Here is a 115,343-nt window from a genome sequence, read left to right as displayed (position 1 = left end):
TGTGATTGACCACCGGCAGGGCGTACGTCGGGAAATGCTGATTCCGGTCGGCGGCTTCGTGGCTGTCGTCGTTGTGCAGTGTTGGGTATTCGATTTCTTCGTAAGGCAGCAGGGTGTCGCTGTTGCCATGGGGCGCGGCGTCGAAGGCGTGGCTCCAGTTGTCCTTGCCGCCTGCCGGTGCCGTCGCCGCAAACTGTGCCAGTCGCCCGGCGGGGTTTTTCAGGATGTCGCTGAACGAGCGTTGCCCGCCCAGGTAAAAGTGCAACGCGCTCATGCCCACACAAAGGGTCAAGGTGCCGTTGCCAACGGTGCGCTGGAAACTGCGCTCGGCGGCCTGGCCCCACGCGGCGTGCAAGTGTTGCAAGGTATCGAGGTTGAGCCCGGTGGGTACGGGCAACGTGTTGTCGGTGGGATTGAGTAGCCGGGCCTCGATGGCTTTGACCAGCGGCTGTGGATCGATCCCCAGCAAGCTCTCTTGTTGCTCGGCGCGGAACTTGGACCGATAGCGCGGCCCGATATCGAGCTCCGGCGCCACTGCAAACAGCTCATTGCCGGGTTTGCCGGGGTGCAGCTTGATCCATTTGCTCCAGGGTTCGAGCACTTCGGCGAGGCGGGCGATCTGGTTCTGGCGCAGTTGATTGCAGCGCGAGGCGCCCAGCAGCAGGGCGGCGACGTAGGTGTGCTCGATGCTCAGGTCGGGCGTCTCACTGGCCAGTTCATCGCGCACGCTGATGTTTTGCAGCCGATGCTCGCAGCCGATTCGATACAACTGATGCAGCTCCAACCACACCCCTTCCGGCACCGGGCAATAGAGCTGGGTAGCACGGATCAGCGGGCCGTTCAGGCAGTGGATCGCCCGTTGCAACGCCTGGGTCAGCAGCGGAGCGCGGTCCTTGCTGAAACGTGGGGCGATGCGCAGCACAATTTGTTTGTAGCCGATCGCCAAATGGCTTTGCAGCGCCTGACACAGGTTGGCGATTTTGCGCGAACGCTCGTCGAGGACAATCGCCTGATGCAGGAAATGCCGCTCCAGGTGTTTGCAGACGTAATACACCTCGGGCCGCAGCAGTTCGAGCAATTGCAGGCGATTGTCGCTGGGGGTCAGCAGTTGGTTGAGTTCGCTCAAGCCTTGGTACAACTGGCGAGCGGTTTCGCCGATGTTGGCTTTGGGCAGGTTGGCGATCCAGCGCTTGAGGTCGCGCGGGGTGGCTTCGCAGAACGACAGGCGCAAAGCGGCGGGGACCGGTGCGCGCAGCAACAGGGGAGGATTGGTCTCATTCATGCCGTGGAAAAACTCCGACCGGGAAATGGGCAGTGAATGACCTGACTGTAGCAGCTCCTACAAGGAAGGGTGTGACGCAGGATGCACCGAACCCCGCGTGGGGTTCGGCTCAGTACATCAAGCGTTCGGCAAACCCAGCGCCTGGCCCATCTGCACCGGAGACAGAGCACCCAACCCTTCAACCCACTTAACCTGATCCGGCCCGAACAGCACGACAGCCGTGGAGCCCAGTTTGAAGCGACCCAGTTCCGCGCCTTTCTCCAGATGAATCGGCGCACGCGCAGCTTCGTCGTAGCGGAAGGTTTTCAGCTCGCGTTTCGGCGGCGTGACCAGCCCGGCCCACACGGTTTCAATCGACGCCACGATCATCGCGCCCACCAGCACCACGGCCATCGGCCCGCGCTCGGTGTCGAAAATGCACGCCACACGCTCGTTGCGGGCGAACAGTTCCGGGACGTTTTCGGCGGTGGTCTGGTTGACCGAGAAGATGCGGCCCGGGATGTAGACCATCTCACGCAGGGTGCCGGCCAGCGGCATGTGCACGCGGTGGTAGTCCTTCGGCGACAGGTAGATAGTCGCGAAGTCACCGCCCATGAACGGCGCAGCATTCGCGGTATCGCCACCGAGCAATTCCAGCACGCTGAAGCTGTGGCCCTTGGCCTGGAACACGCGACCGTGTTCGATCGGGCCGAGTTGGCTGACCGCACCGTCGGCCGGGCTGAGGATCGCGCCCGGGGTGTCGTCCAGCGGACGCGCGCCGTCTTTCAAGGCACGGGTGAAGAATGCGTTGAAGTGCTCGTAGGCGGTCAGGTCTTCGACCAGTGCCTGGGACATGTCCACTTGATAACGCTTGGCGAACCACGCGGTGAAGGCGTTCTTGAACCAGCGCACGCGGCATTCGGCGATGCAGCCGGCCAGTCGCGAGAGCAAGTGATGGGGCAGCAGGTATTGGCTGAGGATAAACAGACGCTTATTCATTAACTGTCCTTAAAAACCTTAAATCTCTACGGGGGTGTCGGGATGGTTGCCCCATTCGCCCCAGGAGCCGGCGTAGCCTTTGACCCGCGGATAACCGAGGGACTTGGCCACAAGATAAGTGAAGCCAGAACGGTGGTGAGTCTGGCAGTGAGTGATGATTTCTTTGTCTTTGGTGATGCCGAGTTGTTCAAGGATCTTCGGCATGTCGGTGCGGATGCGCAGGTTCCGCGACTGATCCATGCCGGCGGTCCATTCGAAATTCACCGCGCCGGGGATGTGTCCGGCCTTGGCCGCCAGGACTTTCTCGCCGGAGTACTCCAGCGGCCCACGGGCGTCCCAGATCGCCAGGTCGGCAGCGCCTAGACGGCTTTGCAGGTACTCGCGGGTGGCGGTGGGTTCGTCGTGCAACGTCAGTGAAACCGGGCCGCCAACCGGGGCCGGGATCTGGATCGACATCGGCAAGCCTTCCGCCAGCCATGCTGGCAGGCCGCCGTCGACATAGTGGTATTTGCTATGGCCGATGACATCCAGCAACCAGATAAACCGGCCAGCCCAGCCGCCACCTTCGTCGTCATAGACCACGTAGACCGCATCGGGGTTGTGGCCCAGTTCGCCGAACAATGTTTCAAGGGCCGCTTGGGTCGGCAGCAAGCCTGGCGCCGGCGCCTGGCCGAGTTGCGTACGTTTCGGGTCGACAAAACGCGCGCCGGGCAGATGCCCTTCGGTGTAGCGGGCGCTGCTGGTCAGGTCGACCAGAATCAGATCGCGGGCGTCGAGACGCGGGAGCAAGTCGCTCGGCTCGATCACCAGCGGCAAGCCAGAGAAGTCAGACATGTGAGGTCTCCAGAGCACAAAGGGAGGGATTGTAGAGCCTATTGGCCACGGGTGCTAAAGCTATGCAGGGCCTTTTCGATGCACTGCGCGGTTTTGCCGAAGGCTTGCACGGTGATTTCCGAGAACGGCCCGCCGCCCTGGTCCGCCACCACAATCATGATCACCCGGCCATTATTGACCAGTGAGCGCAGCAGCAAGTGTTCGCCGCTGAACTGCGAACGCAGGCTGGCGGGCAGCAGGGCCGAGAACTGGGCGTTGTTGGCTGGCGTCAGGCGCACCTGGGCCTGTTGCGAGAGCAGGCGTTGCAACACGCTGCTCTGGCTGACCAGGAAATTCAGGTCGGCGGCTTCTTTCGCCAGCCCTGCGGTCTGGTGCACCCGCAGATTGGCGTGGGTGCGGTCGGCCATCAGGATCATCACCCGACGCATGCCGCAGGCGACCAGCGCATCCCGGGCCGAGGTGGTCAGGTGCATCGCGTTGGTAAAGCGGCTCGGCTCCACCAGCAGCTCGGCGCATTGTTTGCGCCAGTTTGTCAGGTCTTCGGTGGTCGGCGCCGGGGCCGGCAGCAAACCGGCGTGCACACGGTTCATGCCCCACGGCCACAGCAGTGACACCGCTGGGTGCCAGAGGTCGGGCATCGCATGCTGGCGGGCGCTGTTGGCGGCCTGTTGGTGCAACTGTTGTTGCACTTCATCCATCGATATTTGCAGGTAAAGGCTGGTCAGGTACTGCCAGCGTTGACTGTGCGGGCAGTCCCAGGCCTGTTGTGCCGACAGCGCCAGGCCGTTGGCCAGCAGCACGGTGTTGGCTGGCTGATTGAGCCAGCGACGCAGGGTCGGATCGTCGTCGAGACGATTTTGCTGGCGCAGCGGATGCTCGCTGTCCCGGGCAATGCGCAGCACTTTCACCAGTTCCCGTTGTTCGTTGAGCAGCAGGCGATAGCCCTGTTGCACCCAGATCGGCAACCGCCAGATGTCCACCAACGCCAGGCAGATTTCCAGCAGGCGCACGCCGAACAACTGCTTTTCGACTTTGCGCGCCGACTCGCCTTTATGGATGACCCGCAGCTCCCACTCTTCGAGCAAGTGCGGATGCGTCAGCGCCATCGGCCACAGCGGCGAGAGAAACAGCAGGCTGCCCCAATGGATGTCCTGCCACAGGCGCGCGAGGCGATTGGCGAAAAAACCGTTGGCCTGTTGCGTCGCGTGCTGGCTGATCAGTTGCAGCTGGCGCAGGGCTTTCGGAATCCCGGACTGCGGCTCGGCCGGCAGGCGATCGAGCAGTTCTTCGGTGCGTTTCAAGCCGAGACGATTGAGCGCCACATCGAGGTTTTCTGCCGGCTCCGTCATGCTGCCGTGGGTGTGGCGGTTGGCTTCGCGAATGACGCTCAAGGCCAGGGCCGGACTTTCCTGCATTAATTCGGCAATGTCGCGCAGCGAGCTGCGGTTATTGCGAATGGCTTTGCAGACCCGGTCGTGACTCTCTTGCGGAACCGGCAGGCGCACGCCATCGAGCAGCTTGACCCAGCCTTCGAGATTGATCGGTTTTGGAGTTGGAACGTTCGTTTCGTTAGCCATGGCTGGACGGGATCATCATTGGCTGTAAACACGCCCGGCGCGGGCTAAATTGGCTTTTCGCCTGAACTGGCTATAGTCTGGCGCAGTTTTGCCGATAAGTAGAAGAAGAGATTTTTTAACTTCCGAATATGACCTTGAACCCGACTCAGTAAGTGCTCTCCTACCTATGGCTAAATTAATCGGCATCATCGTCGTATTCGCGAGCGTGCTCGGCGGATACGTGCTTTCCCATGGCAAAATTGCCGCCCTGATTCAGCCTTTCGAGGTGATGATCATCGGGGGTGCGGCCCTGGGTGCATTCCTGCAGGCCAACCCCGGTTACATGACCATGCACGTGCTCAAGAAATCCTTGAGCATGTTCAGTTCGCGCTTCAACCACACCTTCTATCTTGAAGTGCTGGGCCTGATCTACGAGATCCTCAACAAGAGCCGCCGCGAAGGCATGATGGCCATCGAAGGCGACATCGAAGATGCCGCTGCGAGCCCGATCTTCGCCAAGTACCCGACAGTCTTGAAAGACGAACGCATGACCGCGTTCATCTGCGATTACCTGCGTATCATGTCCTCCGGCAACATGGCGCCCCATGAACTCGAAGGCCTGTTCGACATGGAACTCTACAGCCTCAAGGAAGACCTGGAACACCCTTCCCACGCGGTGAACGGCATCGCCGACGCCATGCCGGGTTTCGGTATCGTGGCGGCGGTACTCGGTATTGTGGTGACCATGGCTTCCTTGGGTGAAGGCGACCAGAAATCCATCGGCCTGCACGTCGGTGCGGCCCTGGTCGGTACCTTCTTCGGTATTCTCGCGGCGTACGGTTTCTTTGGTCCGTTGGCCCATTCCCTGGCCCACGATGCCAAGGAAGAACTGAATGTATACGAAGCCATCAAGGCTTCGCTGGTGGCTTCGGCTTCCGGCATGCCGCCTTCGTTGGCGGTGGAGTTCGGGCGCAAGGTTCTGTACCCGGCGCACCGTCCAAGCTTTGCCGAGCTGGAACAAGCCGTTCGCGGTCGTTAAGCCATGGAAAATAATCAGCCGATAATCATCAAGCGCGTCAAGCGCATCGCCGGCGGGCATCACGGGGGCGCCTGGAAAATCGCCTTCGCTGACTTCGCCACGGCGATGATGGCGTTCTTCCTGGTGTTGTGGCTGCTGTCCACCGCCACACCGGAACAGAAGATCGCCATCGCCGGTTACTTCAAGGACCCGGTCGGCTTCTCCGAAAGCGGCACGCCCTACATCATCGACTTGGGCGGCACGCCGACCCTGGCGCCGGAGAACACCCTCAACCCCGAGGTGAAGTCCCAGCCGCAGCCAGACAAGGTCACGGTCGATACCGATCAGGTCGAAGGCATGGCCGAACAGGTCGAGAAAGAACGCCTGGAACTGCTGCTGCAAGAACTGCAGAACAAGGTCGAAGAGAACCCGCAGTTGCAGAAGTTCAAGGACCAGATCCTGTTCGAGATCACGCCGAACGGCTTGCGCATCCAGATCATGGACGCGGACAACCGGCCGATGTTTGACTCGGGCTCGGCGCGTCTGAAACCGTACTTCGAAGACATCCTGCTGGCCATGGCTGACACCATTAAAGCGGTGCCGAACAAGATCAGCATCAGCGGCCACACCGACGCCAAGCCGTACACCGGCACTGGCGATTTCGGTAACTGGGAATTGTCGGCCAACCGCGCCAACGCGGCTCGTCGTGCATTGGTTGCCGGCAGCTACCCGGAATCGCAAGTCGCGCGGGTGGTGGGTTATGCCTCGTCGGCGTTGTTCGACCGGGAACACCCGTTCAACCCGGTCAACCGTCGTATCGACATTGTTGTGCTGACCAAGAAGGCCCAGGCGGCCATCGAAGGGGCGCAAGGGGCTGATCCAACGACGACGCCGGGGCAGGGCGCGCCGGGTGAAGCGCCAAACGCGCCTGCCACACCGGTTGATCCGAATGCTCTGCCAGCCGACAAGCAACCGGTGCCGGCCCATGAGCTTCGCGAGCGTCTGAATCTGTTCGAAGACGCGGCGCCGAAACCGGGTGATCCGGCCAAGCCGGCTGAGCCGCCCAAGCAGTAACCCGCAAAAAGCCACGATCATCGTGGCTTTTTTGTGTCTGGCTGCGTCACCACTGCACGTTTTTTTAGAATCAGGGAAGATCAGAGATGGAAAGACTCAAAGCCTATTTCCAGCGACACGGCAATGCACCCTTCAAATTCGGTGAAGGCCGGGTCAGTGGCTACATCTCGGCCACGCTCGGTCTGTTGAGCCTGCTGGCAGTATTCTGCTTCCTGTTCCCCGAATGGCTGACCACCGCCGAACTGCGCAAGGTCTACGACGAGCAGTTCGCGCGCACCACGCTGCTGCTCGGGCTGGTGTTGTCCTTCAGCCTCGGCTCCCTGAATATCCTGCTCAACAAGCGCAAGCGCCTGGGGATCACCGGGTTGGTGGCCTCGGGTTTGGCGGTGTTCCTCGGCGGCACCAATGTGCAGATCAGCTCGATCGGGCAGACCCCTTACTCGCTGGGGCTGGACTGGTTCGTCCTGGCCCTGCTGGTGTCGGCCATCGTCTTTATCCCCCTGGAAAAACTCTATTCCAAGGACCCCGAGCAAAACATCCTGCGCCCGCACTGGCGAACCGACCTGACCTACTTTTTCGTCAGCCACATGCTGGTGCAGTTCATCCTGATCTTCATCACCGCCTCGTCGAGCTATGTGGCGGGTTGGGCGATGTCTGAGAGTCTGCAAGCCAGCGTGCAAAGCCTGCCGCTTGTCGTGCAGTTCTTCCTCGCCGTGCTGGTGGCCGACCTGGGTCAGTACTGGCTGCATCGCCTCTATCATGTGGTGCCGTGGCTGTGGCGCATCCACGCGGTGCATCATTCGAGCACGCACATGGACTGGCTCGCCGGTTCGCGCGTGCACTTCATTGAGATTCTGCTGACCCGTACCGGCGTGCTGGTGCCTCTGATGCTGCTGGGCTTCGCGCCACAGGCGTTGAACGCTTATGTGATTCTGGTCGGCGTTCAGGCTGTGTTGGCCCATGCCAATGTGCGGATCAATGGTGGCTGGCTGAACTATGTGATGGTGTTGCCGCGTTATCACCACTGGCATCACGCCCGGCACAAGGATTACATCTACAAGAATTACGCGATTCACACGCCTTTGGTGGACATGCTGTTTGGTACGTTCAAGTTGCCGCCGAAAGAGTGGCCGGTGCGCTACGGGGTGTTTGGCAAGGAGTTGCCGGGTGGGATTGTGCGTCAGCATCTTTATCCGTTTCAGAAGCCTGAGCCGAAGGTTGTTGCGCCGAAGCCGCCAGCGGCGGTTTCCTGAGTTAGCAATCAAGCCGACAGTGATGCCGGCTTTTTTGTGCCTGGTGTCATTTCATTATCAGCAGGGGCACGATGCCTGTAGGAGCGAGGCTTGTCCGCGCAGACTTTGTGTCTGGCGACGTGGTTTTTGAGGGTGGTGTACATATCCATTCCTGCGGTAACGGCCGCTTATGGTTTCGCTCTTACAGCGAGTCACTTTCGAAAAGCGCGAAAGTAACCAAAGCGCTTTTGCCCCTGTCGTTCGGTGCCTCGCTGTGGCTCGGCATGCCCTCGCTCCGGTCCTGCTCCGTGGGCCCGCCGCCATCGGCCATCCATGGCCGGGGGCGGCTAACCCGGCATCCATGCCGGATTGCCCACTGCGTAGAACCTCCGCTCGGCCTCTCGAGGGGGCGTGCATTGCACCGCGAGGCGGCCTGATAGCCGACCTGGCTCGGTCGCGTGCGTTCTCCTGATCCATTTTCAGCGTGGGCACGATCCCTGTAGGAGCGAGGCTTGCCCGCGAAGACGGCCTAATAGCCGACCTTATTGTCGGTGGGGCGCGTTTTCCTGTTGGATGCGGTTTGCTGGCGAGATGAGTGGTTGTAGGAACGGTCTGAAATTGCGTTCCGGGGTTCTCAGTCGTGTGAACATCTGCCTATAGTTTCGCCCGTTGCTGCCAGTGCGGTGACCGATCTTAGCCGGTCGAAATTCAGATGCCCCTCTCGACAGTCAACGGAGTTTTGACCCATGGCTAAGTACCACCCGCTCCAAGGCAATTTCAGCGTCGGCCCGACGCTGTACATCGACACCGAAGCCAAAGTCTCTGACCTCCTCGAAACCGCCACCCACCGAATCAAAGCTGCCCGCAATCTGCTCAACAGCGTCACCTGCCTGTGCGTCAAAGACGCTGAAGGTCACGATCTGGAGCATTTTGCCAATGCTGCGCATATGTTGATTCAGGATGGCTGTGACGCCTTGGATGCGTTGGGTTGGAAGCTGGAAAAAGCAGTGCTTTGAAAACCAGAAAGCCGCGAGATGATCGCGGCTTTTTAGTGTTTGCTGGAAACGGCTGATCATTTTCGTGGCATCACGAAAATGATCATGGCTACTTAGTAACTAGTTTCCGGCAAACTCGCGATGATCGAGCGATAGCTATTCATCCGTTGCTGCTGCACGCGGCCTTCTTCCAGCGCCTTGAGCAACGCACAACCTGGTTCACGATCATGTTTGCAGTCGCGGAAGCGGCAAGTACCGATCAAGTCGTTGAACTCGATGAAACCGGCTTCGACGTCGGCGCGGCTGACGTGGCCGAGGCCGAATTCGCGGATGCCTGGGGAGTCGATCAGTTCACCGCCGCCGGGGAAGTGGAACAACCGCGCGGTGGTGGTGGTGTGGGTGCCCTGGCCGGACAGTTCCGACAGCGGGCCGACGCGGGTTTCGACTTCCGGCAGCAGGCTGTTGACCAGCGAGGACTTGCCGACGCCGGACTGGCCGACGAAGACGCTGATGCGCCCGTCCAGTTGTTCCTGCAGTTGCTCCATGCCGTTGCCGTGGTGCGCCGAGACTTCCAGCACCGGGTAACCGAGCGTGCGGTACACCGCCAGCAAGGCATTCAGCGCCGGGGCGTTCTGTTCGTCGATCAGGTCGAATTTGTTGAGCAGCAGCAGCGGACGAATCCCGGCGTGCTCAGCGGCGACCAGATAACGGTCGATCAGGTTGGCGTGGGGCTCGGGCAGCGGGGCGAAGACGATGACGATCATGTCGACGTTGGCCGCTACGGGTTTGAGCTGGCCACGGCTGTCCGGGCGGCAGAGTTCGGTTTTACGCGGCAGTTGCGCCACGATCACACCGATGCCCTGGTTGCCGGCACGCCAGACCACCTGATCGCCGGTCACCAGCGCTGGCAGGTTGGCGCGCAAGTGACAACGGAACACTTCGCCGGCCAGTTCGCCTTCAAGGGCTTCGACTTCGACCTGCACACCGAAGTGCGCGATCACCAGGCCGGTCTGTTCCGGACCCAGATCGCCGCCCTCAAGTGCCTCGACAGCCGAGGACTCGCGTTTGGCGGCGCGGGCAGCGCGCTCGCCCTGAATCTTTTCGATGCGCCAGTTTTGACGACGATTGAGTTGGCGTTTGGCCATGGGTGTTCCGTATCAAGAATGCAGCGATTAGGTAAAACGGCCGCGAGTTTAGCACGCCCGGCCGGTTGCCTAGGCTAAACTGCGCAGCATTGCCTAGGAGCCGACACATGCAAAACCCGCAGAATCTGATCTGGATCGACCTGGAAATGACCGGTCTGAACCCTGATACCGACGTCATCATCGAGATGGCGACCATTGTCACCGACAGTGACCTGAACACCTTGGCCGAAGGCCCGGTGATCGCGATCCACCACAGCGACGCGATTCTCGCCGGCATGGACGAGTGGAACACCCGTCAACACGGCGGCTCGGGCCTGACCCAGCGGGTGCGCGACAGCCGCATCAGCATGGCCGAAGCCGAAGCCGAGACCATCGCCTTCCTGGAAAAATGGGTGCCGAAGGGCAAGTCACCGATCTGTGGCAACAGTATCTGTCAGGACCGTCGCTTCCTTTATACGCACATGAAAGCCCTGGAAAGCTATTTCCACTACCGCAACCTCGACGTGTCGACCCTCAAAGAGCTGGCCGCACGCTGGGCGCCGGACGTGCGCGACAGCTTCCAGAAGGGCAGCACGCACCTGGCGCTGGACGATATCCGCGAATCGATTGCTGAGTTGCAGCACTACCGCAAGCATTTCATCAAGTTCTGATCCTGGGGGGCCTGTGCTGGCGCCATCGCGGGCAAGCCTTGCTCCTACAGGTACGGGGTCGCTCTGCTTTTGTAGGAGCGAGGCTTGCCCGCGAAGCAGGCGACTCGGTCTTCCTGTGTGATCGCCCCCTTTTGGTGCCGCCGCGAAATGGCTAGACTGCGCGCCTTCCTGCCAGGACCGCCGCCGCCATGTTGCTGATGCTCTACCTGATCGCCATTACCGCCGAAGCCATGACCGGTGCCCTGTCTGCCGGCCGTCGCGGCATGGACTGGTTTGGCGTGGTGCTGATCGCCTGCGTCACAGCGTTGGGCGGCGGTTCGGTGCGTGACGTGCTGCTCGGCCACTACCCGCTGACCTGGGTCAAACACCCGGAATACCTGATCCTGACCTCGGTCGCCGCGATGTTCACGGTATTCGCCGCGCGCTGGATGCGGCATCTGCGCTCGCTGTTCCTGGTGCTCGACGCCGTGGGGCTGGTGGCATTCACATTGATCGGCTGCATGACCGCGCTGGAAATGGGCCACGGCATGTTGGTGGCGTCGGTCAGCGGTGTGATCACCGGGGTATTCGGCGGCATCCTCCGAGATATCTTCTGCAACGACATCCCGCTGATCTTCCGTCGCGAGCTCTACGCCAGCGTTTCGTTCGCGGCGGCGTGGTGCTACATGCTTTGCATCTATCTGGAATTACCGGGCGAGCAGGCGATATTGATCACCTTGTTCGGCGGGTTTTTGCTGCGGTTGCTGGCGATCCGGTTTCATTGGGAAATGCCGAAGTTCGTCTACAACGACGAAGCCTGATTTCAGCTAAGCGCTAATGTTCTCTGGATAGGCGCAAGGTAGAAATATTCTGCATAAGAAGTCGGATGGTTTGCTAGGTGTAAATGGGGTAAAAAGGCCTTAAACAGGGTAATCCATTGCTGTATTACCCTATTAATAATTTATTACCCTATTTAGCAGATAAGCTACCTATGCAATCACTCACCCCTGATTTCCTCTCGAAGCTACGCTACAACGGATCGCAGGTCGCAACACTGCGGGCTCTTGGAGAATATCGAGGAAAACAGCAATTATTCCTTGCTCAATCTCCAGAGGTTCTCAATGACCTGAAGCAGTTGGCTGTCATCGAGTCCACTGAGTCATCAAACCGGCTTGAAGGTGTTGTCGTGACGCCTGCTCGGTTGAAATCTCTAGTCGTCAAAAATGCTGAACCTAAAAGTCGCTCCGAGCAAGAAATTGCAGGTTATCGAGACGCGCTTTCTTTGATTCATGAAGCAGCAGAGGGGATGCCAATTTCCGAAGGTGTCATTCGACAGTTGCACAGCATGCTTTACCGCTATCTGCCACAGGATGGAGGGGAGTGGAAAGCAACGAACAACGACATCATTGAACGTCATCCTGATGGCAGCTCACGCATTCGCTTCCGGCCTGTCGCGGCGCATCTGACACCTATTGCGATGGTCGAGATGGTTACTCAATATCGCAAAGCCTTGGATCAGAATCAGGCGGACCCTCTGGTCTTGGTTCCTCTCGTCATTCTGGACTTTCTTTGTATCCACCCTTTCTCGGACGGTAATGGTCGCGTGGCCCGTCTGCTCACATTGCTGCTGCTTTATCAGTTTGATTATCGAGTTGGACGTTTTATCAGCCTTGAGCGGATCTTCGAGGACTCAAAAGAAAGTTATTACGAAACGCTTGAGGTCAGCTCCCAAGGTTGGCATGAAGGCCTGCATAATGTTCAGCCATGGCTCGACTATTTCTGGGGCGCGCTGCTTCGGGCTTATAAGGAGTTTGAGGTCCGTGTAGGCACGATTGAAAAACGCCACGGAGGAAAAAGTGATCGAGTACGTGTGGAGGCGCTGAAGCGCTTTTTGCCTTTTTCAATTACCGAACTTGAAGAGGCATGCCCTGGCGTGAGTCGCGATACGGTGCGTATGGTTTTGCGTTCATTGAAGGCTGAAGGACTCATTCAGTCGACAGGAAAGGGGCGCAATGCCAAGTGGATAAAGTCATCTGGTGTTGATCTACGTACGTGAACCGATTTAGTGGCCCCGTTAAAAGGGAGATACAGCGTTGTCAGCGCGTTGTTCGTGTTGCTTCAGTGCCCATTCGACGTGTTCACGCACCAGTTCCGACGGATATTCCCTGCGCGCCTTCAACGCCTCCAGCACCGGGATACTCGACGGCGCATTCCCCAACCCCACCGCCAGATTGCGCAACCAGCGCTCATAACCGGCGCGGCGCAGCGGTGAACCCTCGGTACTGCTGAGAAACTTGTCTTCATCCCACATGAACAACTCGGCCAACTCGGCATTGTCCAGATTGTGCCGAGGCTTGAAGTCGCTTTCTCCGGATGGACGGGCGAAGCGGTTCCACGGGCAGACGATCTGGCAATCATCGCAGCCGAACACTCGATTGCCGATCAACGGTCGCAAGTCTTCGGGAATCGCGCTTTTCAGTTCGATAGTCAGGTAGGAAATGCAGCGCCGGGCATCCAGCACATACGGGCCGACGAAGGCGTTGGTCGGGCAAATATCCAGGCACGCGGTGCAGCGGCCGCAATGTTCGGTGCTGTGGGGCGGGTCTTCCGGCAGCGGCAGGTCGACAAACAGTTCGCTGAGGAAGAAATAACTGCCGGCCTTGCGATTCAAGACCAGGGTGTTTTTGCCGATCCAGCCAAGGCCAGCCTTCTCGGCGATGGCTTTTTCCAGTACCGGAGCGCTGTCAACGAAAGCGCGGTAGCCGAAGGGGCCAATGACCGACTGGATTTTTTCTGCGAGTTGCTGCACGCGTTTACGGATCAATTTGTGGTAATCGCGGCCCAAGGCATAACGGGAGACGTAGGCTTTTTCCGGTTGGGCCAGTAATTGCGCCATTTGCGTGTCGCCGGGCAGGTAGTCCATGCGCAGCGACACTACACGCAAAGTACCCGGCACCAGTTCTTCCGGGTGCGAGCGTTTGCTGCCGTGGGCACCCATGTACTCCATTTCGCCGTGGTAGCCGGCGGCGAGCCAGCGCTCCAGGTGCTGCTCATGCTCGGCGAGGTCCAGGCCGCTGATGCCGACTTGCTGGAAGCCCAGCTCGCGGCCCCAGTCCTTGATGGATTGGGCGAGGGCGGGCAGGTCTGTAGTAATAGCGGGCATGAGACGAGAGAAACCGGAGCTGAGGTGCGTATAATTCTGCCAGACATCGGAGCCCGAAGACGCATGCCGCACACTAAAGATGATTTACCCGACGCGCTGTACAGCGCCGCGCAAGTGCGAGGGCTCGATGCGAGCCTGATCGCGGCCGGCACACCGGGCTTCGAATTGATGCAGCGGGCGGCGCGTGCAATGTGGCGGGCGCTGGTCCGGCAGTGGCCGACAGCTAACGAATTGACGGTGCTGGCTGGCCATGGCAATAACGCTGGCGACGGTTATCTCGTGGCGGTGCTGGCCCAGCGTGCCGGCTGGCAAGTGCGGGTGCTGGCGGTCGGTGATCCCCAGCGTTTGCGGGGTGACGCGGCGTTGGCCCATACCGAAGCCGTGTCCGAAAAAGTCTCGATTGAAGCCTGGACTGCTAATACCGAGTTGCGCGGCATCGTTCTGGACGCCTTGCTCGGCACCGGCCTGACCGGTGAAGTGCGCGAGCCTTACGCCAGCGCTATCGCCGCGATCAATGCCAGTGGCTTGCCGGTCGCAGCGGTGGATATTCCGTCGGGGCTGAGTGCCGATACCGGTCGTCTGCTTGGTGCGGCCGTTCGGGCGGATCTGACTGTGACGTTTATCGGTTTGAAGCTGGGACTGTTCACCGGTGATGCGGCGGATGTGGTTGGTGAACTGGTGTTCAACGATCTGCACGCCGATCCGCAGGTGCTTGAAAACGCCGCGATCAGTGCTCGCCGTCTGACGGCCGGTAACTTGCCACGCCTGGCGGCTCGCCCTCCGACCTCTCATAAAGGCAAATTCGGCCACGTCCTGTTGATCGGTGGTGATCGCGGATTTGGCGGCGCGATCCTGCTCAGTGCGCAAAGTGCGCTGCGCAGCGGTGCCGGCATGGTGTCCGTGGCGACGCGCAGCGAACACGTTCCGGCCGCGCTGGCGAGAATCCCCGAAGCCATGGTGCTGGGCGCGTCGTCGGCCAATCAGTTGATGGGCTTGCTGGAAAAAGTGTCGGTGCTGGTGGTCGGGCCGGGACTCGGTCAGGCCGGTTGGGGGCGTAGTCTGCTGTCCGTGGCGGCCAACGCACCGCTGCCGCAAGTCTGGGACGCCGACGCCTTGAACATGCTGGCCGAGGAACAGGTGAAATTACCCGCCGATTGCATCATCACCCCGCATCCCGGCGAAGCGGCGCGTTTGCTCGGTATCAGCACCGCCGAAGTGCAGGCCGACCGTCCCGCCGCCGCTCACGCTTTGAGCAAAAAATACACAGCGGTAGTTATTCTGAAAGGCGCCGGCAGCCTGGTCGCCAGCCCCGATGGGCGTCTGGCGGTGTGTCATCAGGGCCATCCGGCGATGGCCACCGCGGGATTGGGCGATGTACTGGCCGGTCTGGTCGGCGCCTTGCTCGCCCAAGGCATGAACGCATTCGACGCCGCGTGCCTGGCGGTCTGGCTTCATGCCAATGCCGGCGCGCAACAAGGTAAATCGGGCCGTGGGCTGGCGGCCAGTGATCTGATCCCGGCCATTCGTCAGTTGTTGGAGGAGCAAGCACCGTGTCTGAAGTAACCCTGTACCTGGCTGATGAAGAGGCGATGACCGCATTCGGTGCTCGCATAGCAAAAACCACCCAAGGGCACGGTCTGATTTTTCTCGAAGGGGATCTGGGCGCGGGCAAAACCACGCTGTCCCGGGGCATCATCCGGGGCCTTGGGCATGTGGGTTCGGTAAAAAGTCCGACCTTCACCCTGGTCGAACCCTACGAGATCGGCGACATCCGCGCCTTCCATTTCGACCTCTATCGACTGGTCGATCCGGAAGAACTGGAATACCTCGGCATCCGCGATTACTTCGATGACGATGCGATGTGTTTGATCGAATGGCCCCAGAAGGGTGCAGGCTTTTTGCCAAAGCCCGACCTGACCATTACCATTAGCCCGCAAGACAGCGGGCGTTCGCTGAAAATTTTGTCCCAAGGCTCGCGCGGCGAGTCCTGGTGTGCCGCTTTGGCATTGGAAACCAATTAAATGATGGGGTCAGGTATGCGCTTTCGCGCGATGGTAGCTGCCGTAGGGTTGTTGTTTTTGGCGGTGACCGTCGACGCTGTGGCCGAATCGAAGGTCAACAGCGTTCGCCTGTGGCGAGCTCCGGATAACACTCGGCTAGTATTCGACCTCACGGGGCCGGTGCAGCACAGTGTCTTCACCCTGACTTCGCCGGATCGGCTGGTCATCGACATCAACGGCGCGTCCCTCGGTGCGCCGCTCAACGTCAACACCTCCAACACCCCGATTACCGCCATGCGTTCGGCCCAGCGCACGCCGACCGACCTGCGGGTGGTCATCGACCTGAAAAAAGCCGTCACGCCGAAAAGCTTCACCCTGGCGCCGAATGCCCAGTACGGCAATCGCCTGGTGGTCGATCTGTTCGATAGCGCCGAAGCTGCCGCCCCTATTCCGCCGGCGCCGACCAACGTCGCGACCGTGGCCCCGGTGCCGGTTACTCCGATCGATCCTCCAGTGAAACTGCCGCCTGCTCCGGCGGGCAAGCGCGACATTATTGTGGTGATCGATGCCGGTCACGGCGGCGAAGACCCAGGCGCCTCAGGCTCGCGCGGTCAGCATGAGAAAGACGTGGTCCTGGCCATTGCCCGTGAATTACAACGTCAGGTCAACGGCATGAAAGGCTTCCGCGCCGAACTGACCCGCACCGGCGACTACTTCATCCCGCTGCGAGGCCGTACTGAAATCGCCCGCAAGAAAGGCGCCGACCTGTTCGTCTCGATCCACGCCGACGCCGCGCCCTCTGCGGCTGCTTTCGGTGCCTCGGTGTTCGCCTTGTCTGATCGCGGTGCCACTTCGGAGACCGCCCGTTGGCTGGCCGACAGCGAAAACCGTTCCGACTTGATCGGCGGTGCTGGCAGCGTCAGCCTCGACGACAAGGACCGCATGCTCGCGGGCGTGTTGCTCGACCTGTCGATGACCGCGTCCCTGACGTCCAGCTTGAACGTCGGCCAAAAAGTCCTTAGCAACATCAGCCGCGTCACGCCGTTGCACAAACAACGGGTGGAGCAGGCCGGATTCATGGTGCTGAAATCGCCGGACATCCCATCGATCCTGGTGGAAACCGGCTTTATCTCCAACGCCAATGAAGCGAACAAGTTGTCTGGCGCGAGCCACCAGCAGGCACTCGCGCGTTCCATCAGCGCCGGTGTGCGTCAGTTCTTCCAGCAGAACCCGCCACCGGGCACCTACATTGCCTGGCTGCGCGATTCCGGGAAGATTGTCCAGGGCCCGCGTGACCATCGCGTCAGCCCGGGCGAAACGCTGGCGATGATTGCCGTGCGTTACCAGGTGTCCCCGGCGACCCTGCGCAGCGCCAACAACCTGAAAAGCGATGAGCTGAAAATCGGTCAGACCCTGACCATTCCCGGCACTGAACTGGCGGCCAAAGAATGAACCAGGCGCTGACCCATACCGCTCGTATCGAGCTGCTCAGCCCACGCCTGGCGAACCAGATTGCCGCCGGTGAGGTGGTTGAGCGTCCTGCATCGGTGATCAAGGAGTTGCTGGAAAACAGCCTCGACTCCGGCGCCAAGCGTATTGATGTCGACGTGGAGCAGGGCGGCGTCAAGCTGCTGCGGGTGCGCGACGATGGCAGCGGCATTTCCGCCGATGACCTGCCGCTGGCCCTGGCGCGACACGCCACCAGCAAGATTCGCAACCTTGAAGACCTCGAGCAGGTGATGAGCCTCGGGTTTCGCGGTGAGGCCCTGGCGTCGATCAGCTCCGTGGCGCGCCTGACCCTGACGTCTCGCACCAAAGAGGCCGATCAGGCGTGGCAAGTCGAAACCGAAGGCCGGGACATGGCGCCCCGCGTGCAACCGGCGGCTCACCCGGTCGGTACCTCGGTGGAAGTGCGCGATTTGTTCTTCAACACCCCGGCCCGGCGCAAGTTTCTCAAGACCGAAAAAACCGAATTCGATCACCTGCAAGAAGTGATCAAGCGCTTGGCCCTGGCGCGCTTCGACGTGGCGTTCCATTTGCGCCACAACGGCAAGACCATCCTCAGCCTGCACGAAGCCCATGACGACGCGGCCCGCGCCCGGCGTGTGGCGGCGATCTGCGGTTCGGGCTTCCTGGAGCAGGCGCTGCCGATCGAAATCGAGCGCAACGGCCTGCATTTGTGGGGTTGGGTTGGCTTGCCGACGTTCAACCGCAGCCAGGCTGACTTGCAGTACTTCTTTGTGAATGGCCGTGCGGTGCGCGACAAACTGGTGGCCCACGCAGTGCGCCAGGCGTATCGCGACGTGCTGTTCAATGGCCGGCATCCGACCTTCGTGCTGTTTTTCGAAGTCGATCCGGCGGGCGTCGACGTCAACGTGCACCCGACCAAACACGAAGTGCGTTTCCGCGACGGGCGCATGGTCCACGATTTCCTCTACGGCACCTTGCACCGCGCCTTGGGCGATGTGCGGCCGGAAGACCATCTGGCGGCACCCGTGGCGACCGCCATCGTTCGACCTTCCGGCATCGATGCCGGCGAGTTCGGTCCGCAGGGTGAAATGCGCCTCGCGGCCAATGCCTTGCTGGAACAGCCTCAGGCGCAGCCGACCTTTAATACGGCGGCAGGCTCGGGCGCTGGCGCCGGTTATCAGTATCAGTACACGCCAAAACCGCAATCCGGGGTGCCGGTGGCGGAAGCCCAAGCGGCGTATCGCGAGTTTTTCGCGCCATTGCCCGAGGCTAACGCGGTCGCGTTGCCGGCCGGGCAGGACGACATTCCGCCATTGGGTTACGCGCTGGCGCAGCTCAAAGGCATCTATATCCTTTCGGAAAACGCCCAAGGCCTGGTGCTGGTGGACATGCACGCCGCTCACGAGCGGATCATGTACGAACGCCTGAAGATCGCCATGGCCAGCGAAGGCCTGAGCGGCCAGCCGCTGCTGGTGCCGGAATCCCTGGCGGTGAGCCAGCGCGAAGCCGATTGCGCCGAAGAGAACGTCGCGTGGTTCCAGCGCCTGGGTTTTGAATTGCAGCGTCTAGGCCCGGAAACCCTGGCGATCCGCCAGATCCCGGCGTTGCTCAAGCAGGCGGAAGCCAATCGCCTGGTCAGTGACGTATTGGCGGATCTGATGGAGTACGGCACCAGCGACCGGATCCAGGCGCACCTCAACGAACTGCTCGGCACCATGGCCTGCCACGGCGCGATCCGTGCCAATCGGCGCCTGGCAATCCCGGAAATGAACGGCCTGCTGCGGGACATGGAAAACACCGAACGCAGCGGTCAATGCAACCATGGCCGGCCGACCTGGACCCAATTGGGCCTGGACGACCTGGACAAACTGTTCTTGCGCGGTCGTTGATGAGCCAGCTCCCTCCAGCGATTTTCCTGATGGGCCCGACCGCTGCGGGCAAGACCGACCTGGCCATCGAACTGACCAAAGTCCTGCCGTGCGAGCTGATCAGTGTCGATTCGGCGCTGGTCTATCGTGGCATGGACATCGGCACTGCCAAGCCTTCCAAAGAGATACTGGCTGAGTTTCCGCACCGCTTGATCGATATTCTCGACCCGGCGGAGAGCTATTCGGCTGCGGATTTCCGTCGAGATGCTCTCGAGGCGATGGCCGAGATCACTTCGCGGGGAAAAATTCCGCTGCTTGTAGGCGGCACGATGCTCTACTACAAGGCTTTGGTCGAAGGACTGGCAGAAATGCCGGCGGCCGATCCCGAGGTTCGCGCGCAAATCGAAGAAGAGGCTGCACGCCTTGGCTGGCAAGCCCTGCACGAACAATTGGCGGTAATTGATCCGGTCTCGGCGGCGCGAATTCACCCGAACGATCCCCAGCGCCTCAGTCGAGCGCTGGAAGTTTATCGCGTGAGCGGTCAGAGCATGACCGAGCTGCGCCTGCGACAATCTGCGCAAAGTACTGAAGCAGCCGCTTCGGGACTGCAACAATTGCCCTATACTGTCGCGAACTTGGCCATCGCTCCGGCAAATCGCCAGGTACTGCACGAGCGTATTAAACAAAGATTCACAAATATGTTGGAACAGGGATTCATCGACGAGGTCGTAGCCCTGCGTATGAGAAGTGACCTGCATTCAGGGTTGCCGTCCATACGCGCTGTAGGGTACCGACAAGTCTGGGACTACCTGGATGGCAAGCTGACGCAAGCCGAGATGCAGGAACGTGGAATCATAGCCACGCGCCAATTGGCAAAGCGCCAGTTCACCTGGCTGCGCAGTTGGGCTGATTTGCATTGGCTGGACAGCCTCGATTGCGACAATCTGCCGCGCGCCTTGAAATACCTCGGGACCATCTCCATATTGAGCTGAGTCCTTGCAATTGCCGTCTATCCTTGGGGGTGTGACGGCCCAAGCCATCTGTTTACCTATTTTTTATATTGAATCCTTAAAGGAGTGCGGCACATGTCAAAAGGGCATTCGCTACAAGACCCTTACTTGAATACTTTACGTAAAGAGAAAGTTGGGGTGTCCATCTACCTGGTCAACGGGATCAAACTGCAAGGCACGATCGAGTCTTTCGACCAGTTCGTTATCCTGCTGAAAAACACCGTTAGCCAGATGGTTTACAAGCACGCTATCTCGACAGTGGTACCGGTTCGTCCAATTCGTCTGCCTAGCGCAACCGAATCCGAAGCGGGTGACGCTGAGCCAGGTAACGCCTGATAGGAGTCTCCTTTGTTCTTTGAGCGCCACGGTGGTGGTGAACGAGTGATCCTCGTTCACTTGGATGGACAGGACCCTGAGGCGCGCGAAGATCCGCAGGAGTTTCAGGAATTGGCTAATTCGGCCGGCGCCGAGACCGTTGCGTTTTTTAACGTGCCGCGTCATCGGCCAACTGCCAAATTCCTGATTGGCAGCGGCAAGGTCGAGGAGCTGCGCGACCTGGTCCATGCCGAAGAGGCTGATCTGGTCATCTTCAATCACATCCTCACGCCCAGTCAGGAACGTAACCTCGAACGTGTTTTCGAGTGTCGCGTGATCGACCGTACCGGTCTGATTCTCGATATTTTCGCCCAACGCGCCCGTACCCATGAAGGCAAGCTCCAGGTCGAACTGGCCCAGCTTGACCACATGAGCACCCGGCTGGTTCGTGGCTGGACTCACCTTGAGCGTCAGGGTGGTGGTATCGGTATGCGTGGCCCGGGTGAAACCCAGCTGGAAACCGACCGCCGTTTGCTGCGGGTTCGCCTGCGACAGATCAAGGGCCGCCTGGAAAAAGTGCGCAGTCAGCGCGAACAGTCGCGACGCGGTCGTTCGCGTGCGGATATTCCTACCGTGTCCCTGGTGGGCTATACCAACGCCGGCAAATCCACGCTCTTCAATAACGTGACGAAATCCGACGTGTACGCGGCTGACCAATTGTTTGCCACGCTGGACCCGACCTTGCGCCGTCTGGAACTGGACGACCTGGGGCCGATTGTCCTGGCCGACACGGTGGGCTTTATCCGCCACTTGCCTCACAAACTGGTCGAGGCATTTCGGTCTACGCTCGAAGAGTCGAGCAACTCCGACCTGCTGTTGCACGTGATCGATGCGGCCGAACCGGATCGCATGTTGCAGATCGAGCAGGTGATGGTGGTGCTGGGCGAGATCGGAGCTCAGGACTTGCCGATACTCGAGGTCTATAACAAACTCGATTTGCTTGAAGGCGTTGAGCCACAAATCCAGCGTGACGAAAACGGCAAGCCCCAACGGGTCTGGCTGTCGGCGCGTGATGGCAGTGGTCTGGAATTGCTTGAGCAAGCCATTGCCGAGTTGCTGGGCGGTGATTTGTTTGTTGGCACCTTGCGCTTGCCGCAACGTTTTGCTCGACTGCGTGCGCAGTTTTTCGAACTCGGTGCGGTACAGAAAGAAGAACACGACGAAGAAGGCATCAGCCTGCTGGCCGTCCGCTTGCCTCGGGTCGAGTTGAATCGACTGGTAAGCCGCGAAGGCCTGCAACCGATGGACTTCCTCGAGCAACACACTTTGCAATAAAAGCCTGAGAAAGCGGTTGTGCCGTGGTGACAGGCATTCTGTAGCATTGGTCGGCGCGCCGTGGGTGCGTCTTTGCTTTATCAGATGGAGAGCGCTATGGCTTGGAATGAGCCGGGTGGCAACTCGAATAATCAGGATCCTTGGGGTGGCAAGCGCCGCAATAACGGCGACCGCAAGGGACCACCGGATCTCGACGAGGCCTTCCGAAAGCTGCAGGAAAGCCTGAACGGGTTGTTCGGTGGTGGTAAAAAACGCGGTGACGACGGCGGAGGTTCGGGCAAGAGTGGCGGCTTCGGCGGCCTGCTCGGCATCGGCCTGGTCGTGCTCGCTGCCGTCTGGCTGTACAGCGCGGTCTACGTGGTCGACGAGCAGGAGCAAGCCGTGGTGCTGCGCTTCGGCAAGTACTACGAAACCGTCGGCCCGGGCCTGAACATCTACTTCCCGCCGATCGATAAAAAGTACATGGAAAACGTCACGCGTGAGCGTGCCTATACCAAGCAGGGCCAGATGCTGACTGAAGACGAGAACATCGTCGAAGTGCCACTGACCGTGCAGTACAAGATCAGCAACCTGCAGGACTTCGTGCTTAACGTCGACCAGCCGGAAATCAGCCTGCAGCACGCGACTGACAGTGCCTTGCGCCATGTGGTGGGTTCCACCGACATGGACCAGGTCCTGACCGAAGGTCGTGAATTGATGGCCAGCGAAATCAAGGAGCGGCTGCAACGCTTCCTCGATACCTATCGCACCGGCATCACCGTTACCCAGGTCAACGTTCAGAGCGCAGCGGCGCCGCGTGAAGTCCAGGAAGCCTTCGATGACGTGATCCGTGCCCGTGAAGACGAGCAGCGTTCGCGCAACCAGGCTGAAACCTACGCCAACGGGGTCGTGCCGGAAGCCCGTGGTCAGGCCCAGCGCATCCTTGAAGATGCCAACGGTTACCGTGACGAGACGGTCTCGCGCGCCAAGGGTGAGGCGGATCGCTTCACCAAGCTGGTCGCCGAATACCGCAAGGCCCCTGAAGTCACCCGTGAGCGTCTGTACCTGGACACCATGCAGGAAGTCTTCACCAACACCAGCAAGGTTCTCGTGACCGGCAACAAGAATGGCCAGAGCAATCTGCTGTACTTGCCGCTGGACAAGATGATCGACAGTGGCCGCAGCACCAGCGCACCGGTAACGGGCGCGGCAGCCAGCAGCAATGAAGCGAATGCCCGTGCAGCCGCCGATCTGCAACAACAGCAAGCACGTACCAGGGAGAGTCGCTGATGAGCAATAAATCGCTGATCGCCCTTATTGTCTGCGTCGTCGTGGCGATCGCAGCCTGGAACTGCTTCTACATCGTGGGTCAGACCGAGCGTGCGGTAATGCTGCAATTCGGTCGTGTGGTCCAGACCGATGTTCAGCCGGGCCTGCATGTGAAAGTGCCTTACGTTAACCAGGTGCGCAAATTCGACGCACGCCTGATGACGCTGGATGCACCGACACAACGCTTCCTGACGCTGGAAAAGAAAGCCGTCATGGTCGATGCCTACGCCAAGTGGCGCGTCAAAGATGCCGAGCGCTTCTACACCGCGACATCCGGCCTCAAGCAGATTGCCGACGAGCGTCTGTCCCGTCGTCTGGAATCGGGTCTGCGTGACCAGTTTGGTAAGCGCACCCTGCATGAAGTGGTTTCCGGTGAGCGTGACGCGTTGATGTCGGACATCACCGCTTCGCTGAACAAGATGGCGGAAAAAGAGCTGGGCATTGAAGTTGTCGATGTTCGGGTCAAGGCCATCGACCTGCCGAAAGAAGTAAACCGCAGCGTGTTCGAACGTATGAGCACCGAGCGTGAGCGTGAAGCTCGCGAGCACCGCGCCAAGGGTAACGAGCTGGCCGAAGGCATCCGTGCCGACGCCGATCGTCAACGCCGGGTGTTGCTGGCCGAAGCCTATCGTGAATCCGAAGAGGTTCGCGGTGACGGTGACGCCCAGGCTGCTGCGATCTACTCCAAGGCCTACGGCCAGGACCAGGAGTTCTACGCGTTCTACCGTAGCCTGCGTGCCTACCGTGAAAGCTTCGCGAACAAAACCGACGTCATGGTCCTGGACCCAAGCAGCGACTTCTTCCGTTACCTGGAAAAAGCCAAGCCTTGATACCGCGTTGACCTGAATCATCCCCCGCCTGGCGGCTAAAACCTCGGGCGGGGTGATCCTTTGGGAAAACGTGTGTATGATGCGGCAGCCGGGAAATTCCCGGCTTTTTTGCGTCTGCACGTTTGATTGTGGTTTTTAGTGGGCGCCCGAGTTGAATGACTCGACAGGTTTTTCGAGGAAAGTGGTTGGCGAAGCCGATTTCAGGCTTTTCGCCACGTCGTTCATGCGCGTTGTTTGCACATGGGCCGATCATTTTCTGCTTCACTCAAGGCTCGCCCAACGGCTGGCCGCCCGGATCATAGGGGAATGGCGTAATGGCAACGGTAGACCGCTGGCTGCTGCCAGATGGCATCGAAGAAGTACTGCCACCAGAAGCGGCGCGCATTGAAGTCGCGCGTCGCCAGGTGTTGGATCTGTTCCAGAGCTGGGGTTACGAGTTTGTCGTGACTCCCCATATCGAGTACCTGGAATCCCTGCTGACCGGCGCGGGCCAGGACCTGGATCTGCGTACCTTCAAGGTCATCGACCCGCAATCGGGCCGGCAGATGGGTTTCCGTGCCGACATCACGCCGCAAGTGGCGCGCATCGATGCGCACACCCTGCGTCGCGAAGGTCCGAGCCGCCTGTGCTACGCCGGCAGCGTGCTGCATGCGCAGCCGCGGGCCTTGTCGTCTTCGCGCAGCCCGATTCAGTTGGGCGCCGAGTTGTACGGCGATGCCAGCCCGAGCAGCGACGTGGAAGTCATCAGCCTGATGCTGGCCATGCTGCAACTGGCCGATGTGCCGGACGTGCACATGGACCTCGGTCATGTTGGTATCTACCGTGGCCTGGCCCGTGCGGCCGGTTTGTCCGGTGAAACCGAACAACAATTGTTCGACGCCTTGCAACGCAAGGCCATCGACGAGGTCATTACCTTGACCGAAGGTCTGCCTGCCGAGCTGTCGGGCATGCTGCGCGCGCTGGTCGATCTGTGTGGCGGCCGTGAAGTATTGAGCGCTGCCCGTGAGCGTCTGGCCAATGCGCCGGCACCGGTACTGGCGGCGCTGGAAGACTTGCTGGCCATCGCCGATCGTCTGTCTACGCGTTTCCCGGAATTACCGCTTTACTTCGACTTGGGCGAATTGCGCGGCTACCACTACCACACCGGTGTGGTGTTCGCCGTGTTCGTGCCGGGTGTTGGCCAGTCCATTGCCCAGGGCGGTCGTTACGACGACATCGGCGCCGACTTCGGTCGTGCCCGTCCGGCAACCGGCTTCTCCACCGATTTGAAAACCCTGGTGACCCTGGGGCGTGCTGAGATCGAGTTACCGTCTGGCGGTATCTGGATGCCTGACAGTACGGATGCGGCACTCTGGCAGCAGGTTTGCCAGTTGCGCAGTGAGGGTCAGCGTGTCGTTCAGGCGTTGCCTGGGCAACCATTGGCCGCCGCCCGTGAAGCGGACTGCGACCGGCAATTGATTCAGCAGAACGGGCTTTGGCAAGTATTGCCGCTGGCTTCTTGAGTTTTCCTGCCGGCGGCTGCCGGCACCAAGTTTGCGCGAATGAGGACAAGTGTTATGGGTAAGAATGTCGTAGTCCTGGGCACCCAATGGGGTGATGAGGGCAAAGGCAAGATCGTTGATCTGCTGACCGAACATGCTGCCGCCGTAGTGCGCTACCAAGGTGGCCACAACGCGGGTCACACCCTGGTGATCGACGGCGAGAAAACCGTCTTGCACCTGATCCCGTCGGGCGTGCTGCGCGAAGGCGTGCAGTGCCTGATCGGCAACGGCGTGGTGGTTGCACCGGACGCTCTGCTGCGCGAGATCATCAAGCTGGAAGAGAAAGGCGTACCGGTGCGCGAGCGCCTGCGTATCAGCCCGTCCTGCCCGCTGATCCTGTCCTATCACGTCGCGCTGGACCAGGCACGTGAAAAGGCCCGTGGCGAGCTGAAGATCGGTACGACCGGTCGCGGCATCGGCCCGGCTTACGAAGATAAAGTTGCCCGTCGCGGCCTGCGCATCGGTGACCTGTTCCATCGTGAGCGTTTCGCCGCCAAGCTGGGCGAGTTGCTGGATTACCACAACTTCGTCCTGGTCAATTACTACAAAGAGCCAGCGATCGACTTCCAGAAGACACTCGACGAGTGCATGGAATACGCCGAGCTGCTCAAGCCGATGATGCTCGACGTCACCGCTGAGCTGCACGAGCTGCGTCGCGCTGGCAAAGACATCATGTTCGAAGGCGCCCAAGGCTCCCTGCTGGACATCGACCACGGTACCTACCCGTACGTCACCAGCTCCAACACCACCGCGGGCGGCATCGCCACCGGTTCGGGTTTCGGTCCGATGTACCTGGATTACATCCTCGGCATCACCAAGGCCTACACCACTCGCGTTGGGTCGGGCCCGTTCCCGACTGAATTGTTCGACGACGTTGGTGCCTTCCTGGCCAAGCGTGGCCACGAGTTCGGCGCTACCACCGGTCGTGCCCGTCGTTGCGGCTGGTTCGATGCCGTCATCCTGCGTCGCGCTATCGACGTCAACAGCATCTCGGGCCTGTGCCTGACCAAGCTGGACGTGCTGGACGGCCTGGAAACCATCAACATCTGTGTCGGCTACAAGAACCAGGATGGTGCAGTGATCGACGCACCGACCGACGCCGACAGCTACATCGGCCTCGAGCCAGTGTACGAAGAGATGCCAGGCTGGACCGAATCCACCGTCGGTGCCAAGACCCTGGAAGAGCTGCCGCAAGCCGCTCGCAACTACATCAAACGCGTTGAAGAGTTGGTCGGTGCGCCGATTGACATTATTTCGACGGGCCCGGACCGCAACGAAACCATCGTTCTGCGCCATCCGTTCGCTTAATAAGTCGTTGATATAAAACACAAAGGCCCCTCATTTGGGGCCTTTGTCGTATCTGTCTGTCGGACGGCACGACCTTTGCTGTGATGTTGATTAAAAGCATCGCTTCCAGTGCGCCATCAATTTAATGGCGCCAAGCAGAGGGATTTTAAGTGTCAGCCATTCTCTCACTGTTACAAAGCCGTCTTCTGCGGCCTGTGTTCGTTACCCTTGGTATCGCCCTTTTGGTGCAAGTGCTGGTTGCCGTCGCCCTGACTCGGAGCACGGTCACTGCGCTGGAAGCCGATCTCGGCGTGCGCTTGGGGGCTGACAGTCAAAAGCTGTCTGGTGAACTGGAGCAGGCGGGGCGTGAAGTCACGTCGAGCCTGGACAGTCTGTCAACCAACACCCGTCAGCGACTCACTGCCGGTTTGTCCTCACGTCTGAAGGACGAACAGGCGCAGTTACGTACGACTTTGGAAAAAGACCTGAAGGACTCTGCCAATGACATGGCTCAGCTCCTGGCCTCGGTCGCACCCCGCGCCATGTGGGACAGCGACGTGCCTACCCTGTCCGAATTCGCCCGCCGGGCCCAGCGCAATCCAAACGTGCTGTTCGTGATTTACGACGACGCCACCGGCCAGCACCTGACGCGCTATTTGAATCGCGAGAACCCGATCAACAAAGCGCTGCTGGAGAAAGGCCAGGGCGAGCGCGCATTGGACAAAGTGCTGGATGCGGCGAAGAACGATCCATCGGTCTACTACCTCGAAGCCTCAATCAGCCCCAATGGCGTGGAAATCGGCAAGGTCTTGATGGGCGTCTCCACCGCGTCCGTGGAAGTCGATCTGGCGGCCCTCGACAAGCGCTTCTCGGCGTTGATCGCCAGCAGTGATCAACTGGTCGGCGACAGCCTCAAAGGCGCAGCCGCTGACAGCGCAGCAGCAATGGGCGCGCGCCTGAAGTCGGCGCAGTCCACGGCTTCTCAAATGCAGGCCAATACCACCAGTACCGTGCAGGAAGCGGCGGGCACCTTGCGCTGGCGCATCGGCATGGGCCTGGCGGTGGTCGGTTTCGGCGTGTTGCTTTTGTTGGCCGTGGTGCTGGGTCGTCGCGTGGTCAATCGCCTGAAGCTGCTGATTGCGGCCATGGATGATCTGGCGGCGGGTGAGGGTGACCTGACCAAGCGTGTGCAGATCAACAGCAAGGACGAAATCGGCGACATGGCCTCGGCGGTCAATCGCTTTGTGGATAAGTTGCAGCCGATCGTGCGCGAAGCGGGCGACGTGGCCCAGCGTACCGGCGTGGAAATCGGTGCCATGACCTTGCGCAATGCCGGGGCCGATAAAGCGGCAGGCATGCAGCGTGATGAAGTCGCCGAGAGCCTGCGCGCGTTGTCGCAAATGGCCGATGAGGCACAGTCGGAAAGCCATGCGATGCAGGCAGCCTTGCAGCAGGTGGTAGATATCCGTTCGGCCACCGATGAGAACACCCGGACTTCGGCCAAGGTCGGCAGCCTGATCGAGGCGCTGGCCGGGCAGGTCGACACTGGCGCGAAAGTCATCGAACGCCTGGCGCAGCAAAGTGAACAGATTGAAGTGGTGCTGACAGTGATTCACGGGATCGCCGAGCAAACCAACCTGCTGGCGCTGAACGCCGCTATCGAGGCGGCGCGGGCGGGTGAGACCGGTCGTGGGTTCGCCGTTGTGGCAGATGAAGTGCGAGCGCTAGCGAGCAAGACGCAAAGCTCTACCGGCGATATCCAGGCGCATATCGTGGCCTTGCAGCAAGGCGCGCGTGAGGCGGTGGCGGCGATCGGTCAGGCCGGGCGTCAGGCCAGTGAAGGTTTGCTGGTATTGCGCGACAGTGCGCGGTTGCAGCAGTCGGTGCAGGTCTCGGTCGAGCAGGTGCACGCGGCGATCGGCCTGGCGACCCAGGCAGCGGCGCATCAGGCCCAAGGCGCGCAAGCGGTGCGCGGTCGGGTGGAAACCATTCACGCACAGGCTGAAAAAGCGGCTCAGGCGGTGGTGGAAACCACGGCCAGCGGCAAAGTGCTGGATGGATTGGCGGCGCAGTTGAAGGCGAGTCTGGGGCAGTTCAGGGCTTAGGATTTTCGTTGTCTGGGCTGGCGCCATCGCGGGCAAGCCTTGCTCCTACGGGATATGCGTGATCCCTGTAGGAGCAAGGCCTGCCCGCGATGCTTTTCAGCGGCTCAAATACATTCGAGTTGTTAACAGGTACACCGGCAACCCCGACACCAGAATCAACAACGCCGCGTAAGGCGCCGCCGCCGCAAACTCCACGTTCGCGGTATGCGCCCACACTTCGGTCGCCAGCGTATTCAGCCCGGTCGGGCTCAGCAGCAGCGTGGCCGTCAGTTCTTTCATCGCATCCAGAAACACCAGCGCAAACGCCGCGCCCAATGCGGGGAAGATGATCGGCAAGGTCACGCGGCAAAACGCGCTGAACGACGACGCGCCCAGCGTGCGTGCCGCCTCTTCCAGTTGCGGTGCGGCCTTGTTCAGCGCCGTGCGAATCGGCGCCTGGGCCAGCGGCAGGAACAGCAGCGCATAAGCGATCAGCAATAGTGTCGACGTCTGGTACAGCGCCGGCACGTAGTGCAGGGCGAAATACACCAGGGTCAGCGCAATCACCAGGCCAGGGAGCGCGTGCAGCAGATACGGCAAGCGCTCGGCCCAGATTGCCAATTGGCCTTTGTAACGCACCACCAGCAAGCCCACAGGTACCGCCAGCACCAGGCACAGCGCGGCACCACCCAGCGATAGCGCCAGGGATGACAGCAGCGCCTCGCTGATTGCCGCTATCGGGAAAGCAGCTGACGAGCCAACCGCCAGCCAGTACGCCAGCATCCCTAGCGGAATGCCGCTGCCGATAATCGCCAATGCCAGGCAATAAACCTGTCCCGCCACGGCCCATGGTCCCAGGCGAACTTGTTCTGCATGTCGCGCGGCACCTTGGCCGGTCCGCACATGTCGACCCTTGCCACGCACCCGCAGCTCCAGCCACAGCAGCACCAGACACAACGCCAGCAACACCGCCGACAGCATCGCCGCGTTGGCGTTACTGAACTCCAGTTCAAACTGTTGATAAATCGCCGTGGTGAACGTTTGCAGGCCGATGATCGACAGCGCGCCGAATTCCACCAGCATGTGCAGCGCAATCAGCAGCGAGCCGGCCAGCAAGGACGGCCAGAGCAGCGGCAGGGTGATCCGGAAAAACACGCCCCAGCGATTCTGCCCCAGGGTGCGGGCGGATTCTTCCAGCGATGGATCAAGATTGCGCAGGGTTGCCGCCACTGGCAGAAACACCAGCGGATACTTGGACAGGGTCATCACCAGAATTGCCCCGCCCAAGCCCTCGAAATGCGCGCTGAGGGAAACCCAGGTAAAGCTGCTGACGAATGCCGGAACGGCAAACGGTAAGCACAGGATTACGCCCCACAGCCGCCGGCCCTTCAGATTGCTCCGTTCCAGCAACCAGGCCAGCGATAGACCGATCACGCCGCAAGCCAGCGTCACGCCAACCATCAGCGACAACGTGTTGCGCAGCAGGCCAAACACATACGGCCGCCACAGCAAATGCAGCGCCTCGGCCCAACCAGCCTGCCAGGTCTTGAGCCCGACATACGCCAGCGGCAACAGGCTGAGCACCACCAGCAGCAACACCGGTAGCAGCAACCAGATCGACGGCCGTTTGCGCCGTGGCACGTAACCCCCGCGCGCGGCGGGGGCGGATAACGATGCGCTCATCAGTTCAAGCCAACGTCACGTTCCAGGTCCAGGGCTTCTTCGGCATTGCCGAGGTCGGCCGGGGTGACTTTCGGCGCTTCGAGTTCGCTGAACGGCTTGAGCCCGCGGTCCGATTCCATGCCTTTGTGCAGTGGGTATTCGGCGGTGGTCTGGGTAATCACGCGCTGACCTTCTTCGCTGGCCATGTAGGCGAGGAATTGCTGGGCTTCTTTGGGATGTTTGCTGGACTTCAGCACGGCCGCGCTGGAGACGGTGATCAATCCGCCGACGTCGCCGCCGGTGAAGTAATGCAGTTTCGAATCGAGCTGGCCTTTTTCACGCTGCAGGGCGAACCAGTAATAGTTGTTCACCAGCACGGTGGCGACTTCGCCGTTTTCCACGGCTTTCAGCGCAACCATATTGTTGCTATAGACCTTGCCGAAGGCGCGCAGGCCGGTCAGCCATTCTTCGGCAGCGTCCATGCCGTGGGTCTTGATAATCGCCACGGCCTGTTCCTGGAACGCGCCGCTGGTCGGCACGAAACCGACTTTGCCTTGCCATTTTGGATCGGAGAATTCCATCACCGATTTGGGCAGGTCTTTTTCATCGACCAGCTTCGGGTTGAAGGCGACCACGCGGACCCGTGCGGTGATGCCGATCCAGGTGCCGTTGCCGGCGACGTAGTCTTTCGGCAGGACGGCGAGGGTGGTGGCGTCGGTCTGGGCCAGCAGGCCTTGTTCGCCCAGTTTGTTCAGCGGCGGCGATTCTTCGGTATAGATCACGTCAGCGGGGGAGCGATCGCCTTCTTCGACGACCTGGCTGGCGAGCTGGTTGCTGCTGCCCTTGCGCACGTTGACGTGAATCCCGGTCTTGGCTTCGAAGGCTTTGGCGACCGCATCGCCGACTTCCTTGTGTTGGCCGTTGTAGAGCGTCAGGGAAACCGGGTCGGCGGCTTGGGTGAGGGGAGTGGCGAGCGCCAGGCCGAGCAGGGTAAAGGTCAGGCTACGGCGCAGGGTATTTCGAAACATCATTCGCAGGGTTCCTCACTGTCGCATTGCAAAAACTTGCAACAATGATAAACGATATTGTTTCTCAAGTGCGCTTTGCGGGGGCTGGCGAGGCTTTGCTACAGGGGGGAGGCGGGCCTTTGTAGCAGCTGGCGAAGCCTGCGTTCGGCTGCGCAGCAGTCGCGAAATCATAGAATACGGTCATTCGGAAGAAACTGGTGCGCAGGTTTACGACTGCTGCGCAGCCGAACGCAGGCTTCGCCAGCTGCTACAGGAGGGTGTGGGCTTGCGCAGTTCCGGGTTTTTGAAAGCCAGAAACGCAAAAACCCGCTTTCGCGGGTTTTTGTGAAATTCCAGATCGACTCTGAAATTTGAATTGGTGCCCAGAAGAAGACTCGAACTTCCACGACCTTGCGGTCACCAGCACCTGAAGCTGGCGTGTCTACCAATTTCACCATCTGGGCAGTATCAGCAACGTTGCCGCTGTTGATGTGGCGCACTATACGGAGAGCATTTTGATCTGTAAACCCCTGATTTGGTTTTAATAAATCAGAAGCCCTGAATGCAAAAAACCCGCTTTCGCGGGTTTTTGTGTGAGCCTTGAAATTGATCTAATCTCAAGCTCGAAATTGGTGCCCAGAAGAAGACTCGAACTTCCACGACCTTGCGGTCACCAGCACCTGAAGCTGGCGTGTCTACCAATTTCACCATCTGGGCAGTATCGGCAACGCTAGTGCGTCGTCGATGGCGCGCACTATACGGAGCGTCTTTTTAACTGTAAACCCCTGTCGCTAAAAAAACCTGGAAAATTTCTCCAGCGGCATTTAAATCAGCTTCGCGGTGTCGATAAAGGGCTTTAGATGGGCTGTCACAGCCTGAAATTTCCCGTTTCATTACGCCTATGCCAAACTAACCCGCATATAGACAAGGTGAAAACTCTCTAATGGCCGATTGGCAGTCCCTCGATCCCGAGGCCGCTCGTGAAGCGGAAAAATATGAAAACCCTATTCCTAGCCGCGAACTGATCCTTCAGCACCTTGCTGATCGAGGTTCGCCTGCTAACCGCGAGCAGTTGGTCGAGGAGTTTGGTCTGACCACAGAAGACCAGCTCGAAGCCCTGCGTCGCCGCCTGCGCGCCATGGAGCGCGACGCTCAACTGATCTATACCCGTCGCGGCACCTATGCGCCTGTGGATAAGCTCGACCTGATCCTGGGCCGCATCAGCGGTCACCGTGACGGTTTCGGCTTCCTGGTTCCGGACGACGGCAGTGACGACCTGTTCATGAGCCCGGCGCAAATGCGTCTGGTGTTCGACGGCGACCGTGCTCTGGCCCGTGTTTCCGGCCTGGACCGTCGCGGTCGCCGCGAAGGCATGATCGTCGAAGTCGTTTCCCGTGCCCACGAGACTATCGTCGGCCGTTACTTCGAAGAAGGCGGTATCGGCTTCGTGGTTGCGGATAACCCGAAGATCCAGCAAGAAGTGCTGGTCACCCCGGGTCGCAACGCCAATGCCAATATCGGTCAGTTCGTCGAAGTGAAGATCACTCACTGGCCAACGCCACGCTTCCAGCCGCAAGGCGACGTGGTTGAAGTCGTGGGTAACTACATGGCGCCGGGCATGGAAATCGACGTCGCCCTGCGCGCGTACGATATCCCGCACGTATGGCCTGAGGCTGTGCTCAAAGAAGCCGCCAAGCTCAAGCCTGAAGTCGAAGAGAAAGACAAAGAGAAGCGCGTCGACCTGCGCCATCTGCCGTTCGTAACCATCGACGGTGAAGATGCGCGGGACTTCGATGACGCCGTTTATTGCGAATCCAAGCCAGGCAAGCTGCGCCTGTTCTCCGGCGGCTGGAAGTTGTACGTGGCAATTGCCGACGTCTCCAGCTACGTGAAGATCGGTTCGGCGCTGGACAACGAATCCCAGGTTCGCGGTAACTCGGTGTACTTCCCCGAGCGCGTTGTGCCAATGCTGCCTGAGCAGCTGTCCAACGGCCTGTGCTCGCTGAACCCGCACGTCGATCGCCTGGCCATGGTTTGCGAGATGACCATCTCCAAATCCGGCGAGATGACCGACTACTGCTTCTACGAAGCGGTGATTCACTCCCACGCTCGCCTGACCTATAACAAGGTCAGCGCGATGCTGGAAACGCCGAAACTCACCGAGGCGCGTCAGCTTCGTGGCGAGTACACCGACGTTCTGCCGCACCTCAAGCAGCTTTACGCACTGTACAAAGTGCTGCTGGCCGCTCGTCACGTGCGGGGGGCGATCGATTTTGAAACTCAGGAAACCCGGATCATCTTCGGCACTGAGCGCAAGATTGCCGAAATCCGTCCGACCGTGCGTAACGATGCGCACAAACTGATCGAGGAGTGCATGCTGGCGGCCAACGTGGCCACTGCTGAATTCCTGAAGAAACACGAAATTCCTGCGCTGTATCGCGTGCACAACGGTCCGCCACCGGAGCGTCTGGAAAAACTGCGCGCCTTCCTTGGCGAGCTCGGCCTGTCCCTGCACAAAGGCAAGGACGGCCCGTCGCCGAAGGATTACCAGGCCTTGCTGGCGAGCATCAAGGACCGTCCGGATTTCCACCTGATCCAGACCGTCATGCTGCGCTCGTTGAGCCAGGCGGTGTATAGCGCCGATAACCAGGGCCACTTCGGCCTGAATTACGAAGCCTATACCCACTTCACCTCGCCGATCCGCCGCTACCCGGACTTGCTCACGCACCGGGCGATCCGCAGTGTTATCCATTCCAAGCAAGACACGCCGCACGTTCGTCGTGCCGGCGCGATGACCATTCCGAAAGCGCGGATCTATCCGTACGACGAAGCGGCCCTGGAGCAGCTCGGCGAGCAGTGCTCGATGAGCGAACGCCGTGCCGACGAAGCGACCCGCGACGTGGTGAACTGGCTCAAGTGCGAGTTCATGAAAGACCGCGTGGGCGAATCGTTCCCGGGTGTGATCACCGCCGTGACCGGTTTTGGCCTGTTCGTCGAGCTGACCGATATCTACGTCGAAGGCTTGGTGCACGTCACCGCGCTGCCGGGGGATTACTACCACTTCGATCCTGTGCACCACCGCCTCGCCGGTGAGCGTACCGGTCGTAGCTTCCGCCTCGGCGACACTGTTGAAGTGCGCGTGATGCGCGTTGACCTCGACGAACGCAAAATCGACTTCGAGATGGCTGAAAAGACCATCAGTGCGCCGATCGGCCGCAAGAAACGCGGCGCCGAAACCACAGCGCCTGCGGCGAAAACCGCCGCTGCAGCAGAGCCGGCCCCGGCAAAAACCGGTCGTCGTCCTGCCAAGGAAAAAGCGCCTGAAGCCTATCGCCCAAGCGATGCGGCGGCGAAAAACGCCGAGCTGCGCAAAAGCCGTGAAATGAAGCAGGCGTTGCTGTCTGAAGCGAAAAGCGGCGGTAAAGCGGCGTCTGGGGGAAAGACCGGACGGTCGGCGCCTGACAAGGCTCCCGGCGGCAAGCCGGCCAGTAAACACCGTAAAGGCCCGCCAAAATCGGGCTCGGCTCCAGCTGCCAAAAGCGGTGGGGCGCGTAAACCTAAGGCCAAGTCATGAGTCAGTTGGAAAAAATCTACGGCGTGCATGCGGTAGAAGCGTTGCTGCGTCACCACCCGAAACGCGTCAAACAGATCTGGCTGGCTGAAGGCCGCAGCGATCCGCGGGTTCAGACGCTGATCGCGTTGGCAGCCGAAAATCGTGTCGCCGTCGGTAACGCCGAGCGTCGCGAGCTGGATGCCTGGGTCGACGGCGTGCACCAGGGCGTGGTCGCGGACGTGAGTCCGAGCCAGGTCTGGGGCGAGGCGATGCTCGACGAGCTGCTGGACCGATCCGAAGGCGCACCGTTGCTGCTGGTGCTCGACGGCGTGACCGACCCGCACAACCTCGGCGCTTGCCTGCGTTCGGCCGATGCGGCCGGTGCGTTGGCGGTGATCGTGCCGAAAGACAAGTCAGCCACCCTGACCCCGACAGTGCGTAAAGTGGCCTGCGGCGCGGCGGAAGTGATTCCATTGGTTGCGGTGACCAACCTGGCGCGCACGCTTGAGAAACTCAAGCAGCGCGGCTTGTGGGTCGTCGGTACGGCGGGCGAGGCCGAGCAGAGTCTGTATCAGCAAGACATGACCGGCCCGACCATCCTGATCATGGGCGCCGAAGGCAGCGGCATGCGTCGCCTGACTCGCGATCTGTGCGACTACCTGGTGCACTTGCCGATGACCGGCAGCGTCAGCAGCCTCAACGTTTCCGTGGCGACTGGCGTTTGCCTGTTCGAAGCCCAGCGCCAGCGCAGCGTCAAGGCTGCCACCAAAAAGTCCTGACACACTGCTGTCTGTAGGAGCAAAGCTTGCTCGCGATAGCGGTGTAACATTCAGCATCAATGTTGAATGTTGCGCCCTCATCGCGAGCAAGCTTTGCTCCTACAGTGGTTTGTGGGGTGGCGAAAATAGGTGGGTGAACGAACTGTTCAAATAATCACCAATTGCCTTGCACCTCTCCAGTCCCTTCTCTACAATTGCGCCCCTTGCTGTGACGGCAGGCACGCATGTGTCTATCGCAAGCAAGTCCATAAGTGTCATTCACTCCTTGTCTGACCGTTTTTGAACGGCAGGCTACAACCCGTAAGGAGCATTCATGCGTCATTACGAAATCATCTTTTTGGTCCACCCGGATCAAAGCGAGCAAGTCGGCGGCATGGTAGAGCGTTACACCAAGCTGATCGAAGAAGACGGCGGCAAAATCCACCGTCTGGAAGATTGGGGCCGTCGTCAACTGGCCTATGCAATCAACAATGTTCACAAGGCTCACTACGTGATGCTGAACGTTGAATGCACTGGCAAGGCCCTGGCCGAGCTGGAAGACAACTTCCGCTACAACGATGCAGTGATCCGTAACCTGGTCATCCGTCGCGAAGAAGCCGTTACCGGCCAATCCGAGATGCTCAAGGCTGAAGAAAACCGCAGTGAGCGCCGTGAGCGTCGCGACCGTCCTGAGCACGAAGGCGCTGAAAGCGCTGATAGTGATGACAGCGACAACAGCGATAACGCTGACGAGTAATCCACGGACCTTTTGAGGAGCCTATTACATGGCACGTTTCTTCCGTCGTCGTAAATTCTGCCGCTTCACCGCTGAAGACGTGAAAGAGATCGATTACAAAGATCTCAACACTCTGAAAGCCTATGTATCCGAGACCGGCAAAATCGTTCCAAGCCGTATCACCGGTACCAAAGCACGTTATCAGCGTCAGCTGGCCACCGCTATCAAGCGCGCCCGCTTCCTGGCCCTGCTGGCCTACACCGACAGCCACGGCCGCTGAGACCGGGCAGTCGACAAGTAAGTAAGGGATCGAATGCATGCGTGCCTTAGCTGAATTCATCATGCGGGGACGCGTGCAGGCCACGCTGGTTGTGGCCGGATCTGCGGCATTGCCGCTGTTGTTCTGGTTGAGTGCCGCTGCAGGTTGCCTTGTGCTCCTGCGGCGCGGTTCGGACGCCTTGAGCGTCCTGGGTCTGGGAGTGTTGTCAGCGTTAGTGAGCTGGCACTACCTGCATGACCCGACGGCATTAATCGTGCTGGTCGGGGCTTGCAGTCTGGCGTTGGTTTTACGCGCCGGCCATTCCTGGAATCGCGTGCTGCTGGTCAGCGTGGTCGTGGGATTGTTATTTGCGGTGATTCTGGGGACTGTATTCAGTTCCTTCATCGAGTCACTGGCGCAGACGTTTGAACAAGTCCTGCCGCTGGCGATGGGTGAGGTCTACGAGAAGTTTTCGGCAGACCAGAAAGCGTTTCTCACGGCATTGGCTGTTCCACTGTCGATCATTTCGACTGCGGTTTCGTTGCAGGTTTTTAGCGTGCTGTGCCTGATTCTTGGGCGCTATTGGCAGGCGTTGTTGTATAACCCCGGCGGTTTTGGTCGCGAGTTTCGCGCCATCCGACTGCCCAAAGGCGTTGCGCTGTCGCTGCTGGCCGTCATGTGTGTTGCCCCGTTTTTCGGGTTGCATGCCTTGATCCTGTTGCCGTTGTGCAGCGTACCGCTGTTCTTCGCCGGTCTGGCCCTGATTCATGGGTTGGTGGCGCAGAAACGCTTGGGCGGTTTCTGGCTGGTGGGGATATACGTCACGCTCGTGCCTTTCATGCACTTGCTCGGTCCGTTACTGGTGGTCTTGGCCATCGTCGACAGCCTGATTGATTTTCGCGGTCGTCTGGCGTCGAAAGACGCCGATAACGCGAACGGTGAAGGTTAAAAGTTAAGAGGATTTTCACATGCAACTGATCCTTCTGGAAAAAGTCACCAACCTGGGCAACCTGGGTGACAAAGTGAACGTTAAGGCTGGTTACGGTCGTAACTACCTGCTGCCTTACGGCAAAGCGACCGCTGCGACCGCTGCCAACGTGGCTGCGTTCGAAGAGCGTCGCGCTGAGCTTGAAAAAGCCGCAGCAGACCGTAAGACTTCGGCTGAAAACCGCGCCGCCCAACTGGCTGAGCTGGAAGTGACTATCACTGCCACCGCTGGTGACGAAGGCAAGCTGTTCGGTTCGATCGGTACTCACGACATCGCTGATGCACTGACCGCCTCCGGCGTTGAAGTGGCAAAAAGCGAAGTTCGTCTGCCGAACGGCACCATCCGCAACGTAGGCGAATTCGACGTAGCCGTGCACCTGCACGCTGAAGTTGAAGCCACCGTACGCGTTGTCGTGGTAGCAGCTTAAGCAGCACTTGTCGGCTGGCACCCTTGGGTGCTTGCCGGTAACATCGGGCACGATCCTGTTTACAGGTCGTGCCCTTTGTCTTTCTGCAGTTCCTGATTTTCACAACTATTCAAGTGGCCATGAACGATATCTCCGCTCCTGAGCAATACGATCTGCAAACCGCTGCCCTGAAGGTGCCGCCGCACTCCATCGAGGCCGAACAGGCTGTGCTCGGTGGTTTGATGCTGGACAACAACGCCTGGGAACGCGTGCTCGATCAAGTGTCGGACGGCGATTTCTATCGGCATGACCACCGCCTGATCTTCCGTGCCATCGCCAAATTGGCGGACCTGAACTCGCCAATCGACGTCGTGACCCTGGCCGAGCAATTGGACAAGGAAGGTCAGACTTCGCAAGTGGGGGGCCTCGGTTACCTCGGCGAACTCGCAAAAAACACGCCGTCCGTCGCGAACATCAAGGCCTATGCCCAGATCGTCCGCGCGCGGGCCACCTTGCGCCAACTGATCGGCATTGCTTCCGAAATTGCCGACAGCGCCTTCAACCCCGAAGGCCGCACGGCGGAAGAGATTCTCGACGAAGCCGAACGGCAGATCTTCCAGATTGCCGAGGCCCGGCCAAAAACCGGCGGCCCGGTGAGCGTGAATGACCTGCTGACCAAGGCCATCGACCGCATTGACACCTTGTTCAATACCGACAACGCCATCACTGGCCTGTCCACCGGCTACACCGACCTCGACGGCATGACCAGCGGCCTGCAACCGTCTGACCTGATCATCGTGGCCGGCCGTCCATCCATGGGTAAAACCACCTTTGCGATGAACCTGGTGGAAAACGCCGTATTGCGCAGCGACAAGTGCGTCCTGGTTTACTCGCTGGAGATGCCAGGCGAATCGCTGATCATGCGTATGTTGTCGTCCCTGGGCCGCATCGACCAGACCAAGGTCCGGGCCGGTCGCCTCGACGACGACGATTGGCCGCGCCTGACGTCGGCGGTCAATTTGCTCAACGATCGCAAGCTGTTCATCGACGATACGGCGGGTATCAGCCCCTCGGAGATGCGTGCGCGGACCCGGCGCCTGGTGCGCGAGCACGGCGACGTGGCCCTGATCATGATCGACTACCTGCAATTGATGCAGATTCCCGGTTCCGGCGGTGACAACCGGACCAACGAGATTTCCGAAATCTCCCGTTCCTTGAAGGCCCTGGCCAAGGAATTCAACTGCCCGGTGGTGGCGCTCTCGCAGCTCAACCGCTCCCTGGAGCAACGGCCGAACAAACGCCCAATCAACTCCGACCTCCGGGAATCCGGAGCGATCGAGCAGGATGCTGACGTGATCATGTTCGTGTACCGGGATGAGGTGTATCACCCGGAAACCGAGCACAAGGGCATCGCCGAGATCATCATCGGTAAGCAGCGGAACGGCCCGATCGGCACGTCGCGCCTGGCGTTTATCGGTAAGTACACCCGTTTTGAAAACCTGGCGCCGGGTAGTTACAACTTCGACGATGAATAAGAAATTCAGCGTTTGACAGGGACTCTTCGCGGGCAAGCCTCGCTCCAACAGGTTCTGTATTGGATCGCGATTTTGCGAACGACACATGCTCTGTAGGAGCGAGGCTTGCCCGCGAAGGGGGCCAACACCTATTTCCGACCATAGCCGTCGGAATTGGTTATTTTTTGTGCTATATTCCGCGCCCGCGAAATTCAATGAAAGCCAACACCGGTTATCGACATGATGCAAGCAGCCAAGCCGTTATTTGACTATCCCAAGTACTGGGCCGAATGTTTCGGGCCAGCGCCATTCCTGCCCATGAGCAGGGAGGAAATGGATCAGCTCGGCTGGGATTCCTGCGACATCATCATCGTCACCGGCGATGCCTACGTTGACCATCCGTCGTTCGGCATGGCGATCATCGGCCGGCTGCTGGAGTCCCAGGGCTTCCGCGTCGGGATCATTGCCCAGCCGAACTGGCAGTCCAAAGACGATTTCATGAAGCTCGGCGAGCCGAACCTGTTCTTCGGTGTCGCGGCCGGCAACATGGACTCGATGATCAACCGCTACACCGCCGACAAGAAAATCCGTTCCGATGACGCCTACACCCCCGGTGGCCTGGCGGGCAAACGTCCGGACCGTGCGAGCCTGGTCTACAGCCAGCGCTGCAAGGAAGCCTACAAAAACGTGCCGATCGTCCTCGGTGGCATCGAAGCTTCGCTGCGCCGCATCGCCCACTACGATTACTGGCAGGACCGGGTGCGCAACTCGATCCTGATCGACGCCTGCGCCGACATCCTGCTCTACGGCAACGCCGAGCGTGCGATCGTCGAAGTCGCCCAGCGTCTGTCCTACGGTCACAAGATCGAAGACATCACCGACGTGCGCGGCACCGCGTTCATCCGTCGCGATACGCCGAAAGACTGGTACGAAGTCGATTCCACGCGCATCGACCGTCCGGGCAAGGTCGACAAGATCATCAACCCGTACGTGAATACCCAGGACACCCAGGCCTGCGCCATCGAGCAGGAAAAGGGTCCGCTGGAAGATCCGGAAGAAGCCAAAGTCGTGCAGATTCTGGCCAGCCCGAAGATGACCCGCGACAAGACTGTGATTCGTCTGCCGTCGGTTGAGAAAGTCCGTGGCGACGCCGTTCTGTATGCTCACGCCAACCGTGTGCTTCACTTGGAAACCAACCCGGGCAACGCCCGTGCGCTGGTGCAGAAGCACGGCGAAGTCGACGTCTGGTTCAACCCGCCGCCGATTCCGATGACCACCGAAGAAATGGACTACGTGTTCGGCATGCCTTACGCACGGGTTCCGCACCCGGCGTACGGTAAGGAAAAGATTCCGGCCTACGACATGATCCGTTTCTCGGTGAACATCATGCGTGGCTGCTTCGGCGGCTGCACCTTCTGCTCGATCACCGAGCACGAAGGCCGGATCATCCAGAACCGTTCCGAAGAGTCGATCATTCGCGAAATCGAAGAGATCCGCGACAAGGTTCCAGGCTTCACCGGCGTCATTTCCGACCTCGGTGGCCCGACCGCGAACATGTACCGCATCGCCTGCAAGAGCCCGGAAATCGAATCCGCGTGCCGCAAGCCTTCGTGCGTGTTCCCCGGCATCTGCCCGAACCTGAACACCGACCACTCGTCGTTGATCCAGCTGTATCGCAGCGCCCGTGCCTTGCCGGGTGTGAAGAAGATCCTGATCGCGTCCGGCCTGCGCTACGACCTCGCGGTCGAGTCGCCGGAATACGTCAAGGAACTGGTGACCCACCACGTCGGTGGTTACCTGAAGATCGCCCCGGAACACACCGAGGAAGGTCCGCTCAACCAGATGATGAAACCGGGCATTGGCAGCTATGACAAGTTCAAGCGCATGTTCGAGAAGTACACCAAGGAAGCCGGGAAAGAGCAGTACCTGATTCCGTACTTCATCGCTGCCCACCCAGGCACTACCGACGAAGACATGATGAACCTGGCCCTGTGGCTCAAGGGCAACGGCTTCCGGGCCGACCAGGTGCAGGCGTTCTACCCGTCGCCGATGGCTACCGCCACTGCGATGTACCACTCGGGCAAGAACCCGCTGCGCAAGGTCACTTACAAGAGCGACACGGTCACCATCGTCAAGAGCGAAGAGCAGCGTCGCCTGCACAAGGCGTTCTTGCGATATCACGACCCGAAAGGCTGGCCGATGTTGCGCGAAGCGCTGACCCGCATGGGCCGCGCCGACCTGATCGGGCCGGGCAAGACCCAGTTGATCCCGCTGCATCAACCGGCCACCGACAGCTACCAGAGCGCCCGTCGCAAGAACTCGACGCCGGCTGGCAGCCATAAAGTGGCGGGGGAGAAGACCACCAAGATCCTCACCCAGCACACCGGCCTGCCGCCGCGTGCCAGTGACGGTGGTAACCCGTGGGACAAACGCGAACAGGCCAAGGCTGCGGCGTTCGCCCGCAACCAGCAAGCGGCCAAGGATCGCAAGGACGCGGCCAAAGGCAAAGGGCCCAAGCCTGCGCGCAAGCCGGTTGTGCCGCGCTAAACGCTGCTCGCTGACAACAGAACGCCAACCTTCGGGTTGGCGTTTTGCTGATCGTTCCCACGCTCTGCGTGGGAATGCCTCCAGGGACGCTCCGCGTCCAGTGACGCGGAGCGTCACGGGCTGCATTCCCACGCAGAGCGTGGGAACGATCAGGTTGCAGCTTTTCAACTTCAAGGAAGAACACCGTGTCCCGCCGCAAGAAATCCCCCGCGCCACAAACCGCCGCCGACAAGCTCATGCAGTTGAAATTCGCCCATTGGCTGGCCTGGCAACCGTATGTGCGGCGCTACGGCTGGATTCATGTGGCGGTCATGATGATGACGATTTTTGGCATGTCACTCACCGGCTCGGTGTTCGGTACGGAATTTTTCCCACATGACTACCCGATGATGGAGTACGTCCTCTTCGTCATGTTCGGCGGATGCCTGCTGATGTGCCTGTGTTTCATCGCGCTGCTTCGCGGCTACCCCAAGGCGGTCTGGGGGCTGTTCACGATGCTGGTGTTCTGCCTGTCGATCACGTTGCTGGTGATGGTCGAGGCGAATCGCGTGGGGTTTGTCTGGATCGCGGCGCTGCCGTCGCTGATCGGTTTGTACTTGATGAGCAAGCGTCGCTATCAACGCGGGATCAAGGTTTTGCAGGTAGGCGCTCGCATTCGTCAGCGGATCAAGCGGCTCGAAGCGAGCCTGAAGCACACGCTGTGAGGCTCACGCAGTAGCGGCTTGCTACATTTGCGTGCATCTGGCCCAAAGCAATTTCCCGCATCGCCCGATTTTGGTGCTGTACTGCCCTAAGCAAATCTGTGAAAGCGCCTGCGCTGCTGGGTGGCATAAGTCTTGCGCGCTTTCGAATACGCTTAAGGCTCGCAGGAGGCACGCCGTGTCGATTCATGTCGCATTGCATCACGTCACGCACTACCGCTACGACCGTGCTGTCGAGCTCGGTCCGCAGATTGTTCGCCTGCGCCCGGCGGCCCACAGTCGCACGCGGATTTTGTCCTATGCGCTGAAAGTTTCGCCCGAGCAGCACTTCATCAACTGGCAACAAGACCCCCAGGGCAATTACCTGGCGCGGTTGGTGTTCCCGGAGAAAACCGATGAGCTGCGGATCGAAGTCGACTTGCTGGCAGAAATGGCAGTGTTCAATCCGTTCGACTTCTTCCTGGAGCCCTACGCCGAAAAGATCCCGTTCACCTACGCCGCCGATGAGCGCAAGGAGCTGGCGCCGTACCTGGAAACCTTGCCCCTGACGCCGAAGTTCAAGGCCTACCTGGACGGCATCGACCGCACGCCGCTGCCCAGCGTCGATTTTCTCGTCGCCCTCAACCAACGCCTGAGTGACGACATCGGCTACCTGATCCGCATGGAGCCCGGCGTCCAGACCCCCGAACACACCCTCGAACATGCCTCCGGTTCCTGCCGCGATTCGGCGTGGCTGCTGGTGCAACTGTTGCGCAACCTCGGCTTGGCGGCGCGTTTTGTCTCCGGCTACCTGATCCAGTTGACCGCCGACGTCAAAAGTCTCGACGGACCCTCCGGCACCGACGTGGACTTCACCGATTTGCACGCCTGGTGCGAGGTCTACTTGCCCGGCGCCGGCTGGGTCGGCCTGGACGCGACCTCAGGACTGTTTGCCGGTGAAGGACATATTCCGTTGGCGTGTAGTCCCGATCCGGGCTCTGCGGCACCGATCAGTGGCTTGGTGGAACCGTGCGAGTGCGAATTCACCCACGAAATGTCCGTGGAGCGCATTTGGGAAGCGCCGCGCGTCACTAAGCCCTACACCGAAGATCAATGGCTGGCGATCCAGGCGCTGGGCCGGCAGATCGATGCCGATCTGCTCGAAGGTGACGTGCGCCTGACCATGGGCGGCGAACCGACCTTCGTTTCCATCGATGACCCGGACGGCGCCGAATGGAACACCGCAGCCCTTGGCCCGGATAAGCGTCGCCTGTCCGCCGAACTGTTTCAGCGCATGCGCAGGCATTACGCGCCCAAAGGCCTGGTGCATTTCGGCCAGGGCAAGTGGTATCCGGGCGAGCAGCTGCCGCGCTGGTCACTGAATTGCTATTGGCGCCGTGACGGTGTGCCGATCTGGCACAACAGCGCGCTGATCGCCGATGAACAGGAAGACTACGGCGCCGACGGCGAACTGGCCGGGCGCTTTCTGGCGAGTGTCGCCGAACGCCTGAAAATTCCGACACGCTTTGTGTTTCCGGCCTACGAAGACAATTTCTATTACCTCTGGCGCGAAGGCGCTTTGCCGCAAAACGTCAGTGCCGAAGACTCGCGCCTGGAAGAACCGCTGGAGCGGGCGCGACTGCGTAAAGTCTTCAGCCAAGGGCTGGACAAGGTCATCGGCCAGGTCCTGCCGCTGGCGCGCACCGCCAAGGGTGATCAATGGCAGAGCGGTCGCTGGTACCTGCGCGATGAACACTGCCGGTTGGTGCCGGGGGATTCGCCGCTGGGTTATCGCTTGCCGCTGGGCTCGCAGCCTTGGGTGAAAGCGGCCGAATATCCCTTCATCTACCCCAACGACCCGAACCAGGCATTCCCGGCGCTGCCGGACACCCAGCAATTGAACAGTCCGGGCACGCCGGCCGAAGCGGTTGAACGGGATATCGAGGTCGACGAATCCGCCGACTGGCTGACCCGCACCGCGTTCTGCGCCGAAGCGCGGGAGGGACGCTTGTACCTGTTCATGCCGCCGCTGGAACGGGTCGAGGATTATCTGGAATTGGTCGCGGCCATCGAGGCCACCGCCGAGGAATTGCTCTGTCCGGTCTTGCTCGAAGGCTATGAACCGCCAAGCGATCCGCGCCTGAGCAACTTCCGCATCACCCCGGACCCGGGCGTGATCGAGGTCAACGTGCAGCCGTCCGCCACGTGGGATGAGCTGGTGGAACGCACCGAATTTCTTTACGAAGAAGCACGCCAGACCCGCCTGACCACCGAGAAATTCATGATCGACGGCCGCCACACCGGCACCGGTGGCGGTAACCATTTCGTCCTGGGTGGCGCGACGCCGGCTGACTCACCGTTTTTGCGCCGTCCCGACTTGCTGCGCAGCCTGATCAGTTACTGGCATAACCATCCATCCTTGTCCTACTTGTTTTCCGGACTGTTCATCGGCCCGACGTCACAGGCGCCACGGGTGGATGAAGCGCGTAACGACTCGTTGTATGAGCTGGAAATCGCCTTCGCCCAGATGCCGAAACCGGGGGAAGAGTGCGCGCCATGGCTGGTGGATCGACTGCTGCGTAACTTGTTGATCGATGTCACCGGCAACACCCACCGCGCCGAGTTCTGCATCGACAAGCTCTACTCGCCGGACGGTGCGACCGGGCGTCTCGGCTTGCTGGAGTTGCGCGCCTTTGAAATGCCGCCCCATGCCCGTATGAGCCTGGCGCAGCAATTGTTGCTGCGGGCGCTGGTGGCGCGGTTCTGGCGCGAACCGTATGCGCCGCCGAAACTGGCGCGCTGGGGCACCGAGCTGCACGATCGCTTCCTGCTGCCGCACTTTATCGAGCAGGATTTCGCCGACGTCATCGTCGACCTGAATGCCGCCGGTTATCCGGTGCGGGCCGAGTGGTTTGCCGCGCATCTGGAGTTTCGTTTTCCCAAGGTCGGCGACTACGCCGTCAGTGGCATCGAGCTGGAAGTGCGTCAGGCCCTGGAGCCTTGGCATGTGCTGGGCGAGGAGGGCGCGGTGGGCGGCACGGTGCGTTATGTGGATTCGTCCCTGGAGCGCTTGCAGGTCAAAGTCACGGGACTGGCGCCGCAGCGTTACCTGCTGACGTGTAACGGCATCCCGGTGCCGCTGCAACCGACCGGCCGGGTTGGCGAATTCGTCGCCGGCGTGCGCTTTCGGGCCTGGCAACCGTCCAACTGCCTGCAACCGACCATCCCGGTCCACGCGCCGCTGGTGTTCGACCTGCTCGACACCTGGATGGAACGTTCCCTGGGCGGCTGTCAGTACCACGTCGCCCATCCGGGCGGGCGCAACTACGACAGTTTGCCGGTGAACGCCAATGAAGCGGAGAGCCGCCGCATGGCGCGATTCTTCCGAATCGGACACACCCCTGGGAAACTTCCTATACCGAACGTGACGATTAACGACGAGCTGCCGATGACGCTCGATTTACGACGTTTCTAAGCCCTACACGACGCTCGGATTTTTCGTATATCCGGGCGTCATGAGCCTGCGTTAGTCTGACCGTTCTTTGCTGTCTGCCGAGCTCTCCATGCCTGACCTGCTTGACCGCTACCCGCTGACGGCGGGCACTTATCACGAACTGCTCGACGACAGCGGCGCGGTGCGCCCGCACTGGCGTCGGCTGTTCGACCAATTGCAACGCAGCACCCCGGCGCAACTGGTGCAGCGCCAGGCGTTGTTGACCCGGCAAATCCAGGAAAACGGCGTGACCTACAACGTCTATGCCGACCCCAAGGGTGCCGATCGCCCGTGGGAACTGGACCTGTTGCCCCATGTAATTGCCGCCGATGAGTGGCAGCAATTGTCCGCCGGGATTGTCCAGCGGGCGCGTTTGCTCAATGCGGTGCTGGCCGACCTTTATGGCCCGCAGCGTTTGATCGCTGAAGGGCTGCTGCCGGCCGAGCTGGTGTTCGGACACAACAACTTTTTATGGCCTTGTCAGGGCATTTCTCCGCCTGACGGGGCCTTTTTGCATCTGTATGCCGTGGATCTGGCGCGCACGCCTGATGGTCGTTGGTGGGTGACGGCGGACCGGACCCAGGCGCCGTCCGGTGCCGGTTATGCGCTGGAAAACCGCACCATCGTGTCCCGGGCCTTCCCCGAGTTGTACCGGGATTTGAAAGTGCAGCACCTGGCCGGCTTCTTTCGCACCTTGCAGGAAACATTGGCCCGTCAGGCACCGTGTGACGATGAGGCGCCGCTTGTGGTGCTGCTGACGCCGGGCCGCTTCAACGAAAGCTATTTCGAACACTTGTACCTGGCACGACAGCTCGGTTATCCACTGGTGGAGGGCGGCGACCTGACCGTTCGTGACGCCACCGTCTACCTGAAAACCCTGAGCGGTCTGCGCCGGGTCCACGCGATCATGCGCCGCCTCGACGATGATTTCTGCGACCCATTGGAGTTGCGCACCGACTCGGCCCTCGGCGTGCCGGGGTTGCTGGAAGCCGTGCGTCAGGGCCGGGTGCTCGTTGCCAATGCCTTGGGCAGCGGCGTGCTGGAGTCGCCGGGGTTGCTGGGCTTCCTGCCAAGGATCAATCAATTCCTGTTCGGCGAAGAACTGATCCTGCCATCCATCGCCACATGGTGGTGCGGTGAAGCGCCGGTATTGGCCCAGGCTTTGGAAAAGCTCCCGGAATTACTGATCAAACCGGCGTTTCCGTCCCAGAGCTTTGCGCCGGTGTTTGGCCGGGATTTGAGTGAAAAACAGCGCCAGGCGCTGGCTGAGCGCATGCGAGCGCGACCTTATGCCTATGTGGCGCAAGAATTGGCGCAACTGTCCCAGGCGCCGATCTGGCAGGCCGAGGACGGTCAGTTGCAGCCTCGAGCCATCGGCATGCGCGTGTATGCGGTGGCCAGTCGCGATGGTTATCGGGTATTGCCTGGTGGATTGACCCGAGTGGCCGCCGAGGCCGACGCCGAAGTGGTGTCGATGCAGCGCGGTGGCGCGAGCAAGGACACGTGGGTGCTCGGTGAGCGAGCCCCCAGCGGCGAACAATGGAAAACCCAGCGCACCATTGGTGTTCATGACTTGGTGCGCCGCGATCCTTATCTGCCTTCGCGGGTGGTGGAGAACCTGTTCTGGTTCGGCCGTTACTGCGAGCGCTGCGATGACAGCGCGCGGCTGCTGCGGATCATGCTGGCGCGTTATGTCGATGGCGATGACCCGCAAGCGCTGGAGGCGGCGGTTGATCTGGGCGAACGGCTGCACCTGTTGCCCGATGAAGGCGAACTGCCGGAGCGTTTGCTTGCTGCACTGTTGGGCGATGACTGGCCGTTCAGCCTGCGTTCCAACCTGCAACGTTTGCAATGGGCGGCCTCGCAAGTGCGCGGCAAGCTCTCACGGGAAAACTGGCAGGCGCTGGTGGAGTTGCAGCGCGAGGCCATTGAACTGGAAACCGAAGAGCCTGATTTCGGCGAGTTGCTGGATTTCCTCAACCGCTTGGTGATGTCCCTGGCGGCGCTGTCCGGTTTTGCATTGGACGATATGACCCGGGACGAAGGCTGGCGCTTCCTGATGATCGGCCGGCGGATCGAGCGCTTGCAGTTTCTCAGCGCCAGTCTCGCGGCGTTTCTGCGCGGTGCCGGGGCCTTTGATCAGGCCGGGCTCGAATGGCTGCTGGAACTGGGTAACAGCAGCATCACTTATCGCTCGCGGTATTTGGCGGTGGCGCAGTTGATCCCGGTGCTTGACCTGTTGCTGCTGGACGAGCAGAACCCGCACGCGGTGCTGTTCCAGTTGAAATTGGTGACCCGAACCTTGAAGCGCCTGAATGACGATTTCGGCGCACCGCGCGAGGCTGGGCTGCCGCAGTTGGTGGAGCGCTTGATGCACTTCGATCTGGGTTGCCTGGAGAACTCGCTGTTTGGCGAAGCCAGCGTCCACGCGGCCGTCGAGGGCTTGGCTGATCTGCTGCAAGAAATCTCTGATGCCAGCAGCCAGGTTTCGGATCGTTTGGCCCTGCGCCATTTTGCCCATGTCGATGATGTCAGCCAGCGCACGGTGTCCGTCTGATGAATGCCCGTTACCAGATTTTCCACGACACCCATTATCACTACGACAGCCCGGTATCCCTGGCCCAGCAACTGGCGCACTTGTGGCCGCGGGCCTGCGCCTGGCAGCACTGCACCGCCCAGGCATTGTTGATCAGCCCGCAGCCGACGACCCGTCGGGATGAACTGGACGTGTTCGGCAATCCGCTGACCCGCCTGGCGTTCGAGCGACCCCACGATGAGTTGCTGGTGAACGCCGAGCTCACGGTCGAAGTGCTGGCCCGGCCGATCCTGGATTTCACTCAATCGCCGGCCTGGGAAGCAACCCGCAATGCGCTGACCTACAGCAGTCAGCCGCTTTCACCGCAGTTGCTGGAGGCTTGCCGCTATCGTTTCGAATCGCCGTACGTGCATTTGAAGCGCAACTTCGTCGAGTTCTCGGAAAGCTGTTTCCCTCCGGGGCGGCCGCTGCTGTTGGGCGTCCAGGCGTTGATGGAGAAGATCTTCAGCGAGTTCACCTTCGATGCCGAGGCAACCCAGGTGGCCACGCCACTGGTGGAAGTGCTGGAGCGACGGCGCGGCGTCTGTCAGGACTTCGCGCACCTGATGCTTGCCTGTGTGCGCTCTCGCGGTTTGGCGGCGCGCTACATCAGCGGCTATTTGCTGACCCAGCCACCACCGGGCCAGCCGCGATTGATCGGCGCCGATGCGTCCCATGCCTGGGTCTCGGTGTTTTGCCCGGTACTGGGCTGGGTGGATTTTGACCCGACCAACAATGTGCAGCCGGCGCTGGAACACATCACCCTGGCCTGGGGCCGGGACTTTTCCGATGTGTCGCCACTGCGTGGGGTGATTCTTGGCGGCGGTAACCACGATCCGGAGGTTCGGGTGACGGTGATGCCGCTGGACTGAGCCGATCGTTCCCACGCTCCGCGTGGGAATGCAGCCCGGGACGCTCCGCGTCCCAAGTCGGACGCAGAGCGTCCATTGAGGCATTCCCACGCAGAGCGTGGGAACGATCATTAGGAGGAAATCCAATGTTCCCGGTTTCAATCAAAGGCGTCCTGCAATCCCCCGAAGGCCTCATCGTGTTGATGCTCAACGAGCGCGACGAATGGGAGTTACCGGGTGGGCGGATTGAACTGGGCGAGACGGCACCGGACTGCCTGGCACGGGAAATCGCCGAGGAGTTGGACGTCGAGGTGGGGGTGGGAGAGCCGCTGGATTCGTATCTGTTCGAGGTGATCCCCGGTAAACACGTGTTTATCTCGACCTACCGCTGCCAGTTGCTGGGCGGTTTTGTGCCGAAAGTCAGTCATGAACACAAGGAGATCGGGCTGTTTGATCCGGCGCATTTACCGGCCAACTTGCCCAAGGGGTATCGCGATTCGATTTGCAAAGCGTTGGGCCTGTGAGGGTCAGCAGCCGTGCTGCTGACCCTGGACACAGATCCGGTGAGCCTGATCAGATCATCGGGCTCTGAGGGTCTCAGGCGTCGGGCGCCTGATCTTTCGGTGCTTCAGCATCATCTTCTGCCACCACTTCACCTTCTGCATCCGGGTTCAGTGCTGCTGCTTCTTCTTCAGCTGTAGCTTTCTTGCGCTGAAGCTTTTCCTCTTTCTTCTGCTCCTTGGCCAAGTCTCTCTGACGTTTGGCGAAGGAATAATTAGGTTTAGCCATGGGCGATCCTCTGGGGTCGAAGGTGAGGTTGAGCGGCGCATATTCTGCCTTGTATCGGTGCCTAGCCGTTAGCTGGGTTTTTGCTCGGCCCATTTTGGCAGGATCGAGGGTTGCCAGGCGTCCAGAGCATCGATCAAGGTTTGCGGCGATTCGCTCACTTGCAGCATGTCACGGTGTGGTTCGCGAACGAAGCCTTCGCCGACGATATGATCAAGAAAAGCGGTCAATTGACCATAGAAACCGTTTACTTCGAGCAAACCGAGGGGTTTGCCGTGGTAGCCGAGCTGACCCCAGGTCCAGACCTCGAACAGCTCTTCCAGCGTGCCGAGGCCGCCGGGCAGGGCGATAAACGCATCGCTGAGTTCCGCCATCCGCGCCTTGCGTGCATGCATGCCGTCGACCACTTCCAGGCGCGTCAGGCCGCTATGGCCGATTTCCTTATCCTTGAGGCTTTGCGGGATGATCCCGATCACTTCGCCACCGGCCGCCAGTGCCGCATCGGCGACGACCCCCATCAGCCCGACGGCGCCGCCGCCATAGACCAGGGTCAGCTTGCGCTCGGCCAATGCGCGCCCCAAGGCGACAGCCGCTTCACGATAAGCCGGGTTGGTGCCGGTGCTGGCACCGCAGAAAACACAAACGGATGCGATAGACATGCCTTACTCCAGGGTCAGGATGGCCACAGAGTAAAGGCACGCACGCATCGATCCAAGGCTTAAACCTCGCGTTTGGGTGTTTCATAGGTGCCGCTGGCGCCACAGGCGTAAGCGGCGAGCAAACTGCACAAAAAGCTGTTGATGGACATGACCGGCGCTCCAGATGAGTGATGACGACCTGAGGATAGGGCCGGACCAGACGCCTGGCTGTTAGATTGTTTCGATGAGTGTCATAGCCCGAAAGTTGTATACAATTTTTGATTCAGGTCATAGGAACTTGCGAAGTTTTCAGGCAGTCTTCTGTCCATTCGCGATTTTGTTAACCCTGCCTTGGAGATTCACCATGTTTGCCAAACTTGTTGCGGTATCCCTGCTGACGCTGGCCAGCAGCCAATTGATGGCTGCCGAGTGCAAGACCACCATCGACTCCACAGACCAGATGTCCTTCAACACCAAGGCCATCGAAATCGACAAGAGCTGCAAGACCTTCACCGTTGAGCTGACCCACTCCGGCAGCCTGCCGAAAAACGTCATGGGCCATAACTGGGTGCTGAGCAAAGAAGCTGACATGCAGCCAATCGCCACCGCTGGCCTGGCCGCGGGTATCGACAAGAACTACCTGCCGGAAGGCGACGCACGCATCATCGCCCACACCAAGATCATCGGTGCCAAGGAAACCGATTCGGTGACCTTCGACGTGTCGAAACTGGCTGCCGGCGAAGCGTACGGTTTCTTCTGCTCGTTCCCGGGCCACATCTCGATGATGAAAGGCACGGTTACTCTTAAGTAACGAGTTGCGCTACTCCCTGAAAAACGCCGCTGCGAAGCTCTCGCAGCGGCGTTTTTTTTGGTGAAAATTTAGCCCTCTTTGATGAGGGGTAATCACCAAGGCAACTAATACCGCTGGTCGGAAAGCAAATTTGACCTGTTATTTCTGACAGTAGACGGCTTTTTGAGTCAGGTGTCAGATGCGCAAGACGTCGCGCATCTCGCTGCGGCGATACAGTCAAAAACATAGGGAGTATGTTCATGACCAGTGATGCTTCGATTCGAAAACACGTACAGCCCCTTGAGGCAAATGTTCCACCTGTGGTGAAGCAGGCTGTTGTGATTTTCGCTGTGACAGATTCAAACGGAACATCAATTCCCAACGGCGGTTCCACCAGTGATGGCGGCCTCCGGTTTATTGGATATGCACCAGCCAATCAGCGGGTCGTCATTCGTGACAGTTACTTACGTGTCATTGAAGTCTTGTCCGATGCCAATGGCGCTTGGTCCGCGAGAGTAGAAGATCAAATATCTGATGTTCATGAGTACAGGGCCGTCGTTGACAGTGTCGTATCACAGCCATGGGCGGTCCACGTGCAGAGCGGATCGGCTGTGCGAATTGATTTGGTGAAAGACGTGAACGGCAATCCTGTCCCTCCTGGTAGCGTTACCCATGAAACGGTTTTGTTTCTGGAGGGGCGCGTCAGTAAACCCGGTTCGGAACTGGAGGTTTTGGACGACTTCACCCACCTGAGTTGGGTCCAACCACAAACTGACGGTAAATTCGTCTTCCAGCCGCAATCCCTGTTACCCGGTTATCACGTCTTCAGAGCTATTTCGGGTGAGAATAACGTGTCAGAGCCTTGGGAGATTGAGGTGGCTGAGAGGCGGAACACTGTTATCAGTCGCGTCAGCGAAAATGACCAGAACGGTGCGGATGTGACAGATGGTGGTATCACATTCGCAACGACATTGAGTTTTGTCGGCTCCAGTGCGCCTGGCAAGACAGTCAATCTCTATCTGGGTTCAGACGTGGTGTCCCGGAGCGAGGTTGATCCAAACGCCCACTGGAGTGCGGTTGTGAACGATCTGAAACCTGGTGAGCACATGTTTTTTGCACAGACAGACAATGAGCCGGGAGCGACGTGGTTTGTGACCGTACTGGAGTTGATTGACCCGTTGCGTTGATCGTCCTGTTTTGTAGCGCATTAACGAAATAAAAAGCCCACCGAACGTTGCCGTCCCGGTGGGCTTTTTTTGTACTGATTTTTCGGGCGATACCGCTTACGGCGCAAACGGCATCACCCGTTTGTGATGTGTCTTCTTGTACGTATCACAAATAATTTTGAACGCATCCTCACGCACCGGTTCGCCGTGCAGGAACGCATCGATCTCGGCATAGGTCACGCCATGGGATGCTTCGTCCGGCTTGCCCGGCGACAGGTCTTCAAGGTCGGCTGTCGGGATTTTCTCAACCAGCGATTCCGGCGCACCGAAGCTGCGAGCAATCGCCCGGACCTGGTTCTTCACCAGCCCGCTCAACGGAGCCAAATCGCAGGCACCGTCACCGAATTTGGTGAAGAAACCCATCACCGCCTCCGCCGCGTGGTCTGTACCGATCACCAAGCCGTGGGCCGCGCCGGCGATGGTGTACTGGGCGACCATGCGCATCCGCGCCTTGGTGTTGCCGAGCACGAAATCCACCGACACCGCATGTTTGCCTTCGAACGCCGCCACTTCACTGGCCAGGGATTTGACCGCCGGGCCGATGTTCACCGTGTGGCGCTCGTCCGGGGCGATGAAGTCCACCGAGGCCTGGGCATCGTGTTCATCGAACTGGGTTTCATACGGCAGGCGCACGGCGATGAACTTGTAGTCGGCCTCGCCGGTGCGCTCTCGCAGTTCGCGCATGGCGCGCTGGGCCAGCAGGCCGGCGGTCAGGGAATCGACGCCGCCGCTGATGCCGAGCACCAGGGTCTTGAGCCCGGAATTGACCAGGCAATCCTGGATAAAGGTAATCCGCCGGGCGACTTCAGCCTCGAGGGCGGCCTGGTCGGCGAACGGCGGCTGGACCTTGAGCTGTTCAGCAATCTCACGCTGTTCGGCTTGCATGAATTCACTCCTTGCTAGGAATACTGGAAAGGGCAGGTACTTTGAAAACGTGTCGCAAATAGGCGACGAAATTCGGGTCTTTGCAGTGAGTCTTGCCTGGCTCATCAGAAATCTTGGCCACGGGCTGACCGTTGCAGGCGGTCATTTTAAGCACGATGCTCATCGGTTCAACACCCGGAATGTCACAGGTCAGGTTGGTGCCGATGCCGAAGCTGACATTGATCCGACCGCGCAACGCACGGAATATTTCCAGGGACTTGGGCAGCGTCAGACTGTCGGAGAACACCAGCGTCTTGCTCATCGGGTCGATGCCGAGCTTGTGGTAGTGCGCGATGGATTTTTCCGCCCACAGCACCGGATCCCCGGAGTCATGGCGCAAGCCGTCGAAGAGCTTGGCGAAATACAAGTCGAAATCACCGAGGAAGGCATCGGTGGTGATGCAGTCGGTCAGGGCGATCCCGAGCAAGCCGCGATATTCGCGAACCCAGCAATCGAGGGCAGCAATCTGGCTGTCGATCAGCCGTGGGCCGAGTTGCTGATGGGCCATGATCCACTCATGGGCCATGGTGCCCAGGGGTTTCATGTCCAGTTCGCGGGACAGATGCACGTTGCTGGTGCCGACGAAACGTCCGGGGAAATCGTGCTTGAGCACGTTCACCACTTCTTCCTGCACGCGGTAGGAAAAACGCCGGCGTGTGCCGAAATCGGCGACCTGCAACTCGGACAATTCGTCGCTGCTGGCGTTGGAGGTCAGCCAGTCGAACTTGCGATAGAGCTGCTCACGGGCCTGTTCCAGAACGACTTCGCGGTAGCGATAGCGGTTACGTACTTCGCTGACAATCGCCAGCATCGGCACTTCGAACAGAATCACATGCAGCCACGGCCCGCGCAGTCGGATAAACAACTCGCCGTTTTCAATGCCGGTGTGAACGTAGCGCAGATTGAAGCGGAACAAGCCGAGAAAGCGCAGGAAGTCCGGCTTCATGAAGCTGATGCGCTCCAGGAAACTCAACTGGTCGGCACTCAGGCTCAACTCGGCCAGGCGCTCGATCTGGTAACGAATCTCCGCCAGGTACGGGCGCAAATCCTCACTGTTACGGCAACGAAACTCCCATTCGACTTCGACGTTAGGGTAGTTGTGCAGCACCGCCTGCATCATCGTCAGTTTGTAGAAGTCGGTGTCGAGCAGGTTCTGCACGATGCGATCGCCGAATACGCTCTCGCTCATAAGGGAATCTCCAGGCTGGTCGCGGCCCGTGGTCGCGACGTTTCAGCTGTTTCAATGAATGGGGGTAGTGGCGCATATCAGAGGCTGTTATTGCCAGTGATTTTTTAGACCTCGTCGGATTCCTGTGATCGCGAGCCTTTGTGGCGACCCTAGAGTTGTGGTGTGTGCGGACTATCAATCTGCTCCAGCATCCACTTCACAAAATCCCGCACCTTGGGCACTTCCGCCGAATGCTCGGGGTACGCCAGGTAATACGCGTCGGAGCTAGGCATCGCATGCTTCCACGGAATGACCAGTTTGCCGTCAGCCAATTCCTCCTCCACCAGAAACCGCGGCAACAACGCTACGCCGCAGCCAACCTGAGCGGCACGGATGCACATATAGAAGGTTTCGAAGCGCGGGCCGTGGTAGCTGTGTTCGGTGTGGTAGCCCTGGTTATCGAACCAGTCGTGCCAGGCCTGTGGCCGGGAGGCGTTTTGCAGCAGGACCAGGTCGGCGAGTTGCGTCGGGTCGGTGAACGGCGTGTCCGGCAGGCTGCCCGGTGCACACACAGGAACAAGCTCTTCGCCGAACAGTTTCAGGCTTTCGGTGCCGGGCCGTGAGCCTTGGCCGAAGTAGAACGCCAGGTCGCTGCGACCTTGCAGCAAATCGTCGGCTTCTTGCTCGCTGCACAGGTCGAGGTGAATCGACGGATGGCGCAGGCGCCAGCCTTTCAGGCGCGGCACCAACCAGCGTGCGCCGAAGGTAGGCGGCGTCGACACGCGCAGGACTTCGGTATCGCCACCGTAGGAACGTAGGTAATGGGTCGACATCTCGACCTGGGTGAGGATTTTTCGTACTTCCACCAGGTACAAATCACCGGCCGGGGTCATTTGCAGGCGTCGGCGCACCCGGCGGAACAGCAGGTGCTGCAGCAGTTCTTCGAGTTGCGCCACCTGTTTGCTGACGGCGCTCTGGGTCAGGTTCAACTCTTCGGCGGCCCGGGTGAAGCTCAGATGCCGGGTCACGGCCTCGAAACACTGCAGGGCGGTGATCGACGGCAAGTAGCGTTTATTCAGCATGGGTGGTCCTTTTTCTTGTTGCTCTATGCTTTTCTTTTACCGACAGATGCGAAGCATGAATAAACGGAATGATATCTCGCTTAATGGTCGTTTGTTGGCTCGTCTGAGTGGCGCTACAACTACAGGCCTGATCAGCCGTGATTTCCCGGCTGCACGATTTCCGTTTTTTGCTTGAGGAGTGACCCATGGTTGCCGCATTGCTTGATCGTCTTGGTGTGAACCCGGCCCTGTACCAGAACGGCAAAGTGCCGGTGCATTCGCCGATCGATGGCAGCCAGATTGCCGCCGTGAATTGGGAAGGCGCTGCCGAAGTCGAGCAGCACATCAGTCGCGCAGATCATGCGTTCGAATTGTGGCGCAAGGTCCCGGCACCGCGCCGTGGCGAATTGGTGCGCCAACTGGGCGACATCCTGCGTGAATATAAAGCTGATCTCGGTGAGCTGGTTTCCTGGGAAGCCGGCAAGATCACCCAGGAAGGCTTGGGCGAAGTTCAGGAAATGATCGACATCTGCGATTTCGCCGTCGGTCTGTCCCGCCAGTTGTACGGCTTGACCATCGCTTCCGAGCGCCCTGGCCACCACATGCGCGAAACCTGGCACCCGCTGGGCGTCGTCGGCGTGATCAGTGCGTTCAACTTCCCGGTCGCGGTCTGGGCCTGGAACACCGCGCTGGCGCTGGTGTGCGGTAACCCGGTGATCTGGAAACCGTCGGAAAAAACCCCGCTGACCGCACTGGCCTGTCAGGCGCTGTTCGACCGCGTACTGAAGAACTTCAGCGACGCACCGCCGCACCTGAGCCAAGTGATCATCGGTGGCCGCGATGCCGGCGAAGCATTGGTCGATGACCCGCGTGTCGCGCTGATCAGCGCCACCGGCAGCACCCGCATGGGCCGCGAAGTGGCGCCGAAAATCGCCGCACGCTTTGCTCGCAGCATTCTGGAACTGGGCGGCAACAACGCGATGATCCTCGGCCCAAGCGCCGACCTGGACATGGCCGTTCGCGCGATCCTGTTCAGCGCCGTCGGCACCGCCGGTCAGCGTTGCACCACGTTGCGTCGTTTGATTGCCCACGAATCGGTGAAGGAAGAAATCGTCACCCGCCTGAAGGCGGCGTACGCCAAGGTGCGTATCGGCAACCCGCTGGAAGGCAACCTGATCGGCCCGCTGATCGACAAAAACAGCTTCGAGAACATGCAGGAAGCGCTGGAGCAAGCCTTGAGCGAAGGCGGCCGGGTGTTTGGCGGCAAGCGTCAGCTGGAAGATAAATTCCCCAATGCCTACTACGTTTCGCCGGCCATCGTTGAGATGCCGGAGCAAAGCGACGTGGTGTGCAGCGAAACCTTCGCCCCGATCCTCTACGTGGTCGGTTACACCGATTTCAACGAAGCGATGCGCCTGAACAACGCCGTGCCGCAAGGCCTGTCGTCGTGCATCTTCACCACCGACGTGCGTGAAGCCGAGCAATTCATGTCGGACGTGGGCAGCGACTGTGGCATCGCCAACGTCAACATCGGCCCGAGCGGCGCGGAAATCGGCGGCGCGTTTGGTGGCGAGAAGGAAACCGGCGGTGGCCGTGAATCGGGCTCCGATGCATGGCGCGCCTACATGCGCCGCCAGACCAACACCGTGAACTATTCGCTGGAGTTGCCGTTGGCTCAGGGGATTACGTTCGACTGATGGGCTACGGAGCTTTTTGTTGATCGTTCCCATGCTCTGCGTGGGAATGCCTCAATGGACGCTCCGCGTTCGCTTTTGGGACGCAGAGCATCCCGGGCTGCATTCCCACGCAGAACGTGGGAACGATCAGGTGTGTGGTTAGGTTTCTGATTGGAGTCTGGCAATGCCGTTACGCGAAGAGTGTCTGTGGGAAAAACTGACGCCGCAAAGGCCTGATAACGCGGCGCTCAAGGGCGAAGTAACGGTCGATGTCTGCGTCATCGGCGCCGGTTTTACCGGGTTGTCGGCGGCGGTGCATTTGTTGGAAGCAGGTAAAAGCGTCTGCGTGCTGGAAGCCCATCGCGCCGGCCATGGCGGGTCCGGACGCAACGTCGGGCTGGTCAACGCCGGGATGTGGATTCCGCCGGACGAGATCGAAGCCGGATTTGGCGAAGCGGTGGGCAGTCAGCTCAACCGCATGCTTGGCGCGGCACCGTCCCTAGTGTTCAGCCTTGTGGACAAGTACAACATCGATTGCCAGTTACGCCGCGAAGGCACGCTGCACATGGCGCACAACGCCCGTGGCGAAGCCGATCTGCGCAGTCGTGAAGAACAATGGAAGCGCCGCGGGGCACCGGTTGAACTGTTGACCGGCCAGGCCTGCGAACAAGCGACCGGCACCAAAAAGATCGCCGCCGCGCTGCTTGACCGGCGTGCCGGCACGATTAATCCGATGGCTTACACGACCGGGCTGGCCAAAGCGGCCATCAACCTCGGCGGTCAGCTGTTCGATCATTCCCCGGTGATCCGGCTGGAACGTCAGGGCCAGCGCTGGTCGGTGCAAACCGCCCAAGGCTCGGTGCTTGCCGATCAGGTAGTGATCGCCTCCAACGCCTACACCGAAGGTGACTGGACCGAGTTGCGACGTAATTTCTTCCCCGGCTATTACTATCAAGTGGCTTCGGTGCCGCTGACTGATGACGCTGCGCAACAGATTCTGCCCGGCGGCCAAGGGTCCTGGGATACCCGCCAGGTGCTGAGCAGCATCCGTCGCGATAAGGACGGGCGCCTGTTGCTCGGCAGCCTCGGCAACGGCAATCAGAAACCGACCTGGTTCCTGAAAGCCTGGGCCGACCGCGTTCAGCAACATTACTTTCCCTACCTCAAACCGGTGGAGTGGGAATGCACCTGGACCGGTTGCATCGCTTTCACCCCCGATCACCTGATGCGCCTGTTCGAACCGGCGCCCGGTCTGGTGGCCGTCACCGGATACAACGGTCGGGGCGTCACGACTGGCACGGTGGTCGGCAAAGCGTTTGCCGATTATTTGTGTAACGGAAATCCTCAAGCGCTACCGATTCCGTTCGCGCCGATGCAGCCCCTGGCGGGTGTCGGCTTGCGCAGCTGTCTATATGAGGCCGGGTTTTCGCTGTATCACGCAGGCCAGTGCCTGCGGATCGTTATCTGATTGTTGAAATATGTTGCTGGAAGCGGCGCTTTTTCGCGCAGCGACTAGCCTGTAGTGGTGCGGGTTGTAGCAGTTGCGCACCACGAGTGTGCACTTCGGTGACGCAGGCTGTTACAGGCTGGTTGCACGTCGTTTGGCGCCGCGGTTGCAATGATGGCGCGTGCGGGTTGCGCCTTTTGAGATAAATGGTTTCACCTTCCGCGGTTTAGACGGTTGCACGCCCAATGAAAATGGGATCGAAACAGTCGAAATAACAATAAAGCAGCGACTTTTTTCAGAATAAAAAACCGATGGCACGGCCCTTGCTCTGAGCAACCAGCGAAGTCGCAGTGCCAACTAAAAAAAAACCTTGGAGCACCACCTCATGTCCCAGACGTTTTACAAGAAAGGCTTTCTGGCCCTCGCAGTGGCAACTGCGTTGGGTGTTTCTGCGTTTGCACAGGCTGATGTGAAAATCGGTGTGGCAGGTCCAATGACTGGCGCCAACGCGGCATTTGGCGAGCAGTACATGAAGGGTGCACAGGCAGCAGCTGATGCCATCAACGCATCGGGCGGCGTCAACGGGGAAAAAATCGTACTGGTCAAGGGCGATGACGCCTGCGAACCGAAACAGGCTGTGACGGTCGCCAAGGACCTGACCAACCAGAAAGTCGCTGGCGTCGTCGGCCACTTCTGCTCGTCGTCGACCATCCCGGCCTCCGAGATCTACGACGAAGCGGGCATCATCGCAATCACTCCAGGTTCCACCAACCCACAGGTGACCGAACGCGGCCTGAGCGCCATGTTCCGTATGTGCGGGCGTGACGACCAGCAAGGCATCGTGGCCGGCGACTACATCGTCGACGTGCTCAAGGGCAAAAAAGTTGCCGTGCTGCACGACAAAGACACCTACGGCCAAGGCCTGGCAGATGCTACCAAGGCTCAACTGGTCAAGCGCGGCGTAACGCCAGTGCTGTACGAAGGCCTGACCCGTGGCGAGAAAGACTTCAGCGCCGTGGTCACCAAGATCCGTGCGGCCGGTGCCGATGTGGTCTACTTCGGCGGCCTGCACCCGGAAGCCGGTCCACTGGTTAAACAACTGCGTACCGAAGGCCTGAAAGACGTGAAATTCATGTCTGATGACGGCATCGTGACCGACGAACTGGTGACCACCGCTGGCGGCCCGCAATACGTCGACGGCGTGCTCATGACCTTCGGCGCCGACCCGCGCCTGCTGCCAGACAGCAAGACCGTGGTGGACGAGTTCCGCAAGAAAGGCACCGAGCCTGAAGGCTACACCCTGTACGCCTACGCGTCGGTCCAGACCCTCGCTGCTGCCTTCAACGGCTCCAAGTCCAACAGTGGCGAAAAAGCCGCCGAGTGGCTGAAGAAAAACCCGGTCAAGACCGTCATGGGCGAGAAGACCTGGGACAGCAAGGGCGACCTGAAAGTCTCCGACTACGTGGTCTACCAGTGGGACAAGGACGGCAAATACCACCAGCTGGAAAAACAGAAGTGATATGAACCGTTGATTGCCCGGTGCCTTGTGCGCCGGGCAATCAAAGAACATGTCCGTGCAGTACCTGTCTTTTCTCGTAGAGCTGCACACAACCGTGTTGCACTGGCGGCTGAACCCCGGTCCGTTGCAACCCGCTTCTGTGCAGTCTCTCAAATGCGTGAGATTGCGTTATGGATGGTATTTTCCTGCAGCAACTGGTCAACGGTCTGACCCTCGGGTCGGTCTATGGCCTGATCGCCATCGGCTACACAATGGTCTATGGCATCATCGGCATGATCAACTTCGCCCACGGCGAGGTTTACATGATTTCCGCTTACCTCGCGGCAATCAGTCTGGCTCTGCTGGCTTACTTCGGTATTGAATCCTTCCCGCTGCTGATGCTCGGCACACTGGTTTTCACCATCATCGTCACGGCGGTGTATGGCTGGGTCATCGAGCGCGTCGCCTACAAACCGCTGCGCAACTCCACACGACTGGCACCGCTGATCAGCGCCATCGGTATTTCCCTGATCCTGCAAAACTACGCACAGATCGCCCAAGGTGCACGCCAACAGGGTGTTCCAACCCTGCTGACCGGTGCATGGCGCGTTGAAGTCGGCACTGGCTTCGTCCAGCTCACCTACACCAAAATCTTCATTCTGGTCGCAGCGTTCGTCGGTATGGGCCTGCTGACCTATGTCATCAAGTACACCAAGCTCGGCCGCATGTGCCGCGCCACCCAGCAAGACCGCAAGATGGCCTCGATCCTGGGGATCAACACCGACCGCGTGATTTCCTACGTGTTCATCATCGGTGCAGCGATGGCGGCCCTGGCCGGCGTGCTGATCACCATGAACTACGGCACATTCGACTTCTACGCAGGCTTCGTCATCGGGATCAAGGCGTTCACTGCAGCGGTACTCGGCGGCATCGGCTCGCTGCCTGGGGCGATGCTCGGCGGGATCATCCTCGGGATTTCCGAGTCGCTGTTCTCGGGTCTGGTGAATTCGGATTACAAAGACGTTTTCAGCTTCTCGCTGCTCGTTCTCGTTCTGGTCTTTCGGCCCCAAGGCCTGCTCGGCCGTCCTCTTGTGTCGAAGGTGTAAGCGATGTCTTCAACCACTAAAAAAACCATAGATCTCAAAAGAAGCCTGGTTGACGCGATTCTTGCCGGCCTCGTTGCCCTGATTGTGTTCGGCCCGATTGTCGGCGTGGTCCTCGACGGCTACGGCTTCAACCTGCAACCGACCCGTGTGGCGTGGATTGTCGCCATTGTCATGGCTGGCCGTTTTGCCCTGAGCCTGTTCCTGCAAACCCCCAAGGGCCTGAAAATCCTCGAAGGTTTTGAAAGCACCGGTTCCGGGGTTCATGTACTGCCGCCTGATTACAAAACCCGTTTGCGCTGGATCATCCCGCTGGTAATCGTCATTGCCGTGGTGTTCCCGTTCTTCTCCAACTCCTACCTGCTGGGCGTGGTCATTCTCGGCTTGATCTACGTGCTGTTGGGCCTGGGCCTGAACATCGTGGTCGGCCTGGCCGGCCTGCTCGACCTCGGTTACGTGGCGTTCTACGCCATCGGTGCCTACGGTCTGGCGCTCGGTTATCAATACCTGGGGCTGGGATTCTGGACGGTGCTGCCGCTGGCGGCGATCACGGCGGGTCTTGCCGGGTGCATCCTCGGCTTCCCGGTGTTGCGTTTGCACGGTGACTACCTGGCGATCGTGACCCTGGGCTTCGGTGAAATCATCCGTTTGATCCTCAACAACTGGCTGTCCCTGACCGGTGGCCCAAATGGCATGGCGGCGCCGCTGCCAACCTTCTTTGGCCTGGAGTTCGGTAAGCGAGCGAAGGACGGCGGGGTGCCGTTCCATGAGTTCTTCGGCATCGCCTACAACCCGGACGTGAAGTATTACTTCATCTACGCCGTGTTGTTCCTGGTGGTCCTGGCCGTGCTGTACATCAAGCATCGCCTGGTGAAAATGCCGGTCGGCCGCGCCTGGGAAGCCTTGCGTGAAGATGAGATCGCCTGCCGCTCCATGGGCCTGAACCACGTACTGGTCAAGCTTTCGGCGTTCACCATTGGTGCCTCGACTGCCGGTCTGGCCGGGGTGTTCTTTGCGACCTATCAAGGTTTCGTCAACCCGACCTCGTTTACCTTCTTCGAATCGGCATTGATCCTCGCCATCGTGGTACTCGGCGGCATGGGCTCGACCATCGGCGTGGTCATCGCAGCTTTCGTGCTGACCGTCGCCCCGGAACTGCTGCGTGGCTTCGCGGAATACCGCGTGCTGCTGTTCGGCATCCTGATGGTGTTGATGATGATCTGGCGACCGCGCGGCCTGATTCGGATCAGCCGTACCGGTGTGGCCCCTCGTAAAGGAGTAGCGCCATGAGCGAAGTCGTACTCTCGGTCGAGAAGCTGATGATGCACTTCGGCGGCATCAAGGCGTTGAGCGATGTCAGCCTCAAGGTGCACCGTAACTCGATCTTCGCCCTGATCGGCCCCAACGGTGCCGGCAAAACCACGGTGTTCAACTGCCTGACCGGTTTCTACAAGGCCTCCGGCGGCAAGATCGAACTCAGTGTGCGTGGCGAGCAGACCAACGTTATCCAGTTGCTGGGCGAGTCCTTCAAACCGGTGGATTTCGTTTCGCCGAAATCTTTCCTCAGTCGCCTGTACTACAAGATGTTCGGCGGCACCCACCTGGTGAACCGTGCCGGCCTGGCGCGAACCTTCCAGAACATTCGCCTGTTCAAGGAAATGTCGGTGCTGGAAAACCTGCTGGTGGCCCAGCACATGTGGGTCAACCGCAACATGCTGGCAGGCATCCTCAACACCAAGGGCTATCGCAAGGCTGAAAGCGATGCGCTGGACCATGCGTTCTACTGGCTGGAGGTTGTGGACCTCGTGGACTGCGCCAACCGTCTGGCGGGCGAGCTGTCCTACGGGCAGCAACGTCGTCTGGAAATCGCTCGGGCCATGTGCACGCGGCCACAGATCATCTGCCTTGACGAACCGGCCGCCGGCCTCAACCCTCAGGAAACCGAAGCGCTGAGCGCGATGATCCGGCTGCTGCGCGACGAGCACGATCTGACCGTGGTGCTGATCGAGCACGACATGGGCATGGTCATGAGCATTTCCGACCACATCGTGGTGCTGGACCACGGCATCGTCATCGCCGAGGGCGGGCCTGATGCCATTCGCAACGACCCGAAAGTGATTGCGGCCTACCTGGGCGCTGATGAAGAGGAAGTGGTGCTATGAGCCAACCCATCCTCGAATTGAAGGATCTGGATGTGTTCTACGGGCCGATCCAGGCCCTGAAGAAAGTCTCGCTGCACATCAACGAAGGCGAAACTGTCAGCCTGATCGGCTCCAACGGCGCCGGCAAGTCGACCCTGCTGATGTCGATCTTCGGCCAGCCACGGGCCGCAGACGGGCAAATCATCTACCAAGGTGTGGACATCACCCACAAGTCGTCGCACTACATCGCGTCCCACGGCATCGCGCAATCGCCGGAAGGGCGGCGGGTGTTCCCTGACATGACCGTCGAGGAAAACCTGCTGATGGGCACCATCCCGATTGGCGACAAGTACGCCAAGGAAGACATGCAGCGCATGTTCGAGCTGTTTCCACGGCTCGAAGAGCGGCGGACCCAGCGGGCCATGACCATGTCCGGCGGCGAGCAGCAGATGCTCGCCATCGCCCGGGCACTGATGAGCCGGCCGAAACTGCTGCTGCTCGATGAACCGAGCCTGGGCCTGGCGCCAATCGTGGTGAAACAGATCTTCGCGACCCTGCGGGAACTGGCGAAAACCGGTATGACGATTTTCCTGGTCGAGCAGAACGCCAACCACGCGCTCAAGCTGTCGGACCGGGCGTATGTGATGGTCAACGGCGAGATTCGCCTCACCGGTACCGGCAAGGAGTTGCTGGTGAACGAGGAGGTGCGTAACGCTTATCTCGGCGGGCACTAAGCCTTAGAGCCCGTAAAAAACGCCCTGACGAACTCCACGTCAGGGCGTTTTTTTATGCCGGTCGCAACGTTTTTTTCAAATTGTGGAAAACAATATTCGCAAGCTCCTAAACCGCGACATAAAGCCGCTGCAAATAGTTGTTTTGTCACGGTTTTGACTTGTCCCCGTTTGCTGTGGAGCTGGCTGTGAATAACGTGGGAGTAGCTGGCTGAGAACCTTTAAAATCGTGGCTTTCAGGCGAGTGGTTGTTTTTTGATCAGGCGTTTTTCCGGGAGCATGAGCTGCCGTTGTCAACCTTTTTGTTGCCGGTCAAAAGCGCCGGATTCAAGCAGTGCCAGCCTGTGGATAAGTCTGTGGTTAAACTCTGGAAAGACTCGGCTGAGGGCCGTGGTTACTGGCTTGGCGCCATCGTCGGTTTCACCGGCCGATCGTGCAAAATGCCATGGGCTACACGGCGAGCCTTCGAGGGTCAAGCAAAAAACTTTCTGATCTGCTCGCAAAGCCTTATGCACAGCGGCTTCCAGCTTTTGCACTTGCCCCCAAAGACTGTGGATCGGCCTGTGGATAACGTGCGTGCACATGGCTGCAAGCCACGGCGGATAAGGCGTGGCGCCGGTTGGTCGTTTTTCATACAGAAACACGGCCCTTGTAGCAGCTGGCGAAGCCTGCGTTCGGCTGCGCAGCAGTCGCCAATACGGGTCGGCGTGGGAATGGGGTTGCATGGATTACGACTGCTGCGCAGCCGAACGCAGGCTTCGCCAGCTGCTACAGGGATTGATGGTGGCCTGTCGAGTTGTGCCGGTTGCCGGTAAGCGCCGCGCCGGGCATGCTGGCTGCTGATTTTCTATTCCAATGGCTGCCGTTCAGCCGAAGCAAGGAGAACACGATGTCCAACACCCTGTTTATCACCGGCGCGACGTCCGGTTTTGGCGAAGCCTGTGCCCGTCGTTTTGCCGAGGCGGGCTGGAAACTGGTGCTGACGGGCCGTCGTGAAGAGCGCCTCAACGCCCTGTGCGCCGAGTTGTCGAAGCAGACCGAGGTCCATGGCCTGGTGCTCGACGTGCGTGATCGCAAGGCCATGGAGGAGGCGATTGCCAACCTGCCGCCATCCTTCGCCAAACTGCGCGGGCTGATCAACAATGCCGGCCTGGCCCTCGGCGTGGACCCGGCGCCCAAGTGTGACCTGGACGACTGGGACACCATGGTCGATACCAACATCAAAGGCCTGATGTACAGCACTCGCCTGCTGCTGCCGCGCCTGATCGCCCACGGCCGTGGTGCCGGCATCGTCAACCTCGGCTCCATTGCCGGCAACTACCCGTACCCGGGCAGCCACGTGTATGGCGCGAGCAAGGCGTTCGTCAAACAGTTCTCCCTGAACCTGCGCTGCGACCTGCAAGGCACCGGCGTACGCGTCAGCAACATCGAACCGGGCCTGTGTGAAAGCGAGTTCTCGCTGGTGCGGTTTGCCGGTGACCAGGAGCGTTACAACGCGACCTACGCGGGTGCCGAGCCGATTCAGCCGCAAGACATTGCCGACACCATTTTCTGGGTCTTGAATGCGCCGGCGCATATCAATATCAACAGTCTGGAGTTGATGCCGGTGAGCCAGACCTGGGCCGGGTTCTCCATTGAGCGTAATGGTGGCAAGGCGTAAGACCGCGTAACGGCTGTTCGCGGGCAAGTCGAAGAGGCCGGAACAGCCAAAACAAGGCATAAGGTAGACTCCCCTCCCAACAACCCCACCGCACCCCGCGGTTTCCAGGGTTTTCAGAGGAGGCTACGTGAGTAACCGAGGTGAGCAGTCACTGCTCAAACAATCGACCATCCTGATGTTCGCCGTGGCGATCGCCGGGATCGTTACCGGTTTTGTTTCGGGTGCCCAATCCATCCTGTTCGATGGTTTTTTCTCGTTGATCGCGACCTTCATCAAGGTCCTGATGCTGATCACCGCCAAGCTGATCGCCAAAGAAAGCAATCACCGCTTCCAGTTCGGCTTCTGGCACCTGGAGCCCATGGTGTTGCTGATCGAAGGCAGCTTCCTGTTCCTGATCGCGATCTACGCCTTTCTGAACGGCGTGTTCGGCATCATCAATGGCGGCCGCGAGATCGAGCTGGGGCTGGTGATCATCTACGCGGCGGTGTTTACCGTTGTCGAGTTCGCCTATTTCTTCTACGTTCGCCATCGCAATCGCAAGCTCAAATCGACGCTGATCCAGTTCGACAACATCAGTTGGCTGGTGGACGCGATGCTTTCGGTGGGCCTGCTGGTGAGTTTCCTCACCGCGCTATTACTCAAGTCCCAGGGTTACGGCGAGTGGGCGGTGTACGTCGACCCATTGATCCTGATTCTGTTGGCGCTAAGCATGCTGCCGCCGGCCTTCAAGATCCTGCGTCCGGCGCTGCGCGATGTACTGGGGATTGTCCCGGATCAACTCAACGATAAAGTGCGCCAGGTGATGGACGCGGCGAAGGTCGAGCACGGTTTCGACGACTACATTTCCTACGTGCAGAAGCACGGGCGGGCGCGGTTTATCGAGATTCATGTGGTGTTGCCGGCGGACTATCCGCTGCAAGGCGTAGGGCAACTGGATGTGCTGCGCGAGGAGATTTCCGCGAAATTGGGTCAGGCGGATGCGGCGCGCTGGCTGACCATCAGCTTTACCGGGGATCGGAAGTGGATTGCGTGATTGGCCGGTGACCGCTTCAAGGCCATTCGCGGGCAAGCCTCGCTCCCACAGGTTCGGTGATCCCCTGTAGGAGCGAGGCTTGCCCGCGAAAGCAATCTGTCAGTCAGCGCAAATACTCAACCAACCCACGATAACAAGTCGCCAAGTGATAAGGCGTAGTCGAAGGCATGTCCTTGCGGCTGACTTCGCCCTCTTCATCACGACACTCATACCAACCCCCCGCATGCAGAAACCGTTGTTGCAACGCCTGCAATTGGCGCAGCACAGCGGCCTCACTGCCCGGCCGTAAAGTCAGTGCCCGCAGGTATTCGGCCTGGGCCCAGATGCGTTGGGTCGAATCCTTGGGACGGCCATCAAGTTCCAGATCAAGCATTGCCCGCACCGCACCGCTGCGCGGATCGACGCCCAGTTGCTCGGTGAAGGCGAAGGCACGCTCCAACGACGCATGCAGCTTCGATCCACGCAGCAACGGCGAGGATTCCAGCAGGAAATACCATTCGAATTGATGCCCCGGCTCGAACCAGTTATCCACAGCCCCCAGCGGTTTTTCCATCAACACACCGGTCTGCGGATCGATGAACTGCTGGTGCATGGCTGTGCATAACTTGAGTAGCGCGGCTTGGGCGCCAGCGTCTTCGCGCACGGACAAGGTAGCGAGGAAAGCTTCGGCCAGGTGCATCAGCGGGTTTTGCAGTGGCCCGGTGTCGAGGGATGACCAGTCACGGTCCAGGCACGCTTCGTACAGACCGTCGTCCGTGGCGAAGCGCTGGGCCACGACTTCCAGCGCGGCATTGAGCACCGACTCCACCAGCGGTTCGCGAACCTTGTCCCAGTAATGGGCACAGGCGAACAGGATGAAGGCGTGGGTGTAGAGGTCTTTGCGCTGATCCAGCGGCGCGCCTTGCGGGTCGATGCTGTAGAACCAGCCGCCGTGCTCGGCATCGTGGAAATGCTGCTGCAAGGAACGAAACAGCGCCGCCGCACGTTCTTCGGCGGCCGGCACCTGGCCGATCAGGCTGGAAAACAGATACAGCTGACGCGCGCAGGCCATGGCCCGGTAGCGTTGCGGCGGCAACGGTGAATGCTCGGCATCCAGCGCCTCGTAAGGCAGCGCCATGTCGGCGTTCCAGCCGGGGCCTTGCCAAAGCCGCACGATCACGTCCTGGAAGTGCTGTTGCACCGAAGCGAACAGGGCGGTCAATTCAGGCTGGGAGGCAGAGCGGGAAACATGAGGCATTGGCTGGCGTCGTCACGGCAGGGGCGATTGCGCGACATGGTAGCAGAGTGAGCGGGTCGATCGTTCCCATGCTCCGCGTGGAAATGCCTCGACGGACGCTCCGCGTTCGGCTTCTGATGGGATGCGGAGCGTCCCGGGCTGCATTCCCACGCGGAGCGTGGGAACCATCGGTTGAAGATCAGCCCGCCAATAACCACACCCCAGTCGCCGCGGAAGCTGCACCTGCGACGCGAATCAACGGCGCCGCCGCTTGAGGCAGCACCCGCACCACCGCATAACCGACCGCATGCAATGCCGCCGTCGCCGCGACGAAACCTGCGGCGTACGCCCAAGGGCTGGACATATCCGGCAATTCCAGACCATGGGCCACGCCGTGGAACAGCGCAAACAATGCAGTCGCTGCAACGGCCACGCTCAACGGTGGACGCACCGCCAAGGCTACGGCCAGGCCCAGCGCCAGCACCGAGGCGGCAATCCCGCTTTCCAGCGCCGGCAGGTTCAGTCCTTCAAACCCCAGCAAACCGCCGATCAGCATGGTGCCGACAAACGTGCACGGCAGCGCCCAACGCGCCGCGCCTTTTTGTTGCGCGGCCCACAAACCCACAGCGACCATCGCCAGCAAGTGATCGATGCCGCCAATCGGGTGGCTGATACCGGCGATCAAACCGTTATCGCCATGGCCCGGGTGGGCGAAGGCGATGGCCGGGGTCAGCAGCAGGGCCAGGGCGCCGAGGATGCGTTTGAGTGTCATGGATTAGCTTCCTTGTTGATAAGTCGTGATCAGGCTGCGATCAGCAGGCCTTGGCGTTCGATGAAGGCGATGATTTCTTCCAGGCCCAGGCCGGTCTTCTGGTTGCTGAAGACGAATGGCTTGCCGTTGCGCATGCGCTTGGTGTCGCTGTCCATCAGTTCCAGCGAGGCGCCCACCAGCGGCGCGAGGTCGACCTTGTTGATCACCAGCAGATCGGATTTACAGATCCCCGGCCCGCCCTTGCGCGGCAGCTTGTCGCCGGCCGAGACGTCGATCACATAGATCGTCAGGTCGGACAATTCCGGGCTGAAAGTCGCGGAGAGGTTGTCGCCACCGGACTCGACAATGATCAGGTCCAGCCCCGGAAAACGCCGGTTCAACTGGTCCACGGCTTCGAGGTTGATCGAGGCGTCTTCGCGGATTGCCGTGTGCGGGCAGCCGCCGGTTTCCACGCCGATGATCCGCTCGGGCGCCAGGGCTTGGTTGCGCACCAGAAAGTCGGCGTCTTCGCGGGTGTAGATGTCGTTGGTTACCACCGCCAGGTTGTAGCGGTCGCGCAGCGCCAGGCACAGGGCCAGGGTCAGGGCAGTTTTGCCGGAACCGACCGGGCCGCCGATGCCGACGCGCAGAGGTTGTGTGTTCATATGGTTCTCCAAAAAAAAGGCCCTAAGAGCGAAACAGACGGCTGTACTGGCGCTCATGGGCCATGCACGCCAGGGACAGGCCGAAAGCGGCGCTGCCATAGTGTTCGGGGTTGATTCGGCTGGCGTTCTGCTGGGCTTCTTGCAGCAACGGCAGCAATTGGCTGGTCAGGCGCTGGGCGGCTTGCTGGCCCAAGGGCAGGGTTTTCATCAACACCGCCAATTGGTTTTCCAGCCAGCTCCAGAGCCATGCGGCCAGGGCATCCTGCGGACTGATTCCCCAGGCGCGAGCGGCCAGGGCCCAGCCGAGGGCCAGGTGTGGTTCGAGACGTTGTTCGAGAAAGGCCCGGGCCGGCGCATCCAGTTCCGGCAAGCCGTTGAGCAGTTGCTGTAACGAATAACCCATCTGCCGACTTTCCTGATGCAACTCGCGAGTCTCCCGGCTGGCGCGATGTTCTTCGCAACGTTGCAGCAGTTCTGCCCAGTTTTCTTCGGCGGCAGCCGCGCAATGGGCGAGCAGCAACGGCGCTTCGAAGCGCGCGAGGTTCAGCAACAACTGATCGCTGATCCAGCGTCGAGCGCTGTCGGCATCCGTCACCCGCAAGTTATCCACCGCCATTTCCAAACCTTGGGAATAGCTGTAGCCGCCAATCGGCAATTGCGGACTGGCCAGGCGCAGCAGCGCCCAGGCTGGGTTCATAAGCGGACGCCAAACTGGTGCAGTTTCGGCGGGTAGTTGAAGTCTTCGTCGCCGTGCCGCGAGTGGTGATGGCCGCCGCCATAGGCGCCGTGTTCCGGCTGGAACGGTGCTTCGATATTTTCCACCTTGGCATCCAGCTGTTCGAGCATGGCCTTGAGCACGTAATCGTCGAGCAGGCGCAGCCAGCCGTCGCCGACTTGCAGGGCGACGTGGCGATTGCCCAGGTGATAGGCCGCGCGGGTCAGTTCAAAGGCGTTGGCGCAGGTGACGTGCAGCAATTGCTCCGGCCGGGCGCAGACGCGGACGATGCGCCCGTCTTCGGCCTGCAGGCATTCGCCGTCATACAGCGGCGGCTGACCGCGCTCCAGGAACAACCCGACGTCTTCCTGCTCGGCACTGAAACAGCGCAAACGGCTTTTGCTCCGGGCTTCGAAGGTCAGGTGCAACTCGGCGGCCCAGACGGGTTGAGGGTCGATTCTGCGATGAATCACCAGCATCGGAAAGCTTCCAGCAAAGGACAATGCTCAGGCTAGAGCAAGGGGCTTGCCAATCGAGGTGATGCGTAGGAAAACCCTGTCGGAGCGTAGTAGTTGTTGCAGGATGTTGCGGGGTTTTGAATCATGTTGGTGCATGAAGGATTCTTCATGCACCGATTTACGGCGCATAAAAAAGATTACTCGGTACTGCCGAGCCCTTGCCAATGCTTGAGACCGATAAAAATAAAGCGCAGTTGCTGGGTGATTTTCGCCTGAGGTGTCAAATGCTCAGGCAACGCTTCAACCGGCGGATCGATGATGTCTGGCAGTGTGGCAAACACGCTTTTAACGATCAGGTCTGCCATGACGCTCAGCCCGTCGATATCCAGATGTTGGAGCTTCGGCATCAGCGACAAATCGGAGGCCAGGTCGGAGCTGATGTCTTCACGCAAACGGCCAATGGCCTGGCGTACCGGCAGCGAACCACCGTACTGCTCGCGGGCCAGAAACAGGAATTGCGAGCGATTGGCGCTGACCACGTCGAGAAAGATCCGCACCGACGCATCAATGATGCCGCCCATGACAAATTCGTTGTGGCGTACCAGGCGGATGGTTTCGCGGAAGGTCTGGCCGACTTCGCTGACCAGCACCAGGCCCAATTCGTCCATATCGGCAAAATGCCGGTAGAAACCGGTGGGCACGATCCCGGCGGTTTTCGCCACTTCGCGCAGGCTCAGGCTGCCGAATCCTCGGCCGCATTCCATCAAATGGCGGGCGGCGTCCATCAGGGCGTTGCGGGTCTGTTGTTTCTGTTCGGCGCGGGGCAGCATCGCAAGGGTGTTTTCTGGACAGGACAGCGGCGCACTCTAGCAAATCGGCTTTGCCGGCGTCGAACGGGGATCGGGATTCAGGCGAGGAACAAGCGTGCTTCTATAAAAAGTTAAAAGCCCAATCCGGTGATTGGGCTTTTTTTCTGGGCCGCCATGGGCTCAGCTCACAGCGCTGTTGCGTTCGATAACACGGTCACCACCACCTTCGGCAACGGCTTGGCCTTGTGGGGTTTTGTCGTAGCCATCTTCAACCAGGCCTTTTTCTTCGAGGCGGTTGCGGCCGTTTTCAGCGACTTGGCCTTGTGGAGTTTTATCGTAACCGTCTTCAGCTACAGCCTGACCTTGTGGAGTTTTGTCGTAGCCATCTTCAGTGATCAGGCCTTTCTCTTTCAGGCGATCATTACCACCTTCAGCAAGGGTCTGGCCTTGTGGCGTGCGGTCCGAACCATCGGCGGCAACGGTTTGGCTGAATACCGAATGGCTGTCTTTGACTTGTGGAGTGGCTTGATCAGCAGCTGGCAGAGCAAAAGCGGTGCTGGCTAACATCGAGAGGGTCAGGCTAAGCAATAATTGGCGTTTCATGATGGGTTGCTCCTTGGGAGGGCGATAAAGTGGGTACGAGGGCAATGCTACTCTCGATAAGTCGATATAAAAGTTCATAAACGCAATGGTAATAATCAACAGAATTGATTGTTCTGCGCAGAGGCTCTAGATCGGGCGTTTCCGGCCGGTGGTTTTGCACCGAGGTGGGTATTTTCGACCCACTCGTGCCGCACAAAAGTGCGGGGCCGGTAACGTCAGTAGCGGGCGCACTGTGTCGCCGGCCGATTATTTGAGTGTTAAGGACACTTTCGGTTAAACCTGCGAGCCGTTTTCCAGTCGTAGATTCCATGGCAGGCCGCTTATGGCTTACCGTTTCAAACGTGCGTCGCAGTCAGGGCGCTCAGTCGTATTCAGGAGCCCTGTGCAATGACGCGCACTGCAAAAATAATCAGCTGGACCCTCGCCACCCTTGTTGTCCTGCTGGCGGTACTGGTTCTGGTCATCGTGTTCTTCGATTGGAACCGGATCAAACCACCCCTTAATGCCAAAGTCTCCGAAGAGCTGCACCGTCCGTTTGCCATTAATGGCAACCTCGCGGTGGTCTGGCAGCGCGAACCCGATGAGGGTGGCTGGCGAGCCTGGGTGCCGTGGCCGCATGTGGTGGCCGAGGACTTGAGCCTGGGCAACCCGGACTGGTCGAAGAAGCCGCAGATGGTCACGCTCAAGCGCGTCGAGCTGCGGATTTCGCCGCTGGCCTTGCTGGCGCAGCGCGTGGTCATCCCGCGCATCGACCTCACCGAACCCAATGCCGATCTCCAGCGCCTGGCCGACGGCCGCGCCAACTGGACCTTCAAGTTCGACCCTAAAGACCCGAACGCCGAACCGTCGAGCTGGGTGGTGGACATTGGTGCCATCGGCTTCGACAAGGGCCACGTGACCCTCGACGACCAGAACCTGAAAACTCAGCTCGACCTGTTGATCGACCCGCTGGGCAAACCGATTCCGTTCAGCGACATCGTCGGCGCCAAAGCGGCGAAAACCGCGGTCGAGAAGGGCGGCGCACCCCAGGACTATGCCTTCGCGATTAAAGTGAAAGGCCAATACCACGATCAGAAACTCGCCGGCGAAGGCAAGATTGGCGGCCTGCTGGCCCTGCAGGACGCGGCCAAGCCGTTCCCGCTGCAAGTCCAGGTCAAAATCGCCGACACCAGCGTTGAACTCGCTGGCACCCTGACCGACCCGCTGAACCTCGGGGCGTTGGACTTGCGCCTGAAACTGGCCGGCTCCAGTCTGGCCAATCTTTACCCGTTGACCGGCGTCACCCTGCCGGACTCGCCGCCCTACGCCACCGACGGTCACTTGATCGCCAAGCTGCATGACGCCGCCGGTGCACAGTTCCGCTATGAAGGCTTCAACGGCAAGATCGGCGCCAGTGATATTCACGGCGATCTGGCCTACGTCGCCAGCCAGCCACGGCCGAAACTCAGCGGTGCGCTGGTCTCTAATCAATTGCTGTTTGCCGACCTCGCGCCGTTGATCGGCGCCGACTCCAACGCCAAGCAAAAGGCTCGCGGTGGTGAAAGCAAGCAGCCGACGGACAAGGTGTTGCCGGTCGAGGAATTCAAGACCGAGCGCTGGCGCGATATGGACGCTGATGTCGAGTTCACCGGCAAGCGCATCGTCCATAGCGAGAAGCTGCCGTTCACCGACCTCTATACGCATCTGGTGCTGACGGACGGCGTGCTCAGCCTCGAGCCCCTGCGTTTCGGCGTCGCCGGCGGCAAGCTCGACGCACAGATTCGCCTCAATGGCCGCACGGAACCGCTGGAAGGCCAGGCGAAACTGACCGCGCGCGGTTTCAAACTCAAGCAGTTGTTCCCGACCTTTGAACCGATGAAAACCAGCTTCGGCGAACTGAACGGCGATGCCGATATCGCCGGTCGCGGCAACTCGGTGGCCAAGTTGCTCGGCACGGCCAACGGCAAACTGAAAATGCTGATCAATGACGGCGCCATCAGCCGCGAGTTGATGGAGTTGGCGGGGCTTAACGTCGGCAACTACGTGGTCGGCAAGATCTTTGGCGACAAGGAAGTGAAGATCAACTGCGCGGCGGCGGATTTCGACATCAAGACCGGCCTGGCGACCACGCAGTTGTTCGTCTTCGACACCGAGAACGCGATTATCTATATCGATGGCACGGCGAACATGGCGACGGAGCTACTGGACTTGACCATCACCCCGGAATCCAAGGGCTGGCGTTTGATTTCCCTGCGTTCGCCGCTGTATGTGCAGGGCAAGTTCATCAAGCCGAGCGCTGGGGTGAAAGCCGTGCCGCTGTTATTGCGTGGGGCGGGGATGGTCGCATTGGGCGTGATTGCTGCGCCGGCGGCGGGGTTGCTGGCGTTGGTGGCGCCAAGTGGCGGTGAGCCGAACCAGTGTGCGCCATTGCTGGAACAGATGAAGGCGGGCAAGGCGCCGGTGACCGTCAAGCCAACCAAATAAATGTGTGGCGTCTATCAAGATCGTTCCCACGCTCTGCGTGGGAATGCCTCAACGGACGCTTCGCGTTCGGCTCTTGATGGGACGCGGAGCGTCCCGGGCTGCATTCCCACGCAGAGCGTGGGAACGATCAGTCGGAGGAGGGGTTAGAGGTCTTTCAGAATGTCCGCCATATCATCCGCATGCTCTTCTTCCTGGGCCAGGATGTCTTCGAAGATGCGGCGGGTGGTCGGGTCTTTTTCGCCGATGTACTGGATGATCTCGCGGTAGCTGTCGATGGCAATCCGCTCGGCGACCAGGTCTTCATAGACCATCTCTTTCAGGTCTTTACCGGCCACGTATTGCGCGTGGGAGTTTTTCGACAGCAGGTCGGGGTTGAATTCCGGTTCACCGCCCAGTTGCACGATGCGCTCGGCCAGGCGGTCGGCGTGTTCGGCTTCCTGGGTCGCGTGTTCGAGGAACTCGTCGGCGGCGACCTGGGCCTTGAGGCCGTTGGCCATGAAATAGTGGCGCTTGTAGCGCAACACGCAGACCAATTCAGTGGCCAGCGATTCGTTGAGCAGGCGCAGCACTTCTTCGCGGTCGGCGCTGTAGCTTTCGGTCACGGCGCCGTTCTCGACGTTCTGGCGGGCCCGTTCGCGAAGGGTGGTTACATCAGACAAATGCATGTCGCTCATCTCAATCTCCTGGAGGCTAATCCGGTTGACGTCACGCCTCTAGGGACGTGATCGCTACTTAAGGTGTGAGTGATGAGCGATGCAGAAAGTTTTATGTAATTGAGCCAACGGTCAGCCTTTGTTGATCTGGATCACGCAAGGTGTGGCCCGACAGCCGCGCCTCTTCGCGCAACCATTCGAAAAACGCCCGCACCGGCGGATGCCGCTCGCGCCCCGGCACGCATAGCGCGCTGTAGCCGGCGCCATCGACCTGAACCTCGCCCTTGTAAGGCACCAGCAAGCCATTGGCTACGCTTTCGGACACCAGGATATTGCTCGCCAGCACCAACCCTTGCCCGGCAATCGCCGCTTGCAGGGCGTAATGCTCTTCGTCGTATTCACGCACGGTCGGTTGTCCACTGAGCCAGCGCTCGCCGGACTGCGCGCACCAGTTCTCCCAACCGTACGCGTAAAATTTCGAATTACACCAGCGTACGCTGATCAGCGTCGGCACTTGCCTGGTCGCCAGGGCCACCTGTTCGGGAGAGCCGTAGACGCCAAAAGATTCGTCGAACAGGCACAACCCGTAAAGGTTCGGGTAGTCGTCGAGGGTGTAGCGCACCACAAGATCGACACTGGCGTCCTGATGCAAATCGATCACTTCGCAGTGGGTGTCGAGCCGCAGGCTGATAGTCGGATGCCGAGCGTAAAAACGCCCCAGTCGCGGCACCAGCCACAGCGCGGCGAAGGCGGCGATAGTCGAGATCGTCAGGCTCGTGCCACTGCGTTGCGGGCGCAGGGTGTCGACGCTTTGCGCCACTTCCAGCAAGGCGCCGTGCAGGCTTTGGAACAAACGTTCACCGCCGTCGGTGAGGCGCACCTGGCGCGGCAATCGTTCGAACAGCGCAATGCCAAGCCAACTCTCCAGCGAGCGAATCTGATGGGAAATCGCCGTGGGCGTTACCGAGAGTTCTTCGGCGGCAGCCTTGAAGCTCAACAGGCGTGAGGCGGATTCGAAGGCGCGCAGGGCGGTCAGCGGCAGTGAGGCAAACATGGGAACTCCATGGATGAAATGAATTCATCCTGAATGACTTTTGCTCATTTGAAGAGGAACAGCTGTGAGCTTCAAGCTGCAAGCCACAAGCGGTTTGAGTTTAGTCCTCAGGAGATTCAGATGAACAGAGTTCTTGCGATTCACGGCAGCCCCCGTGGTGAGCGTTCCCATTCACGGCGCCTGGCCGAGGTGTTTTTGTCGGCGTGGCAGGCGCGTCATCCACAGTCGCAGCTGACCCGTCGTGAAGTCGGCCGGGCATTGATTCCGCCGGTCAACGAGGCGTTTGTGGCGGCAGCGTTTTATCCCGAGCCCGAGGCTCGGCCACTGTCGATGCAGGCTGATCTGGCGTTCAGTGACGAGCTGGTGGGCGAATTGCTCGGCCATGATTTGCTGGTCATTTCCACACCCATGCACAACTTTAGCGTGCCCAGTGGCCTCAAGGCCTGGATCGACCAGATTGTGCGTCTCGGGTTGACGTTCAATCACACCCTGGATAATGGCGTCGCGCAGTACGAACCCTTGGTGCAGGGCAAAAAAGCCCTGATCGTCACCAGTCGCGGCGGCTTCGGTTTTGGGCCGGGTGGTGAGCTGGAAGCGCTGAACCATGCCGATACCTTGTTGCGCACGGCGCTTGGCTTCATTGGCATCACCGATATCACGGTGGTTGCCGCCGAAGGCGAAGAGTCCGCCGAGCGGACGTTCCAGATCTCCGCCGCCGAGGCGGAACAGCGTCTGTTGGCATTGGCTGGGGAGTTTTAAATGTCCTGGTTGTTTTTATTGATCGCCGCGGCCTTCGAAGTCACTTTCGCCATGAGCATGAAGTACTCCGAAGGTTTCACCCGACTCTGGCCATCGTTGATCACCGTCGTAGCGGCCATCGCCGGGATCTACTTCCTGACCCTGTCCATGCGGGAATTGCCGGTGAGCATCGCTTACCCGATCTGGACCGCCATCGGTTCACTGGGCACGGTGTTTCTCGGGTTCGCGCTGCTGGGCGAGAGCTTGACCGCGCTCAAATTGGTCTCGGTCGGGTTGATCGTCGCGGGGGTCATAGGGTTGAAGTAATGCGGATGTCATAGACTGGTCATGTTCGCTGGCGATGCTTGGCTGATGTCTTGCATCCCGCCTTGCGTCATCTCACCGATCACAAGGATGTCCGCCCATGTCGCAAGGTTCCGCCACGCGTTACCCGTTGGTGCTGGTTCCCGGAATGCTCGGGTTTATCCGTTTGCTGCTCTATCCGTACTGGTACGGGATCGTCTCGGCGTTGCGCCGTGGTGGTGCGGTGGTGTTTGCGGTGCAGGTGTCGCCGCTCAATTCCAGCGAAGTGCGCGGCGAGCAGTTGCTGGCGCGGATCGACGAGATCCTGCGCGAAACCGGGGCCGAGAAAGTCAACCTGATCGGCCACAGCCAGGGCTCCCTGACTGCGCGGTATGCCGCCGCCAAACGCCCGGACCGGGTGGCGTCGGTCACGTCGGTGGCCGGGCCGAATCACGGTTCGGAATTGGCGGATTACCTGCACAAACACTACCCGTCGGACAGCGCCAAAGGACGGATACTGGCGGTTTTACTGCGCCTGATCAGCGGGTTGATGAGCCTGTTGGAAACCGGTTATCGCGGGCCGAAACTGCCGGTGGACATTCCCGCCTCCCACCAATCCCTGACCACTGCAGGCGTGGCGCTGTTCAATCAGCGTTATCCACAGGGCTTGCCTGAAACCTGGGGCGGGCACGGGCCGGAAGAGGTCAACGGCGTGCGTTATTACTCCTGGTCCGGGACCTTGCAGCCGGGCAAGACTGATCGCGGAGGGAATCTGTTTGACGGAACCAACCGTTTTTGCCGGTTATTCGCCGGCACCTTCGTGCGAGAAACCGGGCATTGCGACGGGATGGTCGGGCGCTACAGCTCGCACCTGGGGACGGTGATTGGCGATGAATATCCGATGGATCACTTCGACATCGTCAACCAGTCGTTGGGGCTGGTGGGGAAAGGCGCGGAGCCGTTGCGGTTGTTTGTCGAGCATGCGGCGCGGTTGAAAGCCGCCGGGGTTTAGCCGGTAGACCGCGTCATCGTTCTTCGCGGGCAAGTCGAATCGTCGCACCGCTCGCTCCTACAGATCACCGAACCTGTAGGAGCGAGGCTTGCCCGCGAAGGCGTCAGCTCAGGCAACGCTAATCTTGCGGCCCAAAACGGTGGTCCAACGCTCCGATAAAATCACCCCACCCAACGTCAACATCCCGCCGACCAAGTGATACATCGCCAACTGCTCATGCAACACCACCGCCGCAATCAGCGCTGTAATCAACGGCAGCAGATTGAAAAACTGCGTGGTCCGGCTCGGCCCCAGGCGCACCACCGCTTGCATCCACGCCAAGGGCGCGATCATTGAGGCCAGCAGGCAGGCGTAGAGCACCAGCGGGATGTTCTGCCAGGTCGGGCCAATTTTCGGCGAGGCCACGAACAGCGGAAACAGCACCACCACCGCCACCAGCACCTGCAAATACAGCAACACCAGCGGCGGCAGGCGTAACTGCCATTTTTTCAGCAAGGTGCTGTAGATCGCGTAGGCCAGGGTTGCGATCAGCATCATTGCGTCGCCGAGGTTCACCCCGTGCTCCAGCAACGCGCTCAAGCTGCCGGACGACACCACCACCAGAACACCGGCAAAGGACAGCACCGCACCGGCCAGCGCACCGGCGGTCAGGCGTTGGCCGAGGCTGATAATCGCCATCGTCAGCGACATCAGCGGCATCAACGACAGGATGATGCCCATATTGGTGGCAGTGGTCAGGCTCGCCGCGAAGTACGCCAGGCTCTGATAAACCGCCATGCCGAGCACGCCGAGGACGAAAATCTTCCACAGGTTCGGACGGATCATCGGCCAGTGGGCGATGACCGGTTTAAGCATGAATGGCGTGAACAGAATCCCGGCCAGCAGCCAGCGATAGAAACCGATCTCGGCGGGGAAGATCGCACCGGCCGACATCTTGGTGATCACGGTATTGCCGGCCCAGATGAAAATGGCCAGCAGGGGAAACGCATATTGCATGGGAGAGAAACCAGAACGTTGATGAGGGGCAATTATCCGCTTGTCTGGATGCAAGCCTATACTCCAATCCAGACAATCGGCCCTTGATGACGGACAGCATGAGCAGTAAACACATCGATCTGCTGGATTTCAGCGAATTGCCGGCCCCGGTGTACTTCCGCTACGCCGACTTCGACACCCACGAATACGCCTCGGCGCACCGTCACCCGTGGGGCACCCTGGAGTACTCGGCCAATGGCGTTTTGCACATGGAAATCGGCAGCAGCCGCTTCATGTCGCCACCGCAGTACGCCGTGTGGGTGCCGCCGCAGACCGAGCACAGCTTCTACAGCAACCAACCGATCAACTACCGCGCCGTGTGCCTGGCGCCGTCGCTGTGCCGCGATCTGCCGCAACAGGCGTGCACCCTGGCCATCAGCGACATTCTCAAAGCGATCCTCAAAGACTTCGCCGCCCGTGATGTGAAGATTCCTGAACAGGAAACCGACATCCGTCTGGCGCAGGTGCTGGTGGATCAATTGCAGCAGGCCCCCGAACACGCCTGTTATTTGCCCTACGCCAGCAGTCCGGGGCTGCTCGGAATACTTGAAGCCTTACAGGCCGAGCCGGGGGACAACCGGCCATTGGCTGACTGGGCGGCGCAGATTCACGTCAGCGAGCGCACCCTGGCCCGGCAATTCGTGCGCGAACTGGGGATGAGTTTCGGCGAATGGCGGCTACGCCTGCGGTTTCTCGCGGCCATCGAAGCGTTGGACAGTCAGCGCAGCATTCAGGACATCGCCTTTGACATGGGCTACAGCACCGGTTCGGCATTTATCGCCATGTTTCAGCGTCAGGCCGGGTGCACGCCGGAGCAATATCGCCGCAGCCACCTCGAGACCAGGTGAAGGTGTTACAGGGTTTGTCTACACTTGAGGCGAGGCCGCATCCATCGGTGCGGTAACAAGGAGAAAACTCCATGAAGATGTTGCGTGTCCCGTTGTTGATGATCGGTTTGCTGCTCTGCTCCCAAGGCTTCGCCGCCACGGCCCAACAGAACAAAATGACCACCTGCAATGCTGACGCTACGGCGAAAAGCCTCAAGGGCGATGAGCGCAAGACCTTCATGAGCACATGCCTCAAAGCCGCGCCGGCCGCCAATGACGCGAAAGTCCTGACCCCGCAACAGGAAAAAATGAAAACCTGCAACGCTGACGCCAAGACCAAAGCTCTCACGGGCGATGCACGCAAAACCTTCATGAGCGATTGCCTGAAGAAAAAATAATCCGGCCCTGTAGGCGCATGGCTCGCCCGCGATGAACGATTACGCGGTCCGTCATTGGTATTGGCGGCGCACCCATCGCGGGCAAGCCTTGCCCCTACGGGTTATGCACAATCTCTAGTGCTGACCTCGGATCGCTGGCAGACTGCCCATCCTTTTACGCCGTTCGTTTTGAGGCTGTATGCCAACGTTTTCTCAACGTCACGTCTTACTGTATATCAGTTGGTTCATCATCTTCGGCGGGCTGCTGCTGGTGATCCCGCTGCGCCTGCTGCCCAGCCTGCTGGCCGGGTTGTTGGTGTTCGAACTGGTCAACATGCTCACGCCGCAATTGCAGCGGCTGATCGAAGGTCGCCGCGCCCGTTGGCTGGCGGTCGCGTTGCTGGGCACTTTGGTGGTCAGTGTGCTGGCGTTGATCTTTGCCGGTGCCATCAGTTTCCTATTGCACGAAGCGGAAAACCCCGGGGCTTCCCTCGACAAATTCATGCACGTAGTTGACCGCGCCCGCGGGCAACTGCCGCCGTTCATCGATGTTTACCTGCCGGCCAGCGCCGCCGAATTCCGCGTGGCCATCGGCGAATGGATGAGCAAGCACCTCAGCGACTTGCAACTGGTGGGCAAGGACGCGGCGCACATGTTCGTGACGTTGCTGATCGGCATGGTGCTGGGCGCGATCATCGCGTTGCAGCGGGTGCCGGACGTGACCAAGCGCAAGCCGCTGGCCGCCGCGCTGTTCGACCGCTTGCACCTGCTGGTCCAGGCGTTCCGCAACATCGTGTTCGCTCAGATCAAGATTTCCCTGCTCAACACCTTCTTCACCGGGATTTTCCTGGCGGTGATCCTGCCGATGTTCGGCATCAAGCTGCCGCTGACCAAAACCCTGATCGTCCTGACTTTCCTGCTCGGCCTGCTGCCGGTGATCGGCAACTTGATGTCGAACACCCTGATCACCATCGTCGGTTTGTCGCTGTCGATCTGGGTCGCCGTGGCGGCGCTGGGTTACCTGATTTTTATCCACAAGCTCGAATACTTCCTCAACGCGCGCATCGTTGGCGGGCAGATCAGTGCCAAGTCGTGGGAGTTGCTGCTGGCAATGCTGGTGTTCGAGGCCGCGTTCGGCCTGCCGGGGGTGGTGGCGGGGCCGATTTATTACGCGTATCTGAAGAGTGAGTTGAAGTTGGTGGGGATGGTTTGATTCGTTGTTGATGATCGTTCCCACGCTCCGCGTGGAAATGCCTCAAGGGACGCTCTGCATTTCAGCTCTTGAATGGGACGCGGAGCGTCCCGGGCTGCATTCCCACGCGGAGCGTGGGAACGATCAGTGGTCCTGTAGGAGCGAGGCTTGCCCGCGAAGGGCGCGACTCGGTTTCGGATCAGTCCATCGAGCCGTAACGCTTCATCGCCTCGATCGCCAAACCACTGCCGATACTGCCAAAAATATTCCCTTCCACATGCCGCGCGTTCGGCAGCATCGCCGAGACGCTGTTGCGCAGTGCCGGGATCCCGCTCGAACCGCCGGTGAAGAACACCGTATCCACTTGATCCACCCGCACGTTGGCATCGTTGAGCAGTTGCGTGACGCTGTTGCGCACGCGCTCCAGCAGGTTGTCGATGGCCGATTCGAACAGCGCCCGGGTCAGTTCCACGCTCAGGCCCGGTTCGATGCGGTCCAGCGGCACGTGACGGGTGTCGGCGTGGGTCAGCTGGATCTTGGTTTCTTCCACTTCCATGGCCAACCAGTGGCCGGCACGTTGGTCGATCAGCTTGAACAGGCGATCGATGCCGCCGGTGTCCTCGATGTCGTAGCGCATGCTGCCCAGGGCCAGGGTCGACTTCTGCGAGTACACCGAGTTGATGGTGTGCCAGGTCGCCAGGTTCATGTGGTGGCTGGTGGGCATGTAGGCGCCGCTCTTCATCCGGCTGCCGTAGCCGAACAGCGGCATCAGGCCTTGCAGGCTCAACTGCTTGTCGAAATCGGTCCCGCCGATGTGCACGCCGCCGGTGGCGAGGATGTCATCGTGACGGTTGTCATGCATCCGGCGCTCAGGGGACAGACGCACCAGCGAGAAGTCGGAGGTACCACCGCCGATGTCGACGATCAGTACCAGCTCTTCTTTTTCGATGGTCGACTCGTAGTCGAACGCCGCGGCAATCGGCTCGTACTGGAAGGACACGTCCTTGAAGCCGATGGCGCGGGCCACATCCACCAAGGTGTTTTCCGCTTCCTGGTCGGCCAGTTCATCATCATCGACGAAGAACACCGGACGGCCCAGCACCACTTCTTCGAATTCGCGACCAGCGGCGGCTTCGGCGCGCTTCTTCAACTGGCCGATAAACAGCCCAAGCAGGTCCTTGAACGGCATCGCCGTGCCGAGGACGCTGGTGTCGTGCTTGATCAGCTTGGAACCGAGCAGGCTCTTGAGCGAGCGCATCAGCCGGCCTTCGTAGCCTTCCAGGTACTCGTGCAGCGCCAGCCGGCCGTACACCGGGCGGCGTTCTTCGATGTTGAAGAAGACCACCGAGGGCAGGGTGATCTTGTCGTCCTCCAGCGCGATCAGCGTTTCCATGCCGGGGCGTAGCCAGCCGACGGTGGAGTTGGACGTGCCGAAGTCGATACCACAGGCACGGGCTGGGGATGCGTTTTTCATGTCTTTCGAGTTCCGGTTAAAAAACGGCCGCGCAGTGTATGTCAGTGCGGCGAAGATTCGAAGGCCGACTATCCGCTAAATCACCGTCAATAGCGCCTTGATAAGCGGGACCGATGCCCCAAACTTGTCTGCATCGACCCTGGCAGCCATTTGGCGGTCGCAAGAACCGCCCGCCGCTGCCGATAAACTTCTGATGCGCTGCCCGGTCACAACCTTGAGATCGGTCAACCCAGCGGCGCGTAATACGTGCATGCTGGGGCACGCGGCGCGATTTTGATAACGGATGGTGATCCTTAGATGGACTTCAAAGACTATTACAAGATTCTCGGTGTGGAGCCGACCGCGGACGATAAGACGATTAAAGCCGCCTATCGCAAGCTGGCCCGCAAGTACCACCCCGACGTCAGCAAGGAAAAGGACGCCGAGGCCAAGTTCAAGGACGCCTCGGAAGCCTATGAAGCGCTGAAAAGTGCCGACAAGCGCGCCGAATACGACGACTTGCGCAAATACGGCCAACACGGCCAACCGTTCCAGGGCCCGCCAGGCTGGCAGGGTCGTGGTGGCGGCGGTTTCGGTGGTGGTCAGGATACGGGCGATTTTTCGGACTTCTTCAGTTCGATCTTCGGCAGCCGTGGCCCTGGTTTTGGTGGTGGTGAGTCGCGTCGCAGTGCCGGACGTCGAGGGCAAGACGTGGAAATGGAACTCGGAATTTTTCTGGAAGAAACCCTCTCGAACGAATCGAAGAAGGTCACCTTCCAGGTGCCGCAGTACAACGCGGCCGGCCAGCATGTCAGCAACACCCCGAAAAGCCTGAACGTGAAGATCCCTGCCGGTGTGGCCGACGGCGAGCGTATTCGCCTCAAGGGCCAGGGCGCTCCGGGTACCGGGGGCGGCGCCAATGGCGACCTGTTCCTGATCATCCGTTTTGCCCCGCATCCGAAATTCGATGTGGAAGGCGAGAACCTGATCATCACCTTGCCGCTGGCGCCGTGGGAATTGGCGTTGGGCACTGAAGTGGCGGTGCCGACCCTCACCGGCAAGATCAATCTCAAGGTCCCGGCCGGCAGCCAGAATGGCCAGCGCATGCGCGCCAAGGGCCACGGCTTGCTGAACAAGAAGGGCGAACGCGGCTTCCTGTTCGTGCAACTCAAGGCTGTGATGCCGAAAGGCTCGGACGATGAGGTCAAGGCGTTGTGGCAAGAGCTGGCGAAGAAAGCCGCGTTCGACCCACGGGAAAACTTCTGATCCGCTAGAACCCTGGAGCTACTGACTATGAGCAGTCCCCTGATCGTTCAACTGGACATGGCAGAATTCTGTGAGGCGACCGATTTGTCGGACGTCTACGTGATCGAAATCGTCGAACACGGCATCCTCGAACCTCAGGGCTCCGCGCCCAAGGATTGGCGTTTCAACGATTATGAATTGGCACTGGCCAAGCGCGCCGCCAAGCTGCGGCGCGACCTGGAACTGGAATGGGAAGGCGTCGCCCTGGCGCTGGACCTGCTTGAGGAAGTGCAGCAGTTGCGGGCCGAGAACCGCATGCTCAAGCAGCGACTTGGACGGTTGGTCGTCGAATAAAAATGACGGCTGTACCCGACCCTGTAGGAGCTGTCGAAGGCTGCGATCTTTTGATCTTGATTTTCCATTGCCCTGCAGGGCGCCAAACATCAAAGGCAGGATCAAAAGATCGCAGCCTTCGGCAGCTCCTACAGGGCTGTTGTGACCCGTTTCAAACCTTGCGCGGCAACACCACCGTAAACAACGTCCCATCCACCTCATTGGAACTGACCTCAATCGTTCCCTGATGGGCATCCACCACTTCCTTGACGATAAACAGGCCCAGGCCAAGGCTGGTCGACGGCTGCCCGAGTTCTTCGTCGGCGCTGCGTACCAGTGGGTCGAAGATCGTGCCGATCGTGTCTTCCGGAATCGGTACTCCATAGTTATGCACCGTCAGGCGCACCGTGTCGGGCTCACCGCTGAGCACCACCGTGACGTCGCGCTTGTTCGCGCCATGCTGCAAGGCATTGCCGATCAGGTTTTGCAGCAACTGATTGATGCGCCCGACATCCCAGGTGCCTCGGGTATCGCCGTTCACGGTGATGGTCGGGTCGCATTCCGGGTTGCCGGCACAGGCCTGGGCAATCGCCTCATGCGCCGCGTCGGCCATGTCCATCGGCGCCGGCTCGATCGGCAGGCTCTTGCCCAGTCGGCTGCGTACCAGTTCCAGTAAATCGCTGACCATCACCGCCATGTGCCGGGTGCCACGCTTGATGTGGTGCACACAAGTCAGGGCGTCACCTTCGAGCTGTGTTTTGCGCAGCAGCAGTTCGGTGGACATGCTCACCGCCTGCAACGGCGCCCGCAGGTCGTGGCCGAGGATCGCGAGGAAGATATCCCGCGAATGGTTGACCTGCTCGGCATACGCGGCGGTGGATTCGGCCAGAGCTTCGTCGATGGCTTCGTTGAAGCGGATCATGTCCTGGAAATACGTCAGGTCCGGACTCTGCAGACTGTTGACCCACAGGCGAATGACGCTGGCGCGCAGATGCCGGAACTCGGAGGTCATCTGCACCAGGTCAAACCCGACGTTGTGCCGCAGTTCGCCATGGCTGGCAGCGGCCCGATCCAGGCTTGGGGTTTTCTCCGGCCCGTCGCCCATGGCCTTGGCCGCTTGTTCCTGGGCGGTCTGGGCGGTGGTCATATCCCGTGCGGCCGCCAGCAGGATGGCGCGGGCGTGATCGCGCAAGGTGGTGCGATCGAGGTTGTCGTCGGGGGTGATCGCACGGGCGAACTGCTCCCATTCATCAACGATATGATCAACCTCTACCACGATGAATTCGCTTAAGCGCATGGACGGTGTTCCCGAGCAGAAATGGCCGGTGATGGAGGTGCATATTAGCGCCTTCATGCCGGGGTAAACACCGTTGAATGCATGGGCTGCAGGAGAGTGGCCAGAGCGGGTGGTATTTATATATTTTCGGAATTCTAATAGTTGAAGTGTTGATGGGTTTTCAGGGTGTTTGTTCGCCGTTTTTTGATCTTTTGTTTTGGCGGGGTGTTGGCTAGCCTGATAAGCCAACAATGATCATGGAAGATTGTTATATGGCTGATGCGCAAGAAGTTGAAGGGCGTGAAGAATTATCTGTTTCCGGAACCCGTGAGCCTGGCATTCATTCGGATCACATCACGCAGGCGATCCTGAACTCGAAAGAAATGGCCCCGGCCCCCGGATTGTTGGCCTTTCAAGCCGCGCCAGGCGCATTTCCGGATTGGTACCTGAAGGCCCGAAAGATCGATCGCGATGAACTGAAGGATCTGTTCGGACGGCGATGGTTGCTGCAAGGCAAACTCGACAAGTTAATCAATAAACTGCAGCAGGATATTCGAAACTTCGCCGAGCCGCTGTTGTTGAAAGCCTTGAAGGACAATCTAAAAGTTGAACTGGATGTTCGAACGGCGGAACTGCGATTGTATGTACCGAATAAACTGATATTCGGCATCAGTACCGGCGCCAATCATTTCAAACAACTGACATTGCTTGATGCGGCCCTGCATAACTTCGAGGCCTCGGAAGCCGACGCCGGTGCGTTCAGTGACGGTTCCGGCGTGTTTACCCGGGATGCCGAGGGCGCACCGCTGCGCCACGCCATGACCGTCGAGCAGTTCGTCACCCTGTGCCGCTCGCTGGATATCGGTGCGCAATATCAAACGCATCTGAAAGCGATCCTGACACCGGCCGAGGCCACCGCCCGGGTTGAACTGCAAAAGCAGTCGGTGGCCAGCGACAAGGCGGCTTTCAAGCTGGCGGCCCTGGTCGCCCTGCTCAAGGGCGATATCACGTCCTATGGTTTCGGCAAAATGCTGCAGGTTCACGACGGGGCGCCGAATCGGGATCTGTATGGCGCGCCAATGCATTGCCATCGTTTGTCGTTGATGGGTTTCAGGCTCACCGGGATCGTGTTGTTCAGCGCCGTCAGCGATCCGACGCTGCTCAAACAGGCCATCGATGAGCTGACACCGCCGTTGCTGAAAACCTGGCTCGACTGGTCGCAGTGGTTGCCGGTGCTTCCTGGCCAGGATTACGAGCGGTTCAAGTTGCTCAAGGCGTTTTTCGCCAATGGTCCGAAAGGTGTATCCGAGGAGCTGCTGCGCAAGGACGATATTTATCAACAGAGCCGTGTCACCGGAAAGCTGATCGCCTACGTCCCGGACGATCCCGAGCATCCGATCAGGGAGTACGACTCGTTTACCGATTTCATGAAAACGCTGATCGGGCAGTTGCTCAGTCCCGACTATCAACAGTTTTTCAGCCGGTTTGTCGCCCAGGACGATAAGGGTGTGTTTTTCCGCCGGGTCAACGAGCGCCTCAAGACTTTCACCTGGAAACAGCGCGAACCTCTGGACATGGGGCCGTGGTGGCGCGAAACCGCAGTCGAGAATCCGAATCCGGAGCCGATCACCAACTTCATCGACGGCAACCTGTGGAGCGCACTGTTTACCCAGCGCCGGGATAAGGCGTTGGCCGATACCCGCCGCATCGCCGTGCCCACCGGCGACGAGGATGCGCAGAGCCGCTGGAAACGCCTGGCCAGCTACCTCGACATCGGCTGGAACATCTTCAACTTCGCCGCAATGCTGGTGCCGGGGTTGGGCGAGGCGATGCTCGGCATCATGGTGGCGCAACTGCTCGAAGAGCTGGCCGAGGGCCTCGAAGACTGGAGCAAGGGCGATCGCGACGAAGCCTCGGCGCACCTCACCTCGGTGCTGATCAACAGCGCGCAACTGGCGCTGATGGGCGCCGGGCATGTGCTGCCGTCGGGTCTGCCAACACCGATAAAAGCATCGCCGTTTGTGGATAGCCTCAAGGCTGTCGAACTGCCCGATGGCAAGGCCAGCCTGTGGAAACCTGATCTTGCCCCGTATGAGCGCACGCTGACGTTGCCCGAGGCGTCACGCCCCGATCAGCTGGGATTGCACCGACACGAAGGCCTGAAAGTGTTGCCGCTGGACAACAAACACTACGCATTGAAAGAGGATCCGAACACCGGTCGGCACCGCATCGAACACCCGACCCGTCCCAACGCCTACCAGCCGGAACTGGCGCATAACGGCGCCGGCGCCTGGAGCACCGAGCTGGAAGATCCGATGGCCTGGGACGCGGCCAGAGTCTGGCAGCGTCTTGGCCACTCGATGGACGAATTCTCCGCCGCGACACAAGCCCGGATCCGCACTGTCATCGGTGTCGATGACAATGTGTTGCGCAGGTTGCATGTCGAGCATGAAAGTCCGCCGCCGCTGCTCACCGACACGATCAAACGCTTCAAGGCCTATGCCGAGGCCGAGGACCTGGGCCGGCAGATTCTGGATAACCGGGTTGCCGAACCGCTGGAAGGGTTTTTGCCGACTTTTGTCACCGAGTTGCCGGGATGGCCGCAAACCCGGGCAGTAGCGCTGTTTGAAGATGAGTCCGCCGCCGGGCCGTCGATCACCTACGGCAATGTGGATGCCCCAGCGCAGCAAACCATCAGGATCACCCGCACCCAACTGCGCAACGGAAAACTGGCCGAGAGGGTGGTGGATTCCCTGGAGGAAAGCGAGATCCTGGCTATGCTGGGCCAGCGCGTGTCCTCGGTTCGGAGCGAACGTCTGGAAGCCTTGCGCGCACGTCTGGCGATGCATGCCGGGCGCCAGACTCGCCGGTTGTTCGACTCGTTGACCAGAACCGCTGAGGCGGCCGCTGGCCCGCGCCAGCTGCTGCTTCAACGTGACTATCCGCAGTTGTCGGGAAACGTCGCGCGGGACCTGTTGAGGCAATCCACGCCCGAAGACCTGCGCTTCATCGATGAAAAAAGTCGCTTGCCGCTGGGGATCGAGCAGCAGGCGCGGGGAGCCATGGCGCAGCTGCGTGTGGTTCGGGCCTACGAGGGTCTATATCTGGAAGAACTGAGAAACACCGACACGGAGCGCCTGGCATTGCATAGCATTGCCGGGTTACCAGGGTGGTCATCGAGGGTGCGCATCGAAGTCCGCGAGCTGTCTTTCAGCGGCGCGTTGCGCGACAGCGTCGGGCCGCCGGATGCGCCGATCCGCAAGGTGCTGGTGGTCGATGAAGAGGGGCTGTACGAAGCCCGGGATGCCCTCGATTTGCACCTGCACGGCGCCGACGATCTATACGGCGCGCTGCTGCACGCCTTGCCCGACACGGAACGCAAGGCGCTGGGCTACGAGATCAATCAGAAGGTGCAACTAAAAGCAACGGTGCTCAACAAACCGCTGCCCCATGACGCCCTGCAGCCGATCCTGGCGCAAAACCCCGTTCGAAAACCGCCCTACGATCCACGCACCATGCGCTTGAAGGGCGGGATGCAGGGTTATCCACAACAAGTGGAAAGCACCATCACGCGCGGCCGCCTCAAGCTGCGGGTGCGCAGGCTCTACCCCACGTTGCTCGACGTCGGCGTCGAAGAGTTGCTTGAGTCCTACGTGCAAATCGGCGGATCGGCCGAGGTCTGCCTGATTCATCTTGAGCGTGAGTTCAATGCCTTCAACACGCAATTCCAGCGCTGGATTGACTCGCCCACCGAGCACTGGCGGTTGTTGCCCGAGGGCGTGCAGGAGGTAACCGAGCGCAACCGGATCTATCAGACGCTGAAGCAATGCTGGCAACGAACCGGCCCCGCCCATTACGACGGTGCCGGTCGTTATCTGGGACAAAGCCTGAACCTGCGGGGCATTTCATTGCCGCGTCACCTGCGCACCATGCCGTTGCTGGAGGGCAACTTTGATCATGTGACCGAGCTGAATTTGCGTGACACCGGACTGACCAACGCCGAAGAGTTTTTCCTGAAGCCGTTTCGTCGGGTGCGCCTGCTGAACCTGGAAGAAAACCGCCTGACGCGGCTGCCCTTGCGGATCGGCAAACTGCGCCAGTTGACCGAACTGTCGGTCACGCGTAACCGGATTGTCCTGGGCGCGGACGACGTCGGCCGGCTCAAGCAACTGACCCGCCTGCACACCTTGGGCTTGGGTTCCAATCCTTTAGGGCGACTGCCCGACATCAGCCGCATGCCTGATCTGCACACGTTGATCCTCGCCGACACGGGCGCCAAAACCTGGCCGCCGGGGTTGTTTGAGCCGCGACGTCCTCGGCATTTTTACATGGAGTTGCAGTTGAACAAATTGACCAAGATCCCGGCGGTCGAGCCTGGTTCGGCCAGTGCCGAGTTGATCGCGCGGTCGGTGATCAGTCGGGAGCCTGAGTGGATCTCGGCGGATAACCTGGAAATTGTCAAAGGCTACATACGTTCGATGGGCATGGACCCTGATCGCCCGTTTCCGCCGCGAGGCGTGCGCGACAGCATCGACTGGGAGCAAGGCCTGAGCCGCTCGGAATGGGCGAGGAAGCAGCTCACCTGGAACGCGGTCGAGGACGAGTTTCACTCCCTGCGATTTTTTGAGGAGCTAAGGCAGCTGACCCGTTCGGCGGACTACACCGCCAGCCTCGACTACCGCGCCAACCTGACCCGTAAAGTCTGGCGCATGCTCGACGCCATGGCCGAGAACTCGGCGCTGCGCGAGCGGCTGTTTGCCATGGCAACCTTGCCGACGGCCTGTGTCGATGGCGGTACCGCGCTATTCAACGCGATGGGCGTGGAGGTGTTGATTCACGAAGCCTATGCGTTGGGCAACGAGGGTTTGATCGAAGCCGAACTGGTGAGCCTGGCACGAGGCAAGTCGCGGCTGGACGAGTTGCGCGCGATTGCCAGTCATTCGATCAGTGAGCGGATGCAGGCGGGTGAGGCGCTCAGGCAGGTGGACGCGGACGGTGATGTCATCGGCACGATTGATGAAGTCGAGGTGCATCTGGCGTACATGACTGACCTGGCCGAACGCCTTGAACTGCCCTGGCAGGCGCGTGGCATGCAATTCCGGCGTATGGCCGGGGTGACCCGCGCGATGATTGATGACGCTTACCAGCGTATCGAGGCCCTGGAAAAAGGCGAGCTGCTGACGGACTGGGTGCTGCAGCAGGAATTCTGGAAGACCTGGCTTGAGGAAGTGAACGCCGATGATTTCAAAGGGCTTGAGCGCAAGGTCGAGGCCATCACCGAGTTCTGGACGGCCCTCGATGAACGGGCGCAGCTTCAGGATCTGGACGGTCCGGAGGCCCTCAGTCTGGAGCAGCAACTCAAGGTGCTTGCCACGGAACTGGGCAAACCCGCCGAAGACATCGCCCCCGGTCGTGTCATGAGCGAGGACGAGTACAGCGCTGAACTGGCAGAAATCGCTGATGAGCAAAAGGCGCTGTTCAAGCGTCTGACCCGACAAGCCATTGACCGGGCCAAACTGCAACGGGTGGAGATTCCCTTTACCGTTGAGCCCACACCGATGCCGGACGAACCGGAGATCAATACACGGCTTTAAACGATTCACCCGCGACAAGGCATAGCGCCTTGCCGCGGGTTTTTTACATCACCTCAGAACAGGAAATAACGCTGGGCCATCGGCAGGATTTCCGCCGGTTCGCACCACAGCAATTCGCCGTCGGCCTTGACCTGATAGGTCTGTGGATCAACGTCGATGTTCGGCAGGTAGTCGTTGTGGATCAGGTCGGTTTTCTGCACGTCACGACAGCCCTTCACCACGGCGATTTTCTTCTTCAAACCCAGGGCTTCGGGCAATCCGGCGTCCTGCGCAGCCTGGCTGATAAAGGTCAGGCTGGTGGCGTGCAGCGAGCCGCCATAGCTGGCGAACATCGGGCGATAGTGCACCGGTTGTGGCGTCGGGATCGAGGCGTTGGCGTCGCCCATCAGGCTGGCCGCAATGGCGCCGCCCTTGAGAATCAGCGTCGGTTTCACCCCGAAAAACGCCGGACGCCAGAGTACCAGGTCGGCCCATTTACCGATTTCGATCGAGCCCACTTCATGGCTGATGCCGTGGGTGATCGCCGGGTTGATGGTGTATTTGGCGATGTAGCGTTTGGCGCGGAAGTTGTCGTTGCCTTCACCGTCCTGGGGCAGCGGGCCACGCTGTTTTTTCATCTTGTCGGCGGTCTGCCAGGTGCGGGTGATGACTTCGCCGACGCGGCCCATGGCCTGGCTGTCGGAGCTGATCATCGAGAACGCGCCGAGGTCGTGGAGGATGTCTTCGGCGGCAATCGTCTCGCGGCGGATGCGGCTTTCGGCGAACGCCACGTCTTCGGCAATGCTCGGGTCCAGGTGATGGCAGACCATCAGCATGTCCAGGTGTTCGTCGATGGTGTTGCGGGTGAACGGCCGGGTCGGGTTGGTCGAGCTCGGCAACACGTTCGGGAAGCCGCAGGCCTTGATGATGTCCGGCGCATGACCGCCGCCCGCACCTTCGGTGTGGTAGGTGTGGATGGTGCGGCCCTTGAACGCGGCGAGGGTGGTTTCGACGAAGCCGGACTCGTTGAGGGTGTCGGTGTGGATCGCCACCTGCACGTCGTACTGGTCGGCGACGCTCAGGCAGTTGTCGATGCTGGCGGGCGTGGTGCCCCAGTCTTCGTGCAGCTTGAGGCCGATGGCGCCGGCCTTGACCTGCTCGATCAATGGCTCCGGCAGGCTGGCGTTGCCCTTGCCGGTGAGGCCGATGTTCATCGGGAAGGCATCCGCCGCTTGAAGCATCCGCGCCAGGTGCCATGGCCCCGAGGTGCAAGTCGTGGCGTTGGTGCCCGTTGCTGGGCCGGTGCCGCCGCCGATCATGGTGGTGACGCCGCTCATCAGTGCTTCTTCGATCTGCTGCGGGCAGATGAAGTGGATGTGGGTGTCGATGCCGCCGGCGGTGAGGATCATGCCTTCACCGGCGATGACTTCGGTGCTGGCGCCGATGGCGATGGTCACGTCCGGTTGCACGTCCGGGTTGCCGGCCTTGCCGATGCCGGCGATGCGTCCGTCCTTGAGCCCGACATCGGCTTTGACGATGCCCCAATGGTCGATGATCAGCGCATTGGTGATCACCGTGTCGACCACTTCGGCCGCCAGTAATTGGCTCTGGCCCTGGCCATCGCGGATGACTTTGCCACCGCCGAATTTCACTTCTTCGCCGTAGGTGGTGAAGTCTTTTTCCACTTCGATCCACAGCTCGGTGTCGGCCAGGCGCACCTTGTCACCGACAGTGGGGCCGAACATGTCGGCGTAGGCTTGTCTTGAGATTTTCATGCGCATGCCTTGAGATTCAATTGTTTTTTAGACCGCTCGCGTAGCTCGCTATCGCAGCCTCGCTGCGCTCGACAGCTCCTACAGGCGTTGATCGTTCCCACGCTCTGCGTGGGAATGCCGCCATGGACGCTCTGCGTCCGCCGTTATGTGACGCGGAGCGTCACGGGATGCATTCCCACGCAGAGCGTGGGAACGATCAGTCAGTCGAGGTCACCCATGATCCGCCCGGCAAACCCGAACACCCGCCGATGCCCGGCCAAATCCACCAGCTCGACTTCGCGACTCTGCCCCGGCTCAAAGCGCACCGCTGTGCCGGCCGGGATGTTCAGGCGCATGCCGCGGCTGGCGGCGCGGTCGAAGGTGAGGGCGTCGTTGGTTTCGAAAAAATGGTAATGGGAGCCGACCTGGATCGGCCGGTCGCCGCTGTTGGCTACCTTCAGGCTGACGGTGCGGCGGCCAACGTTGAGTTCGATGTCGCCGGGCTGGATCTGGTATTCACCGGGAATCATCCATTCACTCCTTGCAGAATCTTGTAGTAGAGAGCGGTCGGCCGATAGTTGCCGGCAGGGTCGCAAGCGTAGTCGGGGATTTGACCGGCGCGGGTGTAACCCAGCGCTTTGTAGAAGTCTTCGGCAGGGGAGCCGGCCTCGGTGTCCAGGTAAAGCATGCCGCGCTTGTGCTGGCGGGCGGCGAGTTCCAGGGCGCTCATTAATTGCTGGCCCAGTCCACGGCGACGCGCGTGCTCGCGCACCAGCAATTTCTGCACTTCGGCGCGGTTCAGGCCATTGGCTTTCTGGCACAGCGTCAGTTGCACACTGGCTTGCACCTGCTCGTCCTTGACCACCACCCACAGCAGCACATTGCCCTTGTTCAAATTGGCCTGGACCTCATCGAAATAGGCCCGGGCCTGGGTGGCATCGAGGTCGGCCATGAAACCGACGCTGGCGCCATAACCCACGGCATCCAGCAGCAAATCGATCAAACCCTGGCGATAGTGCGCAAAGCTTTCAACATTCACGCGGCGCAGTTGGGCGGCGTTCATCGGGTGTCACTCCTTGTGGGCCCCGGGCGGCATGGCACCCGGGTCGAGGGTCAGTTGCATGAAGGTCAGGTCCAGCCAGCGGCCGAACTTGGTGCCTACTTGCGGCATTTGGCCGGTGACGACGAAACCGGCGCGATCGTGCAATCGAATCGATGCACCATTGCCGCTTTCGATGGCGGCGACCATGACGTGCTTGTCGCAGCCCTTCGCGCGTTCGATCAACTCGGCCATCAATTGCGGGCCGAGGCCGTTGCCGCGCTGGTCGCTGCGCACGTAGACCGAATGCTCGACGGTGTGGCGAAACCCGTCGAACGGCCGCCAGTCGCCAAATGAAGCGTAGCCCAGCACGGTGTTATCACCGTCGACGATCACCAGGATCGGATAACCCTGGGATTGCCGGGCGCTGAACCACGCCTGGCGGTTGCCCAGGTCCACGGCCTGTTCGTTCCAGATCGCGGTGGTGTTGAGCACCGCATCGTTGTAGATGTCGCGGATCGCCGGCAGGTCGGCGTGCAGCGCATCGCGAATGAGATAAGTCATGGCGCGGCCTCAGGCGATCGGTTGGTGGACGGTGACCAGTTTGGTGCCGTCGGGGAACGTCGCTTCGACCTGGATCTCCGGGATCATTTCCGGGATGCCTTCCATCACTTGTTCGCGGCTCAGCAGGGTGGTGCCGAAGTGCATCAGCTCGGCCACGGTGCGACCGTCACGGGCGCCTTCGAGCAGCGCCGCGGAGATGTAGGCCATGGCTTCCGGGTAATTGAGTTTCACGCCGCGAGCCAAACGCCGCTCGGCGACGAGGCCGGCGGTGAAGATCAACAGCTTGTCTTTTTCGCGTGGGGTCAGGTCCATCGTTTGGAATCCATATCGGCAGATAAAAGGTCACTACAACCCTGTAGGAGCGAGCGGGCGGCGTTCCTACAGGGGGATTGTGTTTCAGGTGCTCCATATCCGGGGCGAGACGGCTTCACGGCCGAGCAGCGCCGGCCGCAGCAGGCGCCACAAATCAATCAGCCAGCCCCGCGCCAGCAGCGCTTCACTGGCCAGGCACCGCGCCACCAACAGCCCCGGCAACTGGCTCAAATCCCCGCGCACGTCATTGGGCAGTGAGCGGCAACGCTCCAGCAAATCGCTATCAATCTCCCCGGTTACCAGCAACGTCGCAAACACCGGCTGACCATCAAGCCCAATCGGCGAGTCGAGCAAACCATCACCCCCGACAATGCGCTGGCGTTCGTGCCAGAGCAACTGGCCGTCGCGACGGATATCCAGGTGTGATTGAAAATGCCCGAGGTCAAACCGCTCGCCGCTGGCCGGGCGACCCAGCGCCACCACGTCCCAGTAGAACAACCGCGCATCGCCTTCAAGGTCGATCGAGGTGCTGAGTTCGGCCTGGGCGGCGCTGAAGATGATCGTCTCCTGGGGCAGCCATTCCAGTGTCGCACCGGCCGCCACTTTCAACTCCAGCTGCTGATAAGCGGGGCCGGCGGCGCGATACCACTTGGCGGCGCCAGGGCTGGTGATCTGCGCCCAGGCATCGGCGCCGACGCTGGCAGCGATGTCCAGCCGATCACCACCGGCAATCCCGCCCGGCGGGTGGACGATGATGTGCTGGCACACCTCGGGCCCTTCGGCGTACAGGTGCTTTTGCACCCGCAACGGACCTTTATGCCGGCGCTGGACCGGGCGCGTGCTGTCGCCAAAACGGGCATAGCCCAGCTCCAGCTCGGCGTGCCAACTCGGGGTAAACAGGACAGTGGGTAAAGGTAAATTCATGATTTCTAATGATCGTTAGGACGCTACAGGTTAGATCGTAACCAGACCGCGCACACCTTCGGCTTCCATATTTTCACCGCGACCCTGTTGCACGATCTCGCCCCGGGACATCACCAGGTATTGATCGGCCAGTTCGGCGGCGAAATCGTAAAACTGCTCCACCAGCAAAATCGCCATGTCGCCCCGGGCCGCAAGCTTCTTGATCACCGCGCCGATTTCCTTGATCACCGACGGCTGGATGCCTTCGGTGGGTTCGTCGAGGATCAGCAGGCGCGGGCGGCTGGCCAAGGCTCGTCCAATCGCCAATTGCTGCTGCTGGCCACCGGACAAGTCCCCGCCACGGCGTTGCTTCATTTGCAGCAACACCGGGAACAGCTCGTAGATGAAGGCCGGGACTTCCTTGGCCTCGCTGCCGGGGAAACGCGACAGGCCCATCAGCAGGTTTTCTTCCACGGTCAGCCGCCCGAAAATCTCCCGGCCCTGGGGCACGTAGGCGATCCCGGCGTGGACCCGTTGGTGCGGCTTGAAGGTGGTGATCGGCTTGCCTTCCCAGTTCACCGCGCCTTCCTTGGACGGCAGCAGGCCCATCAGGCATTTGAGCAGGGTGGTCTTGCCCACGCCGTTGCGCCCGAGCAGGCAGGTGACTTCGCCGACCTTCACCTCAAACGAGAGGCCGCGCAGGATGTGGCTACCGCCGTAGTACTGATGCAGCTTGTCGACTTGCAGCATTTCGAATTCTCCTTAAGCGATCGTTCCCACGCTCTGTGTGGGAATGCATCCCGTGACGCTCCGCGTCACATAATGGCGGACGCGGAGCGTCCATGGCGGCATTCCCACGGGTCGCGTGGGAACGATCATCTCAGCGGCCGAGGTAAACCTCGATAACGCGCTCATTGTCCTGCACCTGCTCCAGCGACCCTTCCGCCAGCACGCTGCCCTGGTGCAACACGGTGACGTGGTCGGCAATCGAGCCCACAAACCCCATGTCGTGTTCCACCACCATCAGCGAATGCTTGCCGGCCAGGCTTTTGAACAGCTCGGCGGTGAATTCGGTTTCGGCGTCGGTCATGCCCGCCACCGGCTCATCGAGCAGCAGCAATTGCGGGTCTTGCATCAGCAACATGCCGATTTCCAGAAACTGCTTCTGCCCGTGAGACAACAAGCCTGCCGGGCGATTGACCGAGGTGGTCAGGCGAATGGTTTCCAGCACTTCGCTGATGCGATCTTTTTGCTCGCCGCTCAAGCGCGCCCGCAAACTGGCCCACACCGACTTATCGGTTTTCTGCGCCAACTCCAGGTTTTCAAACACGCTCAAGGCTTCGAACACCGTCGGTTTCTGGAACTTGCGCCCGATGCCAGCCTGGGCGATTTGCACTTCGCTCATCTGCGTCAGATCCAGGGTTTCGCCGAACCAGGCCTTGCCGTGACTCGGGCGAGTCTTGCCGGTGATCACGTCCATCAGCGTGGTCTTGCCCGCGCCGTTGGGGCCGATGATGCAGCGCAATTCGCCGACGCCGATGTACAGGTTCAGATTGTTCAGCGCCTTGAAACCGTCGAAGCTGACGCTGATGTCTTCCAGGGTCAGGATCGTGCCGTGGCGGGTATCCAGACCGGGGCCGACACTTTGGCCAAAGCCGATGTTGTCGCGGCTGGTGCCCGCGTCCTTGTTCGGTTCCACCGGGAAAAACGCCGGTTCGAGCATAAATTCCGCCGTCGCAGTGACTCTCATTTTACAAGCCTCATTGTTCGCCCCTTTTCTTCAGCAGCCCGATCACGCCTTTAGGCAGATACAAGGTCACAACGATGAACAGCGCGCCGAGGAAAAACAGCCAGTATTCGGGAAACGCCACGGTGAACCAGCTCTTCATCCCGTTGACCACGCCCGCGCCGAGCAACGGCCCGATCAGTGTGCCGCGACCGCCCAATGCCACCCACACGGCGGCTTCAATCGAGTTGGTCGGCGACATTTCGCTCGGGTTGATGATCCCGACTTGCGGCACATACAACGCCCCCGCCAGCCCACACAACACCGCGCTCAACACCCACACGAATAGTTTGAAACCACGCGGGTCGTAGCCGCAAAACATCAGGCGGTTTTCCGCATCCCTTAGCGCCGTCAGCACGCGGCCGAACTTGCTTTGCGCCAGGCGCCAACCGATGAACAGGCTCGCCACCAGCAACATCACCGTGGCAAAAAACAACACCGCGCGCGTCCCCGGTTCGGTGATGCCGAACCCGAGAATAGTGCGGAAGTTGGTAAAGCCGTTGTTGCCACCAAACCCGGTTTCGTTGCGGAAAAACAGCAGCATGCCAGCGAAGGTCAGGGCCTGGGTCATGATCGAGAAATACACGCCCTTGATCCGCGAGCGGAAGGCGAAAAAACCGAACACCAGCGCCAGCAATCCCGGCGCCAGCACCACCAGACACATGGCCCAGAGGAAGCTACTGGTGCCGGTCCAGTACCACGGCAATTCAGTCCACGACAGGAAGGTCATGAAGGCGGGTAGCGCATCCCCCGAGGCTTGGCGCATCAGGTACATGCCCATCGCATAACCGCCGAGGGCGAAGAACAGACCGTGGCCGAGGGACAACAGGCCGGCGTAACCCCAGACCAGATCCAGGGCCAGGGCGACAATGGCGTAGCAGAGGATCTTGCCCACCAATGTCAGCGTGTACGCCGAGACGTGAAAAACGCTGACGGGCGATAGCAGCGACATCAACGGCAGCGCCAGCAACAAAACAAGGATCACTGCGCCGACGGCAACCGTGACCCTCGGGCCGGCCTTTTGTGTGGCGGTAACGAGCAGGGGCTGGTTCATCAGTCGATCACCCGTCCTTTCAGTGCGAAGAGGCCTTGCGGACGTTTCTGGATAAACAGAATGATCAGCGCGAGGATCAGGATTTTGCCGAGCACCGCACCGATCTGCGGTTCGAGAATTTTGTTGGCGATACCCAGGCCGAACGCGGCGAGCACGCTCCCGGCCAACTGCCCGACACCGCCGAGCACCACCACCAGGAACGAGTCGATGATGTAGCTCTGGCCGAGGTCCGGGCCGACGTTGCCGATCTGGCTCAGGGCTACGCCACCGAGCCCGGCGATGCCCGAGCCGAGGCCGAAGGCGAGCATGTCCACGCGCCCGGTCGGCACGCCGCAGCAGGCGGCCATGTTGCGGTTCTGGGTAACGGCGCGCACGTTCAGACCGAGGCGCGTCTTGTTCAGCAGCAGCCAGGTCAGCACCACCACAAACAAGGCGAAGGCGATGATCACAATGCGGTTGTAAGGCAACACGAGATTGGGCAGCACTTGAATCCCGCCCGACAACCACGCCGGGTTGGCCACTTCAACGTTCTGCGCGCCGAACACCAGGCGCACCAATTGAATCAGCATCAGGCTGATGCCCCAGGTGGCGAGCAGGGTTTCCAGAGGGCGGCCGTAGAGGTGACGAATCACCGTGCGCTCCAGCGCCATGCCGATGGCGGCCGTGACGAAAAACGCCACCGGCAACGCGATCAACGGGTAGAACTCGATGGCTTGCGGGGCGAAGCGCTGGAACATCAGCTGCACCACGTAAGTCGAGTAGGCACCGAGCATCAGCATCTCGCCGTGGGCCATGTTGATCACGCCGAGCAGGCCGAAGGTGATCGCCAGACCGAGTGCCGCGAGCAGCAGAATCGAACCCAGCGACATGCCACTAAAGGCTTGGCCAAGCATCTCGCCAATCAGCAGTTTGCGTTTGACCTGGGCCAGGCTGGTTTCGGCGGCGGTGCGTACACCGGCGTCAGCCTCGACGCCGGGCTCGAGCAAGCCTTCGAGGCGCGTGCGCGCCAGTGGATCACCGGTTTCACCGAGCAGGCGCACAGCGGCGAGGCGCACGGCCGGGTCGCTGTCCACCAGTTGCAGGTTGGCCAGCGCGAGGCTCAACGCGGCGTGAACGCTTTCGTCTTTTTCGCCAGCCAGTTGCTGGTCGAGGAATTTCAGCTGCGCCGGTTTGGCGCTTTTCTGCAATTGCTGTGCGGCGGCCAGACGGATTTTCGGGTCGACGGCGAGCAATTGATGGCTCGCCAACGCGGTGTCGATCAGACCCCGCAGGCGGTTATTCAGGCGCAGGGTTTTCGGTTGGCCGTCGACGGTCAGTTCGCCTTGTTGCAGGGCGTTGATCAGTTCGACACGGGCCGGATCGGGCTGCGCGGCCCAGGATTCCAGGAGTTTTGCCTGCTGCACGGGATTGGCCGCGACGAAGTCTTCGGCGTCGCCTGCATGGGTGGCCATCGGCAGGAACAGCGCGAGGGCGAGGATAAAGCGGTAGAGGGCGGTGGGCATGTCATTGGCCTTGCGTATTGATCGTTCCCACGCTCTGCGTGGGAATGCAGCCCGGGACGCTCCGCGTCCCCAAGGCGGACGCAGAGCGTGGGAACGATCAGGCTGTGCGGGGTGGCTTAGTTGCTCTTCACCGCATAATCCGGCTTCTTGTCGTTCCCCGCGATAAACGGGCTCCACGGTTCGGCACGGATCGGCCCTTCGGTTTGCCATACAACGTTGAACTGACCGTCCGCCTGAATCTCGCCGATCATCACTGGCTTGTGCAGGTGATGGTTGGTCTTGTCCATGGTCAGGGTGTAGCCGGACGGCGCGGCAAACGTCTGGCCAGCCAGGGCTTCGCGGACTTTGTCGACGTCGGTGGACTTGGCTTTCTCAGCCGCTTGCGCCCACATGTGGATGCCGACGTAAGTGGCTTCCATCGGGTCGTTGGTCACCGCTTTGTCGGCGCCCGGCAGGTTGTGTTTCTTGGCGTAGGCTTTCCAGTCGGCGACGAATTTCTTGTTCTGCGGGTTCTCCACTGATTCGAAGTAGTTCCACGCCGCGAGGTTGCCCACCAGCGGCTTGGTGTCGATGCCGCGCAGTTCTTCTTCGCCGACCGAGAACGCCACGACTGGCACGTCGGTGGCTTTCAAACCCTGGTTGGCCAGCTCTTTATAGAACGGCACATTGGAGTCGCCGTTGACCGTGGAGATGACGGCGGTCTTGCCACCGGCCGAGAATTTTTTGATGTTGGCGACGATGGTCTGGTAATCGGCATGGCCGAACGGGGTGTAGACCTCTTCGATGTCCTTGTCCGCCACCCCTTTGGAATGCAGGAACGAGCGCAGGATTTTGTTGGTGGTGCGCGGGTAGACGTAGTCGGTGCCGAGCAGGAAGTAGCGCTTGGCGCTGCCACCTTCTTCGCTCATCAGGTATTCCACGGCCGGAATCGCCTGCTGGTTCGGCGCCGCACCGGTGTAGAACACGTTCGGCGACATCTCTTCGCCTTCGTACTGCACTGGGTAGAACAGCAAGCCGTTGAGTTCTTCGAACACCGGCAACACCGATTTACGCGACACTGAGGTCCAGCAGCCGAACACCACGGCGACTTTGTCCTGGGTCAGCAACTGCCGGCCCTTTTCGGCGAACAGCGGCCAGTTCGACGCCGGGTCCACCACTACCGGTTCCAGCATCTTGCCGTTCACGCCGCCCTTGGCGTTGATTTCGTCGATGGTCATCAACGCCATGTCTTTAAGGGAGGTTTCGGAGATCGCCATGGTCCCGGACAACGAATGCAGGATGCCGACCTTGATGGTCTCGGCGGCCTGGACCGTCCAGGCCATGCCCATCGCGGCAATGCTTGCCGTAAGTGTGAAAGCCTTGATCAAGCTGCGACGCTTCATTGTGCGATCTCCATGAACATTAATATTTTTTTTTGATTGGCAGAGGCGGACTACTGAAGGCTGTTTTGCAAGGGCTGTGCCCGGTCGGCGTTTGGCAGGCAAATGTCGTGTTAGAGCGGTCGCACGGGGATAGCGGCGCACCAGGAAGGAACGCTGAGGATGCACGGGTGCGTCGAGGTGCGCCACATTGGGGCGCGGTCGAGGAGGGCGCGGTGACGATGCGATAAATATGTACCGCACGCAGTGCTCACGGATGTTGATCATGAAGGCTCTTTTTCAGGTGAGCAGCGCATGGACAGCACTTCTACCCCAACCCCTTCCTTCCCCGCCCTCGGGCCGATTTTCATCAGTGCGGACGACGCGGCGTACTGGGTTCACCGTCAGATTGGTAGCCGCCGCGACCGGGCCTATGGCGGCGTCATCGTGCAGCGTGGCGATGGCAAGTTCCGGCCGACGTTGCCCGCGGCCGGGCGTATGGGCCAGTTCGATTTCGATTCGATTCTGGCGCCGGAAACAACGCCTGAAGGCTACAGCGGCGTGGCCTATTACATGTCCCACAGCGCCGATCACGCCGAGGTGCAACGCTTGCATCCGGACTGGACCGCCGAGCAGGTCAAGTTGTACCTCGGTTTCTTTTCCCGAGGGCATTTGTTGAGTCATCTGCAGGACCCCGGCGCCTATGGCCAGCGGCATTATCTGTCCGGCCCCGACGGTTCGTTGATCAAATATGAATCCACCGAGCCGGTGGAGGAGAAGAAACTCTTCGCGCCCGGCTTCAAGCCCTTCGGCCCATTCAGTGACGTCGAACAGCTGATCCGGCAGGTAGCGCAGGTCGGCACCTTGAGTGTGTTGGTGGCCAATGCCCAGTGGGGTGGTAAACCCGGCGCAGTCCCGATCAATTGGACCCTGGGCACGGCGGTCACGCTCTGGCCACTGCCTGAGGCGCAGCCGTTTTTTGCCCCAGTGTCTGACCAGGCAGGCAACGCCATCGCAGTGGCCAGCCAGGGAGTCCATCCGCCAACCGGCAGTGTTTACCTGGGGTTTGTATTGCGCTCCGGTTCGGAATGCATCGCCACCTATCCGGTCGAGTCCAGCTCACCGGATGTTGCGCTGGTGAACACGTTTCCGATGACGGCCAATCGCAAACTCGAACCGCTGCTCGACTTCATCCTCGATGGCATTTATTTCCTGTCTCGACCGGACCACACCCAGAGCGCCCGCGAGCCGTGGTTGTACGAGCGTTTTTTTGCCCCGCAGGACCTGGCTGCCGGCATCCGTTTTTCCAAGCGCGATGTGCATCGCCAGGAGTACGAGGATTACTTGAAGGTGTACGCCCTGACGCAGGACGACGCGGTGTTGCAATACCAGCCTTCCATGCACATCCGGGAAGCCCCGCTGGAGGACAGTGCGGCGCTCAATGCGCAATTGAAGGCCGGTACGCGCTTGCCGGGGGATTACGTCCGGCAAGTTGCGGCGGCGGGCGAGTTGTCGGTGCTCAGGGGCAGTGCGTTGTGGGACGTCATTGGGCGCGTGGGTCCGGACTGGTTGCCTTACGCCGGCTCTCGGCGCGTCAGCCCGACGTTTGTCACGGCCGACGATGCGGCTCGTTATGCCCATGGGCATATCGGCAGCCAGCGTGATCAGGGCTATGTCGGCCTGATTCTGCAGGACGCCGATAAGCGTTTTGTCGCGACCCGGCCGGTTGTCTCCGCAAGCCCCAGGTTTACTCTGGACCGGCTATGTCCGCGGGAGGCCGACGGTTCGCCAATCATTCTGGCCGAGGGTTACTCGCTCCACGGGATGTACGCTTCGCGCTGGCCGGCAGATGCCAGGCGTGTGATCCGTAGCGAGCAAAAGGAGCGGCAGACCGCGGAGCAGATGTTCACCGACGAAGACATTCGCAGTGTGCTGGAGGCGCGCAAGCACGTGGCGGCGTTCTATCTGTGCGGCTCGGCGGACAGTCTGTTGCTGTATCGCCCGGATGAGCGACAGCTGACAGCAATTGAGCAGTTGCAGGCTCGAGTCGCGGTGCAGGCTGACGGCAACACCCTCGTCGGCCGTGAATTGGCGGCCAATACGCTGGAGCCAAGCGCCCTGGTGGCGGAACTGGCCGGCACCGGTGAGTTGCGAGTGGTGGTGGGCAACGACGTGTGGGGGCCGCGAGGCACGGTGTTCGATGACAACCCGTCTACCAACGCGCCGGTGTTGGGCGCAGTTTTCGCCACCGTCGAACAAGCGGTACTGGCTGCCCGCGACCACGGCCGGCTCGATTACCGCGCGGCGTCTTCGGGGCTCGGGTTTGTTCTCAAGCACAAGCAACGCGAAGATTTTGTGGTCACTGAAACCGTGTCGGCCGGGCGCCTGGATGAGCTGAACCGGGCGAGTGATTTCGGCGCCCCGGTGTTGATCGATGAGTACCGCACCCATTGCGTCTATTACGTGGCGCAATGGCTTGCCAAAGGCTTGTCCACCGCAGACGCCTGGTTTGCCCGGCACTTCATGCCCATCACCGATCTGGTGGCAGCGATCTACGACGACAAGGCGACGCAACGCCTGCGTCATCACCAGGATTTGAACATCTATATCGCGACGCTGGACGGGGCCTTGCTGCGTTACCGCTATTCGACGACGTCCAACCGGTTTGATCAAAAAGGCGCGCAGGAATTGTTGTCGCTGCTGGCCAATGACACGCCACCTTTCACCAGGATCATCCAACTGATTGCCAGGGCCGGGGCGCTGGAGGTGTTGCGCACCAGTGAACTGTGGGACGAGCCGGGCATTGTCGGTGCCGGGTGGAAGCCCTATGCGCTGATCCAGCGTCGTACCTTGAGTCCGGCGTTCCTCTGGCAGGATGACGCCGCACGCTATGCACTGGCGCAGTTGGGCCAGCGACGGGACCGGATCTACGGTGGCCTGGTGCTGCGCCGGGCGGATGGTTTGTTTGTCGCGACATTGCCGGTGGCGGTGGATGTCGAAGACTTCCCGGTCGGTTGGATTCGACTCAATGAACTGGCGGACAAAGGGTTGTTCCTGGCCGGAAGTACGGTGGTCGCCCGTTATCATTCCCGGGTGGCGGTGGAGCCGGTCTTCGCGCTGTCGGCCCAGGAACGTGACGTCTACCACAACATGTTTTCCACCGATTTCCTTTCAGCCATTCTGCCAAGTCCCGGGTTGTCTCCCTCTCAGTCGCCCGGCAAGGAATACCTGATGGGGCTCGATGGCAGCCTGATCAGCTACACCCTGTGGGGCAATGCCGCCGAGAAACAACTGGCCCAGGCGTTGGCATCGCCCAGCCCATTGCAACGTCGACAAAACCCTATCGAACTGCAGATGCGCAGCGGCGCACTGGCCCCGAGCGAGTACGTTAATCAAGTGGCCAGGGCGGGGCGTTTGCAGGTGGTGCAGGGCAGCCGTCTGTGGGGCGAGCCGAAACGGGTGGCCGGGTGGGTGGCCTACCCGACTGTCATTGCGACGACGCTGCAACGGTTTGCCGTGGCCGATCCGGCGTTAAGCCCGGTCTTTACCCAAATGGACGACGCCATGCGTCATGTTCATCGAACGGCGGGCGCGCGGGATAGCCTGAGCTTCGGCTTTGTCCTCAAGTCGCTGAGCGCCGAACGCTATGTGACGACGCTGCCTGTCGCCGGAGGGCAGGGCAGCCTCACGGTCGAGCGGGTTTTCGCCCAGGGATTGCTGCCACTGGGCTATGGCGTCGAGGGCCTTTATCTGTGCTTGCCGACCGGTCCGGGGCAACTGTCCGCTGACTTGAACCGCAGCTTCATCTCGCCGCAGGATCTGGTTCGCGGACTCGACGCCATCAGAGTGTCCACGGCTCAAGGCGACACGTATCTCAAGCTCTACCTGTCCTGTGCCGACGACGCCCTGTTGCGATACGAACCGCTGACGTTGGCGACCGAATGGGGCAGTTTTCCTGCCACGAGCGCCTATGGGAAAAAGCTGAAAACCGGGCAGGAGCCGCTGCTTGAATACCTGCGCAAGGTGATCAGCAACGGTGAGCTGCGGGTGGTGGTGCGCAGTGTTTTCTGGTCACCATTCAGGGTGAACGCCAAAGGTGTGAAAAGCGGTATCGGATTGGTGCGTTGGCCGCGTGACAACCGCGTCGCCCTCGGGCCGATCTTCGCCCATGCCGATGATGCGGCACGCTCGAGTCAGCAACAGGTCGGCGCGTATGTGGGCCAGCAGTACCTGGGCGGTGTTCTGGTGCATCAGGCTTCGGCATCGTTTGTGCCCATCGAACCGCTGGACGATGGCCCCGACAATGACGCCGCCACCCGGCTGTTCTACTCGGGGCCTGGCGGGCCGATTGCCCCGGTGACCGGGCCGGGCTCGCAACCGTTGCCGTTGCCGGTGTTTCCTCAGGACTACAAAGTGACGGGGGTTCATCAGTTTTACAAAGCGGTGGAGGTGGTGGTGGAGCAGCCCGGCGCTTTCGATCGGCAACTGATGGACAACTTGGCGCTGGCCGACCTGAAGTTCAGCACCGAGGTCTTGCAGAAAAACGGCGTGCCGGGTTCCAGTTGCTACCTGACCTGTCGCGGTGGCGCCTTGCTCAAGTTCACGCCCAATTACACGACGGGCGAGGCGACGATTCTCGAGGAGGGTTTGAACGCCGGCGTCAGCGGGTTTCTCACCACTCTGCTGGGTGTCAGCAAGTTGCAGGTCTTGGAGGTCGATCGGTTCTGGACGCGACTCGGTCCGGTGAGTCCGATGTGGTTGCTGTCCAGGCAAACGCCAGCCAAGCCCGGCCATGATGAGCTCTGACCATTGAACTGTTGGCGCTGATTCGTACTCAGCGCCGGCGCATCAGGCCGATGAAAAACAGCCCGCCAATGGCGGCGGTGGCGACGCCGATGGGCAGGTCTTCCGGAGCGATCAAGGTGCGAGCGGCCACGTCGACCCAGACCAGGAAGATGCTGCCCAGCAATACGCACACCGGCAGCAAACGGCGGTGCTCGGCACCCACCAGACGCCGGGCGATGTGCGGCACCATCAGCCCGACAAAGCCGATGGAGCCGCTGATCGACACCAATACGCCGGTCATCAGCGAGGCGATCAAAAACACCCGCAGGCGCACTGTGCGCGCGTTGAGGCCGAGGGTCACCGCCGTCTGCTCACCGGCCATCAACGCGTTCAACGGTCGGGCCATTCCCAGCAGCAGAACCAACCCGAGCAACACGCTGGCGGCCGGGACCGCCAGCAACTCCCAGCGGGCCAATCCGAGCCCGCCGAGCATCCAGAACATCACCGCCGAGCTGGCGCGGTGATCGCCAAGAAACAGCAGCAAATTGGCAATCGCCATCATCACAAATGACACCGCCACGCCGCACAGCAGCAACCGATCACTGTCCAGTCGGCCGTTGCGATTGGCGATCATCAGCACGATCAACATGCTCGCCAGCGCCCCGATAAACGCCGCAATCGGCAAGGTCAGCAGGCCGACTATTTCACCGACGTGCAGCACCACAATCACCGCGCCGAGGGTGGCGCCGGAGGTCACGCCAAGCAGGTGCGGATCCGCCAGGGGATTGCGTGTCACCGCTTGCAGGACTGCGCCGATCAGCGCCAGCCCGGCACCGACCAAAGCACCGAGCAACATGCGCGGCACACGGATCAGCCAGACGATATGTTCTTGCCCGGCGGCCCAGTCCGGGGCGCCGACACCCAACAGCTTGTGCAGCAAAATCCGCCACACCACGTCCACCGGCACCCGCGCCGGGCCAAAGCCCAGCGACACCACGCACGACACCAGCAACAGCGCGCCGAGGGCGATCAGTAACACGGCATAGCGACGATCAATCATTCGTTGTGGAACCCTTTGGCCAGGGTTTCTACCGCCAGGACGTTGTCGATCCCCGGCGTGGCCTGCACGTAAGGGATGACGATAAAACGCTGGTTCTTGATCGCGTCTACCGATTGCAGGGCCTTGTTGCCGAGCAGGAATTGCTCTTTCTGTTCGGCGGTGACTTCGCCGTAGTCGACGATCACGATCACCTGTGGATTGCGCTCGACCACGTTCTCCCAGTTGACCCGGGTCCAACTGGCCTCGACGTCATCGAGAATATTGCGTCCGCCGGCCGCATCGATCAGCGCTTGCGGCATGCCCAGGCGCCCGGAAGTCATGGCGCGGTCTTCACCGCTGTCGTAGAGGAACACGCGAGGCTTGTCGGCAGGCAGGTCCTTGCGCACCGCGGCGATTTGCGCCTGCATCCCGGCGATCAAGGCGTTGGCGCGGTCCTGCACGTCGAAGATTTTGCCGAGGTTGCGCAGGTCGTTGTAAGTGTCTTCCAGACTGGCCGCCGGGCGCTTCATGACGAAGGCACAAGACTCGGTCAACTCGTAGACATTGATGCCCAGCGGTTGCAGGGTCTGTGGCGTCAGGTCACCGCCGACGCGCATGCCGTAATCCCAACCGGCGAAGAAGAAATCGACGTTGGCATTGAGCAGGGTTTCCACCGACGGGTACTTGGCCGCCAGTTCCGGCAAGCCGTCGAGCAGCGACTGCATGTCCGGGGTCACCGATTTCCAGCCGCTGACGCCGCTGTAGCCGACCATGCTCGATTTGAGCCCGAGGGCGAGCATCATCTGGGTCATGTTGATGTCATGGCTGACGGCGTGTTTCGGCGCCTGCTTGAACGTCACTTCGCGGTTGCAACTCTGGACGGTCAGCGGATATTTCGTCGCCTCGCCAAAGGCGGAGGCACTGCCCAGCAACAGGGCGAGGCACAGCAGGGAACGCACAGTCATGGTTGGGTTATCCAGGTGATTCGGGGGTAGCCGTGGAGGGGATGTTCATCGATCAAGGCTTCGACGCCGAAGACTTCGCGCAGCAATGGTGCGGTCAGTACCTCTTGCGGCGTGCCGCTGGCGACGATGCGGCCGTGGTTGATCACGTACAGGCGATCGCAGAAAGCGGCGGCCAGGTTCAGGTCGTGGATGCTCGCCAACGTGCCGATGTTCAGGCGTTTGACCAGTTGCAAGAGCTCAAGCTGATAGCGCGGATCAAGGTGATTGGTCGGCTCGTCGAGGATCAGCAATTGCGGTTGCTGGGCCAAGGCGCGAGCGAGGATCACTCGCTGCTTTTCACCGCCGGAAAGGGTGGCGAAGGCGTGGTCCTCGAAGCCTTTGAGGCCGACGGATTCCAAGGCTTGGGTGGCGAGGTTGCGGTCTTCCAGGGTGTCGCCATCGAACAGGCCTTTGTGTGGCGTGCGGCCCATGGCGACCACTTCCTCGACGGTCAGGCCGAAGGCGTCGGGGAATTCTTGCAAGACCACGGCGATTCGTTGTGCGCACCAGCGGGAAGACTGCTTCCAGACGTTGTGATGATCGAGCAGGACCTCGCCGCTTTCCGGTTTGCTGAAACGATAGGCGCAACGCAACAGGCTGGTCTTGCCGCTGCCGTTGGGGCCGATCAACCCGACAAATTCACCGGCGGCCACGTGCAACGAAGCGTCACGCAGTTGGAACTGGTGATGGCAGTGGCCGTGGCCCAGGGGTGTCCAGGCGAGGTGTGTGAGGTTGAGCGAGGTCATGCAAATTCCATAAGTGATCGTTCCCACGCTCCGCGTGGGAACACCTCAATGGACGCTCTGCGTCCGCTTTTTGGGACGCAGAGCGTCCCCGGGCTGCATTCCCACGCAGAGCGTGGGAACGATCAATCAAAAGGTGTAATCAGCGGTGACAAAAAACGACCGCGGCTCCCCAAGAATCCACTGCTGCCCCTCATTGTATTGGCTTTGCGCATACTGCCGGTCAAACAGATTGTTCACCTGCAACCCCAGCGTCGTGTTGCGCAGCGCTTTCCATGACAACGTGGCGTCGACCACGGTGTAGCTCGGCAGCTCATTGCGGTTCGCCATGTCGGCATACCGCGCATCGACATAGCGCACGCCGGCCCCGGCCTTCAGGTCGTCGTTGATCGCTTTGCTCAGCCACAGATTCGCTGTGCGCCTTGGCACGTCCACCGGCCGATTGCCGCTGCGCGATACCGGCACGCCGCTGACCACTTCTTCGAAATCATCGTATTTGGCTTTGACGATGGCGGCGTTGGCTTGCAACTGCCAGGCGTGTGGCAGTTGCAGGTCGAGGCTGGCTTCCAGGCCATTCGATGATTGCTGGCCGACCTGCTGCTTGAGCGTCGGATTGCTCGGGTCGTCGGTCAGCAGTTTCTTTTTGACGATGTGATAGGCCGCCAGGGTGAACTCGCCGCGCTGATCCCAGAACAACTGCTTCAGGCCGATTTCCGTCTGTTTGGCGGTGGACAGGTCGTATTGTTGCTGGCTCTGGCTCAGGGAAATCAAGCCGCCGACGCCGTCAGTGCTGGTGGCGTACTGGCCGTAAAGCGAGGTGTCCGGGGTCACGGAAAATACCAGCCCGGCCTTCCAGTTGTTGCCGGTCAGGGTCTTGTCGCTCTGGCTGTCCTTGACCAGATCGGTGCGGTCGACGTGCACGTAATCGCGGCGCACACCGGTCACCACGGACCAGCGTTCACTCAACTGCGTGCGGTTTTCGGCGAAGGCTGACATCTGCTTCGTCGTCGACTGGAACTGGCCGCGGTACGGATTGGCGCTTTCAAAGCGTCCGGGTTGCGGGTGATACAAATCCAGCGGTTGGCCGTTCGGCAGCACATCGTTGAACGGCGAGTTGCTCTCCAGCTGAAAGCGGATGCGGTTGTAATCGACGCCGGTGACGGTCTGGCTGTCGAGGCCGAACAGAGTGTGTTTGAAGGTGAAGGTCTGACGGTCGCCGACCTGTTCCTGGGTGTGGCCGATGCCGAAATAACCGCTGCGGCTGAGTTGCCGGGTATTGCGGTCGAAGTTGTAGTTCTCGGCGTTCTGCCAGCGGCGCTGGGCCTTGAGGTAATACAACTCGTTGTTCGAACTGACGTTGTCGGAAATCTGCCAATCGCTGGTCAGCCGCGTCCATTGATCGTTGTAGTGCTGCTTGTCGTTGCTGACGTTGTAGTTCTTGTCCCGCAGGCTTTCCTTGAAACGGCCATTGATCAGCGGCGTGCCGAAATAATTCATCGGCTGTTGATCGCCGTAGTCGTGGGCCAGGGTGAATGCCAGATCATCGGTGGCCTGCCAGCGCAGGGCGGCGCTGATGAAATCACTCGAGGAGTCGCCGCGATCGATCCAGCCGTTACTGCGCAGGCGATTGAGGTTCAAGCGATAGCTCAGGGTATCGGTCAGCGAGCCGCCGCTGTCGAAGGCCTGTTGCTGGCTATCGTAGGAACCGTAGCCGACGCGCAGGTGGTTTTCGATCTCGCCCTCGAAGGGCTTTTTCGGGATCACATTGACCACCGCGCCAGTCGCGCCTTCGCCGTACAACACCGACGCCGGGCCACGCAGCACATCGACGCGCTCCACCGACCAGGTGTCCACCGGGAACGTCCCGGTGCCCATGCCGGTGTACATCCGATTGCCGTCATACAACTGCATCACCGAACCCTGCCCGGTAAAACCCCGCGCCTGCAACGAGGTGCCGCCATCCCCCGGCGTGCCGGTGCGAGTGATGCCAGTGCTGCGCGACACCGCGTCCTGCACGCTGCGATCACCCCGGGCGTGGATCTGTTCGCCGGTCAGGCTTTCGACACTGGCCGGGGTTTCCATCGCCGTGAGGTTCAGGCGCGAACCGGCAGTGGTCGGTGTATTGAGGCTGACGGTTTCATCGTCAACGGCCGCTGCGGTGATGGTGCCCGTGGGCAATGTCAGCGCTTGCGCCTGGGCGTTGTTGTTCAGGGCGAGCAGGCAAAGGCTGGACAAGAGGTACTTGTTCATCGGGGCAGTGAATCACTTCTGCAAAGAAAACCCGCAACATTCCTGTCGCGGGCGGGGGCGGCACATTTGCGTTATACAGTAACACTAAAAATGGCCGGGAGATAAGCGCGCGAAGTCTACAGATCCCTCTAAGGCGCGCATCTCGCCTGCTTCATGATGAAGGTGAGGCGGATTCAGGTTGCCGATTGAAGCGCGACAGCAGCACTCGATCCAGCACCCAAACGACCACCAGCGAAGCCCCCACCAGCGGAAACAGCACCGCCAGCGCGAGCATGATCACCACCCCGGTTTTCCATGTCGGCAGGTCATGGCGCAACGGCGGAACACCTAACTTGCCCTGCGGACGACGCTTCCACCAGATGACCACGCCGCTGACCGCGCTGAGCAAAATCATCAGGCAGATCAGCAGCACGATGATCTGGTTGAACGCGCCAAACATTTTGCCTTCATGCAGCATCACGCCGATTTCCGTGGCGCGGGCGACGGTGCCGTATTGCTCGAAGCGCACGTCGGCGAGAACGTCGGCGGTGTATTGATCGACGTGCAGGGTGGCGTCGTTACGCGGGTCGTCGGCGAACACCGCGATGGTGAACACGCCGGTGGCGGTGGTCGGCAGGGTGATGCTGTAACCCGGCTCCACTTTGCGCTGCACGGCGATGTTTTGTACGTCTTGCAGGCTGATGGTCGGCGCAGCAGGACCGGCCGGTGCAGCGCCGTGGGTCATGTGTTCGGCGTGGTCACCGGACATTGGCATCGGTGTGTTTTCCATCGCCCAAGGCACGGTCTGGCGGGTGGCGCTGTTGAGGCTGCGGGCCTCGGTGTCGGATGTCGGCACGTTGTCCCACATCGCCGCCGGGAAGGTGTTCCAGACCTCGGCGTATTGCTTGCCCCAGAAGCCGGTCCAGGTCATGCCGCTGAGCAGCATCACCAGCAGCAATGCCGCGCCCCAGAACCCGGTGACCGCATGCAAATCACGCCACAGCACACGACCGCGACTGTTCAATCGCGGCCACAGCACTCCGGCATATTGACCACGCGGCCACCACAGGAAAACCCCGGAGACCACCAGCACCACGCCCCAGCCGGCAGCAAGTTCCACCAGCCGATCACCGACAGTGCCGATCATCAATTCGCCATGAATCGCCCGGGCGATGGCTTGCAGGTTCTTCTTGGCGTCTTGCTCGCCGAGGATGTCGCCGTGGTACGGGTCGATGAAGACATTCAGTTCCTGAGCACCGTTGATCACGACAAACTGCGCGCTGCGTTCGGCGTTGACCGGTGGCAGGTATTGTGTGATCTGGCCTTGCGGGTACGCCTCTTTCACTCGCTTGAGCAGGTCGTCGGCGGAGACCGTTTGATGCCCGGCGGGGACGTTCATCAGGCTGCCGTACATCAGCGGATCGAGTTGCGGTTTGAACAGGTAAATGAGGCCGGTCAGGGCCAGCATCACCATGAACGGCGCAACGAATAATCCGGCGTAGAAATGCCAACGCCAGGCCAGATTGTAGAAGTTCGGTTTGGGCTGTTTCATCACGTGTGCTCCGCTTTGGCGAAATGTGTTGTCTGTAAAAGATCGCAGCCTCGTTTCACTCGACAGCTCCTACAGGGCTGCCGAAGGCTGCGATCTTTTGACTTTTTGTTGTTAGAAACTCATATCCACCTTGGTCCAGAGCGTGCGCCCCGGTTCGTTGATGGCTTGCGGGTCATTGGCCGGGTAGCCGAAGCCGGCATTGCCCGCCAGGTTCAAATGCTCGGCGTACGTCTTGCCGAACAGGTTGTCGACGCCGGTGCTGACCTTCCAGTTCTTGTTGATGCGGTACGCGCCATTCAGCGAGAACACGCCAAACCCCGAGCTCTTGTCGAAGTCCTTGCCGACCACGTTGCCCTTGTTCTGGTCGATGCGGTTCTGCGCCGCCACCACGCGCCACAAGGCACCGGCGCTCCAGTTGTCTTCGCTGTAGGTCAGGCCGAAACGTGCGTCCAGCGGCGGCATTTGCGGCAGTGCCTTGCCGTCGCTGCTGTTTTTGCCCCAGGCGTAGGCCAGGGTCGCGTCGGCTTTCCAGTTCGAGGTCAGCTTGTAGGCCGCACCCACTTCGCCGCCCATGATTCGCGCGTTGATGTTCTGTGCCTGGGAGGTGGTGCCCATCATCGTCGGCGTGTAGTTGAACAGGATGTAATCGCGCACCTGGCCGACGTAAGCAGAGGCCCAGGCTTCAAGGTCTTCGGTCTTGTATTGCAGGCCGAAGTCGAGCTGGGTGGTCTTTTCCGGTTTGATCGAATCGAAGGCATTCAGCGAGCCGGCCGGCCCCGATTTCGGTGAAAACAGCTCCCAGTAATCCGGGAAGCGCTGGCTGTGGCCGAGACCGGCGTAGAGTGTGGTCGGGCTGTCGGCCAGGTCATGCTCGTAGCGCACGAAGCCGCTGGGCAGGGTGTCGGCGCGGGTTTTGTCGGCGGTCGGGTTCGGCATGCTCATCATCCCGGAACCGGTGCTCTGCCGATAATCCTTTGCCGAAGCACGGTCGACCCGTGCCCCGGTAATCACGCGATCACGATCGGCGGCGTACCAGGTCAATTCGCTGAACACACCATAGTTATGGAAGTCGGCGTCCTTGGTGTACGGCAGGTCCTTGTAGG

At 60.4% G+C, this 115,343-nt stretch carries 96 protein-coding genes and 2 tRNA genes (2 of these 98 running past the window's edge); 54 read left to right on the top strand and 44 right to left on the bottom strand.

What is annotated here, in order from left to right; genetic code table 11:
* The 4 genes from HKK53_RS17745 to HKK53_RS17730 all read right to left on the bottom strand — a co-directional run.
* Positions 1-1,282 carry the 5' portion of a molecular chaperone gene (locus tag HKK53_RS17745; RefSeq protein ID WP_169371896.1) on the bottom strand. 500 nt of this gene lie to the left of the window's left edge, so only the first 1,282 of its 1,782 coding nucleotides appear in the window; it begins with the start codon at positions 1,280-1,282; its stop codon lies beyond the left edge, outside the window.
* Positions 1,283-1,399: 117 nt separating this feature from the next.
* A complete protein-coding gene (gene asd, locus HKK53_RS17740) occupies positions 1,400-2,260 on the bottom strand; it encodes an archaetidylserine decarboxylase (protein ID WP_169371895.1) in 861 nt (286 codons plus the stop codon).
* Positions 2,261-2,278: 18 nt separating this feature from the next.
* Positions 2,279-3,094: a rhodanese-like domain-containing protein gene (locus HKK53_RS17735; protein ID WP_169371894.1), complete on the bottom strand. Its 816-nt coding sequence runs from the start codon at positions 3,092-3,094 to the stop codon at positions 2,279-2,281.
* A gap of 38 nt (positions 3,095-3,132) precedes the next feature.
* Positions 3,133-4,671 (bottom strand): HDOD domain-containing protein, encoded by a 1,539-nt coding sequence (locus HKK53_RS17730; RefSeq protein ID WP_169371893.1) that lies wholly within the window; start codon positions 4,669-4,671, stop codon positions 3,133-3,135.
* Between the two features lie 166 nt (positions 4,672-4,837).
* On the opposite strand from HKK53_RS17730, the gene motA reads away from it, so the two are divergent.
* The 4 genes from motA to HKK53_RS17710 all read left to right on the top strand — a co-directional run bounded on the left by motA (position 4,838) and on the right by HKK53_RS17710 (position 8,990).
* Complete coding sequence (motA, locus tag HKK53_RS17725; RefSeq protein ID WP_169371892.1) at positions 4,838-5,689, top strand: flagellar motor stator protein MotA; 852 nt, start codon at positions 4,838-4,840, stop codon at positions 5,687-5,689.
* A gap of 3 nt (positions 5,690-5,692) precedes the next feature.
* On the top strand, positions 5,693-6,742 hold the full coding sequence (motB, locus tag HKK53_RS17720; RefSeq protein WP_149659267.1) for a flagellar motor protein MotB: 1,050 nt from the start codon (positions 5,693-5,695) through the stop codon (positions 6,740-6,742).
* Between the two features lie 86 nt (positions 6,743-6,828).
* A complete protein-coding gene (locus tag HKK53_RS17715) occupies positions 6,829-7,995 on the top strand; it encodes a sterol desaturase family protein (RefSeq protein WP_169371891.1) in 1,167 nt (388 codons plus the stop codon).
* A gap of 725 nt (positions 7,996-8,720) precedes the next feature.
* Positions 8,721-8,990, top strand: a complete 270-nt coding sequence (locus HKK53_RS17710) for a hypothetical protein (RefSeq protein WP_123402443.1) — start codon at positions 8,721-8,723, stop codon at positions 8,988-8,990.
* A gap of 92 nt (positions 8,991-9,082) precedes the next feature.
* On the opposite strand, the gene rsgA is transcribed toward HKK53_RS17710, so the two are convergent.
* Entirely contained in the window at positions 9,083-10,114 is a 1,032-nt protein-coding gene (rsgA, locus tag HKK53_RS17705) for a small ribosomal subunit biogenesis GTPase RsgA (RefSeq protein ID WP_169371890.1), read from the bottom strand.
* 107 nt (positions 10,115-10,221) lie between these two features.
* Here rsgA and orn point away from each other — a divergent pair, with 107 nt between their 5' ends.
* The 3 genes from orn (at position 10,222) to HKK53_RS17690 (ending at position 12,799) form a co-directional block, all read left to right on the top strand.
* On the top strand, positions 10,222-10,764 hold the full coding sequence (orn, locus tag HKK53_RS17700; protein WP_123510830.1) for an oligoribonuclease: 543 nt from the start codon (positions 10,222-10,224) through the stop codon (positions 10,762-10,764).
* Positions 10,765-10,952: 188 nt separating this feature from the next.
* The gene (locus HKK53_RS17695) at positions 10,953-11,564 is read left to right on the top strand and encodes a trimeric intracellular cation channel family protein (protein ID WP_133839442.1); all 612 of its coding nucleotides are present in this window, start codon (positions 10,953-10,955) and stop codon (positions 11,562-11,564) included.
* Positions 11,565-11,734: 170 nt separating this feature from the next.
* Positions 11,735-12,799 carry a Fic family protein gene (locus HKK53_RS17690; RefSeq protein WP_169371889.1) on the top strand — a complete coding sequence of 355 codons (1,065 nt, stop codon included), beginning with the start codon at positions 11,735-11,737 and terminating at the stop codon, positions 12,797-12,799.
* Between the two features lie 18 nt (positions 12,800-12,817).
* Here HKK53_RS17690 and queG read toward each other — a convergent pair whose 3' ends face one another.
* Positions 12,818-13,906, bottom strand: a complete 1,089-nt coding sequence (gene queG, locus HKK53_RS17685) for a tRNA epoxyqueuosine(34) reductase QueG (RefSeq protein ID WP_169371888.1) — start codon at positions 13,904-13,906, stop codon at positions 12,818-12,820.
* Between the two features lie 63 nt (positions 13,907-13,969).
* Here queG and HKK53_RS17680 point away from each other — a divergent pair, with 63 nt between their 5' ends.
* The 12 genes from HKK53_RS17680 to HKK53_RS17625 all read left to right on the top strand — a co-directional run bounded on the left by HKK53_RS17680 (position 13,970) and on the right by HKK53_RS17625 (position 28,975).
* On the top strand, positions 13,970-15,469 hold the full coding sequence (locus tag HKK53_RS17680) for an NAD(P)H-hydrate dehydratase (protein WP_169371887.1): 1,500 nt from the start codon (positions 13,970-13,972) through the stop codon (positions 15,467-15,469).
* A complete protein-coding gene (gene tsaE / locus HKK53_RS17675; protein WP_169371886.1) occupies positions 15,457-15,927 on the top strand; it encodes a tRNA (adenosine(37)-N6)-threonylcarbamoyltransferase complex ATPase subunit type 1 TsaE in 471 nt (156 codons plus the stop codon). Before HKK53_RS17680 ends, tsaE begins: the two co-directional genes overlap by 13 nt.
* Positions 15,928-17,358, top strand: a complete 1,431-nt coding sequence (locus tag HKK53_RS17670) for an N-acetylmuramoyl-L-alanine amidase (RefSeq protein WP_169371885.1) — start codon at positions 15,928-15,930, stop codon at positions 17,356-17,358. It begins immediately after the preceding gene.
* The gene (gene mutL, locus HKK53_RS17665) at positions 17,355-19,265 is read left to right on the top strand and encodes a DNA mismatch repair endonuclease MutL (RefSeq protein WP_169371884.1); all 1,911 of its coding nucleotides are present in this window, start codon (positions 17,355-17,357) and stop codon (positions 19,263-19,265) included. The genes HKK53_RS17670 and mutL overlap by 4 nt, the downstream gene beginning before the upstream one ends.
* Positions 19,265-20,236: a tRNA (adenosine(37)-N6)-dimethylallyltransferase MiaA gene (gene miaA / locus HKK53_RS17660; RefSeq protein WP_169371883.1), complete on the top strand. Its 972-nt coding sequence runs from the start codon at positions 19,265-19,267 to the stop codon at positions 20,234-20,236. The genes mutL and miaA overlap by 1 nt, the downstream gene beginning before the upstream one ends.
* 93 nt (positions 20,237-20,329) lie before the next feature.
* Positions 20,330-20,590 carry an RNA chaperone Hfq gene (gene hfq / locus HKK53_RS17655; protein WP_007902656.1) on the top strand — a complete coding sequence of 87 codons (261 nt, stop codon included), beginning with the start codon at positions 20,330-20,332 and terminating at the stop codon, positions 20,588-20,590.
* A gap of 12 nt (positions 20,591-20,602) precedes the next feature.
* Positions 20,603-21,904, top strand: coding sequence for a ribosome rescue GTPase HflX (gene hflX, locus HKK53_RS17650; protein WP_169371882.1), 1,302 nt, complete (start codon positions 20,603-20,605; stop codon positions 21,902-21,904).
* Positions 21,905-22,000: 96 nt separating this feature from the next.
* Positions 22,001-23,173 carry an FtsH protease activity modulator HflK gene (hflK, locus tag HKK53_RS17645; RefSeq protein ID WP_169371881.1) on the top strand — a complete coding sequence of 391 codons (1,173 nt, stop codon included), beginning with the start codon at positions 22,001-22,003 and terminating at the stop codon, positions 23,171-23,173.
* Positions 23,173-24,042 (top strand): protease modulator HflC, encoded by an 870-nt coding sequence (gene hflC, locus HKK53_RS17640; RefSeq protein ID WP_169371880.1) that lies wholly within the window; start codon positions 23,173-23,175, stop codon positions 24,040-24,042. Before hflK ends, hflC begins: the two co-directional genes overlap by 1 nt.
* 314 nt (positions 24,043-24,356) lie before the next feature.
* Positions 24,357-25,544 carry an ATP phosphoribosyltransferase regulatory subunit gene (locus HKK53_RS17635; protein ID WP_169371879.1) on the top strand — a complete coding sequence of 396 codons (1,188 nt, stop codon included), beginning with the start codon at positions 24,357-24,359 and terminating at the stop codon, positions 25,542-25,544.
* A 54-nt stretch (positions 25,545-25,598) separates the two neighbouring features.
* Positions 25,599-26,891, top strand: a complete 1,293-nt coding sequence (locus tag HKK53_RS17630) for an adenylosuccinate synthase (RefSeq protein WP_010464193.1) — start codon at positions 25,599-25,601, stop codon at positions 26,889-26,891.
* Between the two features lie 149 nt (positions 26,892-27,040).
* On the top strand, positions 27,041-28,975 hold the full coding sequence (locus tag HKK53_RS17625) for a methyl-accepting chemotaxis protein (RefSeq protein WP_169371878.1): 1,935 nt from the start codon (positions 27,041-27,043) through the stop codon (positions 28,973-28,975).
* Between the two features lie 96 nt (positions 28,976-29,071).
* On the opposite strand, the gene HKK53_RS17620 is transcribed toward HKK53_RS17625, so the two are convergent.
* The 4 genes from HKK53_RS17620 to HKK53_RS17605 all read right to left on the bottom strand — a co-directional run bounded on the left by HKK53_RS17620 (position 29,072) and on the right by HKK53_RS17605 (position 32,340).
* A complete protein-coding gene (locus HKK53_RS17620) occupies positions 29,072-30,637 on the bottom strand; it encodes an ABC transporter permease (protein WP_169371877.1) in 1,566 nt (521 codons plus the stop codon).
* Complete coding sequence (locus HKK53_RS17615) at positions 30,637-31,647, bottom strand: extracellular solute-binding protein (RefSeq protein ID WP_169371876.1); 1,011 nt, start codon at positions 31,645-31,647, stop codon at positions 30,637-30,639. Before HKK53_RS17615 ends, HKK53_RS17620 begins: the two co-directional genes overlap by 1 nt.
* 353 nt (positions 31,648-32,000) lie before the next feature.
* Positions 32,001-32,087: transfer RNA gene (locus HKK53_RS17610), tRNA-Leu, on the bottom strand.
* Between the two features lie 166 nt (positions 32,088-32,253).
* Positions 32,254-32,340: transfer RNA gene (locus tag HKK53_RS17605), tRNA-Leu, on the bottom strand.
* 226 nt (positions 32,341-32,566) lie between these two features.
* On the opposite strand from HKK53_RS17605, the gene rnr reads away from it, so the two are divergent.
* The 13 genes from rnr (at position 32,567) to HKK53_RS17540 (ending at position 50,507) form a co-directional block, all read left to right on the top strand.
* Positions 32,567-35,197, top strand: a complete 2,631-nt coding sequence (gene rnr / locus HKK53_RS17600; protein WP_169371875.1) for a ribonuclease R — start codon at positions 32,567-32,569, stop codon at positions 35,195-35,197.
* Positions 35,194-35,955, top strand: a complete 762-nt coding sequence (rlmB, locus tag HKK53_RS17595; protein WP_133839425.1) for a 23S rRNA (guanosine(2251)-2'-O)-methyltransferase RlmB — start codon at positions 35,194-35,196, stop codon at positions 35,953-35,955. The genes rnr and rlmB overlap by 4 nt, the downstream gene beginning before the upstream one ends.
* A 313-nt stretch (positions 35,956-36,268) precedes the next feature.
* Entirely contained in the window at positions 36,269-36,691 is a 423-nt protein-coding gene (gene rpsF, locus HKK53_RS17590; RefSeq protein WP_003217491.1) for a 30S ribosomal protein S6, read from the top strand.
* A 28-nt stretch (positions 36,692-36,719) separates the two neighbouring features.
* Positions 36,720-36,950 (top strand): 30S ribosomal protein S18, encoded by a 231-nt coding sequence (gene rpsR / locus HKK53_RS17585; RefSeq protein WP_002551829.1) that lies wholly within the window; start codon positions 36,720-36,722, stop codon positions 36,948-36,950.
* Positions 36,951-36,987: 37 nt separating this feature from the next.
* Complete coding sequence (locus tag HKK53_RS17580; protein ID WP_169371874.1) at positions 36,988-37,878, top strand: hypothetical protein; 891 nt, start codon at positions 36,988-36,990, stop codon at positions 37,876-37,878.
* 19 nt (positions 37,879-37,897) lie between these two features.
* Positions 37,898-38,344 carry a 50S ribosomal protein L9 gene (rplI, locus tag HKK53_RS17575; RefSeq protein WP_054044100.1) on the top strand — a complete coding sequence of 149 codons (447 nt, stop codon included), beginning with the start codon at positions 37,898-37,900 and terminating at the stop codon, positions 38,342-38,344.
* Between the two features lie 119 nt (positions 38,345-38,463).
* Positions 38,464-39,858, top strand: a complete 1,395-nt coding sequence (gene dnaB / locus HKK53_RS17570) for a replicative DNA helicase (protein ID WP_092274083.1) — start codon at positions 38,464-38,466, stop codon at positions 39,856-39,858.
* A gap of 222 nt (positions 39,859-40,080) precedes the next feature.
* Positions 40,081-42,384, top strand: coding sequence for a YgiQ family radical SAM protein (locus HKK53_RS17565; protein ID WP_169374258.1), 2,304 nt, complete (start codon positions 40,081-40,083; stop codon positions 42,382-42,384).
* Positions 42,385-42,569: 185 nt separating this feature from the next.
* Positions 42,570-43,088 carry a hypothetical protein gene (locus HKK53_RS17560; protein ID WP_169371873.1) on the top strand — a complete coding sequence of 173 codons (519 nt, stop codon included), beginning with the start codon at positions 42,570-42,572 and terminating at the stop codon, positions 43,086-43,088.
* 175 nt (positions 43,089-43,263) lie between these two features.
* The gene (locus tag HKK53_RS17555) at positions 43,264-46,539 is read left to right on the top strand and encodes a transglutaminase family protein (protein ID WP_169371872.1); all 3,276 of its coding nucleotides are present in this window, start codon (positions 43,264-43,266) and stop codon (positions 46,537-46,539) included.
* A gap of 88 nt (positions 46,540-46,627) precedes the next feature.
* Positions 46,628-49,114, top strand: coding sequence for a circularly permuted type 2 ATP-grasp protein (locus tag HKK53_RS17550; RefSeq protein ID WP_169371871.1), 2,487 nt, complete (start codon positions 46,628-46,630; stop codon positions 49,112-49,114).
* Positions 49,114-50,004, top strand: a complete 891-nt coding sequence (locus tag HKK53_RS17545; RefSeq protein ID WP_169371870.1) for a transglutaminase family protein — start codon at positions 49,114-49,116, stop codon at positions 50,002-50,004. Before HKK53_RS17550 ends, HKK53_RS17545 begins: the two co-directional genes overlap by 1 nt.
* Before the next feature lie 125 nt (positions 50,005-50,129).
* A complete protein-coding gene (locus tag HKK53_RS17540) occupies positions 50,130-50,507 on the top strand; it encodes an NUDIX hydrolase (RefSeq protein WP_169371869.1) in 378 nt (125 codons plus the stop codon).
* Between the two features lie 73 nt (positions 50,508-50,580).
* Here HKK53_RS17540 and HKK53_RS17535 read toward each other — a convergent pair whose 3' ends face one another.
* Together HKK53_RS17535 and HKK53_RS17530 are read right to left on the bottom strand one after the other, a co-directional pair.
* Positions 50,581-50,772, bottom strand: a complete 192-nt coding sequence (locus HKK53_RS17535; RefSeq protein ID WP_169371868.1) for a hypothetical protein — start codon at positions 50,770-50,772, stop codon at positions 50,581-50,583.
* Between the two features lie 68 nt (positions 50,773-50,840).
* A complete protein-coding gene (locus tag HKK53_RS17530; RefSeq protein ID WP_169371867.1) occupies positions 50,841-51,428 on the bottom strand; it encodes a TIGR00730 family Rossman fold protein in 588 nt (195 codons plus the stop codon).
* A gap of 343 nt (positions 51,429-51,771) precedes the next feature.
* Here HKK53_RS17530 and azu point away from each other — a divergent pair, with 343 nt between their 5' ends.
* Both azu and HKK53_RS17520 read left to right on the top strand, forming a co-directional pair.
* The gene (gene azu / locus HKK53_RS17525) at positions 51,772-52,218 is read left to right on the top strand and encodes an azurin (RefSeq protein WP_169371866.1); all 447 of its coding nucleotides are present in this window, start codon (positions 51,772-51,774) and stop codon (positions 52,216-52,218) included.
* Positions 52,219-52,457: 239 nt separating this feature from the next.
* Entirely contained in the window at positions 52,458-53,384 is a 927-nt protein-coding gene (locus tag HKK53_RS17520) for a hypothetical protein (RefSeq protein ID WP_169371865.1), read from the top strand.
* A 96-nt stretch (positions 53,385-53,480) separates the two neighbouring features.
* Here the strand turns inward: HKK53_RS17520 and nadE are convergent, their stop codons facing one another.
* From nadE to HKK53_RS17505, 3 genes are all read right to left on the bottom strand, one after another.
* Positions 53,481-54,308 (bottom strand): ammonia-dependent NAD(+) synthetase, encoded by an 828-nt coding sequence (gene nadE / locus HKK53_RS17515; protein WP_169371864.1) that lies wholly within the window; start codon positions 54,306-54,308, stop codon positions 53,481-53,483.
* A gap of 4 nt (positions 54,309-54,312) precedes the next feature.
* Positions 54,313-55,536: a nicotinate phosphoribosyltransferase gene (pncB, locus tag HKK53_RS17510; RefSeq protein WP_169371863.1), complete on the bottom strand. Its 1,224-nt coding sequence runs from the start codon at positions 55,534-55,536 to the stop codon at positions 54,313-54,315.
* Positions 55,537-55,685: 149 nt separating this feature from the next.
* Positions 55,686-56,597: a LysR family transcriptional regulator gene (locus HKK53_RS17505; RefSeq protein WP_169371862.1), complete on the bottom strand. Its 912-nt coding sequence runs from the start codon at positions 56,595-56,597 to the stop codon at positions 55,686-55,688.
* A gap of 185 nt (positions 56,598-56,782) precedes the next feature.
* Between HKK53_RS17505 and amaB the strand changes: the two genes are divergently transcribed.
* The 9 genes from amaB to HKK53_RS17460 all read left to right on the top strand — a co-directional run bounded on the left by amaB (position 56,783) and on the right by HKK53_RS17460 (position 67,865).
* Positions 56,783-58,273 carry an L-piperidine-6-carboxylate dehydrogenase gene (gene amaB / locus HKK53_RS17500; protein WP_133839412.1) on the top strand — a complete coding sequence of 497 codons (1,491 nt, stop codon included), beginning with the start codon at positions 56,783-56,785 and terminating at the stop codon, positions 58,271-58,273.
* A gap of 163 nt (positions 58,274-58,436) precedes the next feature.
* Positions 58,437-59,720, top strand: a complete 1,284-nt coding sequence (gene amaA / locus HKK53_RS17495) for an L-pipecolate oxidase (protein ID WP_169371861.1) — start codon at positions 58,437-58,439, stop codon at positions 59,718-59,720.
* 364 nt (positions 59,721-60,084) lie between these two features.
* Positions 60,085-61,218 carry a branched-chain amino acid ABC transporter substrate-binding protein gene (locus HKK53_RS17490; RefSeq protein ID WP_169371860.1) on the top strand — a complete coding sequence of 378 codons (1,134 nt, stop codon included), beginning with the start codon at positions 60,085-60,087 and terminating at the stop codon, positions 61,216-61,218.
* A 170-nt stretch (positions 61,219-61,388) separates the two neighbouring features.
* Complete coding sequence (locus HKK53_RS17485; protein WP_054044085.1) at positions 61,389-62,303, top strand: ABC transporter permease subunit; 915 nt, start codon at positions 61,389-61,391, stop codon at positions 62,301-62,303.
* Between the two features lie 3 nt (positions 62,304-62,306).
* Positions 62,307-63,590, top strand: a complete 1,284-nt coding sequence (gene livM, locus HKK53_RS17480; RefSeq protein ID WP_169371859.1) for a high-affinity branched-chain amino acid ABC transporter permease LivM — start codon at positions 62,307-62,309, stop codon at positions 63,588-63,590.
* Entirely contained in the window at positions 63,587-64,462 is an 876-nt protein-coding gene (locus HKK53_RS17475; protein ID WP_133839408.1) for an ATP-binding cassette domain-containing protein, read from the top strand. Before livM ends, HKK53_RS17475 begins: the two co-directional genes overlap by 4 nt.
* The gene (locus HKK53_RS17470; protein ID WP_123513958.1) at positions 64,459-65,175 is read left to right on the top strand and encodes an ABC transporter ATP-binding protein; all 717 of its coding nucleotides are present in this window, start codon (positions 64,459-64,461) and stop codon (positions 65,173-65,175) included. Before HKK53_RS17475 ends, HKK53_RS17470 begins: the two co-directional genes overlap by 4 nt.
* An 886-nt stretch (positions 65,176-66,061) precedes the next feature.
* Positions 66,062-66,832, top strand: coding sequence for an SDR family oxidoreductase (locus tag HKK53_RS17465; RefSeq protein ID WP_054044081.1), 771 nt, complete (start codon positions 66,062-66,064; stop codon positions 66,830-66,832).
* Between the two features lie 127 nt (positions 66,833-66,959).
* Positions 66,960-67,865 carry a cation diffusion facilitator family transporter gene (locus tag HKK53_RS17460; RefSeq protein WP_169371858.1) on the top strand — a complete coding sequence of 302 codons (906 nt, stop codon included), beginning with the start codon at positions 66,960-66,962 and terminating at the stop codon, positions 67,863-67,865.
* A 103-nt stretch (positions 67,866-67,968) separates the two neighbouring features.
* Here the strand turns inward: HKK53_RS17460 and HKK53_RS17455 are convergent, their stop codons facing one another.
* The 7 genes from HKK53_RS17455 to HKK53_RS17425 form a co-directional block, all read right to left on the bottom strand.
* Positions 67,969-69,102, bottom strand: a complete 1,134-nt coding sequence (locus tag HKK53_RS17455; protein WP_169371857.1) for an AGE family epimerase/isomerase — start codon at positions 69,100-69,102, stop codon at positions 67,969-67,971.
* A 178-nt stretch (positions 69,103-69,280) separates the two neighbouring features.
* Positions 69,281-69,853, bottom strand: coding sequence for a HupE/UreJ family protein (locus tag HKK53_RS17450; protein WP_169371856.1), 573 nt, complete (start codon positions 69,851-69,853; stop codon positions 69,281-69,283).
* A 29-nt stretch (positions 69,854-69,882) separates the two neighbouring features.
* Positions 69,883-70,497 (bottom strand): urease accessory protein UreG, encoded by a 615-nt coding sequence (gene ureG, locus HKK53_RS17445; RefSeq protein WP_169371855.1) that lies wholly within the window; start codon positions 70,495-70,497, stop codon positions 69,883-69,885.
* A gap of 22 nt (positions 70,498-70,519) precedes the next feature.
* Positions 70,520-71,194: an urease accessory protein UreF gene (locus tag HKK53_RS17440; RefSeq protein ID WP_169371854.1), complete on the bottom strand. Its 675-nt coding sequence runs from the start codon at positions 71,192-71,194 to the stop codon at positions 70,520-70,522.
* Positions 71,191-71,691, bottom strand: a complete 501-nt coding sequence (gene ureE / locus HKK53_RS17435) for an urease accessory protein UreE (protein WP_054044075.1) — start codon at positions 71,689-71,691, stop codon at positions 71,191-71,193. The genes HKK53_RS17440 and ureE overlap by 4 nt, the downstream gene beginning before the upstream one ends.
* Positions 71,692-71,867: 176 nt before the next feature.
* A complete protein-coding gene (locus HKK53_RS17430) occupies positions 71,868-72,500 on the bottom strand; it encodes a TetR family transcriptional regulator (RefSeq protein WP_169371853.1) in 633 nt (210 codons plus the stop codon).
* A gap of 159 nt (positions 72,501-72,659) precedes the next feature.
* Positions 72,660-73,082, bottom strand: coding sequence for a hypothetical protein (locus HKK53_RS17425; protein ID WP_169371852.1), 423 nt, complete (start codon positions 73,080-73,082; stop codon positions 72,660-72,662).
* A 387-nt stretch (positions 73,083-73,469) separates the two neighbouring features.
* Here HKK53_RS17425 and HKK53_RS17420 point away from each other — a divergent pair, with 387 nt between their 5' ends.
* Positions 73,470-75,545: an AsmA family protein gene (locus HKK53_RS17420; RefSeq protein ID WP_169371851.1), complete on the top strand. Its 2,076-nt coding sequence runs from the start codon at positions 73,470-73,472 to the stop codon at positions 75,543-75,545.
* Positions 75,546-75,688: 143 nt separating this feature from the next.
* Here HKK53_RS17420 and HKK53_RS17415 read toward each other — a convergent pair whose 3' ends face one another.
* Entirely contained in the window at positions 75,689-76,219 is a 531-nt protein-coding gene (locus HKK53_RS17415) for a ferritin-like domain-containing protein (protein ID WP_169371850.1), read from the bottom strand.
* 91 nt (positions 76,220-76,310) lie between these two features.
* A complete protein-coding gene (locus HKK53_RS17410) occupies positions 76,311-77,252 on the bottom strand; it encodes a LysR substrate-binding domain-containing protein (protein ID WP_169371849.1) in 942 nt (313 codons plus the stop codon).
* 120 nt (positions 77,253-77,372) lie between these two features.
* On the opposite strand from HKK53_RS17410, the gene HKK53_RS17405 reads away from it, so the two are divergent.
* The 3 genes from HKK53_RS17405 (at position 77,373) to HKK53_RS17395 (ending at position 79,305) form a co-directional block, all read left to right on the top strand.
* Positions 77,373-78,011, top strand: a complete 639-nt coding sequence (locus HKK53_RS17405) for an FMN-dependent NADH-azoreductase (protein ID WP_169371848.1) — start codon at positions 77,373-77,375, stop codon at positions 78,009-78,011.
* The gene (locus HKK53_RS17400; protein ID WP_169371847.1) at positions 78,012-78,317 is read left to right on the top strand and encodes a DMT family transporter; all 306 of its coding nucleotides are present in this window, start codon (positions 78,012-78,014) and stop codon (positions 78,315-78,317) included. It abuts the gene before it with no gap.
* Between the two features lie 97 nt (positions 78,318-78,414).
* On the top strand, positions 78,415-79,305 hold the full coding sequence (locus tag HKK53_RS17395; protein ID WP_169371846.1) for an esterase/lipase family protein: 891 nt from the start codon (positions 78,415-78,417) through the stop codon (positions 79,303-79,305).
* Between the two features lie 108 nt (positions 79,306-79,413).
* On the opposite strand, the gene HKK53_RS17390 is transcribed toward HKK53_RS17395, so the two are convergent.
* Positions 79,414-80,301 (bottom strand): DMT family transporter, encoded by an 888-nt coding sequence (locus HKK53_RS17390; RefSeq protein WP_169371845.1) that lies wholly within the window; start codon positions 80,299-80,301, stop codon positions 79,414-79,416.
* Positions 80,302-80,399: 98 nt separating this feature from the next.
* Between HKK53_RS17390 and HKK53_RS17385 the strand changes: the two genes are divergently transcribed.
* The 3 genes from HKK53_RS17385 to HKK53_RS17375 all read left to right on the top strand — a co-directional run bounded on the left by HKK53_RS17385 (position 80,400) and on the right by HKK53_RS17375 (position 82,757).
* A complete protein-coding gene (locus tag HKK53_RS17385) occupies positions 80,400-81,188 on the top strand; it encodes an AraC family transcriptional regulator (RefSeq protein ID WP_178117457.1) in 789 nt (262 codons plus the stop codon).
* Between the two features lie 71 nt (positions 81,189-81,259).
* Complete coding sequence (locus tag HKK53_RS17380) at positions 81,260-81,565, top strand: PsiF family protein (RefSeq protein ID WP_003221193.1); 306 nt, start codon at positions 81,260-81,262, stop codon at positions 81,563-81,565.
* Positions 81,566-81,743: 178 nt separating this feature from the next.
* A complete protein-coding gene (locus HKK53_RS17375) occupies positions 81,744-82,757 on the top strand; it encodes an AI-2E family transporter (protein WP_169371843.1) in 1,014 nt (337 codons plus the stop codon).
* A gap of 178 nt (positions 82,758-82,935) precedes the next feature.
* Here HKK53_RS17375 and HKK53_RS17370 read toward each other — a convergent pair whose 3' ends face one another.
* A complete protein-coding gene (locus HKK53_RS17370) occupies positions 82,936-84,210 on the bottom strand; it encodes an Hsp70 family protein (protein ID WP_169371842.1) in 1,275 nt (424 codons plus the stop codon).
* Between the two features lie 297 nt (positions 84,211-84,507).
* Between HKK53_RS17370 and HKK53_RS17365 the strand changes: the two genes are divergently transcribed.
* Positions 84,508-85,455 carry a DnaJ C-terminal domain-containing protein gene (locus tag HKK53_RS17365; protein ID WP_169371841.1) on the top strand — a complete coding sequence of 316 codons (948 nt, stop codon included), beginning with the start codon at positions 84,508-84,510 and terminating at the stop codon, positions 85,453-85,455.
* A 27-nt stretch (positions 85,456-85,482) separates the two neighbouring features.
* Positions 85,483-85,788, top strand: a complete 306-nt coding sequence (locus HKK53_RS17360) for a chaperone modulator CbpM (protein ID WP_054044061.1) — start codon at positions 85,483-85,485, stop codon at positions 85,786-85,788.
* Between the two features lie 151 nt (positions 85,789-85,939).
* Here the strand turns inward: HKK53_RS17360 and HKK53_RS17355 are convergent, their stop codons facing one another.
* Positions 85,940-87,064, bottom strand: coding sequence for a sensor histidine kinase (locus HKK53_RS17355; protein ID WP_169371840.1), 1,125 nt, complete (start codon positions 87,062-87,064; stop codon positions 85,940-85,942).
* Positions 87,065-87,315: 251 nt separating this feature from the next.
* On the opposite strand from HKK53_RS17355, the gene HKK53_RS17350 reads away from it, so the two are divergent.
* A complete protein-coding gene (locus HKK53_RS17350) occupies positions 87,316-92,637 on the top strand; it encodes a dermonecrotic toxin domain-containing protein (protein WP_169371839.1) in 5,322 nt (1,773 codons plus the stop codon).
* A gap of 53 nt (positions 92,638-92,690) precedes the next feature.
* Here HKK53_RS17350 and ureC read toward each other — a convergent pair whose 3' ends face one another.
* From ureC to urtA, 11 genes are all read right to left on the bottom strand, one after another.
* Entirely contained in the window at positions 92,691-94,391 is a 1,701-nt protein-coding gene (ureC, locus tag HKK53_RS17345; RefSeq protein WP_169371838.1) for an urease subunit alpha, read from the bottom strand.
* 200 nt (positions 94,392-94,591) lie between these two features.
* Positions 94,592-94,900 (bottom strand): urease subunit beta, encoded by a 309-nt coding sequence (locus HKK53_RS17340; RefSeq protein WP_109627750.1) that lies wholly within the window; start codon positions 94,898-94,900, stop codon positions 94,592-94,594.
* On the bottom strand, positions 94,897-95,433 hold the full coding sequence (locus HKK53_RS17335) for a GNAT family N-acetyltransferase (protein WP_054044056.1): 537 nt from the start codon (positions 95,431-95,433) through the stop codon (positions 94,897-94,899). The genes HKK53_RS17340 and HKK53_RS17335 overlap by 4 nt, the downstream gene beginning before the upstream one ends.
* A 6-nt stretch (positions 95,434-95,439) precedes the next feature.
* A complete protein-coding gene (locus tag HKK53_RS17330; RefSeq protein ID WP_169371837.1) occupies positions 95,440-95,973 on the bottom strand; it encodes a GNAT family N-acetyltransferase in 534 nt (177 codons plus the stop codon).
* A 9-nt stretch (positions 95,974-95,982) separates the two neighbouring features.
* Positions 95,983-96,285, bottom strand: coding sequence for an urease subunit gamma (ureA, locus tag HKK53_RS17325; protein WP_033055605.1), 303 nt, complete (start codon positions 96,283-96,285; stop codon positions 95,983-95,985).
* Positions 96,286-96,369: 84 nt separating this feature from the next.
* Positions 96,370-97,209, bottom strand: coding sequence for an urease accessory protein UreD (locus HKK53_RS17320; protein WP_169371836.1), 840 nt, complete (start codon positions 97,207-97,209; stop codon positions 96,370-96,372).
* Between the two features lie 30 nt (positions 97,210-97,239).
* Positions 97,240-97,938, bottom strand: a complete 699-nt coding sequence (gene urtE, locus HKK53_RS17315; protein WP_169371835.1) for an urea ABC transporter ATP-binding subunit UrtE — start codon at positions 97,936-97,938, stop codon at positions 97,240-97,242.
* Between the two features lie 130 nt (positions 97,939-98,068).
* Positions 98,069-98,938, bottom strand: a complete 870-nt coding sequence (gene urtD / locus HKK53_RS17310; protein WP_169371834.1) for an urea ABC transporter ATP-binding protein UrtD — start codon at positions 98,936-98,938, stop codon at positions 98,069-98,071.
* 10 nt (positions 98,939-98,948) lie between these two features.
* Entirely contained in the window at positions 98,949-100,028 is a 1,080-nt protein-coding gene (gene urtC, locus HKK53_RS17305; RefSeq protein WP_169371833.1) for an urea ABC transporter permease subunit UrtC, read from the bottom strand.
* Entirely contained in the window at positions 100,028-101,530 is a 1,503-nt protein-coding gene (gene urtB / locus HKK53_RS17300; RefSeq protein WP_169371832.1) for an urea ABC transporter permease subunit UrtB, read from the bottom strand. The genes urtC and urtB overlap by 1 nt, the downstream gene beginning before the upstream one ends.
* Positions 101,531-101,646: 116 nt before the next feature.
* Positions 101,647-102,912 (bottom strand): urea ABC transporter substrate-binding protein, encoded by a 1,266-nt coding sequence (gene urtA, locus HKK53_RS17295; RefSeq protein WP_169371831.1) that lies wholly within the window; start codon positions 102,910-102,912, stop codon positions 101,647-101,649.
* Between the two features lie 291 nt (positions 102,913-103,203).
* Between urtA and HKK53_RS17290 the strand changes: the two genes are divergently transcribed.
* Positions 103,204-107,694: a DUF4329 domain-containing protein gene (locus tag HKK53_RS17290; RefSeq protein WP_169371830.1), complete on the top strand. Its 4,491-nt coding sequence runs from the start codon at positions 103,204-103,206 to the stop codon at positions 107,692-107,694.
* A 28-nt stretch (positions 107,695-107,722) separates the two neighbouring features.
* Here HKK53_RS17290 and HKK53_RS17285 read toward each other — a convergent pair whose 3' ends face one another.
* From HKK53_RS17285 to HKK53_RS17260, 6 genes are all read right to left on the bottom strand, one after another.
* Positions 107,723-108,733 carry a FecCD family ABC transporter permease gene (locus HKK53_RS17285; RefSeq protein ID WP_169371829.1) on the bottom strand — a complete coding sequence of 337 codons (1,011 nt, stop codon included), beginning with the start codon at positions 108,731-108,733 and terminating at the stop codon, positions 107,723-107,725.
* Entirely contained in the window at positions 108,730-109,677 is a 948-nt protein-coding gene (locus tag HKK53_RS17280; protein WP_169371828.1) for an ABC transporter substrate-binding protein, read from the bottom strand. Before HKK53_RS17280 ends, HKK53_RS17285 begins: the two co-directional genes overlap by 4 nt.
* Positions 109,674-110,462: an ABC transporter ATP-binding protein gene (locus HKK53_RS17275; RefSeq protein ID WP_169371827.1), complete on the bottom strand. Its 789-nt coding sequence runs from the start codon at positions 110,460-110,462 to the stop codon at positions 109,674-109,676. Before HKK53_RS17275 ends, HKK53_RS17280 begins: the two co-directional genes overlap by 4 nt.
* Before the next feature lie 126 nt (positions 110,463-110,588).
* On the bottom strand, positions 110,589-112,709 hold the full coding sequence (locus HKK53_RS17270) for a TonB-dependent receptor (protein WP_169371826.1): 2,121 nt from the start codon (positions 112,707-112,709) through the stop codon (positions 110,589-110,591).
* A 151-nt stretch (positions 112,710-112,860) separates the two neighbouring features.
* The gene (locus HKK53_RS17265) at positions 112,861-114,240 is read right to left on the bottom strand and encodes a PepSY-associated TM helix domain-containing protein (RefSeq protein ID WP_169371825.1); all 1,380 of its coding nucleotides are present in this window, start codon (positions 114,238-114,240) and stop codon (positions 112,861-112,863) included.
* Between the two features lie 111 nt (positions 114,241-114,351).
* Positions 114,352-115,343, bottom strand: the end of a protein-coding gene (locus HKK53_RS17260; RefSeq protein ID WP_169371824.1) for a TonB-dependent copper receptor. The gene runs 1,084 nt beyond the window's last position; 992 of the gene's 2,076 nt are visible here — the last part of the coding sequence; the start codon falls outside the window, past its right edge — the gene reads right to left on this strand; its stop codon occupies positions 114,352-114,354.

The sequence above is a fragment of the Pseudomonas sp. ADAK7 genome (assembly GCF_012935675.1).
GTDB lineage: Bacteria > Pseudomonadota > Gammaproteobacteria > Pseudomonadales > Pseudomonadaceae > Aquipseudomonas.
The sequence above is the reverse complement of the archived record's forward strand: the minus strand, read 5'-3'. Positions and strand labels throughout refer to the sequence as shown.

What these genes read in the sequence shown, in the direction of transcription:
- HKK53_RS17670 (WP_169371885.1), top strand. Translation starts at nt 15,928, where the DNA reads ATGATGGGGTCAGGTATGCGCTTTCGCGCGATGGTAGCTGCCGTAGGG.
- HKK53_RS17520 (WP_169371865.1), top strand. Translation starts at nt 52,458, where the DNA reads ATGACCAGTGATGCTTCGATTCGAAAACACGTACAGCCCCTTGAGGCA.
- rlmB (WP_133839425.1), top strand. Translation starts at nt 35,194, where the DNA reads ATGAGTCAGTTGGAAAAAATCTACGGCGTGCATGCGGTAGAAGCGTTG.
- amaB (WP_133839412.1), top strand. Translation starts at nt 56,783, where the DNA reads ATGGTTGCCGCATTGCTTGATCGTCTTGGTGTGAACCCGGCCCTGTAC.
- urtB (WP_169371832.1), bottom strand. Translation starts at nt 101,530, where the DNA reads ATGCCCACCGCCCTCTACCGCTTTATCCTCGCCCTCGCGCTGTTCCTG.
- HKK53_RS17635 (WP_169371879.1), top strand. Translation starts at nt 24,357, where the DNA reads ATGGCAACGGTAGACCGCTGGCTGCTGCCAGATGGCATCGAAGAAGTA.
- HKK53_RS17615 (WP_169371876.1), bottom strand. Translation starts at nt 31,647, where the DNA reads ATGATGTTTCGAAATACCCTGCGCCGTAGCCTGACCTTTACCCTGCTC.
- HKK53_RS17405 (WP_169371848.1), top strand. Translation starts at nt 77,373, where the DNA reads ATGAACAGAGTTCTTGCGATTCACGGCAGCCCCCGTGGTGAGCGTTCC.
- HKK53_RS17360 (WP_054044061.1), top strand. Translation starts at nt 85,483, where the DNA reads ATGAGCAGTCCCCTGATCGTTCAACTGGACATGGCAGAATTCTGTGAG.
- HKK53_RS17710 (WP_123402443.1), top strand. Translation starts at nt 8,721, where the DNA reads ATGGCTAAGTACCACCCGCTCCAAGGCAATTTCAGCGTCGGCCCGACG.
- HKK53_RS17320 (WP_169371836.1), bottom strand. Translation starts at nt 97,209, where the DNA reads ATGAATTTACCTTTACCCACTGTCCTGTTTACCCCGAGTTGGCACGCC.
- rpsR (WP_002551829.1), top strand. Translation starts at nt 36,720, where the DNA reads ATGGCACGTTTCTTCCGTCGTCGTAAATTCTGCCGCTTCACCGCTGAA.
- HKK53_RS17485 (WP_054044085.1), top strand. Translation starts at nt 61,389, where the DNA reads ATGGATGGTATTTTCCTGCAGCAACTGGTCAACGGTCTGACCCTCGGG.
- HKK53_RS17455 (WP_169371857.1), bottom strand. Translation starts at nt 69,102, where the DNA reads ATGCCTCATGTTTCCCGCTCTGCCTCCCAGCCTGAATTGACCGCCCTG.
- nadE (WP_169371864.1), bottom strand. Translation starts at nt 54,308, where the DNA reads ATGCAAGCCGAACAGCGTGAGATTGCTGAACAGCTCAAGGTCCAGCCG.
- HKK53_RS17340 (WP_109627750.1), bottom strand. Translation starts at nt 94,900, where the DNA reads ATGATTCCCGGTGAATACCAGATCCAGCCCGGCGACATCGAACTCAAC.
- HKK53_RS17420 (WP_169371851.1), top strand. Translation starts at nt 73,470, where the DNA reads ATGACGCGCACTGCAAAAATAATCAGCTGGACCCTCGCCACCCTTGTT.
- HKK53_RS17715 (WP_169371891.1), top strand. Translation starts at nt 6,829, where the DNA reads ATGGAAAGACTCAAAGCCTATTTCCAGCGACACGGCAATGCACCCTTC.
- HKK53_RS17415 (WP_169371850.1), bottom strand. Translation starts at nt 76,219, where the DNA reads ATGAGCGACATGCATTTGTCTGATGTAACCACCCTTCGCGAACGGGCC.
- ureE (WP_054044075.1), bottom strand. Translation starts at nt 71,691, where the DNA reads ATGCTGGTGATTCATCGCAGAATCGACCCTCAACCCGTCTGGGCCGCC.
- dnaB (WP_092274083.1), top strand. Translation starts at nt 38,464, where the DNA reads ATGAACGATATCTCCGCTCCTGAGCAATACGATCTGCAAACCGCTGCC.
- HKK53_RS17370 (WP_169371842.1), bottom strand. Translation starts at nt 84,210, where the DNA reads ATGAAAAACGCATCCCCAGCCCGTGCCTGTGGTATCGACTTCGGCACG.
- miaA (WP_169371883.1), top strand. Translation starts at nt 19,265, where the DNA reads ATGAGCCAGCTCCCTCCAGCGATTTTCCTGATGGGCCCGACCGCTGCG.
- HKK53_RS17270 (WP_169371826.1), bottom strand. Translation starts at nt 112,709, where the DNA reads ATGAACAAGTACCTCTTGTCCAGCCTTTGCCTGCTCGCCCTGAACAAC.
- ureC (WP_169371838.1), bottom strand. Translation starts at nt 94,391, where the DNA reads ATGAAAATCTCAAGACAAGCCTACGCCGACATGTTCGGCCCCACTGTC.
- HKK53_RS17290 (WP_169371830.1), top strand. Translation starts at nt 103,204, where the DNA reads ATGGACAGCACTTCTACCCCAACCCCTTCCTTCCCCGCCCTCGGGCCG.
- HKK53_RS17275 (WP_169371827.1), bottom strand. Translation starts at nt 110,462, where the DNA reads ATGACCTCGCTCAACCTCACACACCTCGCCTGGACACCCCTGGGCCAC.
- queG (WP_169371888.1), bottom strand. Translation starts at nt 13,906, where the DNA reads ATGCCCGCTATTACTACAGACCTGCCCGCCCTCGCCCAATCCATCAAG.
- asd (WP_169371895.1), bottom strand. Translation starts at nt 2,260, where the DNA reads ATGAATAAGCGTCTGTTTATCCTCAGCCAATACCTGCTGCCCCATCAC.
- motB (WP_149659267.1), top strand. Translation starts at nt 5,693, where the DNA reads ATGGAAAATAATCAGCCGATAATCATCAAGCGCGTCAAGCGCATCGCC.
- hfq (WP_007902656.1), top strand. Translation starts at nt 20,330, where the DNA reads ATGTCAAAAGGGCATTCGCTACAAGACCCTTACTTGAATACTTTACGT.
- rsgA (WP_169371890.1), bottom strand. Translation starts at nt 10,114, where the DNA reads ATGGCCAAACGCCAACTCAATCGTCGTCAAAACTGGCGCATCGAAAAG.
- HKK53_RS17565 (WP_169374258.1), top strand. Translation starts at nt 40,081, where the DNA reads ATGCAAGCAGCCAAGCCGTTATTTGACTATCCCAAGTACTGGGCCGAA.
- rnr (WP_169371875.1), top strand. Translation starts at nt 32,567, where the DNA reads ATGGCCGATTGGCAGTCCCTCGATCCCGAGGCCGCTCGTGAAGCGGAA.
- HKK53_RS17490 (WP_169371860.1), top strand. Translation starts at nt 60,085, where the DNA reads ATGTCCCAGACGTTTTACAAGAAAGGCTTTCTGGCCCTCGCAGTGGCA.
- orn (WP_123510830.1), top strand. Translation starts at nt 10,222, where the DNA reads ATGCAAAACCCGCAGAATCTGATCTGGATCGACCTGGAAATGACCGGT.
- urtE (WP_169371835.1), bottom strand. Translation starts at nt 97,938, where the DNA reads ATGCTGCAAGTCGACAAGCTGCATCAGTACTACGGCGGTAGCCACATC.
- urtD (WP_169371834.1), bottom strand. Translation starts at nt 98,938, where the DNA reads ATGAGAGTCACTGCGACGGCGGAATTTATGCTCGAACCGGCGTTTTTC.
- rpsF (WP_003217491.1), top strand. Translation starts at nt 36,269, where the DNA reads ATGCGTCATTACGAAATCATCTTTTTGGTCCACCCGGATCAAAGCGAG.
- HKK53_RS17535 (WP_169371868.1), bottom strand. Translation starts at nt 50,772, where the DNA reads ATGGCTAAACCTAATTATTCCTTCGCCAAACGTCAGAGAGACTTGGCC.
- ureA (WP_033055605.1), bottom strand. Translation starts at nt 96,285, where the DNA reads ATGGACCTGACCCCACGCGAAAAAGACAAGCTGTTGATCTTCACCGCC.
- hflK (WP_169371881.1), top strand. Translation starts at nt 22,001, where the DNA reads ATGGCTTGGAATGAGCCGGGTGGCAACTCGAATAATCAGGATCCTTGG.
- amaA (WP_169371861.1), top strand. Translation starts at nt 58,437, where the DNA reads ATGCCGTTACGCGAAGAGTGTCTGTGGGAAAAACTGACGCCGCAAAGG.
- HKK53_RS17620 (WP_169371877.1), bottom strand. Translation starts at nt 30,637, where the DNA reads ATGAGCGCATCGTTATCCGCCCCCGCCGCGCGCGGGGGTTACGTGCCA.
- livM (WP_169371859.1), top strand. Translation starts at nt 62,307, where the DNA reads ATGTCTTCAACCACTAAAAAAACCATAGATCTCAAAAGAAGCCTGGTT.
- HKK53_RS17690 (WP_169371889.1), top strand. Translation starts at nt 11,735, where the DNA reads ATGCAATCACTCACCCCTGATTTCCTCTCGAAGCTACGCTACAACGGA.
- HKK53_RS17285 (WP_169371829.1), bottom strand. Translation starts at nt 108,733, where the DNA reads ATGATTGATCGTCGCTATGCCGTGTTACTGATCGCCCTCGGCGCGCTG.
- HKK53_RS17550 (WP_169371871.1), top strand. Translation starts at nt 46,628, where the DNA reads ATGCCTGACCTGCTTGACCGCTACCCGCTGACGGCGGGCACTTATCAC.
- HKK53_RS17330 (WP_169371837.1), bottom strand. Translation starts at nt 95,973, where the DNA reads ATGACTTATCTCATTCGCGATGCGCTGCACGCCGACCTGCCGGCGATC.
- HKK53_RS17410 (WP_169371849.1), bottom strand. Translation starts at nt 77,252, where the DNA reads ATGTTTGCCTCACTGCCGCTGACCGCCCTGCGCGCCTTCGAATCCGCC.
- HKK53_RS17735 (WP_169371894.1), bottom strand. Translation starts at nt 3,094, where the DNA reads ATGTCTGACTTCTCTGGCTTGCCGCTGGTGATCGAGCCGAGCGACTTG.
- HKK53_RS17470 (WP_123513958.1), top strand. Translation starts at nt 64,459, where the DNA reads ATGAGCCAACCCATCCTCGAATTGAAGGATCTGGATGTGTTCTACGGG.
- HKK53_RS17425 (WP_169371852.1), bottom strand. Translation starts at nt 73,082, where the DNA reads ATGAAACGCCAATTATTGCTTAGCCTGACCCTCTCGATGTTAGCCAGC.
- motA (WP_169371892.1), top strand. Translation starts at nt 4,838, where the DNA reads ATGGCTAAATTAATCGGCATCATCGTCGTATTCGCGAGCGTGCTCGGC.
- HKK53_RS17505 (WP_169371862.1), bottom strand. Translation starts at nt 56,597, where the DNA reads ATGCTGAATAAACGCTACTTGCCGTCGATCACCGCCCTGCAGTGTTTC.
- HKK53_RS17545 (WP_169371870.1), top strand. Translation starts at nt 49,114, where the DNA reads ATGAATGCCCGTTACCAGATTTTCCACGACACCCATTATCACTACGAC.
- HKK53_RS17680 (WP_169371887.1), top strand. Translation starts at nt 13,970, where the DNA reads ATGCCGCACACTAAAGATGATTTACCCGACGCGCTGTACAGCGCCGCG.
- HKK53_RS17400 (WP_169371847.1), top strand. Translation starts at nt 78,012, where the DNA reads ATGTCCTGGTTGTTTTTATTGATCGCCGCGGCCTTCGAAGTCACTTTC.
- HKK53_RS17540 (WP_169371869.1), top strand. Translation starts at nt 50,130, where the DNA reads ATGTTCCCGGTTTCAATCAAAGGCGTCCTGCAATCCCCCGAAGGCCTC.
- HKK53_RS17695 (WP_133839442.1), top strand. Translation starts at nt 10,953, where the DNA reads ATGTTGCTGATGCTCTACCTGATCGCCATTACCGCCGAAGCCATGACC.
- HKK53_RS17465 (WP_054044081.1), top strand. Translation starts at nt 66,062, where the DNA reads ATGTCCAACACCCTGTTTATCACCGGCGCGACGTCCGGTTTTGGCGAA.
- HKK53_RS17365 (WP_169371841.1), top strand. Translation starts at nt 84,508, where the DNA reads ATGGACTTCAAAGACTATTACAAGATTCTCGGTGTGGAGCCGACCGCG.
- HKK53_RS17395 (WP_169371846.1), top strand. Translation starts at nt 78,415, where the DNA reads ATGTCGCAAGGTTCCGCCACGCGTTACCCGTTGGTGCTGGTTCCCGGA.
- urtA (WP_169371831.1), bottom strand. Translation starts at nt 102,912, where the DNA reads ATGAAGCGTCGCAGCTTGATCAAGGCTTTCACACTTACGGCAAGCATT.
- HKK53_RS17355 (WP_169371840.1), bottom strand. Translation starts at nt 87,064, where the DNA reads ATGCGCTTAAGCGAATTCATCGTGGTAGAGGTTGATCATATCGTTGAT.
- HKK53_RS17265 (WP_169371825.1), bottom strand. Translation starts at nt 114,240, where the DNA reads ATGAAACAGCCCAAACCGAACTTCTACAATCTGGCCTGGCGTTGGCAT.
- HKK53_RS17630 (WP_010464193.1), top strand. Translation starts at nt 25,599, where the DNA reads ATGGGTAAGAATGTCGTAGTCCTGGGCACCCAATGGGGTGATGAGGGC.
- pncB (WP_169371863.1), bottom strand. Translation starts at nt 55,536, where the DNA reads ATGAGCGAGAGCGTATTCGGCGATCGCATCGTGCAGAACCTGCTCGAC.
- HKK53_RS17475 (WP_133839408.1), top strand. Translation starts at nt 63,587, where the DNA reads ATGAGCGAAGTCGTACTCTCGGTCGAGAAGCTGATGATGCACTTCGGC.
- HKK53_RS17375 (WP_169371843.1), top strand. Translation starts at nt 81,744, where the DNA reads ATGCCAACGTTTTCTCAACGTCACGTCTTACTGTATATCAGTTGGTTC.
- HKK53_RS17430 (WP_169371853.1), bottom strand. Translation starts at nt 72,500, where the DNA reads ATGCTGCCCCGCGCCGAACAGAAACAACAGACCCGCAACGCCCTGATG.
- HKK53_RS17335 (WP_054044056.1), bottom strand. Translation starts at nt 95,433, where the DNA reads ATGAACGCCGCCCAACTGCGCCGCGTGAATGTTGAAAGCTTTGCGCAC.
- HKK53_RS17580 (WP_169371874.1), top strand. Translation starts at nt 36,988, where the DNA reads ATGCGTGCCTTAGCTGAATTCATCATGCGGGGACGCGTGCAGGCCACG.
- ureG (WP_169371855.1), bottom strand. Translation starts at nt 70,497, where the DNA reads ATGAACACACAACCTCTGCGCGTCGGCATCGGCGGCCCGGTCGGTTCC.
- HKK53_RS17450 (WP_169371856.1), bottom strand. Translation starts at nt 69,853, where the DNA reads ATGACACTCAAACGCATCCTCGGCGCCCTGGCCCTGCTGCTGACCCCG.
- HKK53_RS17385 (WP_178117457.1), top strand. Translation starts at nt 80,400, where the DNA reads ATGAGCAGTAAACACATCGATCTGCTGGATTTCAGCGAATTGCCGGCC.
- HKK53_RS17440 (WP_169371854.1), bottom strand. Translation starts at nt 71,194, where the DNA reads ATGAACCCAGCCTGGGCGCTGCTGCGCCTGGCCAGTCCGCAATTGCCG.
- rplI (WP_054044100.1), top strand. Translation starts at nt 37,898, where the DNA reads ATGCAACTGATCCTTCTGGAAAAAGTCACCAACCTGGGCAACCTGGGT.
- mutL (WP_169371884.1), top strand. Translation starts at nt 17,355, where the DNA reads ATGAACCAGGCGCTGACCCATACCGCTCGTATCGAGCTGCTCAGCCCA.
- urtC (WP_169371833.1), bottom strand. Translation starts at nt 100,028, where the DNA reads ATGAACCAGCCCCTGCTCGTTACCGCCACACAAAAGGCCGGCCCGAGG.
- HKK53_RS17380 (WP_003221193.1), top strand. Translation starts at nt 81,260, where the DNA reads ATGAAGATGTTGCGTGTCCCGTTGTTGATGATCGGTTTGCTGCTCTGC.
- HKK53_RS17350 (WP_169371839.1), top strand. Translation starts at nt 87,316, where the DNA reads ATGGCTGATGCGCAAGAAGTTGAAGGGCGTGAAGAATTATCTGTTTCC.
- hflC (WP_169371880.1), top strand. Translation starts at nt 23,173, where the DNA reads ATGAGCAATAAATCGCTGATCGCCCTTATTGTCTGCGTCGTCGTGGCG.
- azu (WP_169371866.1), top strand. Translation starts at nt 51,772, where the DNA reads ATGTTTGCCAAACTTGTTGCGGTATCCCTGCTGACGCTGGCCAGCAGC.
- HKK53_RS17280 (WP_169371828.1), bottom strand. Translation starts at nt 109,677, where the DNA reads ATGACTGTGCGTTCCCTGCTGTGCCTCGCCCTGTTGCTGGGCAGTGCC.
- HKK53_RS17390 (WP_169371845.1), bottom strand. Translation starts at nt 80,301, where the DNA reads ATGCAATATGCGTTTCCCCTGCTGGCCATTTTCATCTGGGCCGGCAAT.
- HKK53_RS17730 (WP_169371893.1), bottom strand. Translation starts at nt 4,671, where the DNA reads ATGGCTAACGAAACGAACGTTCCAACTCCAAAACCGATCAATCTCGAA.
- HKK53_RS17530 (WP_169371867.1), bottom strand. Translation starts at nt 51,428, where the DNA reads ATGTCTATCGCATCCGTTTGTGTTTTCTGCGGTGCCAGCACCGGCACC.